Annotated in this window: 105 protein-coding genes, 3 pseudogenes and 1 riboswitch (1 of these 109 running past the window's edge); of the genes and pseudogenes, 54 read left to right on the forward strand and 54 right to left on the reverse strand. The window is 67.2% G+C overall.

The features are described 5' to 3' along the window. Window positions 1-383, reverse strand: a pseudogene (locus tag BW971_RS07935) (formyltetrahydrofolate deformylase); the annotation flags it as partial. Window positions 384-409: 26 nt separating this feature from the next. On the opposite strand from BW971_RS07935, the gene deoC reads away from it, so the two are divergent. Continuing rightward, the gene (deoC, locus tag BW971_RS07940; RefSeq protein ID WP_076478360.1) at window positions 410-1,078 is read left to right on the forward strand and encodes a deoxyribose-phosphate aldolase; all 669 of its coding nucleotides are present in this window, start codon (window positions 410-412) and stop codon (window positions 1,076-1,078) included. Window positions 1,079-1,146: 68 nt separating this feature from the next. On the opposite strand, the gene BW971_RS07945 is transcribed toward deoC, so the two are convergent. From BW971_RS07945 to BW971_RS07965, 5 genes are all read right to left on the reverse strand, one after another. Continuing rightward, entirely contained in the window at window positions 1,147-2,202 is a 1,056-nt protein-coding gene (locus BW971_RS07945) for an NAD-dependent epimerase/dehydratase family protein (RefSeq protein WP_076478362.1), read from the reverse strand. A gap of 95 nt (window positions 2,203-2,297) precedes the next feature. Next, complete coding sequence (locus tag BW971_RS07950) at window positions 2,298-3,197, reverse strand: alpha/beta hydrolase (RefSeq protein ID WP_076478364.1); 900 nt, start codon at window positions 3,195-3,197, stop codon at window positions 2,298-2,300. Then, complete coding sequence (locus BW971_RS07955) at window positions 3,194-4,861, reverse strand: FAD-dependent oxidoreductase (protein WP_083709500.1); 1,668 nt, start codon at window positions 4,859-4,861, stop codon at window positions 3,194-3,196. The genes BW971_RS07950 and BW971_RS07955 overlap by 4 nt, the downstream gene beginning before the upstream one ends. Further along, window positions 4,858-5,733, reverse strand: coding sequence for an SDR family NAD(P)-dependent oxidoreductase (locus BW971_RS07960; RefSeq protein ID WP_076478368.1), 876 nt, complete (start codon window positions 5,731-5,733; stop codon window positions 4,858-4,860). The genes BW971_RS07955 and BW971_RS07960 overlap by 4 nt, the downstream gene beginning before the upstream one ends. Window positions 5,734-5,746: 13 nt before the next feature. Continuing rightward, a complete protein-coding gene (locus BW971_RS07965) occupies window positions 5,747-7,141 on the reverse strand; it encodes a cytochrome P450 (RefSeq protein ID WP_076478370.1) in 1,395 nt (464 codons plus the stop codon). Window positions 7,142-7,277: 136 nt separating this feature from the next. Between BW971_RS07965 and BW971_RS07970 the strand changes: the two genes are divergently transcribed. Further along, complete coding sequence (locus BW971_RS07970; protein ID WP_076478372.1) at window positions 7,278-8,525, forward strand: PucR family transcriptional regulator; 1,248 nt, start codon at window positions 7,278-7,280, stop codon at window positions 8,523-8,525. A gap of 34 nt (window positions 8,526-8,559) precedes the next feature. Here BW971_RS07970 and BW971_RS07975 read toward each other — a convergent pair whose 3' ends face one another. The 7 genes from BW971_RS07975 to BW971_RS08005 form a co-directional block, all read right to left on the reverse strand. Next, a complete protein-coding gene (locus BW971_RS07975; RefSeq protein WP_076478374.1) occupies window positions 8,560-9,183 on the reverse strand; it encodes an FMN-binding negative transcriptional regulator in 624 nt (207 codons plus the stop codon). Window positions 9,184-9,194: 11 nt separating this feature from the next. Beyond that, entirely contained in the window at window positions 9,195-10,271 is a 1,077-nt protein-coding gene (locus BW971_RS07980; RefSeq protein WP_234974302.1) for an alpha/beta fold hydrolase, read from the reverse strand. Then, window positions 10,268-11,173, reverse strand: a complete 906-nt coding sequence (locus BW971_RS07985; protein ID WP_083709502.1) for a MerR family transcriptional regulator — start codon at window positions 11,171-11,173, stop codon at window positions 10,268-10,270. The genes BW971_RS07980 and BW971_RS07985 overlap by 4 nt, the downstream gene beginning before the upstream one ends. A gap of 35 nt (window positions 11,174-11,208) precedes the next feature. Further along, window positions 11,209-11,520 carry a DUF2516 family protein gene (locus BW971_RS07990; protein WP_076478376.1) on the reverse strand — a complete coding sequence of 104 codons (312 nt, stop codon included), beginning with the start codon at window positions 11,518-11,520 and terminating at the stop codon, window positions 11,209-11,211. Window positions 11,521-11,605: 85 nt separating this feature from the next. Next, window positions 11,606-12,349, reverse strand: a complete 744-nt coding sequence (locus tag BW971_RS07995) for a heparin-binding hemagglutinin (protein ID WP_076478378.1) — start codon at window positions 12,347-12,349, stop codon at window positions 11,606-11,608. Window positions 12,350-12,373: 24 nt separating this feature from the next. Further along, window positions 12,374-12,853, reverse strand: coding sequence for a helix-turn-helix domain-containing protein (locus BW971_RS08000; protein WP_076478380.1), 480 nt, complete (start codon window positions 12,851-12,853; stop codon window positions 12,374-12,376). A 127-nt stretch (window positions 12,854-12,980) separates the two neighbouring features. Next, window positions 12,981-14,300: a DUF445 domain-containing protein gene (locus BW971_RS08005; RefSeq protein ID WP_076478382.1), complete on the reverse strand. Its 1,320-nt coding sequence runs from the start codon at window positions 14,298-14,300 to the stop codon at window positions 12,981-12,983. Between the two features lie 183 nt (window positions 14,301-14,483). On the opposite strand from BW971_RS08005, the gene BW971_RS08010 reads away from it, so the two are divergent. From BW971_RS08010 to BW971_RS08025, 4 genes are all read left to right on the forward strand, one after another. Further along, complete coding sequence (locus BW971_RS08010; RefSeq protein WP_076478384.1) at window positions 14,484-15,257, forward strand: TetR/AcrR family transcriptional regulator; 774 nt, start codon at window positions 14,484-14,486, stop codon at window positions 15,255-15,257. An 88-nt stretch (window positions 15,258-15,345) separates the two neighbouring features. Then, window positions 15,346-16,173: a PPK2 family polyphosphate kinase gene (locus BW971_RS08015; RefSeq protein ID WP_076478827.1), complete on the forward strand. Its 828-nt coding sequence runs from the start codon at window positions 15,346-15,348 to the stop codon at window positions 16,171-16,173. A gap of 240 nt (window positions 16,174-16,413) precedes the next feature. After that, a complete protein-coding gene (locus tag BW971_RS08020) occupies window positions 16,414-16,698 on the forward strand; it encodes a GNAT family N-acetyltransferase (RefSeq protein ID WP_076478386.1) in 285 nt (94 codons plus the stop codon). A 364-nt stretch (window positions 16,699-17,062) separates the two neighbouring features. After that, the gene (locus tag BW971_RS08025) at window positions 17,063-18,232 is read left to right on the forward strand and encodes an HNH endonuclease (RefSeq protein ID WP_143690258.1); all 1,170 of its coding nucleotides are present in this window, start codon (window positions 17,063-17,065) and stop codon (window positions 18,230-18,232) included. A 179-nt stretch (window positions 18,233-18,411) separates the two neighbouring features. On the opposite strand, the gene metE is transcribed toward BW971_RS08025, so the two are convergent. The 3 genes from metE to aceA form a co-directional block, all read right to left on the reverse strand. Then, window positions 18,412-20,715, reverse strand: a complete 2,304-nt coding sequence (gene metE / locus BW971_RS08030) for a 5-methyltetrahydropteroyltriglutamate--homocysteine S-methyltransferase (protein ID WP_076478388.1) — start codon at window positions 20,713-20,715, stop codon at window positions 18,412-18,414. A gap of 54 nt (window positions 20,716-20,769) precedes the next feature. Next, entirely contained in the window at window positions 20,770-21,636 is an 867-nt protein-coding gene (locus BW971_RS08035) for a 3-hydroxybutyryl-CoA dehydrogenase (RefSeq protein WP_076478390.1), read from the reverse strand. 219 nt (window positions 21,637-21,855) lie between these two features. Next, the gene (gene aceA / locus BW971_RS08040) at window positions 21,856-23,142 is read right to left on the reverse strand and encodes an isocitrate lyase (RefSeq protein WP_076478392.1); all 1,287 of its coding nucleotides are present in this window, start codon (window positions 23,140-23,142) and stop codon (window positions 21,856-21,858) included. A 361-nt stretch (window positions 23,143-23,503) separates the two neighbouring features. On the opposite strand from aceA, the gene ramB reads away from it, so the two are divergent. The 3 genes and pseudogenes from ramB (at window position 23,504) to BW971_RS08055 (ending at window position 26,313) form a co-directional block, all read left to right on the forward strand. Next, window positions 23,504-24,913 carry an acetate metabolism transcriptional regulator RamB gene (gene ramB, locus BW971_RS08045; protein WP_076478394.1) on the forward strand — a complete coding sequence of 470 codons (1,410 nt, stop codon included), beginning with the start codon at window positions 23,504-23,506 and terminating at the stop codon, window positions 24,911-24,913. 18 nt (window positions 24,914-24,931) lie between these two features. Then, window positions 24,932-25,456, forward strand: a pseudogene (locus BW971_RS08050) (carboxymuconolactone decarboxylase family protein); the annotation flags it as partial. A 215-nt stretch (window positions 25,457-25,671) separates the two neighbouring features. Further along, complete coding sequence (locus BW971_RS08055; RefSeq protein ID WP_076478828.1) at window positions 25,672-26,313, forward strand: class I SAM-dependent methyltransferase; 642 nt, start codon at window positions 25,672-25,674, stop codon at window positions 26,311-26,313. Here BW971_RS08055 and BW971_RS08060 read toward each other — a convergent pair. Both BW971_RS08060 and lpdA read right to left on the reverse strand, forming a co-directional pair. Next, the gene (locus tag BW971_RS08060; protein WP_234974303.1) at window positions 26,298-27,191 is read right to left on the reverse strand and encodes a DNA-3-methyladenine glycosylase family protein; all 894 of its coding nucleotides are present in this window, start codon (window positions 27,189-27,191) and stop codon (window positions 26,298-26,300) included. The two genes, BW971_RS08055 and BW971_RS08060, sit on opposite strands and share 16 nt — an antisense overlap. Continuing rightward, entirely contained in the window at window positions 27,188-28,573 is a 1,386-nt protein-coding gene (gene lpdA, locus BW971_RS08065) for a dihydrolipoyl dehydrogenase (RefSeq protein WP_076478832.1), read from the reverse strand. Before lpdA ends, BW971_RS08060 begins: the two co-directional genes overlap by 4 nt. Before the next feature lie 70 nt (window positions 28,574-28,643). Between lpdA and BW971_RS08070 the strand changes: the two genes are divergently transcribed. Next, window positions 28,644-30,707 (forward strand): prolyl oligopeptidase family serine peptidase, encoded by a 2,064-nt coding sequence (locus BW971_RS08070; RefSeq protein ID WP_076478398.1) that lies wholly within the window; start codon window positions 28,644-28,646, stop codon window positions 30,705-30,707. Here BW971_RS08070 and BW971_RS08075 read toward each other — a convergent pair. Both BW971_RS08075 and BW971_RS08080 read right to left on the reverse strand, forming a co-directional pair. Beyond that, window positions 30,698-34,141: an ATP-binding protein gene (locus BW971_RS08075; RefSeq protein ID WP_076478400.1), complete on the reverse strand. Its 3,444-nt coding sequence runs from the start codon at window positions 34,139-34,141 to the stop codon at window positions 30,698-30,700. The genes BW971_RS08070 and BW971_RS08075 overlap by 10 nt on opposite strands. Beyond that, the gene (locus BW971_RS08080) at window positions 34,141-37,623 is read right to left on the reverse strand and encodes an ATP-binding protein (RefSeq protein ID WP_076478402.1); all 3,483 of its coding nucleotides are present in this window, start codon (window positions 37,621-37,623) and stop codon (window positions 34,141-34,143) included. Before BW971_RS08080 ends, BW971_RS08075 begins: the two co-directional genes overlap by 1 nt. A gap of 195 nt (window positions 37,624-37,818) precedes the next feature. Between BW971_RS08080 and BW971_RS08085 the strand changes: the two genes are divergently transcribed. Next, entirely contained in the window at window positions 37,819-39,078 is a 1,260-nt protein-coding gene (locus BW971_RS08085) for a YncE family protein (RefSeq protein ID WP_143690259.1), read from the forward strand. 36 nt (window positions 39,079-39,114) lie between these two features. Here the strand turns inward: BW971_RS08085 and BW971_RS08090 are convergent, their stop codons facing one another. From BW971_RS08090 to BW971_RS08120, 7 genes are all read right to left on the reverse strand, one after another. Beyond that, window positions 39,115-39,951, reverse strand: a complete 837-nt coding sequence (locus BW971_RS08090) for a hypothetical protein (protein ID WP_076478834.1) — start codon at window positions 39,949-39,951, stop codon at window positions 39,115-39,117. A gap of 50 nt (window positions 39,952-40,001) precedes the next feature. After that, window positions 40,002-40,961 (reverse strand): polyphosphate kinase 2, encoded by a 960-nt coding sequence (gene ppk2, locus BW971_RS08095; protein ID WP_076478406.1) that lies wholly within the window; start codon window positions 40,959-40,961, stop codon window positions 40,002-40,004. A 107-nt stretch (window positions 40,962-41,068) separates the two neighbouring features. Further along, window positions 41,069-41,617, reverse strand: coding sequence for a DUF6764 family protein (locus BW971_RS08100; protein ID WP_234974304.1), 549 nt, complete (start codon window positions 41,615-41,617; stop codon window positions 41,069-41,071). Between the two features lie 233 nt (window positions 41,618-41,850). Beyond that, the gene (locus BW971_RS08105) at window positions 41,851-42,288 is read right to left on the reverse strand and encodes an SRPBCC family protein (RefSeq protein ID WP_076478408.1); all 438 of its coding nucleotides are present in this window, start codon (window positions 42,286-42,288) and stop codon (window positions 41,851-41,853) included. A 51-nt stretch (window positions 42,289-42,339) separates the two neighbouring features. Then, complete coding sequence (locus BW971_RS08110; protein ID WP_076478410.1) at window positions 42,340-43,017, reverse strand: DUF4166 domain-containing protein; 678 nt, start codon at window positions 43,015-43,017, stop codon at window positions 42,340-42,342. Window positions 43,018-43,122: 105 nt separating this feature from the next. Continuing rightward, window positions 43,123-43,923: a 3-oxoacyl-ACP reductase FabG gene (gene fabG / locus BW971_RS08115; protein ID WP_076478412.1), complete on the reverse strand. Its 801-nt coding sequence runs from the start codon at window positions 43,921-43,923 to the stop codon at window positions 43,123-43,125. 2 nt (window positions 43,924-43,925) lie between these two features. Further along, window positions 43,926-44,954: a phosphotransferase enzyme family protein gene (locus BW971_RS08120; RefSeq protein ID WP_076478838.1), complete on the reverse strand. Its 1,029-nt coding sequence runs from the start codon at window positions 44,952-44,954 to the stop codon at window positions 43,926-43,928. 238 nt (window positions 44,955-45,192) lie between these two features. Here BW971_RS08120 and BW971_RS08125 point away from each other — a divergent pair, with 238 nt between their 5' ends. Together BW971_RS08125 and BW971_RS08130 are read left to right on the forward strand one after the other, a co-directional pair. Beyond that, entirely contained in the window at window positions 45,193-46,779 is a 1,587-nt protein-coding gene (locus tag BW971_RS08125; RefSeq protein ID WP_076478414.1) for an APC family permease, read from the forward strand. Between the two features lie 14 nt (window positions 46,780-46,793). Continuing rightward, window positions 46,794-48,113: an aspartate aminotransferase family protein gene (locus BW971_RS08130; protein ID WP_076478416.1), complete on the forward strand. Its 1,320-nt coding sequence runs from the start codon at window positions 46,794-46,796 to the stop codon at window positions 48,111-48,113. Window positions 48,114-48,269: 156 nt separating this feature from the next. Here the strand turns inward: BW971_RS08130 and BW971_RS22215 are convergent. Next, window positions 48,270-48,497: pseudogene (locus tag BW971_RS22215) on the reverse strand (cupin domain-containing protein); the annotation flags it as partial. 150 nt (window positions 48,498-48,647) lie between these two features. Here BW971_RS22215 and BW971_RS08140 point away from each other — a divergent pair. Then, the gene (locus BW971_RS08140) at window positions 48,648-49,577 is read left to right on the forward strand and encodes an LLM class F420-dependent oxidoreductase (protein WP_076478420.1); all 930 of its coding nucleotides are present in this window, start codon (window positions 48,648-48,650) and stop codon (window positions 49,575-49,577) included. A gap of 24 nt (window positions 49,578-49,601) precedes the next feature. On the opposite strand, the gene BW971_RS08145 is transcribed toward BW971_RS08140, so the two are convergent. Beyond that, entirely contained in the window at window positions 49,602-50,423 is an 822-nt protein-coding gene (locus tag BW971_RS08145) for an SAM-dependent methyltransferase (RefSeq protein ID WP_159441840.1), read from the reverse strand. An 87-nt stretch (window positions 50,424-50,510) separates the two neighbouring features. Here BW971_RS08145 and BW971_RS08150 point away from each other — a divergent pair, with 87 nt between their 5' ends. Continuing rightward, window positions 50,511-51,344 (forward strand): DUF1295 domain-containing protein, encoded by an 834-nt coding sequence (locus BW971_RS08150; protein ID WP_159441841.1) that lies wholly within the window; start codon window positions 50,511-50,513, stop codon window positions 51,342-51,344. On the opposite strand, the gene BW971_RS08155 is transcribed toward BW971_RS08150, so the two are convergent. Continuing rightward, window positions 51,296-52,843: an acyltransferase gene (locus tag BW971_RS08155; protein ID WP_234974305.1), complete on the reverse strand. Its 1,548-nt coding sequence runs from the start codon at window positions 52,841-52,843 to the stop codon at window positions 51,296-51,298. The genes BW971_RS08150 and BW971_RS08155 overlap by 49 nt on opposite strands. A 239-nt stretch (window positions 52,844-53,082) precedes the next feature. Here BW971_RS08155 and BW971_RS08160 point away from each other — a divergent pair, with 239 nt between their 5' ends. Further along, the gene (locus BW971_RS08160) at window positions 53,083-53,988 is read left to right on the forward strand and encodes an SGNH/GDSL hydrolase family protein (RefSeq protein ID WP_143690261.1); all 906 of its coding nucleotides are present in this window, start codon (window positions 53,083-53,085) and stop codon (window positions 53,986-53,988) included. Between the two features lie 23 nt (window positions 53,989-54,011). Here the strand turns inward: BW971_RS08160 and BW971_RS08165 are convergent, their stop codons facing one another. Then, window positions 54,012-55,571 carry an MFS transporter gene (locus BW971_RS08165; protein WP_076478844.1) on the reverse strand — a complete coding sequence of 520 codons (1,560 nt, stop codon included), beginning with the start codon at window positions 55,569-55,571 and terminating at the stop codon, window positions 54,012-54,014. Between the two features lie 67 nt (window positions 55,572-55,638). Here BW971_RS08165 and BW971_RS08170 point away from each other — a divergent pair, with 67 nt between their 5' ends. Both BW971_RS08170 and BW971_RS08175 read left to right on the forward strand, forming a co-directional pair. Further along, complete coding sequence (locus tag BW971_RS08170; RefSeq protein WP_076478426.1) at window positions 55,639-56,676, forward strand: AsnC family transcriptional regulator; 1,038 nt, start codon at window positions 55,639-55,641, stop codon at window positions 56,674-56,676. A 66-nt stretch (window positions 56,677-56,742) separates the two neighbouring features. Continuing rightward, window positions 56,743-57,456: a cutinase family protein gene (locus BW971_RS08175; RefSeq protein ID WP_143690262.1), complete on the forward strand. Its 714-nt coding sequence runs from the start codon at window positions 56,743-56,745 to the stop codon at window positions 57,454-57,456. Between the two features lie 75 nt (window positions 57,457-57,531). Here the strand turns inward: BW971_RS08175 and BW971_RS08180 are convergent, their stop codons facing one another. Continuing rightward, window positions 57,532-58,425, reverse strand: a complete 894-nt coding sequence (locus tag BW971_RS08180) for a LysR substrate-binding domain-containing protein (protein ID WP_076478428.1) — start codon at window positions 58,423-58,425, stop codon at window positions 57,532-57,534. A gap of 104 nt (window positions 58,426-58,529) precedes the next feature. On the opposite strand from BW971_RS08180, the gene mqo reads away from it, so the two are divergent. The 5 genes from mqo (at window position 58,530) to BW971_RS08205 (ending at window position 64,212) form a co-directional block, all read left to right on the forward strand. Then, window positions 58,530-60,017, forward strand: a complete 1,488-nt coding sequence (gene mqo / locus BW971_RS08185) for a malate dehydrogenase (quinone) (protein ID WP_076478429.1) — start codon at window positions 58,530-58,532, stop codon at window positions 60,015-60,017. Between the two features lie 62 nt (window positions 60,018-60,079). Continuing rightward, window positions 60,080-60,622 carry a TIGR03086 family metal-binding protein gene (locus BW971_RS08190; protein ID WP_076478431.1) on the forward strand — a complete coding sequence of 181 codons (543 nt, stop codon included), beginning with the start codon at window positions 60,080-60,082 and terminating at the stop codon, window positions 60,620-60,622. A 75-nt stretch (window positions 60,623-60,697) separates the two neighbouring features. After that, complete coding sequence (locus tag BW971_RS08195; protein WP_076478433.1) at window positions 60,698-61,822, forward strand: oxygenase MpaB family protein; 1,125 nt, start codon at window positions 60,698-60,700, stop codon at window positions 61,820-61,822. Next, window positions 61,819-63,525 carry an aldehyde dehydrogenase family protein gene (locus BW971_RS08200; RefSeq protein WP_076478435.1) on the forward strand — a complete coding sequence of 569 codons (1,707 nt, stop codon included), beginning with the start codon at window positions 61,819-61,821 and terminating at the stop codon, window positions 63,523-63,525. The genes BW971_RS08195 and BW971_RS08200 overlap by 4 nt, the downstream gene beginning before the upstream one ends. 93 nt (window positions 63,526-63,618) lie before the next feature. After that, window positions 63,619-64,212: a TetR/AcrR family transcriptional regulator gene (locus tag BW971_RS08205; RefSeq protein ID WP_076478437.1), complete on the forward strand. Its 594-nt coding sequence runs from the start codon at window positions 63,619-63,621 to the stop codon at window positions 64,210-64,212. Window positions 64,213-64,284: 72 nt separating this feature from the next. Here BW971_RS08205 and BW971_RS08210 read toward each other — a convergent pair whose 3' ends face one another. Continuing rightward, complete coding sequence (locus tag BW971_RS08210) at window positions 64,285-65,526, reverse strand: MFS transporter (protein WP_143690263.1); 1,242 nt, start codon at window positions 65,524-65,526, stop codon at window positions 64,285-64,287. A 26-nt stretch (window positions 65,527-65,552) separates the two neighbouring features. On the opposite strand from BW971_RS08210, the gene BW971_RS08215 reads away from it, so the two are divergent. Then, window positions 65,553-66,077 (forward strand): CGNR zinc finger domain-containing protein, encoded by a 525-nt coding sequence (locus BW971_RS08215; protein ID WP_076478441.1) that lies wholly within the window; start codon window positions 65,553-65,555, stop codon window positions 66,075-66,077. A gap of 178 nt (window positions 66,078-66,255) precedes the next feature. Here the strand turns inward: BW971_RS08215 and groL are convergent, their stop codons facing one another. The 5 genes from groL to BW971_RS08240 form a co-directional block, all read right to left on the reverse strand. Further along, window positions 66,256-67,881, reverse strand: a complete 1,626-nt coding sequence (gene groL, locus BW971_RS08220; RefSeq protein WP_076478443.1) for a chaperonin GroEL — start codon at window positions 67,879-67,881, stop codon at window positions 66,256-66,258. A 208-nt stretch (window positions 67,882-68,089) separates the two neighbouring features. Further along, window positions 68,090-68,740 (reverse strand): GntR family transcriptional regulator, encoded by a 651-nt coding sequence (locus BW971_RS08225; RefSeq protein WP_076478445.1) that lies wholly within the window; start codon window positions 68,738-68,740, stop codon window positions 68,090-68,092. Window positions 68,741-68,761: 21 nt separating this feature from the next. Next, the gene (locus tag BW971_RS08230) at window positions 68,762-69,802 is read right to left on the reverse strand and encodes an isopenicillin N synthase family dioxygenase (protein WP_076478447.1); all 1,041 of its coding nucleotides are present in this window, start codon (window positions 69,800-69,802) and stop codon (window positions 68,762-68,764) included. Window positions 69,803-69,845: 43 nt separating this feature from the next. After that, window positions 69,846-70,733 (reverse strand): ABC transporter permease, encoded by an 888-nt coding sequence (locus BW971_RS08235; protein WP_083709518.1) that lies wholly within the window; start codon window positions 70,731-70,733, stop codon window positions 69,846-69,848. Then, window positions 70,730-71,509, reverse strand: coding sequence for an ABC transporter ATP-binding protein (locus BW971_RS08240; protein ID WP_076478851.1), 780 nt, complete (start codon window positions 71,507-71,509; stop codon window positions 70,730-70,732). The genes BW971_RS08235 and BW971_RS08240 overlap by 4 nt, the downstream gene beginning before the upstream one ends. A gap of 286 nt (window positions 71,510-71,795) precedes the next feature. Here BW971_RS08240 and BW971_RS08245 point away from each other — a divergent pair, with 286 nt between their 5' ends. Together BW971_RS08245 and BW971_RS08250 are read left to right on the forward strand one after the other, a co-directional pair. After that, window positions 71,796-72,965: a nitrate ABC transporter substrate-binding protein gene (locus tag BW971_RS08245; protein WP_076478449.1), complete on the forward strand. Its 1,170-nt coding sequence runs from the start codon at window positions 71,796-71,798 to the stop codon at window positions 72,963-72,965. 58 nt (window positions 72,966-73,023) lie between these two features. Continuing rightward, window positions 73,024-73,803, forward strand: coding sequence for an isocitrate lyase/PEP mutase family protein (locus BW971_RS08250; RefSeq protein WP_076478853.1), 780 nt, complete (start codon window positions 73,024-73,026; stop codon window positions 73,801-73,803). Here BW971_RS08250 and BW971_RS08255 read toward each other — a convergent pair. Both BW971_RS08255 and BW971_RS21865 read right to left on the reverse strand, forming a co-directional pair. Further along, window positions 73,733-74,989 (reverse strand): LLM class flavin-dependent oxidoreductase, encoded by a 1,257-nt coding sequence (locus BW971_RS08255; RefSeq protein WP_076478451.1) that lies wholly within the window; start codon window positions 74,987-74,989, stop codon window positions 73,733-73,735. The two genes, BW971_RS08250 and BW971_RS08255, sit on opposite strands and share 71 nt — an antisense overlap. Next, the gene (locus BW971_RS21865) at window positions 74,986-75,165 is read right to left on the reverse strand and encodes a hypothetical protein (protein WP_076478453.1); all 180 of its coding nucleotides are present in this window, start codon (window positions 75,163-75,165) and stop codon (window positions 74,986-74,988) included. Before BW971_RS21865 ends, BW971_RS08255 begins: the two co-directional genes overlap by 4 nt. 106 nt (window positions 75,166-75,271) lie before the next feature. Here BW971_RS21865 and BW971_RS08265 point away from each other — a divergent pair, with 106 nt between their 5' ends. Together BW971_RS08265 and BW971_RS08270 are read left to right on the forward strand one after the other, a co-directional pair. Beyond that, window positions 75,272-76,447 (forward strand): LLM class flavin-dependent oxidoreductase, encoded by a 1,176-nt coding sequence (locus tag BW971_RS08265; RefSeq protein WP_076478855.1) that lies wholly within the window; start codon window positions 75,272-75,274, stop codon window positions 76,445-76,447. Next, the gene (locus BW971_RS08270) at window positions 76,444-77,847 is read left to right on the forward strand and encodes an NtaA/DmoA family FMN-dependent monooxygenase (RefSeq protein ID WP_076478455.1); all 1,404 of its coding nucleotides are present in this window, start codon (window positions 76,444-76,446) and stop codon (window positions 77,845-77,847) included. The genes BW971_RS08265 and BW971_RS08270 overlap by 4 nt, the downstream gene beginning before the upstream one ends. Window positions 77,848-77,875: 28 nt before the next feature. Here the strand turns inward: BW971_RS08270 and BW971_RS08275 are convergent, their stop codons facing one another. Then, the gene (locus BW971_RS08275) at window positions 77,876-78,469 is read right to left on the reverse strand and encodes a TetR/AcrR family transcriptional regulator (RefSeq protein ID WP_076478457.1); all 594 of its coding nucleotides are present in this window, start codon (window positions 78,467-78,469) and stop codon (window positions 77,876-77,878) included. Window positions 78,470-78,588: 119 nt separating this feature from the next. On the opposite strand from BW971_RS08275, the gene BW971_RS08280 reads away from it, so the two are divergent. From BW971_RS08280 to BW971_RS08295, 4 genes are all read left to right on the forward strand, one after another. Continuing rightward, a complete protein-coding gene (locus BW971_RS08280; RefSeq protein WP_076478459.1) occupies window positions 78,589-79,869 on the forward strand; it encodes an MFS transporter in 1,281 nt (426 codons plus the stop codon). 97 nt (window positions 79,870-79,966) lie between these two features. Beyond that, the gene (locus BW971_RS08285) at window positions 79,967-81,139 is read left to right on the forward strand and encodes an acyl-CoA dehydrogenase family protein (protein WP_076478857.1); all 1,173 of its coding nucleotides are present in this window, start codon (window positions 79,967-79,969) and stop codon (window positions 81,137-81,139) included. 55 nt (window positions 81,140-81,194) lie between these two features. Continuing rightward, complete coding sequence (locus BW971_RS08290; protein WP_076478461.1) at window positions 81,195-82,319, forward strand: acyl-CoA dehydrogenase family protein; 1,125 nt, start codon at window positions 81,195-81,197, stop codon at window positions 82,317-82,319. Between the two features lie 6 nt (window positions 82,320-82,325). Next, window positions 82,326-83,258, forward strand: a complete 933-nt coding sequence (locus BW971_RS08295; RefSeq protein ID WP_076478463.1) for an N-acetylglucosamine kinase — start codon at window positions 82,326-82,328, stop codon at window positions 83,256-83,258. Between the two features lie 25 nt (window positions 83,259-83,283). Here the strand turns inward: BW971_RS08295 and BW971_RS08300 are convergent, their stop codons facing one another. After that, window positions 83,284-83,913, reverse strand: coding sequence for a TetR family transcriptional regulator (locus tag BW971_RS08300; protein WP_083709520.1), 630 nt, complete (start codon window positions 83,911-83,913; stop codon window positions 83,284-83,286). Window positions 83,914-83,985: 72 nt separating this feature from the next. On the opposite strand from BW971_RS08300, the gene BW971_RS08305 reads away from it, so the two are divergent. After that, window positions 83,986-85,467, forward strand: coding sequence for an FAD-dependent monooxygenase (locus tag BW971_RS08305; RefSeq protein WP_076478465.1), 1,482 nt, complete (start codon window positions 83,986-83,988; stop codon window positions 85,465-85,467). A gap of 56 nt (window positions 85,468-85,523) precedes the next feature. Continuing rightward, a complete protein-coding gene (locus BW971_RS08310; protein WP_076478861.1) occupies window positions 85,524-85,985 on the forward strand; it encodes an SRPBCC family protein in 462 nt (153 codons plus the stop codon). On the opposite strand, the gene BW971_RS08315 is transcribed toward BW971_RS08310, so the two are convergent. Continuing rightward, the gene (locus BW971_RS08315) at window positions 85,986-86,807 is read right to left on the reverse strand and encodes an HAD-IIA family hydrolase (protein ID WP_076478467.1); all 822 of its coding nucleotides are present in this window, start codon (window positions 86,805-86,807) and stop codon (window positions 85,986-85,988) included. 63 nt (window positions 86,808-86,870) lie between these two features. Here BW971_RS08315 and BW971_RS08320 point away from each other — a divergent pair, with 63 nt between their 5' ends. From BW971_RS08320 to BW971_RS08335, 4 genes are all read left to right on the forward strand, one after another. Then, window positions 86,871-88,250, forward strand: a complete 1,380-nt coding sequence (locus BW971_RS08320) for a dipeptidase (protein ID WP_076478469.1) — start codon at window positions 86,871-86,873, stop codon at window positions 88,248-88,250. Next, window positions 88,250-89,485, forward strand: a complete 1,236-nt coding sequence (gene moeA, locus BW971_RS08325; RefSeq protein ID WP_076478471.1) for a molybdopterin molybdotransferase MoeA — start codon at window positions 88,250-88,252, stop codon at window positions 89,483-89,485. The genes BW971_RS08320 and moeA overlap by 1 nt, the downstream gene beginning before the upstream one ends. 65 nt (window positions 89,486-89,550) lie before the next feature. Continuing rightward, entirely contained in the window at window positions 89,551-90,303 is a 753-nt protein-coding gene (locus BW971_RS08330; protein ID WP_076478473.1) for a phosphatidylserine decarboxylase, read from the forward strand. After that, a complete protein-coding gene (locus tag BW971_RS08335) occupies window positions 90,300-91,250 on the forward strand; it encodes a CDP-alcohol phosphatidyltransferase family protein (RefSeq protein ID WP_200799386.1) in 951 nt (316 codons plus the stop codon). The genes BW971_RS08330 and BW971_RS08335 overlap by 4 nt, the downstream gene beginning before the upstream one ends. A gap of 3 nt (window positions 91,251-91,253) precedes the next feature. Here BW971_RS08335 and BW971_RS08340 read toward each other — a convergent pair whose 3' ends face one another. Both BW971_RS08340 and BW971_RS08345 read right to left on the reverse strand, forming a co-directional pair. Then, window positions 91,254-91,763 (reverse strand): hypothetical protein, encoded by a 510-nt coding sequence (locus BW971_RS08340; RefSeq protein WP_143690264.1) that lies wholly within the window; start codon window positions 91,761-91,763, stop codon window positions 91,254-91,256. A gap of 143 nt (window positions 91,764-91,906) precedes the next feature. Further along, complete coding sequence (locus BW971_RS08345; protein WP_076478477.1) at window positions 91,907-92,347, reverse strand: hypothetical protein; 441 nt, start codon at window positions 92,345-92,347, stop codon at window positions 91,907-91,909. Window positions 92,348-92,508: 161 nt separating this feature from the next. On the opposite strand from BW971_RS08345, the gene BW971_RS08350 reads away from it, so the two are divergent. From BW971_RS08350 to BW971_RS08395, 10 genes are all read left to right on the forward strand, one after another. Further along, window positions 92,509-95,463, forward strand: coding sequence for a Na+/H+ antiporter subunit A (locus tag BW971_RS08350; protein WP_076478863.1), 2,955 nt, complete (start codon window positions 92,509-92,511; stop codon window positions 95,461-95,463). Further along, entirely contained in the window at window positions 95,460-96,059 is a 600-nt protein-coding gene (locus BW971_RS08355; protein WP_076478479.1) for a Na(+)/H(+) antiporter subunit C, read from the forward strand. The genes BW971_RS08350 and BW971_RS08355 overlap by 4 nt, the downstream gene beginning before the upstream one ends. After that, entirely contained in the window at window positions 96,056-97,663 is a 1,608-nt protein-coding gene (locus BW971_RS08360; protein WP_076478481.1) for a Na+/H+ antiporter subunit D, read from the forward strand. The genes BW971_RS08355 and BW971_RS08360 overlap by 4 nt, the downstream gene beginning before the upstream one ends. After that, window positions 97,663-98,427 carry a Na+/H+ antiporter subunit E gene (locus BW971_RS08365; RefSeq protein ID WP_076478483.1) on the forward strand — a complete coding sequence of 255 codons (765 nt, stop codon included), beginning with the start codon at window positions 97,663-97,665 and terminating at the stop codon, window positions 98,425-98,427. Before BW971_RS08360 ends, BW971_RS08365 begins: the two co-directional genes overlap by 1 nt. Further along, the gene (locus BW971_RS08370; protein WP_076478485.1) at window positions 98,424-98,702 is read left to right on the forward strand and encodes a monovalent cation/H+ antiporter complex subunit F; all 279 of its coding nucleotides are present in this window, start codon (window positions 98,424-98,426) and stop codon (window positions 98,700-98,702) included. Before BW971_RS08365 ends, BW971_RS08370 begins: the two co-directional genes overlap by 4 nt. After that, the gene (mnhG, locus tag BW971_RS08375) at window positions 98,692-99,021 is read left to right on the forward strand and encodes a monovalent cation/H(+) antiporter subunit G (RefSeq protein ID WP_076478487.1); all 330 of its coding nucleotides are present in this window, start codon (window positions 98,692-98,694) and stop codon (window positions 99,019-99,021) included. Before BW971_RS08370 ends, mnhG begins: the two co-directional genes overlap by 11 nt. 160 nt (window positions 99,022-99,181) lie before the next feature. Further along, the gene (locus tag BW971_RS08380) at window positions 99,182-99,994 is read left to right on the forward strand and encodes an ABC transporter ATP-binding protein (RefSeq protein WP_076478489.1); all 813 of its coding nucleotides are present in this window, start codon (window positions 99,182-99,184) and stop codon (window positions 99,992-99,994) included. Next, window positions 99,991-100,755 carry an ABC transporter permease gene (locus tag BW971_RS08385; RefSeq protein WP_076478491.1) on the forward strand — a complete coding sequence of 255 codons (765 nt, stop codon included), beginning with the start codon at window positions 99,991-99,993 and terminating at the stop codon, window positions 100,753-100,755. Before BW971_RS08380 ends, BW971_RS08385 begins: the two co-directional genes overlap by 4 nt. Further along, the gene (locus BW971_RS08390) at window positions 100,755-101,561 is read left to right on the forward strand and encodes a MerR family transcriptional regulator (protein ID WP_200799387.1); all 807 of its coding nucleotides are present in this window, start codon (window positions 100,755-100,757) and stop codon (window positions 101,559-101,561) included. The genes BW971_RS08385 and BW971_RS08390 overlap by 1 nt, the downstream gene beginning before the upstream one ends. An 11-nt stretch (window positions 101,562-101,572) precedes the next feature. After that, window positions 101,573-102,181: a hypothetical protein gene (locus BW971_RS08395; protein WP_200799388.1), complete on the forward strand. Its 609-nt coding sequence runs from the start codon at window positions 101,573-101,575 to the stop codon at window positions 102,179-102,181. 43 nt (window positions 102,182-102,224) lie between these two features. On the opposite strand, the gene BW971_RS08400 is transcribed toward BW971_RS08395, so the two are convergent. The 4 genes from BW971_RS08400 to BW971_RS08415 form a co-directional block, all read right to left on the reverse strand. Continuing rightward, window positions 102,225-103,373 (reverse strand): glutamate--cysteine ligase, encoded by a 1,149-nt coding sequence (locus BW971_RS08400; RefSeq protein WP_076478493.1) that lies wholly within the window; start codon window positions 103,371-103,373, stop codon window positions 102,225-102,227. 27 nt (window positions 103,374-103,400) lie between these two features. Next, the gene (sodC, locus tag BW971_RS08405; protein ID WP_076478495.1) at window positions 103,401-104,117 is read right to left on the reverse strand and encodes a superoxide dismutase[Cu-Zn]; all 717 of its coding nucleotides are present in this window, start codon (window positions 104,115-104,117) and stop codon (window positions 103,401-103,403) included. An 84-nt stretch (window positions 104,118-104,201) separates the two neighbouring features. After that, on the reverse strand, window positions 104,202-104,708 hold the full coding sequence (locus tag BW971_RS08410) for a LytR C-terminal domain-containing protein (protein ID WP_076478497.1): 507 nt from the start codon (window positions 104,706-104,708) through the stop codon (window positions 104,202-104,204). A 39-nt stretch (window positions 104,709-104,747) separates the two neighbouring features. Further along, window positions 104,748-105,119 carry a DUF3263 domain-containing protein gene (locus BW971_RS08415; protein WP_076478499.1) on the reverse strand — a complete coding sequence of 124 codons (372 nt, stop codon included), beginning with the start codon at window positions 105,117-105,119 and terminating at the stop codon, window positions 104,748-104,750. A gap of 124 nt (window positions 105,120-105,243) precedes the next feature. Here BW971_RS08415 and BW971_RS08420 point away from each other — a divergent pair, with 124 nt between their 5' ends. From BW971_RS08420 to BW971_RS08430, 3 genes are all read left to right on the forward strand, one after another. Beyond that, entirely contained in the window at window positions 105,244-105,846 is a 603-nt protein-coding gene (locus tag BW971_RS08420) for a peptide deformylase (protein ID WP_076478501.1), read from the forward strand. Next, on the forward strand, window positions 105,846-106,817 hold the full coding sequence (locus BW971_RS08425) for an N-acetylglutamate synthase, CG3035 family (protein WP_076478503.1): 972 nt from the start codon (window positions 105,846-105,848) through the stop codon (window positions 106,815-106,817). The genes BW971_RS08420 and BW971_RS08425 overlap by 1 nt, the downstream gene beginning before the upstream one ends. A gap of 103 nt (window positions 106,818-106,920) precedes the next feature. Continuing rightward, window positions 106,921-107,805, forward strand: a complete 885-nt coding sequence (locus tag BW971_RS08430; protein ID WP_076478505.1) for a hypothetical protein — start codon at window positions 106,921-106,923, stop codon at window positions 107,803-107,805. On the opposite strand, the gene eutC is transcribed toward BW971_RS08430, so the two are convergent. Together eutC and BW971_RS08440 are read right to left on the reverse strand one after the other, a co-directional pair. After that, complete coding sequence (gene eutC / locus BW971_RS08435; protein ID WP_076478507.1) at window positions 107,786-108,520, reverse strand: ethanolamine ammonia-lyase subunit EutC; 735 nt, start codon at window positions 108,518-108,520, stop codon at window positions 107,786-107,788. The genes BW971_RS08430 and eutC overlap by 20 nt on opposite strands. Further along, complete coding sequence (locus tag BW971_RS08440; RefSeq protein ID WP_076478510.1) at window positions 108,517-109,938, reverse strand: ethanolamine ammonia-lyase subunit EutB; 1,422 nt, start codon at window positions 109,936-109,938, stop codon at window positions 108,517-108,519. The genes eutC and BW971_RS08440 overlap by 4 nt, the downstream gene beginning before the upstream one ends. Before the next feature lie 188 nt (window positions 109,939-110,126). On the opposite strand from BW971_RS08440, the gene BW971_RS08445 reads away from it, so the two are divergent. Further along, window positions 110,127-110,822 (forward strand): siderophore-interacting protein, encoded by a 696-nt coding sequence (locus BW971_RS08445; protein WP_076478512.1) that lies wholly within the window; start codon window positions 110,127-110,129, stop codon window positions 110,820-110,822. 12 nt (window positions 110,823-110,834) lie between these two features. Here the strand turns inward: BW971_RS08445 and BW971_RS21870 are convergent, their stop codons facing one another. Next, window positions 110,835-111,176: a GNAT family N-acetyltransferase gene (locus BW971_RS21870; RefSeq protein ID WP_076478514.1), complete on the reverse strand. Its 342-nt coding sequence runs from the start codon at window positions 111,174-111,176 to the stop codon at window positions 110,835-110,837. 192 nt (window positions 111,177-111,368) lie between these two features. Next, window positions 111,369-111,481, forward strand: a riboswitch (TPP riboswitch). On the opposite strand from BW971_RS21870, the gene thiC reads away from it, so the two are divergent. Together thiC and thiD are read left to right on the forward strand one after the other, a co-directional pair. Beyond that, window positions 111,472-113,157, forward strand: a complete 1,686-nt coding sequence (gene thiC / locus BW971_RS08455) for a phosphomethylpyrimidine synthase ThiC (protein ID WP_083709526.1) — start codon at window positions 111,472-111,474, stop codon at window positions 113,155-113,157. Its footprint overlaps the riboswitch before it by 10 nt. Before the next feature lie 43 nt (window positions 113,158-113,200). Next, window positions 113,201-114,046, forward strand: coding sequence for a bifunctional hydroxymethylpyrimidine kinase/phosphomethylpyrimidine kinase (gene thiD, locus BW971_RS08460; RefSeq protein ID WP_076478516.1), 846 nt, complete (start codon window positions 113,201-113,203; stop codon window positions 114,044-114,046). A 1-nt stretch (window position 114,047) separates the two neighbouring features. Here the strand turns inward: thiD and BW971_RS08465 are convergent, their stop codons facing one another. Both BW971_RS08465 and BW971_RS08470 read right to left on the reverse strand, forming a co-directional pair. Then, window positions 114,048-114,827: an ABC transporter permease gene (locus BW971_RS08465; RefSeq protein ID WP_076478518.1), complete on the reverse strand. Its 780-nt coding sequence runs from the start codon at window positions 114,825-114,827 to the stop codon at window positions 114,048-114,050. Then, window positions 114,824-114,851, reverse strand: partial view of an ABC transporter ATP-binding protein gene (locus tag BW971_RS08470; protein ID WP_076478519.1) — the 3' end only. The gene runs 962 nt beyond the window's last position; only the last 28 of its 990 coding nucleotides appear in the window; its start codon lies off the right edge, out of view; it ends in the stop codon at window positions 114,824-114,826. Before BW971_RS08470 ends, BW971_RS08465 begins: the two co-directional genes overlap by 4 nt.

A 114,851-nucleotide genomic window follows, 5' to 3' on the forward strand; every position in this document is an offset into this window, starting at 1 on the left:
GCCACGTCGGCGGGCAGTTCACCGCGGTAGGCCCGACCCAGCAGGTCACCGAGACAGTGACCCTCACGGCTCACCAGGATGACGATCCGCTTACGCGCCGCGGTGTCGGTGAATCGCCATTCGGTGTCGGACCCGAGCCCGGCGACCACCTCACGCTGGAACCTCGCGCGGATCTCCTCGGGTGACAGGGTCACGCTGTCGGCACGCACCGCCTGTCGGGTGAAGAACCACCCGGACGCCGGGTCCGAATGGTAGGCGGCCTCCACGATCCAGCCACCGATCTCTCCGAGGAAACCGGAGATCCGGGCGACGATACCGGTGCTGTCCGGGCAGCCCAGGGTCAGGACATAACGGTGGTCGTCGAGGGACGCACGTGCGCTCACCCGTATGAGTTTGCCAAAGTGGTCGGGTGACCGAACTGACCCGTTCCCAGGTGGCCGCCATCGTCGACCACACCCTGCTCAAGCCCGAGGCGACCCGCGCCGACGCCGAGCGGACGATCGCCGAGGCCGCCGACCTCGGGGTGTTCGCGGTGTGCCTGTCTCCGTCGATGCTGCCGGTCGACACCGGTGACCAGGCCACCTGCGTGGTGGCCGGGTTCCCGTCCGGCAAACATCACTCGCTGGTCAAGGCGGCCGAGGCCCGGCTGGCCGTGGACACCGGGGCCACCGAGGTCGACATGGTCATCGACGTCGGTGCGGCGATCGCCGGTGCGTACGACGAGGTGTTCGCCGACGTCCTCACGGTCCGGGAGGCCATCGGACCGGACGTACTGCTCAAGGTGATAGTCGAGTCGGCCGCGCTGTTGGAGTTCGCCGGACCGGACACCCTGACCGAGGTGTGCGTGCGCGCGGTGACCGCCGGAGCCGACATGGTCAAGACCTCGACCGGCTTTCATCCGTCCGGCGGAGCGAGTGTCGAGGCGGTGCGCATCATGCGCGCCGCGGTCCCCGACACGACCGGCGTCAAGGCGTCCGGCGGAATCCGTACCGCCGAGTCCGCCGCCGAGCTCATCGCCGCGGGGGCCACCCGACTGGGATTGTCGGGCACCCGAGCGGTGCTGGACGGCTTCCGCTGAAACTCGCCGCGGGAGCCGGTGAAGTCCGTGGAGCACAGTAGTTCTCACACGAGTCACCATCAGGACACCTATCGGGGCTTCACCTGACCGTCGTCGATCATCTGCTGAAAGTGGTCGACGACGGTCGTCTCGGGCGCGATGAACTCGACACCGAGTTCCTCACGGGTGCGGCTGTTGTCGAACCGCAGTGGCCAACCGACGTTGCGATCGACGAACTTGCGTGTCATCCCGGTGGCCGGTCCACCGATCTTCACCAATGCCTTCGGCAACTCCCGGTTGGGGAAGCTGCGTCGCTTGCCGAACGCGGAGCGCAGAATCTTGCCCATGTCCAGCAGGCTGACCGTGCCCGAGGTGGCGATGTATCGACCGCGTGCGGTCGGGGTGAACGCCGCGGCGATATGGGTGCGGGCAACGTCGCGCACATCCACGACACCCATTTCCAGTGCCGGCGCCCCTAGCGTCATGGAGCCGTCGGTGAAATGGCCGATGGTGGTCATCGTCCCGGAGGCGCTGCTCGTGGTCAGCGACGGTCCGAAGACCAGCCCGGGATGCACCGTCACCAGGTCCCAGCGATCCTGGGCCCCACACATGGCCCAGGCCTCCTTCTCCGCGACCGTCTTGGAGTAGCTGTATTCCTGGTGTGAGTCGGTGCTGGTGGTGTTCCAGTCGGCATCGGTGAAACAGGTCTTCCCGCGCATGTCGATGTTGTCACCGTAGATGGCGACAATGCTGCTGGTGAGCACCACGCGTCTCACCGATTCGGTCTGGTTCACACTGGTCAGCACGTTGCGTGTGCCTTCGAGCGCAGGACGTACCAGTTGTTCCTGAGGGTCATCGAGTTTGCCCATGAGAAACGGGGATGCGGTGTGGATCACCAGCTGACAACCGTCCATGGCCGCGGCGAAACTCCCTTGGTCCAGCAGATCGGCCGCGTGCAGTGTCAGCCGTCCAGGGTGTTCGTCGGAGAGCTTGTGGAGGTGATCGAGTCCCTTGGGTTTCTTCGGGTCACGAACCGTCGCTCGGACCGTCCGGCCGTCCTCCAGCAGATAGCGGACGATCCAGCTGGCCACGTAGCCGCTGCCTCCCGTGACGAGAACGGGCACGTCGGGGTCGATCTCGGTCATGTTCTCTCCTGTGGATGGATTTCGACGGCGCACCGACGCCAGTCTGCGCCATGGACCGCCCTGGGCGAACGGCTTCCGGAAACAGCGACTCCGGGTCAGACGTGATCCGCCATTGGCACGTGGCGGTTGAGGAAGTCCAGCTGATCGGTCACGTTGCGCTCGAAGTCCTCGCCGACGTAGATGTCGAAGTGCCCGGCGTCGTAGAGCTTGACCTCGGAGTGCGGCGCCTGCGCAGCGTATTTCCGGGTGGGACCGGGAGGCGCCACGGTGTCCTTCTCGCAGATGCCGAAGAAGATCGGGCATCGAACGTCCTTCGCGTACCGGCCTGGTCGATGCCAGGTGATGTGTAACGCGATCCGGGCCGCGACGTCTTTCGGTGCGGTGGAGCCGGTGGGGATGATCGCCTTGAGCCCGGACACGACATCGGGCGCGGTCATCAGGGCCGTGTCACCCGGTGCTCCGTATGTGGACACCATCACGGGCGCGCGGCCCAGGCGTGCGCCGATCTGGTCCCGGAGCGCGAGGGCGGTGAGCTTCGCCGAGGTGACCGGTGGGATTGCGAGCGACGATGCGAGCCCGTTGGTGAACGGACACTGGCTGACCGCCGCGACGATGCGATGGTCACGCGCGGCGGTGATGATCGAGTGGCCACCGCTGAACGACGTGCCCCAGACCACGATCCGCTCCGGATCGGCGCCGTCGAGTGTACGGGCGAAGTCGACGGCGGCACGCCAGTCTGCGAGCTGAGCGTTGATGTCGAGAAGTTGGCGGGGCTGACCACCGCTGGCGCCGAAGTATCGGTAGTCGAAGACCAGGCACATGTATCCGGCGTCGGTGAATCGTTCGGCGAACGCGTCGAGCCGCTCTTCCTTGACGCCTCCGAGTCCATGGGCCATGACGATGACGGGGCGCCGGTCGGCCGCATCCGACGGCCGGTACAACCAGCCCGCACACGTGGTGGAACCGGAGGGAAATGTGATGTCGTTCCGTGTCATTTCTTCACCTCGGTGGTTCGGATTTCGTTGTCGCCATATCTGCTCCCGGTGTGGAAATGTAATCCGGCGGCCGTGATCAGCGTGCGGAGATCGGTCATCTTCACCCGCGGACGCCGCGCCTCTCTGCCTGCGGCGCGTTCGACGGCATCGATCCGTCCCCAGGCAGCACCGTCGAGCACGGTCGCGCCGCGCCGTGTCGCGAGATCCGCGATGTCGGTGTCGGCGGAGCGCGGGGTGAGCGTGCCGGCCGCGGCATCGTCCAGGACCGCCCGCGCGGTCTCCTGTCCGCATCGACGGTTCGTGCCGATCCCACCGCGCGGCCCTCGTTTGATCCACCCGGCAACGTAGTGCGCCGCCAGCGGCCCGTCCGTTGCCGGGTCCAGCACCCGTCCTCCGACATTCGGGACGATGCCGAGCGCATCGTCGAACGGGAGTCCGTCGAGCGGCTCGCCGGTGTATCCGATGGACCGGATCACCAACGACGTTGACAGCGTGGCGGCCGAGTCACCGTCGACCACCTGCACGCCGCGAACTCCACCGTCCTCGTCACCGAGAATCGCGGTCGGGCGGGTATGGAAACGAAAGACCAGGCGTCGCGCACCGCTACCGGCGGGCCGGCCGGCTAAGTCGCGCAGAAGATCTGTCTTGGCGGTCGTCAGGGCGTCCGCGGTCCGCACTCCGCCACCCCTGCCCCCTGTCTCGACGCTCACGTCCACCCCGTCCAGTTCGGCGAGTGCCGCGAGCTCCCCGATCGTGAACGCCGCCTCGGCCGGCCCGCGCCGACCGATCAGCACGACCTCGCGGACAGCGCTGCGGCGTAACACGTGCAGCGCATGGTCGGCGATGTCGGTACGGCCGAGCACCTCCGGATCGGCGAGGAGTATGCGCGCCACGTCCAGGGCCACATTCCCATTGCCCACCAGCACGACGCGCTCATCCGAGAGGTCGTAGGTCCGATCGGCGTAGTCGGGGTGGCCGTTGTACCAGGCGACGAACTCCGTGGAGGAGATGCTGCCTCGCAACTCTTCGCCGTCGATTCCCAGCGACTTCGGCGCGGCGGCTCCGTGCGCATAGACCACCGCGGAGTATGCCTCGACGAGTTCGGCGGCGGTGATGTCGCGGCCGACCTCCACACCCAGCAGGTAACGGAACCGCGGTGACGAGGTGACCTCGTGTAGGGCCTCCCCCGCCAGCTTGGTCGACGCGTGGTCCGGTGCCACTCCGAAGCGGATCAGTCCCAAGGGTGTCGGCAATCGGTCGAGCACGTCCACGTGCACGTTCGGTTCGGTGAGCAGCTCCTCCGCCGTGTAGAGCCCCGCCGGACCGGAGCCCACCACGGCCACCCGAATCGGCTCGCGCACCTGTGTGTCCCGACGGGGCCGGAAGGGCACGAGGCCGTCTCGCACGTCGTGGTCGCGGTAGTAGGCGGCATTGATGTCGAGAAACACCGACTGTTCCGCGGCGAGGTCCGTTTCCGGCACGATGGCCTCCACCGGACACTCCGGCACGCACGCGCCACAGTCGATACATGTCGCGGGGTCGATGTACAGCATCTCGGCGGAGGTGAAATCCCTCTCGTCCGGGGTCGGGTGGATGCAGTTCACCGGGCAGGCCGCGATGCAACTCGCGTCGTTGCAGCAGGGCTGGGTGATCACATGACTCATGACGAGGCGCTCGCCGACCGCTCGTCCGAGACCGCCGGTACACCGAACATCCTGCGCTCGAACCACGCGGTCACCACCGGGATCCGCGCGGGCACGATGCGCGCAACGACGTCCAGCAGGCGCGCATCGTGCCCCACCAGTACCCGCGAACGCCCCGTGGCGATGCCGTCGACGATGATCCCCGCGGCCTTCTCCGACGGCATCCGCAACAGCTTGTCGTTATAGGTCTCCAGCCGCTTGCGTTGTTCGGGAGTGACGTCGGATCCCGCGCGGTCGAACGCCGAATTCGCGATGTCGGTGGACACACCACCGGGATGGACGACGGTCACCCGCACCGGCAGCCCGGACGCGACCATGTCGGCCCGCACCGATTCGGTGAATCCGCGTACCGCGAACTTGCTGGTGCAGTACGCAGCTGTGCCGGGTTGCGCCACGATCCCGTTGATGCTGGAGATGTTGACCAGATGTCCGTCACCCGACGCGATCAGACTGGGGAGGAAGGCCTTGGTGTTGTTGATGACACCCCACAGGTTCACGTCCAGGATCCGCTGGAATCCGTCCAGCTCGGAGTTGACGAATGTACCGCTGTCGCCGGCGATCCCGGCGTTGTTCACCACGATGTCCACCGCACCGTAGTGTGCGAGCACCGCGGTCGCATACTCGGCCACGGCGCCACGACTGGACACGTCGAGAGTCGCGGTGTGGACCGGAGCCCCCTGTCCCGCCACCAGGTCCGCGGTGTGCGCCAGTCCGAGAGGTTCGATGTCTGACAGCGCGAGACGAGCTCCGCGCGCGGCCAGCTCCACGGCGACGGCTCGCCCGATACCCGATCCGGCTCCGGTGACAACGGCGACTTTGCTGTTGAACTTCATGGGTGATTCCTTCTCAGTGGTTGTATGGGCAACCGGCCGCCACCGGTGACGAGGCAGGTGAGTCCGACCCCGAGATGCCCAACACATCCGTCCGCTCGCGCGGTGTGACGGTGATGCGTCCACCACGGGACGGAGCGAACGGTAGCCCGCGGAACACAATGCGTTCGCCGGGGGCATCGGTGGGCTCGATCCTGTAGGTGCTCAGCACCGTCCGAAGGATGACGGCCATCTCCATGTTGGCGAAGGTGGCGCCCACACAGCGACGCACGCCACCGCCGAACGGCGTCCAGGAGTAGGTGTCGGGCATACGACCGAGAAAACGATCCGGGATGAAGTCGTCGGGCCGAGAAAAGTAGCGGGGATCGTTGTGCACCAACGACGTAGCGGTATACAGGTTCATCCCATGCGGGATCACCCAGTCGCCGAACGACATCCGGTCCACAAGGACGCGGCGTGCGGTGCCGTCGATGGTGGCCCGCGTCCGCATCACCTCGTGGATGACGGCCTGCATGTACGCGGCGCCACCCTCGTCGATCTCGGTGACGAGCCGGTCAAGGGTGTGCGGATGGCGGCTCAGGCGCTCGAACGCCCACGCCAGGGAGGTGGCGGTGGTCTCGTGGCCGGCGGCCACCAGCGTGACCAGCTCGTCACCGATCTCCTCGTGTGTCAGTGGCGTACCGTCGTCATGCTGCGCGCGCAGCATGCGGGACAGGATGTCGGTCCGGTTCTCGAAATCGGGATCGGACAGTGCGCGGGTGATCAGACGGCCGATGATGTCGTCGAACTGCCGGCGCATCGCGAGGTGGCGGCGCCACGGACTCAGCGGCCCCCAGTCCCTCTGCAGTGGTCGGACGCTGAACAACATCGCGCCGAACCGGATCCATTTCGGCGTCAGCTCGCGTAGCTCGTCGAATTCCTTGCCGTCCGCACCGAACGTGGCGCGAAGGATGATGTTGAGGGCGATGCTGTTCGTGGACGGCTGCGTCGCGAAGCTCTCACCCACCGGCCAGGTAATGATCTCCTTGCGGGTCTCCTCCTCGACGATCTGCTCGAACGCACGCAGATTGTGCCCGTGGAACGGAGGGGTGAGCACCCGCCGGTGCCGCTTGTGTTCCGCGGTCTGTTTGCCGAAGATCGAGCCCTGGCCGAACATCACGTCCAGGCTGGGCTCGACACCCCCGGCGATGTCGGCAGGTATGTGGAAGAGCTCGTCGAACATCTCCGGTTCGGTCAGGATGACCGTCTTGCCGAAACCGGGGATCCACATGGTGAACGTCGGGCCGTAGCGATCCGCGAGCTGACGCAGCATGCGCGGCCGATCGGTGACGAAACGCATCACGTTGCGCGGTGAGAGCCGCGGTCCGGGTGGCAGGTGGACGGCCTCGGTTGTGAGTTCACCAGTGGTCACGATGGTTGCTCCTGCGTGCGTATCGAATGTGGTGCATTGCCGATCGTCACGGCTTCATGGCCGGGAAGGAAGGTGCACGCATCCCGAAATCGCCGGAAGCGTGTGCAGTGTGCATCAGCGGTCGTAGGATTTTCTGGTGGAGACACCCGACTGCAGCCCCGCGGTGAGGGAACTCATCCGACGGTCCGCCGAAGCGGTCCTGACCGCACCCACCAGCTGGTTCACCGAGATCGAGGACGCAGCCTTCTCGGCATCGGACATGCAACCCGTAGCCGTGGACCCCGAGTGGCGCGCCTTCGCGATCCGAGGAACTCATACGTTACTTCTGCACTGGGCCTCGGTGAACGCCGCAGATCCCGGACACGCCGTTCCGCCCCTGGTCGACGACCTGCGGAACATCGCGCAGGTCATCGTGCATCGCGGTCATACCGAGGCCAGCGTCGAGGCGTATCGACTCGGGCAGAACGTCGCGTGGCGACGCTGGATGAAGATCGCGTTCAGCTTGAGCACAGACGTCGCCGACCTCGAGGACATGTTGGACATCACCTCCGAGTCGATCGGCACGTTCGTCGATGCAACGATCACCGCACTCACCGCCGAGATCACCCGGGAACGGGAGCGAGCACAACGAAGCCGCGAGGCCGATCGGTTGGAATCGGTGTCGCTGCTCATCGATGGCGGTCGGCCCGACATCCCATCCACCGAATTCCTACTCGGCTACCGACTCGACCAGACTCATACCGCCGTCGTCGTCTGGACCACCGAAGCGTCACCGCAATTGACGAAGATGGAGCGCGCGGTCGATGAACTGGCGGAGCAGGTCGGAGCGCGTGGCTCGACGCGGGTGACGGCCAGCCCCGGCACCGTCTGGGGGTGGCTGGGCGGTGTCGACATCGGGCAGCTACACGACACCACCAAGAACACCCCGGACAGCACTCCGTGGCGGATCGCGGTGGGATCCACCGGCCGCGGCCGGGACGGGTTCCGGACCTCTCATCTCGATGCGCTGAGCACGCAACGGATGATGGCGCGGATGAAGACCGAACACACCGTCGCGACCTTCGACGACGTCGAGGGAATCCTTCTCCTCACCTCGTCCCCGGATCACGCCGATCGGTTCGTCACCCACACACTCGGCCCGTTGGCGGGTGCCCATCCGGAGTTGCGCGAGGCTGTCCGCGTTTACCTGCGCGAGCAGTGCAACGCCTCCAAGGCAGCGAATTCCCTTTTTGCACACCGCAACACACTGCTACGCCGAATCAAACACGCCAACAACCTCCTGCCGCGTCCCATCGAGGACAACGCGCTGAACATCGGGATGGCGCTGGAGATCGCCTATTGGCGGGGATCGGTCGCGACGGACCAACACAACGCCCCCGGGTGAACCACGGTGCGCGCTGAAGACGCGGGTGCGCACCTCAGCGATCGGTGTACGTGGCGACTCGCTCGGCCATCAGGTTGTCGGTGAGATCACGGGAGGCCGCGAGCCCGTCGATCAGACTGCGTTGATTGCGTTCGGGCTGATTTTGCGACATCTTCGCCTTCCCCTCCCACCGGGTAATGGACAACTCCACCCCGATGATGCCGCGCAGCTGGGCGTCGATGAAGTCATCCGGGGCGTCGTCGACCGACCACGGTTGTGAGCGCCTCTTCTCGTGGCTGTCGCTCAACGCCGTCACGTGCGACCGCAACCAGTCCGTGTCGTCGTGGACCTGCAACTGGCCGTACACCGCGATGGTCTCGTAGTTCCAGGTCGGGACGACCTTTCCGTCCTCGGCCTTCTTCGCGTACAACGATGGCGAGATGTAGCCGTCCACTCCGCCGAAGATGGCCACCGACTCCCCCGCCACGTCATCGCGCCAGTGCGAGTTGGCCCGCGACACGTGGCCGACCAGGCTGTGCCGTTCCGCGTCGTACATCATCGGCAGCGGCGTGACCACCATGCCTGCCGCACCGGCGCTGACGAGGTACGCCATGTCCGCCGCGCGGAGCGCATCGGCGATCTGATCGTTCGACAGTGCGAACTTCGGTGGTACGTACATGGCTTCGTTCCTCAGACGGTGCGACGGCCTTCGGTGGCGCTCAGCAGTCGGGTCACCAACGCGTTGTATTCCTCCGATGCCTCGATGTTGCTCATGTGGCCCACGTCGGGCAACACCAGGTACTCGAACACGTTCCCGGACTGTTTGAGCAGATCGACGATGGTGTCCGCGTGCAGCTTGGGTGTCAAGCGGTCGTCGGTACCGACCACCACGGCCGTGAGCACGTCCAGTGCACGCACTCCCTCGGTGAGACTGATCGCCGACATGGCCGCACCCCAACGGGCCCGGGCCAGGGCCGGGCAGCTGCGCACCATGCCGTCCACGAACTCCACGTGGGCGAGCCGGGCAGTGGTGTTCAAGGCGATGTACTGCGTCACGCGGGTCGAGTACGGGGTGTGCGGCAACGGTACGGGCGCCGAGGCGATCAGCCGGCTCACCAGCCGCCGGAAGGGCCGGGTGTAACCGGGCAGTCCGTCGGGGATGACGGCCAGTCGTTCCATCAGTTCCGCGGCCGCGGTGGAGTTGAGAATCACCGCGCGGGCGTATCGATCGATCTCGCGCGGATGCTGCATGGCCCACGACAGGATGGTCATCCCGCCCATGCTGTGCCCGGCGATCAGAGCGCGCCTACCCTCCGGGACCACGGCCTGCAGGACCCGGTGGAGGTCTTGGCCCAGTAGTTCGGGAGAGGCTTTGACGTCGCCCATCTCGCTGCGCCCATGTCCACGTTGGTCGTAGACGACCACCCGGTGGGTCGCGGCGAACACGTTCAGCTGCGGGAACCAGTGCGTGGTGTTGCAGGTCCACCCGTGCGCGAACACGATCAGATCACCGTCGGGCGGACCGTAGGCCAGGACGTTCAGCTTGGCACCGTCGTTTCCGCGAACGTCGATGCGCTCGGGGATCGGCGAGGGGGTGGCCAGTAGCTGGTCGGGCCCGTCGTCGACGGGCGGGGGCGCGGTGATGGCTTCCCGTAGCAGCGCACCGAGGATGGTGCCGACGGCGAGCGTGGCCGTCGCACCCACCCCGAGGCCCGTGAGGCCCGCGGTCTTGACCACCTTGCGTGCATTCACCCGCGACGTGCTCACTCCACCGTCCTGTCTTCGCGTTCCCCGTCGTCCCCGTCGGGACTGTATTCCGGTCGACCACTGCCCTGCTGATCCACCGCCGTGTCGTCACCATCGGACCGACGTGGACTCGAGGCGGTGGCGAGGAAGCCACCGGCAACGAGTTCGTCCTTGAGTGCCTCGGCGGAGCGATCCTCTTTCTCGGCATCGTAGATGTCCGCGGCCTCGGCCAACGCCCGGGAGATCTGTTCGTCCAACGCGCTGCGAAAGGTGCTCTGCACGATCTCGTGCGCCATCGGGCGCACCGTCTGGATCACTTCGGCCACCTTCGCGATCTCCGACTCCTCGAGCTCGATGAGTCCACCGTCGGCGCTGAAGTACTTGTCGGTGATGATCGAGACGAAGCTGGCGGCGACGTCACTGAGATCGTCCTGCACCCGGGCCCAACGGCTCAACAACGTGTCCAGGTCGATGCCTGCCCGCACCAGCACCTCCGCACCCTCCAACAATTCCGGGTTCTTGATCGCGTACTGCGCCCCCTCCTGGGCCAGTAGGCCGAGGCGTTGACTGAGCGCGATGCTGCTGTCGGTGGCGTTGAGGGTACGACGTAGCTCGTTGATGGTGATCGTCGCCGCACGTTTCAGAGTTCGCCAGCGCGGTACCTTCGGCGAGCCGATGAGCACGTCGTCGACCCGCATCCCATAGTGGGCGGCCAGCAGCAACTCACTGATCGTGGCGAAGGTGTAACCCCGTTCGAGCATGCGCGAGATGATGTTGAGCCGGACCAGATGCTCGTCGGAGTACCACCCGGTACGCCCCCGGATCTTGGGTGGCGGCAACAACCCGCGATCCTGATAGACGCGGATGTTGCGGACACTGATCCCGGAGATCTCGGAGAGGTCGTTGATCCGGTACTCGGGCACTGGGCGAGTCTATCGGGGGATGGCCGCCGCGGTGCTCACGCCTTGCGAAACCAGCGCTTGCCCTGGATCGCGTCGACGCGCGGACGAACGTCCACGAGGTACACCAGCATGGCGACGACACCGATGATGCCGAGGATGCCGACCGCTCCGAAGAACCAGATGAACAGGGTGGCCGCGGCGAGGATCGAGACCCAGATCACCTTCGACTGACGGTCCACCGCCGGGAACGCGTCCGGGCGCTGTAGTGCTGCGTGTACGAGTGCGACCGCGCTGGCCACACCGGCGATGACGGTCAACAGCAACAGGATCATGCTCTGCCCATAGGCCAGAAAGCCGACGAGGTCCATGTCTCACAGCCTATGCGCAGACCACCCCCCACACCGAGGTGCGGGGGGTGGTCTGCGGCGATCCGGATCTTCTCGAGCGGATCCGTCACTTGGCGGGGCGGGTCGCCTTCTTCGCCGGAGCCTTCTTGGCCGGAGCCTTCTTGGCGGGGGCGGTCTTCTTGGCCGGAGCCTTCTTGGCGGGCGTGGCCGCCTCCTCCAGCTTCTTGGCCGGCGAGTCCGCGCTGGTGCGCGCCTTGCCCTCGACGGTGCCCGCGGCACCCTGGGTCTTGGCGGCGGCGGTGTCCGCGGCATCGGCGATCTTGGCACTCGCGGTCGATGCGGCCTCGTCGGCCTTGCTGCCCGCGATGCTGGCGATCTTGGCGGCGCGCTCACCGACGGCGCGAGTCTGCGACGAGACGGTGCCCAGCGCATCCTCGGTCAGGTCGACGGCGTCGTTGTAGGCCTTCTCGGCCCGCGACAGCTGCTCCTGGACGGCCGGCTGCTGACGCAGACGCTCGACGGTCTCCTCGCCACGCTCGGCCAACGAGTTGTAGATGTCGGTCGCGACCTCGATGTAGGCCTCGGCGACCTTGCGCAGCTCCTCGGGGGTGAAGCGGCTGCGCAGCTCCTCGATGTTCGCGGGGACCTCCTCGGGCAGCGACTCGATGCGGCTGCGGGTCTCGCCGATGCGGCCGCGAGTCTCCTCGATCCGGGCCTGAGCGGACCCGGCGGCGGCCTCGGTGCGTTCCCGCAGCTGGTTGATGACCTCGTTCACCTGCTTGAGGGCCAGGTCACCTGCGCCCACAGCCGCATAGAGCGGGTTGCCCAGGTTACGCTCTGATTTGCTCACGATTCTCTCCTTGGTTGTGGTGTTTCACCGGTTTGAGTGGAGGTGCTGATCGGGAGGGTCAGGATTCTGCTCGCCCGGATGTTCCCGGCGGAACGAGTCGTAGATCTCCAGCAACATCTGTTTCTGCCGCTCGTTGATCGTGTCGTCGGCGAGCAGTGCGTCACGCACCGGGCTCGCCGCCCGCTCCTCGAGAATCCCGGCCCGCACGTAGAGCACCTCCGCCGACACACGCAACCCCTTGGCGATCTGGGCCAGTACGTCGGCAGACGGCTTGCGCAGCCCTCTCTCGATCTGACTGAGGTACGGATTGCTGACCCCGGCGCGATCGGCGAGCTGCCGAATCGACACCTCGGCCGCAATCCGCTGAGACCGAATGAATTCCCCGATGTCCTGCGCGGCAATTGCCACTCCGGCGACAGCCTTGGATGCGGTGTCGTCCGCACCTGTCTCGAGATCGCCCTCGTGAGGCGAGTCGTCCGGACGTTTGCCGAAAGCCGGTTTCATCGGGTTTCCTCCTCCGATTCCGATGACCAGTATTGCACTGGTGCTAGCAAATGCAAGCGTCCTGTTAGCAGAAGTGTCGGAGCTCACTTGTCGCACGGACGTGCAGGTCCACACGGTTGGTGGGCGATCAATGGAAAGCGAGGACCGACAACGAGTAGATGACCAGTCCCGCAATGGATCCCACGACGGTGCCGTTGATCCGGATGAACTGCAGATCGCGTCCCACCTGCAACTCGATCTTGCGGCTGGTCTCGTCGGCATCCCAGCCCCGCACGGTGTCGGTGATGACCGCGAGGATCTCCTGTGAGTAGTTGTCGGCCACGTGCTTGGCCACCCGCACGGTCCAGAAGTTCATCTTGTCCTGCAGTGGCTGATCGTCGCGGATGCGCCTCGCCATCTGGATGATCGCGTCGGCCAACGTGGTGCGCAACGTGCTGTGCGGATCGTTGAGCATCTCCTCGATCACCGCTTTGCCCGCCTTCCAGGCGGTGGATGCGGCACCGTTGACCTCGTCGCGACCGATGAACTCGTTCTTGATCTCCTCGACCTTGGCGATCGTCGCCGGGTCGTTCTGCAGCTCCCAGGCGAACTGCACCAGAAAAGTGTTCATCGCGCGCCGGATGTCGTGGTCGGGGTGGTCGCGGACCTTCCGGGTGTAGTCGACCATCTCGCGGTAGATCCGGTCGCCGACAAGCGTGTTGACGAACTTCGGTGCCCAGCTAGGACCGTCCTTGTCGATCACACGATCGACGAGGTCCTGACTGTTCAGCGCCCAGTCGTGCGCCCGGTCGCAGAGCATCTGGATCACCGGGTCGAGACGGTCCTCCTCGATCAACTGCTCGAGAACCCGTCCGGCGGGTGGGCCCCACTGCGGCTCGGCGGCCCACTTCATCGCAGCCATGATGAACTGCTCGACGTCCTCGTCCTGCAGCATCTCCGAGAACAGTCCGATCAGCCGAGCGGCCTCCTCGTTCACCCGGGGGGAGTTCACCGGGTCGGCCAACCACGTGGAGATCCGTCGGGGCAGCTGCAGTTTGGCGACCTGCCCTTCGATCACCGACGGAGTGAGGAAGTTCTCGTCGATGAAGTCGCCGAGCTGATCGCCGATGTCGTCCTTCTTTTTCCGGATCAGTGCGGTGTGTGGGATCGGCAGACCCAACGGGTGCTTGAACAGCGCGGTCACGGCGAACCAGTCGGCCAGCGCACCCACCATCCCCGCCTCGGAAGCCGCGCCGACGTAGGGCACCCAGCCGGCGACCGCGGCGCCGTCACGGTGTTCGAGCCACCGGGTGATGAAGTAGATGATCGCGGCGAGGATCAGCATCCCCGTCGCCACGATCTTCATCTGACGCAGGGCGGCACGGCGGGCTGCGTCACCCGAGCCGTCCCCGAAGCCGGACGGGGTGGCCGGCACCGAGCGCGTGTCGTCTGCGAGCGAAGTCTGCATTGGTCCAGTCTTACCCGAACCGCAGCTCCACCAAACCCCGGTGACGCCCGCGTCGCGCGGCATCACACACCATGTCAGGTCATCGGTTCCAGACGTTCGCCGTCCACGCACCCTCTAGGCTGTACAGACCCACCGCCGCACTGACGCCCAGCGCTGCGGTCCGAACAGCAGGAGACGCCCTCGATGCCTTCGCGTCCCGGCCCCACCACGGCCGCCCGTGCCGCGGTGGCGGCTGCCGCGAACGCCACCAAATCACTGCCTGCATCGTTGCTGGGAGCGTCCGGCACCCCCGGCAAGACGGACGGTCGCAAACAGCGGTGGGAACAGCACAAGGAACAACGGCGGACCGAATTCATCGACGGAACGCTGTCGGCCGTCCGCGAGCTGGGGCCCGACATCGGGATGGACGAGATCGCCGGTCACATCGGTGTCTCCAAGACCGTTCTCTACCGCTACTTCACCGACCGCAACGACCTGAACACCGCTGCGATGATCCGGTTCATCGAGGTGTCCCTCCTGCCCCAGATCACCGAGATGCTCACCGACGACGTCGACGACTTCTCGCTGACCAAACGTGCCATCGCCGGTTACGTCAACGCGGTCGCCGACGACAGAGCCATCTACTCCTTCGTCACCTCCAACAACGCCGGACCTGCGGCGCTGGCCGACTCGGAAAAGTTGGTCGCCCAGCTGGTGATGTACGCGATGACCGACCGCCTGCTCGAACGAGATATGGACACCGCGGGCGTGGAGACGTGGTCGTATGCGCTGGTCGGGGCGATCCGATTGGCCACCCACTGGTGGATGGTCGAGGAGCAACTCACCGCCGAACAGCTCATCGACCATCTGACGATCATGGTGTGGGGTGCGATCCACGGTGTGATGGCCGTCGGCGGATCGGCCGAGTTGTTCAACGCGATCGACCATCCGTCGCCCACGATCCGAACGGCTCCCTGACCCGACCTCGGGTCGGCGAGGCAGAGAGGTGTACACGATGAAGACTCCGCCCCACCCGTCCACCGATCATCCCTTCGGTGACGAGGGCATGCTCGCTCCGGCACTTCATCCCGAGTCGGTGGGACCGCTGGTCGACCTCGACACCCGCTCGACGCCCGGGTACTCCGGCGACAAATCCGACGGGACCCGGTTTCTCACCGAGCGCGGGGACAAGCTCTCCACGTTGCAGGAGATGTTGTACGCCAACGGCCGCACCGGTGATCCGCGGTCGGTGCTGCTGGTTCTGCAGGGTATGGACACGTCGGGCAAGGGTGGCATCGTCAAGCACGTCCTCGGCATGGTGGATCCACAGGGGGTGTCACACTCCGTCTTCGGCCCACCGACCGACGAGGAACTCGAGCACGACTTCCTCTGGCGGATTCGCAAGAAGCTGCCCGCCGCGGGACAACTCGGCGTGTTCGATCGATCCCACTACGAGGACGTGCTGGTGGTCCGCGTGCACGAGTTGGTGGAGCAGGAGGAGTGGGAGCGGCGTTACGACGCCATCAACGAGTTCGAGGAGGAAGTGGTCGCCGGCGGTACCGCCGTGGTCAAGGTGGTGCTGGCGATCTCCCACGACGAACAACGGTCCCGGTTGGCGAAACGACTCAACCGGCCGGACAAATATTGGAAGTACAGTCCCGACGACATCACCGAGCGCCGCTTCTGGCACAGCTACCAGGAGGCCTACCAGGCGGTCCTGGACCGGACCAGCACCCCGCACGCGCCTTGGCACGTGGTGCCCGCCGACCGCAAGTGGTTCGCCCGATTGGCCGTCACCGAGCTGCTCATCGAGACTCTCGACCGCCTCGAACTCACCTGGCCCGCACCTGACTTCGACGTCGAGGAACAGAAACTGAGGCTTGCCGAGAGCTGAGGTGGGCGGGAGCGGTGGTGGGGCCGACAGGCCATGGTCTCGGAAGGTCGTGAAGCACCTGACGTCTGGCAGGATCGGACCGCATGGAAACCGTTCTGTTCCCGTCTGCGCCGACGGGGGTGAAATGTTGACACTGCAACGTGCGGCATACGTCACGAGGCACAGGCGCACAACGATCTACGGATGCCACCGTTGGCGCAGTCGCCGGCTCAGCTGACGGTCGAGTTGTGAGGTCCGTCGGTGCCGGCGTTGGGACTGCGTAGCGCCGGGTGGCGACTCATCGCCGCGGTCCGTGTGCGGGTCGACTCCGCGACGTGGGTCGCCGAGGTGGGGCGGCTCGTCGTCGCGCCTGATCTCCAGGGACGCGGTCTGGGTGGCCGATTGCTGAACCTCGTCGAGCAGCGAATCGCACACGAGGCCGCGTACGGTTACCTCGTCTTTGCCCTGCACGCATACGTATCTGATATTCGGAGTAGTCCACGGGCCGCGAGCTGGCGGTCGGATTGTGTCGGAGCACTGATCTAGACTTCTTACCGCGCCCCTGTAGGTGCGACCATGTCGATTGTTGCGCAATCCCTTTCGCTATATTCTGGGTTGCCCAAAGGCCGAACACCTGCACTATGGACGCATGAGATCAGAGCGGCTACGCGGGCCAGTTGACTTTCCGTCGACGGTCGCCCGCCCAGCGCTCGTGCCGAGCGACGCTCGACGCATGCGACGAGAACTCTTCGGCCAGAATCCAGCATTCACCGGAACCCGGTGCGGTTCTGATGCGTCTCATTGACATGCAGGACAACCGGCGTAGTCCATACCATCGCAGGATCTCGTCGAAACGCATTGCGGTAGCTGAAACTATTTCCGACCATTCGACACCGGTGAGGTGACCAACATGCACGCAGGAATGTTCACCGAGATGGGTGATCTGCTTGTCGACGAACTCGATACGAGCGCCGGTGTGGTCAATGATGTGGACGCCGACATCATCGCCGCGATAGGTGGTGCGGTGCGTTTGCGGGCGGTCACCGATCATCTGCTGGCGGTGCTCGCGGCGCAGGCCGAGCGAGTCGGTGTCGCGAAGCGATCCGGGATGAAGACGCGGGAACTGTTGGTGGCCAACGGAATGGCTCCGGTCGCGGCGGATCGGTGTCTGCGGGTGGGACGGGCTGTGGATGCGTTGGCTTCTCCGCAGCGGTACAGCAGCAACGGGTTCCTCTCCGGTGAACACGTCGACGCGGTCGTACGCGGGGTCGCACATGTGAGCACGCGTACCAAGCAGCCGGTGGGCTCGGAGGCGATCACCACGGTGGAGAGCACGTTGGTCGGTCAGGCGATCTCCGGTGCCAGCCCCGCGGAACTGATGGCTCTGGCGCGTGCGGTTGCTGTCGAGGCCGCACCCGCAGGCGACACCATCCCGGCCGCCGAGGACGCCACGCTCAACGAGATGGGCTGGCATCAGGTTGACGACGGACGCCTGCAGGGCACCTTCGATCTGGATGTTCTCACCGGGGAACGGTTGATCTGCGCGGTCGACACCGCATCACGACCACGACCCCTACCCGACGGCACACCCGACCCACGATCCGCGGGCAGGCGTCGCGCCGACGCCTTCGGGCAACTACTGCAATGCGGAGTCCGTGCCGCAGCCGACGACGCGATGGTCAGTGCGCCGAGAACGGAGGTGATGGTGACCGTGCCCCTCGAAGATCGGAACACCGCACGCCTGGGGTGGTTGGGGTCCATCTCCGACCGGGCGGCCAAGTTGGTCGGGTGCGATGCCGGGATCACCCGGGTCGACCTCGACCAGCACGGTGTACCCACCGCGGTGTCGGCGACGAAACGCTTGTTCACCGGGGCGGTGCGTAAGGCGGTCATCGTGCGTGATCAGTGCTGTGTGAAATGCGGTGCACCCGCCTCCTGGACGGACTGCCACCACATCGTCCACCACGCCGACGGCGGACCGACCATCCTCGACAACGGGTGCCTGCTCTGCCGGTCCTGCCACACCGCCGTGCACCACCAGGGATGGGAAGTGGTCATCGGCCACGACCGCCACCCCTGACTCATCCCACCCGCAACGGTGGACCCACGACGCCGACCCCTGCCCGCCCACAACCGGCGAACCATGCGACTCGACTGTTCACCGATGCCCGCCGCCTGAGACTGCACTACCCAGCGCCCGTGCCACGCGGACGCGCATGTATCTCGACAACTCCATAGTTGTGAGCTGCCGGATCGCCGTCACCCCTCGTGTGCGGCGGCGATCCGTCGGCGTTCACGCCGGGCAGCCGCGACCATGTTGCGCAGCGACGGCTCGAGCTGCCAGTAATGGCGCGTCTTCAGACCACCGTCCGGGTTGACCCACAGCCGCTCCGGATCGATGGCCTTTGTGGCCCGTTGGATTCGCTCATCGATCTCATCGATGTCCGGGATCGCAGCGCTGCGGCTCTCGTAGACACCTGGACCGAGTCCTCGCTGGATCGACGTCCCGCGCCTGACCAACTGGTCGAGCACCCAGTCGATCGAACGAGTCGCCACGATCGACGTGACGTCGGCATCGAGTCCGTCGAACGCCTCGACCACCCGCTCGATGCTCGAATACCCCAGATGGGTATGAATCTGGGTGTGCGCATTCGCTGATCCGACCGCCAGTTTGAACGCTGACACTGCCCAGTCGAGGTACCCCTCACGACCCCGCTCGCGTAGTGGCAAGAGTTCTCGGATCGACGGCTCGTCGACTTGGATGATGCGGATACCCGCACGCTCCAGATCGGTCACCTCGTCACGGATCGCCAGCGCCAGCTGCTCGGCGGTCTCGTAGAGCGGCTGATCCTGACGGACGAACGAACGCGCGAGCATGGTCACCGGGCCGGTGAGTATGGCCTTGACCGGTTTGTCGGTCAGTGACTGCGCATAGGAGATCCACTCGACGGTCATCGGACCCCTGCGCTTCAGGTCACCGTAGAGGATGGGCGGCCGCACATTACGTGAGCCGTAGGTCTGCACCCAGCCGAAATGTGTTGCCACATAACCATCGATCAATTCGGCAAAGTACTGGACCATGTCGTTGCGTTCGGGTTCGCCGTGGACCAGGACATCGAGACCGATATCCTCCTGCAGCTCGATGACGCGCTTGATCTCGTCGCGCAATCGCTGAGCGTAGGACTCCCAGTCGAGATTCCCGCGACCGTAGTCGTAACGCGCCTTGCGGATCTCGGCGGTCTGCGGGAACGATCCCAAGGTAGTCGTCGGCACCGGTGGTAGCCCCAACGCCTCATCCTGGGCGGCCTTGCGCTCGGCGTAGGGCGCGCGCTCGCGTTGGTCCGGGCGGATCGCCGCAACCCGCTGGCGCACATCGTGTTTGAGTTTAAAATGCACCTTCTGCGGCCGGTTGTACCAGCGCTCCGGTGCCCCGTGGGTGACCGCCTTGGCCAGTGAGACCACCTCGCCGACCTTCTGCTTGGCGAAGGCCAACCGGTCGGCCACATCACCAGGGATGTCGTACTCGATGAGCAGATCGATCGGCACATGCATGAGGCTGCACGAGGTGGAGACCACCAGGTCGGGCACCACGGCCTTGAGCGACATCAGGTACTCCAACGTCTGGACCTTGTCGGCTTTCCAGACGTTGCGACCGTTGATCACCCCGGCGTAGAGGCGCTTGCGCCGTAGACCCGGGATCTTCGCCAGCGCTGACGCGCTGACTCGCTCGCTCACCAGGTCCAGTGCGATGGCCTCCACGTTGGTCTCGGCCAGGATGGGCAGCGCCGGACCGAAGTCGCCGTACTGTCCGGTCACCAGCAACCGTGGTCGCTGCGACGCCGCCGAGAGAGTGTCGTAGGTGCTCCTGAGCGACTCCAGTTCGGCGTCGGTGCGGTCCATCGTGAACGCGGGCTCATCGAGTTGGACGCATTTGCAGCCCTGGCGGGCCAGCGCCTTGAACAGCGCCAGATACGCGGGGATGAGATCGTCGAGCCGGTCCAGTGGGGCGAAGTCATCGGGTGACTCGAAATCCGGTTTGGACAACCAGAGCAGCGAGATCGGCCCCAGCACCACCGGGCGGAGCTCGATGCCCTCGGCCTTGGCCCGTGCGTGCTCGGCCAACAGCGATTCCGCACGCAGCGTGAACTCGGTGTCGGGGCCGATCTCCGGCTGGCGGTAGTGGTAGTTGGTACCGAAGTACTTCACCAGCTCCAGCGGCGGGAAGTCAGGCTTGCCGCGTGCCATCGCGAAATAGAAGTCCAACGGGTGCAAGACATCACGCAGCGGCTCGAAACGCTTGGGCACTGCGCCGAAGAGCAACGCGTTGTCCAGCACGTGGTCGTAGAACGAGAACGTGTTGCCCGGCACCTGTTCGAGCCCCGTGGCCGCCAACTCGTGCCAGATGTCGTCCTGGAGCTCCTGGCCCTGTTTGAGTAGTTCCTCCACCGTGCCGCCGCGATGCCAGTAGTCCTCCAACGCCCGCTTGAGCTCACGGCGCGCGCCGATGCGCGGGTAACCCAGGATGGAGGAGCCGTACTCGATCTCTTCTGCCGGGCTGGTCATCTGTGCCTGTTCTCGCTCGGGGATGTGGGCCTACTGCAGTGGTACCGACTCAGATCAGGGGTACTGGTAGAAGCCGTGACCGACCTTCTTGCCCAGTCGCCCCGCCTCGACCATTCGCAACAAGAGAGGAGGCGGTGAATACAGGGGCTCCTTGAACTCCTCGTACATCTTGTCCGCGATCGCCTTGACCGTGTCCAGACCGACCAGGTCACTGAGCTTCAGCGGGCCCATGGGGTGCGCGGTGCCCAGCACCATCGCCTTGTCGATGTCTTCCTTGGTGGCGAAGCCGCTCTCCACCATGCGGATCGCCGAGAGCAGATACGGCACCAGCAGGGCATTCACCACGAACCCCGAGCGGTCGGCCGAACGCACCACCTGCTTGCCGAGAACCTCACCGGCGAAGTGCTCCGCGCGCTCGGTCACCTCTGGCGAGGTCATCAGGGTGGTGACCAGCTCAACCAGCGGCAGCACCGGCACGGGGTTGAAGAAGTGCATGCCGACCACACGCTCGGCGTGCTGGGTCGCCATACCCAGCTTCATGATCGGGATCGACGACGTGTTGGACGCCAATACCGCGTTGGGGTCGGTGACCACCTTGTCCAGCGACTTGAAGATCTCGGTCTTGATCGCCTCGTCCTCCACCGCGGCCTCGCAGACCAGCTGACGGTCGGCGAAGTCGCCGAGGTCGGAGGTGAAGCGCAGCCGCCAGGAGGCCTGCTCACGTTCACGTTCGGTGAGTTTGCCGCTGCTCACACCGCGATCGAGTGAGCGCAGGATGCGCGACCGGCCGGCGGCGGCCAGTTCGCGAGTCGTCTCGTAGACCAGCACGTCGGTGTGTGCGCGGGCGCAGACCTCGGCGATGCCGGCCCCCATCTGTCCGGCGCCGACAACGCCGACCCGCGAGATCTTTTCGCTAGCCATGTCAGGAGGCTCCCTCGAATGTGATGTAACTGGGAATCGGTGGTACGTGGTGGATCGAAGTTTTGGAAGAAGCACATGTGATGTGTGCCGCCGGACTCTTCTATTGTGACGCATTCACGGCGCCGAGAACCGAGGCCGACGAAGACGACGGTGGAGAAACGAGACCGGGGTGGCCCGGAGGAGATCTCCGGACCACCCCGACTCTGGTGACCCGTGGGCCTAGTGGAACTGGCCCTCTTCGGTGGAACCCTTCAGCGCGGCGGTCGACGTGTTGGGGTCGACGGTGGTGGCGATGCGGTCGAAGTAACCGGCACCGACCTCACGCTGGTGCTTGGTGGCGGTGTAGCCGCGCTCCTCGGCGGCGAACTCGCGCTCCTGCAGGTCGACATACGCCGACATCTGCTCGCGGGCGTACCCGTAGGCGAGATCGAACATCGAGTAGTTGAGCGCGTGGAAGCCCGCCAGCGTGATGAACTGGAACTTGAAGCCCATCGCGCCGAGCTCGTTCTGGAACTTGGCGATGGTCGCGTCGTCCAGGTGCTGCTTCCAGTTGAACGACGGGCTGCAGTTGTAGGCCAGCAGCTGGTCGGGGAACTCGCTCTTCACAGCCTCGGCGAACTTGCGCGCCAGCTCCAGATCGGGCTTGCCGGTCTCCATCCAGATCAGGTCGGAGTACGGGGCGTAGGCCTTGGCACGTGCGATGCAGGGCTCGATGCCCTTCTGCACGTTGTAGAAGCCCTCGACAGTGCGATCGCCGGTGATGAACGGCTTGTCGCGCTCGTCGACGTCCGAGGTGATCAGGGTGGCGGCCTCGGCGTCGGTGCGGGCGATGACGACCGTCGGGGTGTCGGCGACGTCCGCGGCCAGACGGGCCGAGGTGAGGGTGCGGATGTGCTGCTGGGTCGGGATCAGCACCTTGCCACCGAGGTGGCCGCACTTCTTCTCCGAGGCCAGCTGATCCTCCCAGTGGGTGCCCGCGGCACCCGCGGCGATCATCGCCTTCTGCAGCTCGTAGACGTTGAGAGCACCACCGAAGCCGGCCTCACCGTCGGCGACGATCGGCACGACCCAATTGTCGACGGCCTTGTCGTCCTCGACGCGGGCGATCTCGTCGGCGCGCAGCATCGCGTTGTTGATGCGGCGGACCACCTGCGGCACCGAGTTGGCCGGGTAGAGCGACTGGTCCGGGTAGGTGTGGCCGGAAAGGTTCGCATCGCCGGCGACCTGCCAACCCGACAGGTAGATGGCCTTGAGGCCCGCGCGGACCTGCTGGACGGCCTGGTTACCGGTCAGCGCACCGAGTGCGTTGATGTAGTTCTCGCCGTTGACGCCGTCCCAGAGCAGCTCCGCGCCGCGCTTGGCCAAGGTGTGGGCCTCGAGAACCGAACCCTGGAGTTCCGCGACCTGCTCTGCGGTGTACTCGCGGGTGACTCCCTTCCAGCGGGGATTGGTGTCCCAGTCCTTCTGGATCTCGTCGGCAGTTCTCGGCTTCCCGACAGTGCTCATTCTCGCCACTTCGCTTTCGTTGACTTCACTGCGCTTTGCAATTCAGCGCATAACTTGTAGCTCGCGCCTGTTACGAGGTTGCCACACAACAAACCTGCAGGTCCATACGTCGCAAGTGCGAATATGAGCCATGATTTCACATCTATTTGCCAACTTTGCGAAGATGGCGATGTGAACCACTGCCGTTCGCATGGCGCCGCGCTGATCAAAAAGTACGCTCGTACTGCAAGTTCTCCGTCAGCGGCCGGTTCGGCACCGGCCGGGCCGTCCGCGACCTCATCCGTGGTCGGTGGTCACCCGTGAGTGACCACAATCACGGTCGTCGACCGACCCGAACCCCACTCCCCCGTAACCTGGGTCGGTGAGCAAGACGTACGTGGGGTCGCGATTGCGGCAGCTGCGCTCCGAGCGAGGGCTGTCACAGGTGGCCCTGGCCCAGACCCTCGAGATCTCACCGTCCTACCTCAACCAGATCGAGCACGACGCACGACCACTGACCGTGCCCGTACTCCTGCGCATCAGCGAGGTGTTCGGCGTCGACACCAGCTTCTTCAACTCGCAGGACAACGTCCGGCTGATCGCCGAGGTCCGCGAGGTGGTGATGGACGAGGACGTCGACGCGGCCGCCGACGCGGCGGAGATCAACGACCTCGTCGGGTCCCATCCCGACCTCGCCCGGGCGATGGTGAACCTGCATCGCCGCTACCGGATGGTGAGTGACCAACTGGCCGCGGCCACCGACGAGCGCGGCGACGGTTCCCGACGAGGCTCCATCACCGCACCACACGAGGAGGTCCGCGACTTCTTCTACCAGCGGCAGAACTATCTTCCCGAGCTGGACACCGCGGCCGAGGAGCTGACCACCCGGATGCGAATGCACTCCGGTGACGTGCGCGGAGAGATCACCAAACGCCTGTCGACCGTGCACGGCGTCACCATCGTGCGGCGGGTCGACATGGGCGACAACGTCCTGCACCACTACGACCCGACGACCCGGAGACTGGAGATCTCGCGACATCTCTCGGCCGGTCAGCGCACGTTCAAACTCGCCAGCGAACTGGCATTCCTCGAATGCGGTGGGCTGATGGAGACGCTGGCCGACGAGGGCAATTTCACCAGTGACGAGGCGCGCAAGTTGGCGCTGCTGGGGATGGCGAACTACTACGCGGCCGCGGCGGTGCTGCCCTACAGCCAATTCCACGGCGCCGCCGAGGACTTTCGCTACGACATCGAACGGCTGTCCGCCTTCTACTCGGTGTCCTACGAGACGATCTGTCACCGGTTGTCGACGCTGCAGCGACCCAACCTGCGCGGTGTGCCGTTCTCCTTCGTCCGGGTGGACCGCGCGGGCAACATGTCCAAGCGCCAGTCCGCGACCGGGTTCCACTTCTCGGCCAGCGGCGGTACCTGCCCGCTGTGGAACGTGTACGAGACGTTCGCCTCGCCGGGCAAGATCTCCACCCAGATCGCCCAGATGCCCGACGGTCGCACCTACCTGTGGGTCGCTCGGACGGTGGAACGGCGCGCCGCCCGCTACGGCCAGCCCGGCAAGACCTTCGCCATCGGCCTGGGCTGCGAGCTGCGGCACGCCGCACGGCTGGTCTATTCCGACGGACTCGAGATCGGCCCACAGGCGCGTATCACCCCGATCGGCGCAGGATGTCGGGTGTGCGAGCGGGTCAACTGCCCGCAGCGCGCGTTCCCCGCCCTGGGCGCCGATCTGGAGATCGACGAACACCGCAGCACCATCTCGCCCTACCTGACCAACTGAGGCGACTACGGTGAGCCGGTGACCCACTCGCGTGTGAGCCCCGGCGACTTCCGGCGACTCGGCCCCGTCAACTGGCTCATCACCCGGGTCGTCGCCCGTGCCATCCGCGTCCCCGATGCACACCTGTTCTCCACCCTGGCCCGCACCGGAGGACTGTTCCGGGCCTGGCTGTACTACTCGGCCCGGATGATGCCGTTCGGAGTGCTCACCCGATGGCAGACCGAGGTGGTCATCCTGCGGGTGGCCACCCTGCGCGATTGTGGGTACGAACTCGACCACCACATCCGGTTGGGACGACGCGCAGGCATCGACGCGGCGACCCTGGCGAAGATCACCACCGGACCCACCGCCGACTGGGCTCCCCGCGAACGGGCCCTGCTCACCGCCGTCGACGAGCTGGTCACCACCCGCGACATCGGCGACGACGGCTGGACCGAACTCGCGGCGCATCTCAGCGAGCGGGAGCTGATCGCGGTGGTGATGTTGGTCGGTCAGTACGACTCGCTGGCCACCACCATCGGGACCCTGCGGATCCCACGCGACGACTTCGGGTCGCCCTCACCCGCTTCGAGCTCCCCCTCGCTTCGCTCGCCCTCCTCGACCTCCCCCTCGCTTCGCTCGCCCGGGTCGCGCCGGTGACCAACCCGGCACAACGGCAGGTCCGCGACCTGCTCACCACGGAGATCCTCGACGACAGTCAGGGATTCGTCGATGTCCTCGGCGACGCCGTCACCGGACGGTCGCTGTCGCTGTCGTTGATGCAGAACCCGATGTTCGCCGGCTTCTACGAGCGGGCGTGGCGACCGGCATTCACCCGGTTGTTCAGTCTGGGCGGTGAGGCCACCGCGGACGTCGACAGGGAGCTCGTCGAGCATCTCGGTCGTCCCGGCGAGCGTCGGATCCTCGACGTCGCCTGCGGCCCGGGTAACTACACGGCGCGTCTCGGCGAACGCCTCACCGGCGACGGTTGCTGCATAGGGCTGGACTTCTCCGCGCCGATGTTGCGGCAGGCGGTGGCCGACAATTCCGGCGAACGTGTCGCCTATGTCCGCGGTGACGCGCACCGGCTTCCTTTTCCGGACGACTCCTTCGACGCCGTGGTGTGTCTGGCCGCGCTGTATCTCATACCCGACCCCAAGGTGGTGATCGCCGAACTGATGCGGGTGTTGCAACCCGGCGGGGAGATCGCCGTGTTCACCACCGTACGGACCCGGTTGTCGGGCCTGCCCGGAGTGCAGTCCGTGGTCGGGTTGACCGGGTTGCACATCTTCGGACGACACGAGATCACCCGCCAATTGCAGCGAGCGGGCATAGCCGACGTGGAGCAGACCATCACCGGTCAGGCGCAGTACGTGCGGGCATACAAACCTCGGCGAGGGCGTGATCAGAAACCGCGGTAATCGCGCATGGCGAGTCGTGGACCCCGGCGTTCGGGACGTCGGGAATGTCGTTCGATCATTCTGATCACCCGGAATCGGTGACCGGCAAAGGGTTCGAGCAGGTCCAGCATCCCGTCGTCGTCCACCGGAGTGCCGGTGAGGGCGAACCCGACCAGTCCGGGGATGTGGTAATCCCCCACCGGTACACAATCGGCATCTCCCACCGCGCGGCATCGGGTTTCCGACTCCGTCCACGGTCCCACCCCGGAGAGCAACGTCAGCCGATCGGGATGGCGCTCCACATTCATCGCCGTCGCGCGCCAGATGGTCCGCATCCGGACCGGCTCGGCTCCGCTGCGATGCCAGTCCCAGCTCGGAATCTCCCGCCAGACCTGCTGCGGGGGCGGAACTCTCATATCCGGCCGTCCGGGTGCCGGCTCACCGTGCCGATACAACAGGTATCGCCAGGCCCGCCACGCCTCGATCCCCAACACCTTCTGTTCCAGCACCGCGGGCGCCAGCGCCTCCCACACCCGATCGGTGCGGCCGATGCGCAGCCCCTCGGACATCGCGATCATCCGCGACACCACCGGATGGTCGGTGACCAACTCCTCGGGATGGTCGTCGGCGCCCAACAGGGCGGGCATCCCTTCGAGCAACCAGTCGCCGCCCGCGCCCCAGGCACGCCCGGTGACCACCCCGGCGCGAGCCGAGATCCGCAGCGTTCCCGGCCCCTCCGGGGTGTGGCTGGTTCGCCACACCGACCCGTCACCGTCGTAGCGGAAGGCCGGATCGCCCGAACCCCGACGATGCAGACCGACGGTCGCGCGGATGTCCAGCGGCCACGGTGGACGCCATTCGCGGAGCTTCTCCCCGCGCACCGCGAATGGCGGCGTCACAGGTTGATCATGTGCCCGATCGCACCGTGAAAGACCTCCTGCAGGGCCTCGGTCATCGTCGGGTGGGTGTGGACGTTGCGGGCCAGCTCGTCGGCCGTCAGGTCCCACTTCTGCGCCAAGGTCAGCTCCGGCAACATCTCGGAGACGTTGTCGCCGACCAGGTGGCCACCGATCAACTCGTTGTGGGTCGTGTCGGTGACCAGCTTCACGAAGCCTGCCGTCTCGCCGAGGCCCATCGCCTTCCCGTTCGCGGTGAACGGGAACGTGGAGACCTTCACGTCGTACCCTTCGTCGCGGGCCTGCGCCTCGGTGAGACCGAAGGACGCCACCTGCGGCTGACAGAAGGTGGCCCGCGGCATCATCCGGTAGTCACCCAGGGTCAAGGTCTCGGCGCCGGCGATGGTCTCGGCAGCGACCACACCCTGGGCCTCCGCCACGTGCGCGAGCTGCAGTTTGGCGGTGACGTCGCCGATGGCGTAGATGCCGTCGACGTTGGTGCGCATGTGATCGTCGATGGCGATGGCGCCGCGCTCGGTCAGCTCCACACCGGCCTTGTCGAGGCCGTATCCGTCGACCCGCGGCGCGAACCCGACCGACATCAGCACCTTGTCGACGGTCAGCTCACCGTCCTTGTCGTTGCGGTCCTTGTACTTCACCACCACCTGCGAGCCCTTGTCGTCGACCGTCTGCACCTTGGTGGAGGTCAGGACGGTGATGCCGAGCTTCTTGAACTGCTTGGTCAGCTCCTTGGACACGTCGGCGTCCTCGTTGGGCAGCACCCGGTCGAGGAACTCGACGATGGTGACGTCCACGCCGTAGTTGGCCAGCACGTAGCCGAACTCCATCCCGATCGCCCCTGCGCCGACGATGACGATGGACTCGGGCAGGTCGCGGGTCAGGATCTGGGTCTCGTAGGTGACCACATTGTCCGACAGCTCCACGCCGGGAAGCAGTTTGACGGTCGATCCGGTGTCGATGATGCAGTTGTCGAAGGTGATCTCGCGATCGTCGACGGTTATCGTGTGCTCGTCGACGAAGACGCCGTACCCGTCGATCTCGGTGATCTTGTTCTTCTTCATCAGGAAGTGGACACCCTTGACGATGCCCTCGGAGACCTTACGGCTGCGGTCGTAGGCGGCGCCGAAATCAACGGAGATGTCACCGCTGATACCGAACGTCTTGGCCTGCTTGGTCACCACGTGGGCGAGTTCGGCATTGCGCAGCAGAGCTTTCGACGGGATGCACCCGACGTTGAGGCAGACCCCGCCCCAGTACTTCTCCTCGATGACGGCGACCTGCTGCCCGAGTTGCGCGGCACGGATGGCGGCGACGTACCCTCCGGGACCTGCGCCGAGGACAACGGTGTCAAAGTGTTCAGCCACGACGACCACCCTACGTCTCGGGTCGAGTGGTCGCAGGAGGATCCCCGGCCGTCGGGCACACTGGACACCCGTGACGACGACTGACCCCGACGACCCGGCAGACGCCACCCTCGAGGACCCTTATCTGTGGCTCGAAGACGTTGCCGGTGATGATGCGCTGCGGTGGGTGCGTGAGCACAACGCGCCCACCGTCGACGCGCTGACCGGCACCGACCGCTTCGCCGAGCTGCAGGCGGGTGCCTTGGAGGTGCTCGACACCGATGACCGGATCGCCTACGTGCGCCGTCGGGGCGAACACTTCTACAACTTCTGGCGCGACGCCGACAACCCGCGCGGGTTGTGGCGTCGCGCTACACCGGACTCGTACCGCACCGACTCGCCGGAATGGGACGTTCTCGTCGACCTCGACATGGTGGCCGAGCTCGAGGACGAGAACTGGGTGTGGAAGGGCGCGCTGGTGCTGCGACCGGACCACGAGCGCGCGCTGATCCTGCTGTCCCGCGGCGGTGCCGACGCCGCGGTGGTGCGTGAGTTCGACATGATGGAGCGCCGCTGGGTCGACGACGGCTTCACGCTGCCGGAGAACAAATCCGATGTCGGTTGGATCGACCGGGACACCGTCTACGTGGGTACCGACTTCGGCACCCTGCCCGACGGTGCGGGATCGCTGACCGAGTCCGGTTACCCACGCGTGGTCAAGCGATGGCGACGCGGTACCGACCTCGCGGACGCCGAAACCGTCTTCACCGGCGCGGTCAGCGACGTGGCGGTCGGCGCGGGGTATGACGACACCCCCGGGTACGAGCGCCACCTGATCACCCGGGCCTACGACTTCTTCGACTCCCTCACCTACGAGATCCGGGACGGCGAACCGGTGCTGGTCGAGGTGCCCACCGACGCCCACGTCGTCATCCGCCAACGGTGGTTGCTGGTGATGACCCGATCGGACTGGGCGGTCTCGGGGAACACCCACGGACCGGGCACGCTGCTGGCCTTCGACTACGAGGACTACCTGGCAGGCGACCGCGACGCGACCGTGCTGTTCACCCCGGATCCACACACCAGCCTGCAGAACATCAGCCTCACCGCCTCCCACCTGGTGTTGACCACGCTCACCGACGTGCAGACCGGTGTTCGCCTGTTGCGGCTGGGCAGCTGGGTGCCCGCCGAACTGCCGGGGTTGCCTGACCTCGCCACCATCGGTGTGCTCGACACCGATCCCGATGTCTCCGACGAGATCTTCCTGACCGCGAGCACGTTCACCACTCCGCCGACGTTGTTGTACGGCACCACCACCGAGGGTGTGTCCGTACTCAAGCAGAGCCCGGCGTTCTTCGACGCTGATCGCGTGCGGGTCAATCAGCAGTTCGCGACGTCCGATGACGGAACCACGGTGCCGTACTTCGTGGTCCGGCTCGACGACGTGGGGTCGGGTCCCACCCTGCTCTACGGGTACGGCGGATTCGAGAACTCGCTGACCCCGTCGTACGCGGCGATCGCCGGACGCAGCTGGATCGACCGCGGTGGCATCTACGTGATCGCCAACATCCGCGGCGGCGGCGAGTACGGCCCGCGATGGCACACCCAAGCTCAGAAGACCGGCCGTCACCTGGTGTACGAGGACTTCGCCGCGGTGGCCCGCGATCTGGTGGATCGGGGGCTGACCACCCCCGGACACCTGGCCGCACAGGGTGGGTCCAACGGCGGCCTGCTGATGGGCGTCATGCTCACCTCCTACCCGGAGCTGTTCGGCGCGTTGGTCTGTCAGGTGCCGTTGCTGGACATGCGTCGTTACCACCGGTTGCTGGCCGGCGCGTCATGGATGGCCGAGTACGGCGACCCCGACGACCCGGAACAGTGGGAGTCCATCCGGGCCTGGTCGCCCTACCAACGGTTGACCACCGATGCCACCTACCCTGCCCTGTTGATGACCACCTCCACCCGCGACGACCGGGTCCACCCGGGTCACGCGCGCAAGTTCGTTGCCCGCATGGAGGAGTACGGCCACCCGGTGCGGTACTACGAGAACATCGAGGGCGGGCACGGTGGTGCCGCCGACAACCGACAGGCGGCGTTCAAGTCCGCGCTGGCCTACGAGTTCTTGTGGCAGACCGTGGGCAGGGATCAGAGCTGACGAACGGTCGGCCGTGCGGCGAGGGTGTCGAGCCGGCGTCGCGTCGCTGTGGCCCCCACCGCGTCGGCCGCCCGTCGCACCTGCAGCACGCGATCCCGATCCAGACCACCGTCGACGATGAGCCGACGACGCAGTTCCAGTAGCGCGGTCTCGACCTCCCAGGCGGCATAACCGCGACGACGATGCTCACGCTGGGCATCGACGAGATGGGTTGCCGCACGGTCCAGCTGTCCCAGTGCGAGAGCGAGGTCGGCGAGATGATGGTGCACGACCCCGTATGCGCTCGACCAGATCATCACCGTGTGGTCGGCGTAGGGCAACAGTTCCTCGTACACCGCGCGTCGCACGCCGTCCCCACCGAGTTCGGCCGCGGCGCGGGCGAGCACCGCCATGGTCAGCATCCACAGGGGCGTCACCGCGACGGTCGCGACCGCATCGGGTCGGTCGTCGTACCAGGTCATCAGGTCGCGCGCGGCCGCGACGTCGCCCACGTCGGCCATGGCCAGGGCGATGATCGGTCGATACACCGGCACTCGTGCCAACACATCGGGTGACACGTCGAGCAGCTCCAGGACTTCGCCCAGACCACCTCGGAGAGTACGCAGCGCGGCCACCGGGGCCAGCAACCGCTCGTGCGGGGTCACCTCCGGACGCAGCGGTGGGATGTCCCGGAGCCGCGCGAGGTCGGCCTCGGCCGCGATCAGACGACCGGCTGTGACGGTCATCCCGAACCGGATGTGGTCGCACAGCCAGGCGACTTCGGCATCGCGGGAGATCTGGGTGGGCGTGATCGTCTCCACGGCGCGGGAGGCAGCGTCGAGGTCACCGAATTCGATGTGGCTACGGGCGATCGCGATGGCCGTGAACGGATCCCGAACGCGACCCCGTCCTGCCGCGGTGAGCGCGGTCATCTCCTCCAGCGCTCGCCCACGCAGAGCGCGGGTCTCGGGAACTCGCAGCGCGATGAGTACGGCCAGCATCACCTCGGCCAACGCGGTGCGGTCGCCGCAGGCCCGCGCGACCACCTCGGCCCGGCGCAGCAACCCCACCCGACCCTGAACGTCGTGGGTCCAGGCCAGTTCCGTCGCCATCCGCGCCGACAACCGGGCCACCTCGGCGCTCGCACCGCGACCGGACATCTGCAACATGTGCAGAGCGGCGCGCATGGTGCCGAGACGTTCTCGGTCGGGCAGGTACTGCTGGGCGAGGACCATCACCGTGGAGACGTCGGCGACGATCGCCGCCACCAGCAGATCGACATCGGTCACCCGTCGGGCCATCGTCGCGGCGGCGGCCAAGGTCTCCCGGTAGTGCTCGTCGAACGTGGCCTGTTCGGCGCGGCCGAGCTCGATGAGCATGCGACACCGGGTGGCCGAATCCCCTGGCGGCAGCGCCTCGAGCGCCTGCCGGTACCAGCGGACCGCGTCGTCGAAGGTGCCCGCCGCATCGGCACCTGCTCCGGCCCGGAACGCGTACCGCGCGAACGCTGCCCCGTCGCCGGGCGCTGATCTGGCCGCGTGGTGGGCGAGGCGGGCGAGTTCGGTCGGGGTGACCGTGGCCCCTACACGTTCCAACGCCGCGACGATTCGCCGATGCAGATCCTCGCGAGCCGTGGGTTCGATGGAGCCGTAGACGACGTCGTGCACCAACGGATGCCGTGTGTGCAAAGTGTCCTCATCGCGCGCTGTCAGCAGTTCCGAACGCAGCAGTTCGTCGAGCGCCTCCGCGAACGCCAGGTCGTCGTCGATCCGCGACGCGGTGCGCAGCACGAGCCGCGACATCGACATCCCGATGGCACCGACGAGGTCCAGCACGTCATCGGCGTCGGCGGAGATCGTCGCACGCGCGCGAGCGACGGCGTCGGCCACCGAGGTCGGCACGTTGTCGTGCCCCGCCGAACCGGCTCGGGCCGCGACCGCCGCGACCGCCGCGACCGCCAGCAAGGGCGAACCACCCGTCCAGGCGAGCAGAGTCACCGGGTCGACATCGACACCGGCGTCGGCGATCAGCCGTTCGACCTCGGTGAAACCGAACGGTCGTAGATCGACACGGTGTATGTCGCGGTGCGGCTGATACGGGCGGATGATCGCCGCGATCGACGGCACGTCGAGGAATGCGGTGCGGACGACCAGCACGAGACACAACCGCCTCCGGTCAGATGCGTCGACGAGGCGGCGTGTCAACGCCAAGGTGGCCGGTGAGGCCCACTGTAGATCGTCGAGGACCACCATCGCGGCGCCCGACCCAGGATCGCCCGATGGTGTTCGCACACCCCGTCGTTCGGTCGGTTCGGGGATCGTCGTCGAGATCTGCAGATCGTCCCGCGGCGACAGATCACGTACTCCTTGCGTCCCTCGGTGGTCGAGTTCACCGACGATGGCCTCCACGTACTGCTGATGGTCGACTCCCGGCCCGGCGTACCGACCGTTGAGCACCACCACATCCGACTCGCGGACTCGCTTCGTCGCCTCGGTGACCAGGGTGGTCTTGCCGATCCCCGCGTCCCCGGTGACCACCACCACCTGCCCGACGCCGGTCGCCGCCTTCCGCGCAGCGTCATCGATGACGGCGAGTTCCGCCTGACGTCCCACGAACGCGCGGACCGCGGACTCCTCACTCTCCTCGGCGGATTGCACCACGTCGGCATCGGAGGCATCGGCGGCATCACCGATGTCGTCGGTGCCATCGCCGCGCAACACGCGGCCGAACAATTCCGCTGTCTCCGCCGACAGCCCCACCCCGAGCTCGGTTGCGAGACGCGCGCGGCACCGGGCCACGGTCGTCAGTGCCTGCCCGCGGTCGCCGAGCCGCAGATAGGCGCGGATCAGGAGACGATAACCGTTTTCCGACAGTGGATCCAGGATCAGCAGGTGTTCGGCCGCCGCGATGGTGTGTTCGAGTTCGCCGATCTGCAAGGAGGCGGTGGCGTCGAGTTCGAGAGCCCGGACCAACAGCATGTCGCACCGGGTGCGGACGTCGTCGACCCACAGACCCTGTAGCGGGGAGAGCACCGGGGCGGACAACAGACGCACCGCCTGGCGAGCCCGTGGCGCGACCTCGTGGGCGGGATCGTCGGACGGCTCGCACAACGCCTGCGCCACCTCGATGTCGATCACCACCGAGTCGGGTAGATCCAACCGGACCAGCCCCTGTGCGGAGCGCAGACAGCGGCCGGAAATCCCCGCGTCCTCGAGTGACCCGCGCACCTTGGAGATCAGCGTGCGCTGCACCGCCTTCCACGAGCGCGGCCGCTCGACCGGCCAGAAGATGCGGGCGATCTCCTCATGTGTGACGTCGCGATGCCTGTGCACGGTGAGGAAAGCCAACAGCGCCATGCTGCGGTGCCCGTTCACCACGTGAGGGTCTCCCTCGTGGCCGGGCCGCACGATGCGGACGCCACCCAGCAGCCGCACCACCGTCTGCTCGGCATCCATCACGTGCCACCGGCGTCGACGACGGCGAGGTCCGTGGCGAGAGCGTCGACCCGGCGGCACACCGCGGTCAGGTCGAGGGCGTCGGCATCGGCTCGCACTCGCACTCGCCTGGCATCGTCGATCCGCCCGGTACGGGCTGCCTCGATGCACAGACCCAGATACTCCGACTCGACCACCCAGCCGCGGTAGCCCCGCGCGGTGTGTTCGCGCACCGCGTCGTCGAGATGCGCCTGCGCGGTGTCCAGATCACCGAGGGCCAAGGCGAGATGGGCCAGATGATGGTGCAGGACCCCGAAGACACCGGCCCACACCATGGCGGTCTGGTCCCCATACGGGAGCAGCCGGGTGTAGACCTCCCGACACACCATGGTGTTGCCCACCTGGGCACTCGCCCGCGCGAGTACCGCCATCGTGTGCACCCAGAAGTGGTCGTCGGGTATCTCGGCGACGCGCTCGGGGCCGTACCAGTCGATCAGCTGCGCGGCGCCCTCGTGGTCGCCGACGTCGACGAGCGCGGATGCCAACATCGGACGAAACGGTGGCGTCTCGTGAAAACGCTCCGCGATCTCGGCACGCGCCGCGACCTGCTCCCCCAGATCCCCTCGTAGGGTGCGGATCACCATCAATGTCAAATGCAGCCGAGCGAACCGACCGGTGTCCGTGGCGGGCGCCGGCAGAGCACGCATCACCGCCACACCCTCTTCGGCCCGTGCCAGTTGCCCCGCAGCGATGGCGATGCCAATCCGTCCGTAGCGATCCAAGGCCCAGAACTGTGAATTCTGTGCGAGTTGCGCCGGAGTGATCACGTCGAGAGTCGCGGTGGCTCCGGGCAAATCACCCTCCTCGACCTGTGCTCGGGACAGCCAGATCAGGGTGGGTACCTCCTGAACCTGCTGACTGTCGAGATCGAGCAGACCCGGCAGCTCTCGCACCGCCTGCGATCGCAGGTCTGCGCACTGGGGCACCCGCAGTCCGATCAGGGCGGCCAGCAACATCGAGACCGTCGCGGTCCGGTCGCCCACGCTTCGCGCTATCTGCATTCCTCGCAACACATATCGGCGGCGTGTCTGCCAGTCCGCACCCCACCCCAATTCCATCGCCAACCGCGCGAGCATCTCCGCTGCACGCGCGGTGTGGCCGAGACCCCGCGCCTCCAGGAGGTCGAGGGCGTCGTTCAGGTTGTTCACCCGCTCGTGGTCCACACCCGACATCCGGACGAAGGTGATCGTCTCCAGCACATTGTTCTGGACGGCCTCGATCTGCAGATCCGTCTCGTCGAGGCGGTGGGCCATGTCGGCAGCTTCGGTCAGGGTCGCTCGCGCCTTCGGATCGCCGATCCTGCGCTGTGCACGACCGATCTCGATGAGGACCCGGCAACGCTCGGCCGAGTCACCGCGCGGGATCATCCTCTTCAGCGCCTCACTGAAGTAGCCGATGGATTCCTCGAAGGCGGCCACCGCGAATGCGCTCTCACCCGCTCGGCTCGCGTAGTGCGCAGCCGCGGCCCGATCAGAGTCCAGGGCCTTGCCCAATTGATAGGCGATCCTGGCGAGTTCGTCCGCCGTCGACGTCGCACCGACGGTCTGCAGTGCAGCCCCCACGGCCGAGTGCAGCCGAGCACGCTGCGCACCGGGGAGGCTGCGATAGACGACATCCAGGATCACAGGATGCCGTATCCGCAGATGACCGCCGGTGTCGATGTCGGAGCGACCGCGGTCGTCGAGATCGCTCGTGGTCACGAGCCGCTGGGTGAGCAGTTCGGAGACCGCAGCGGCGAACTCGACGGAGTCGGTGACCCCCGAGGCAATCTGCACCACCACTCGTGGCACCCACATCCCGCCGACTGCGCACACCGCGAGAACGTCGCGCGCAGAATGACCGAGCCGTGACTGCGACCGCCGCACCGCGTCGGCCACCGAGTCGGGCAGCGTCTCATCCGGTCGCTCATCATGGGCACCGAGCATCGAGGTCAACAACAGCGGCGACCCCGCTGTCCGACGGTACAGATCCGCGGCGTCGAGATCGACCTGCTCCGAGCGGAGCAACTCGTCGATATCGGGTACCGAGAGCCCGTCGACCCGCACCCTCCGTGTCCGGTCCGGCGATACCGCAGCGGTCAGCGCGGCGATCGTCGGCGCGTCAACGTGGTGCGTGCGAACAGTCATCAGAATGCACAACCGATGCCGATCGGACGCTCTCAGCAGGTAGTCGATGATCGACAACGTCGCCTCCGACGCCCATTGCACGTCATCGACGACGAGCAGGATCGGTGCATCTCTGGCCGGACCGACCAGCCAATTCAGGATCGCCGTCATGATCACCGCCCGGTCATCGACGCTCACCTCGGGCGGCAACAGGTCGCCGAACCTCTCGGCGGCATGGGGGACCAGCCGTAGGATATCGGCACCGTTGCGCGACAACCGGTTCCGGGTTTCGACCGCATCACCGGAGTTCAGCTCGCGGGTGAGCGCCTCGACGAAGGGCTCGTAGGGGACCGCGGCCCCTTCACTGCACCGGCCCGACAGCACATCGACGCCCGAGGCCCGGGCGCGTTCCATGGCCTCCGTGGCCACGGCTGTCTTACCGACACCGGGCTCACCCTCGATCAGAACCAGCCGGCCGCGACCCCCGCGTGCGTCGTCGACCGCCAGCGCGATGTCCCGCAGCTGGGCCTCGCGACCAACCAGAACGCGACGTCGCGCGGCCGGGGTCGCCGCGGGTTCGGGAGAGGCAACCTCCCCTTCCTCGATCCTGCGGGCCAGTGCTTCGGTCACCGCCGACGGGTCGACGCCCAGTCGGTCGGCCAACGCCGCCCGGCATCGGTGCGCTGCGTCGCGCGCCCCGGCGTTGTCGCCGAGGTCCAGATGGCCGCGCATCGCCACCCGATATGCGCTCTCCCGCACCGGATCGAGAATCAGCAGTGACTCCGCCGCGGCGATCGCACCCTCGGCGTCACCGAGCTGCAGTGACGCGATGGCGTCGACCTCCAGGGCTCGCTCCCGCGCCAGCTCACAGTCGCGGCGCACCTCGTCGGCCCACCGTCCGAGAATCCCGTCGAGTGCGGGTCGGGTGAGCAACGCCAACGCTCGGCGAGCGTTGGCCACGGCGACCGCCGGCTCACTGTTGCCGTGTGACCACGTCCGGACCTGTTCGATGTCGACCGCGGTGCCGGGCGGCAACACCAGCCGGACCATCCCACGCCGGGATCGAAGACACTCCGCCTCGAACCCTGCCTCGATCAGCGCGTTCCGGGCTCGCGACAGCACGCCCCGCAGTGAGGGGTACCACCTGGTCGGTCGGTCGGCGGTCCACAACAAGGCGGCGAGTTCGTCGTGGTGGACGTCGCGGTCGCGGTGCACCGCGAGGTAGGCGAGCACCTCAGTACTCCGGGTGCCGGCGACGGCGCGGGGCTCCACGACCAGACCCGCATGCTCGACGGTGATGTCCCCGAGCAGCCGGACGACGATCTCGGGGGCTGGCATCCACCGATGATAATGCCGGGGATCATACCGAACGCGACGAGTGGCCCATGCCGGTGGAAACCCCGACCACCGGACCGGACGACCGTGATACATACCGTGAATCCGTCTCACCAGCGGCGATTACATTTCTGTTGCACCCGTTCGGCACATTCTCCTCGGACGCCCACCCGATCGCGCGCAGAGGAGATGGCCACGATGACGAACGAGACCCGGTTCCGCCGTCGCCCGCGACGCACGCTGTCCGCAGCGGTATCCCGCAGCCGGGTCGACGATCGTCCCGACTACGTGATCGGTGAGACCGTGGGCTCGACGTCGAGTCTGGCCCTGCGCAGCCCGGTCTCGGACTGGTCGCGGAGCCCTGACGGCAGATACCTGTACCTTCTGCACGTCGCCGACGGTTCGGTCAGCGTGGTGGATATGGTCCTGAACCGCGTGGTTCGCCACGGCGTCGGGGTGAACGCCGCTCCGCAGGGAATCGCCGTGAGCGCTGACGGCTCCATCGTCTACGTGGTGGACCGCGACGACCAGTCCATCCGTGGTCTCGACGTCACCGACTTCAGCGCGGCGCGGACTCTGCCCTGCCCCGACGATCACGCCCCGTCGGCTCCCGAGTCACTGGTCGTCAGCACCGACGGCACCCGTCTGTCGGTGGTGTACCGCGATGTCGTGCGAACGATCGACCTGCAGACCGGGTTGTCGGCCGACGGTCCGGTCACCGTGCACTACGTTCGGCAGCATCCGCGGGTCATCGCGGTCGAGGGTGACGCGTTCCTCATCTACGAGGCCTCTGGTGCCGACCTCGAGGTCCACACCCCGCGGACCGCCGATCCACACTGCTTCACCGTCATCTTCGCCCCCGCCGACATCGCCTTCGTCCCGAACCCTGCGCGGGTGTACGCCACGGTGCCCAAGCTGGGGGTGTTGTCGGTGGACCTCGACGATTGCGACTACGAATTCATCGACGTCCGGCCCGAGGGGCGGGACAACGACGCTCCGCCGGCAGCGGTTGCGGTCAGCGCCGACGGAACCCTGGCTGCGGTCCGCTACCAGGGATCACCGCGGGTGACCATCGTCGACACCGCGGTCGACACCGTGATCATGACGGTGACCTTGCCTGCCGTCCCCGCTCGCGTGGCGCTCAGCTCCGACGGCAGCCGCCTGTTCGCCGTCAGCGACGACCCTCGTGCCTGCGAGCTGATGGTGCTGAGCCTGTTCGCGGTCGCCGGGACGGTGTTGTACGGCGGTGTCGCGGACGCGGACGTGCGGTACGAGTTGCTCACGCATCCGGGGGCGGGCAACGTGACGATGGACGGTGAGACCGGGGACTTCACCTACACCCTCGACAGCCGCGGGGCCGCGACGGACTTCTTCGTCGCGATCGTGCGCAGCAGCGACGGCGATGGTGCCATTCCGGTACCGGTGACCTTGCCGGTAGGTGTGATCACACCGGCCTGAGGCGACCTCGCGGCAAAGGCGTTGCCTCGCAGTCACTCAGCGCCCTGTTCGGCGTCGATCCACGGTGAGCGACACGAGCAGGCCGATCGCGACCATCGCCACACCCACCCCACCGGTGATCAGTCCCGTGTGATGCAGGTCGTCCACCCCGCGGTCGATCAGGCGGTCGGCGATCCGACGGGCGGAGTCGGCCGCCCCCGACACCTCGGCGTAGGCGCGGTTGCGCAGCAGAGCACCGAGCAACCAGGCGATGCCGCCGGCCACCACCACACCGAACCCCAGCGCACACAGGACCAGACCGCGACGCCGGGCGATGACCAACGCGAGGAACGCCGCGATCACCGCGACTCCCGCGGCCACCACCGCGATCTGATCGATGCGCTGCCCGATCTGGTGGTATCGACCCGCTTCGAGTCCGCTGCGCCGGGACTCGCTCAATGCCACCGTGATCGGGCCACGAACGGTGACACCGATGCCCTGGCTGGCGATCGCCCGGTTCACCATCGCAGTCAGGTCCAGCTGCATGGTTCCCTGCTGTTGCTCCCGCGCGGTGGGCGCGTCGAACAGCCAGTCGTGTTGCTGACCCAGGACGTCGGAGAGGTCGGACGGAAAGTCACTCCCGCGCGTGTAGGCGGTCACCAACGGCTTCACCACCAGCGCCGACGCGGCACCCCCGGCGTTGTCGGCGGTGATCTGGGCTACCAACTCGTCGGCCACGGCATCCTGCACCGCACGGTCGTGACCGAGTGGCTGGGACATCGACCGGAAACCCGCGGAATCGATCAGTCGTTGGTGGGTCCAGAACGACGGGATCGCGCAGATCACCGCGACGATCGCGATCAGGGTGGACAGACCACTACCGAGGGTTCGCACCACTACAGGCTAGGTGGTCACCACGGTGGAGCGATGCGACACGTCGAGTCTCACTCCCCCAGCAGATCCCGCGCCCGTCCGACGATCCGCGGATCGGGTTCGCCGACCACCTCGAAGTCCTTGCCCGCGTAGTCGTACAGGCTGAGGAAATAGCGCATCGCGTTGACCCGCGCGCGCTTCTTGTCGTTGCTCTTCACCACGGTCCACGGCGCGTGGTCGGTGTCGGTCGCCGCGAACATCTCCTCCTTGGCGGCGGTGTAGGACGGCCACTTGTCCAGCGAGGCGAGATCCATCGGCGAGAGTTTCCACTGCCGCACCGGGTCGACCTGCCGGATCGCGAACCGGGTGCGCTGCTCCAGCGGGGTCACCGAGAACCAGAACTTCACCAGGTTGATGCCCGAGTCGACGAGCATCTTCTCGAACACCGGTGCCTGTTCCATGAACTGCGCGTGCTGCTCATCGCTGCAGAAGCCCATCACCCGTTCGACACCGGCACGGTTGTACCAGGACCTGTCGAAGAACACGATCTCGCCGGCCGCGGGCAGATGCCGGATGTAGCGCTGGAAGTACCATTCGGTGGACTCCCGCTCGGTGGGCTTCTCCAGCGCGATCACCCGCGCCCCACGGGGGTTGGTGTGTTCCATGAACCGCTTGATGGTGCCGCCCTTGCCCGCGGCGTCGCGACCCTCGAACAGCAGCACGTGACGCTGCCCGCTCTCCTTCGACCATTGCTGCAGCTTCAAGATCTCGATCTGCAGGAGTCGCTTCTCGAGTTCGTAGTCCGAGCGCGACATCCGCTCGTCGTACGGGTAGCCCTCGCGCCAGGTGTCCACGACGTTGCGTTCCGGCAGCGTGATCAGCACCGGGTCGTCGTCCTCGGTGTCTTGGACGGTGAAGTTGCTGGTGTCGCGCAGGTCCACGATGCGCTGCAGCGCCTCACGTCCGGCCACCCGACTCAGATCCGGGTACTCGATGGGGGTGTCCACAGCGTGGTCTCGCAGTTCACTCATGGCAGTCAACCTAAACCAGCCCGGTCGAGGGCCGGTGACGCTCAGATGAACGGCAGGCGACACCGCATGTGCGGTGTCGCCTGCCGTCTGGTGTCGTGACCGCGACGTCAGCGGTGCGGGGTACCCACCCAGACCGATCCGGACCCGGCGCAGAACTGACTGGTCGGACTGTCGTAGGCCAGCGCGAATCCGCCGTCACAACGCACCCCGCCGTCACCGGCGTATGCCTGCCCCGCCAGACCCGCGACGGACAGCGACAGCCCGCCCACCCGCGCCTTGGAGACGGCCTGCGCGCTAGGGCCGGTGGAGAACGAGTACCCGGTGCCACCGGTGTCCGCACCCGACAGTGCGGTGGAGTTGGGCTGATAGTTGTACGCGTTGGCGTTGCCACCCTTGGTCGCGACGGCGACCGCGGTCCCGGTACCGCTCTGGTCGACGGCAGTGGCGCGGCTGCTCGGGCCGGCCTTCGCGCCACAACCCCCGAGACCGACTATGTGTTCGACCTGATGATCTTTCGTCGCCGCGCAGTTCAGCGGGGCCGCACCCGCCGTACCCGCGGTCCCGAACAGGGCGGACACCGAGGCCGCCGCGCCGATCATCCCGAGAACCAACAACCTTGCGCGCGTACGTTTCTGCAGCGCAGTGACAATGCCCAACTCAGATTTCCCATCACATCAGAAGAGACCACGTGCGTGACCGCGAGGCCACGCTTGCAGGGTACCCGCGCGACCTGGGCGACATGCCGAGGGCGTGGCATCGGTGCGGTAACGAAAACAGTTGAGCGCACGCGCCATTGAGGCTCGTGGACCTCTCCGCGAGCCGGTCTCCGACATATCCGGCAAAGGTGGTGGTCGACGCCCTGGGTCGATCTCTCCAGGAGGTGCCTACATCAGCCGACGCGGCGGAGGACTTCGGCGGTGAGCCCTTGCCTCGCGGTCTCCACGGCCTTCTTCTGCTGCCCCTTGACGATGAAGCCGGGCACCTTGATCTTCAGGTCGATCGCCAGTTCGAAGGCCACGTGCGCACCGCCGTCGGTCGCGGTGACCGTGTACTTGCCTTTCTGCATGCTGAGCTTGTCCGCTTCCACGAGCTCCCAGCTGCAGGTGGTGTCGGTCCAGGTGTAGTCAATGATCATCTCGTCGGAGATGCCTGTGGCACTCACCTTGGCACGGATTCGTTTGGGCGCACCGTCGTCGTAGCGCTCGAGTACCTCGACATTCTGGTGCGGATCGGACCAGTCGGGCAGGGCCTCGACGTCGCGTAGCACTTCCATCACGGCGTCCGGGGTGGCGTCGATGTCGAACTCGGTTTCAGCGGAGACAGGCATGACGGAGAAACTACCCCGTCGTCCCGGGAGGGATGAACCGGTTCACCCGACTCATCCCTCGCGGCGTTCCAGCCGCAGCGGCCAGGCTTCGTCCGGGATATCGCGCAGTGTGCACGGCTGATCCACGGCAGTGAACCAGCCGCGGTAATGGACGAGCTCACCGACGACCGGATTGCGCACCGTGGCGTCGCACCGGAACCGTCCGTGCTGTTCGTCCCACCCCTCCACGTACTGCATCCGCGCGCCGAACATTCCCCGCATGCCGACCGTGGGTCCCGTACTCAGCCACCGCATCGGCCCGCTCTGCAGGACCAGCGAGCCCTCGCGGCCCACACTCGCCCGCACCGGGTAGAGCAGCTCAGGACCATCGCCGAAATAGTCGACGAGCCCCGCGGTGCCGTCCACCAACAACGAGTTGACCGCCAGGTCGCCACCGGCGTGATGGAAGGTGCGGAGCACCGCCAGACACTCCCGACCCGCCTCGTCGACGTAGCAGAAGTCGTTCTGGGTGAAGGGCACCTGCCGACTGGTCCGGGTGGGCATCGAGCGTCGCTTGCGCTGGTGCCGGACGAACGGTGGCGGCAACACGGGGTTGCAATAGACGGAGTCGAGGATGCCGCCGGCCATCTGGGCGACCCCCGATGTGGAGTCGATGCCGTACCGCCACTGCAAGTGCGGATGCAGGTTGTCGAAGTCGGCGCCCAGCGCGGCGCGGTAGACAGGGGTCATCGCCGACCCCGGATCGCCGCACGCCCGGTAGCAACCATCCGCGGATGATAAGCGATGGCCGGTGGCGACCATCCGCAGCGGCTGGGCACCTTCGACGCGGGTGGGTCAGACCGCCGAGGTTGCCGGCGCCATCGGGGACACCGCATCGGGTGACTCGGGAAGCACCTGCCCGCCGTCGACCGCGATGGCCTGGCCGGTGATGTATCCGGCCTCCCGAGTGGCGAGGAATGCCGCCAGATGGCCGACGTCCTCGGGTCTGCCGAGTGCACCCGCGGGGATGATCCTGGCCATCCCGTCGAGATAGTCCTGTCCCATGGCGGCCAGTCCCTCGGTCAGGATGTTGCCGGGCAGGATCGCGTTGACGGTGATCCGCTGCGGTGCGAGTTCGATGGCCGCACTGCGCATGAAACCGAGCTGGGCCGCCTTGGAGGCCCCGTAGTGTGTCCACCCGGGAAAGCCGGTCAGGGGACCGGTGATCGACGAGGTCACCACGACCCGCCCAGCTCCCGACCGCGCCAACGCCGGGATACCGGCCTGGACGGTGTACACCGTGCCCTTGACGTTGACGTCGAACATCTCGTCGAGCTGCGTTGCGGTCATGTCCGCCAACGCCGCCTCGGGAAAGATGCCCGCGTTGGCGCACACCACCCGCAGCCCGCCGAACGTGTCCACGACCTCGGCGACCATCGCTCGACAGGATTCCGGGTCCACCACGTCAGCCTGCACGCCGATCACCCGCCCGGAACTCGTCGCCGACAACTCGGCCACCGTCGCGGAGAGTGCGCCGGCGGATCGGGCCGCGAGCGCGACATCGGCACCGGCGTCCGCGAACACCTTCGCGATCCCCTTGCCTATCCCTTTGCTGCCTCCGGTCACCAGGACCGGTGTACCCGCCAACGAGAACATCGTCACCTCATCACCGCCGGGCCCGGTGGCGACACGGTCGCCGCGAGCGAATGATCCAGAAATCGTTCCGCCACCTGCGCTGTGCCGCCGACGAACCCGTCACCGACCTCCAGTGCTGCGCCGGATTCCGGATGGGTGCCGATCCAGGCGGTGAGCATCAGCCGACGCAACATGATGAAGGTCGGCACCATCGCGAGGTCATCGGCGGACATCGGTGCGATCTCCTGGTACCCGGTGAGCCACTCCGCCACGATCCGCTCCGCGTCCGGACCGGTCTCGATCCAGGAGATCACCGTGGCGAGATCTGCGAGATACCAGGACCACCCGCAGTCGTCGAAGTCGATCACGGTCAGGGACCGCTGTGGTCCGACCATCAGATTCGCCAATCGCAGGTCGGCATGCACGAGTCCGAAGCGGTCCGGTGCGTCACCGAAGTCCCGCAGCCTCGCGCTCACCTCCGTGTCGGCCCGTTCGATGATCGAGCGTAGTCCGGTGGTCATCCCTGGGGCGTCGCGCCAGTCACCCCATCGCTTGTCCGCACCCAACGTGGTGGTCAGGTCCCACCGGAACCGGGTGAACCAGCGTGGTGGCTCCCACGATCTGGCGTGCTGGTGCATCCGCGCAGTGACCCGGCCGAGTTCGCCGAACTCCATCTCACCCGGCAGTTCTTCGGCGGTGCGGCCGTCGACCAGTGCGAAGGCGTCGACGTGGCGGGTCTGCCCTCCGAGGTCGATCGAGACCAGCGGGGCCCCAGCGGTGGTCGCGATCACCTCGGGGGTGGCGATCCCGGTGTCGTCGGCCAGTGCGCGCATCCAGCACAACTCGGACCGGATGGCGACAGCCGAGTGGTATCCGGGTCGATGCACGCGCAGCACCAGAGCGGTGTCACCGGATCGGTCATCGCGGGGGCGGTGACAGAAGGTGGCGTTCTCGGAGAAACTCAACAGTCGGAGGTCCCCATCGCTGTCGCAACCGTAGGCAGGCAACGCAGCGCGCGCGAACAGCTCCTCCCCGACCGGTCCGTGGTACATCGGGCAATTGTGGTCGACCTCCACCGGGTCGGGCAGACCCACCGGCGACGATTTAACACCGTCGTTGCCTGGGCCAGGGTTCGGAAACATCCTCGAAACAGCCTGCCAGCAGGCAGTATTCACCGGTTGACCGCTCATCGGGTGCGGGGTAGAACTACCCGAAACGCGCACTACGGGGTGTGCGCCGAGCAGGCAGACCTCGTGATCGGCGAGATCACTCGAATCTCCGGAAGGCCCCATGAGCGACATCATCGACCCACCGGTCTCGACATCGGGCACCTCACAGACCGCCGCCACCGGTCGCGACGGTGTGCAGCGGCTGAAGCCGAATGCCGTCGGTCTGATCGGGGTGTTGTTCATGGCCGTCGCGACCGCGGCACCGATCACCGCGATGGTGGGCAACGTGCCCATCTCGGTCGGATTCGGCAACGGTGCCTACGCGCCTGCCGGTTACTTCGTGGCCACCATCGTGTTGACCCTCTTCGCCATCGGTTATGCGGCGATGTCCAAGCACATCACCTCCACCGGGGCCTTCTACGGCTACATATCGCACGGCCTCGGACGGATCGTCGGGTTGGGTTCGGGATTCCTCACCACGCTGGCCTACATGGTGTTCGAGGCCTCGTTGATCGGCATCTTCTCCTTCTTCGGCAACGACGTGTTCTCGTCGTTCTTCGGTGTCGACGTGCCGTGGCTGGTGTTCGCCGTCGTCATGCTCGCCATCAACGCCGTCCTCACCTATTTCGACATCAACCTCGCCGCCAAGGTGCTGGGCATCTTCCTGATCACCGAGATCGTCATGCTGGCGCTGATGGCGTTGTCGGTGGTGTTCACCGGCGGCGGCCCGCAAGGCTGGTCGTGGGGTTCGCTCAACCCGCTCAACGGTTTCCACAGCCTCAAGGGTGTCGTCGCGGGGCCGGACGGGTCGGCGATGGCGGTGGCCGGTTCTGCCGGGGTGGGGTTGTTCTTCGCGTTCTGGTCCTGGGTCGGTTTCGAGTCCAGCGCCATGTACGGCGAAGAGTCCAAGAACCCCAAGAAGATCATCCCGATCGCGGTGGTCAGCTCGGTGATCGGCATCGGCGTCTTCTACGTGCTGGTGTCCTGGTTGGCCATCGTGGGTACCGGGCCGCAGAACGCGGTGGCGATCGCCCAGGATTCGGCCACGGCAGGCAACATCTTCTTCGATCCGGTTCACCACAACCTCGGACAGTGGGCAGTGGACATGTTCAAGGTGCTGCTGATGACCGGATCATTTGCCTGCGGCATGGCGTTTCACAACTGCGCGGCACGGTATCTGTACGCGATCGGCCGGGAGAACGTGATCCCCGGGATGGGTAGGACCATCGGTTCGACCCATCGCGTCCACGGTTCACCACACATCGCCGGTTTCGTGCAGACGGCCATCGCGACTGTCATCGTGTTGTTCTTCGCCTGCACCGGACGTGACTCGTACACGGGCCTCTACGGCCTGATGGCGTTGTTGGGGACCACCGCGATCATGATCGTGCAGGCACTGGCCGCGTTCTCGGTCATCTTCTACTTCCACGTACACAAACAACATCCGGAGACCGCGAACTGGTTCCGTACCTTCCTCGCTCCGCTGCTGGGCGGCGTCGGGATGATCTACGTCATCTACCTGTTGGCCAAGAACGCGTCGTTCGCGGCGGGCAGCGCGTCCGGCGACTGGGTGTTCACCATGATCCCGTGGGTGGTGGCCGTGGTGGGTATCGGTGGCCTCGCCCTCGCCGCCGGGCTGAAGTTCTTCGCACCGCATCGTTACGCGCTCCTGGGACGCACGGTCTTGGACGACGCCAAGGAACGCTGAGGTCGGTTCCACGCGTGGGATTCTCCAACATCATGGACTCCAACCGGTTCTCCGGGGAGTCCACCCTGGACCCGGCAACCGATGCGCTGATCGAAGCGCGCGCCCGGGTACTGGGGCCGGGGTACCGGTTGTTCTACGACACCCCGGTACATCTGGTGCGTGGCCGGGGATCGCATCTGTTCGACGTCGACGGGGTGCGCTATCTGGACGCCTACAACAACGTACCCGGCGTGGGCCATGCGCACCCCGCGGTCACCGAAGCGGTCACCCGCGCACTGTCCACCCTCAACACCCACACCCGGTACCTGCACGAGGAGATCGTGCGGTATTCACGCCGACTGCTGGCCACCATGCCTGAACACCTCGATCGGGTGACCTACGCCTGCACCGGTTCCGAGGCGAACGACCTGGCGCTGCGGATCGCCCATCGATACACCGGTCGACGCGGGGTGGTGGTGACCGCCGACGCCTACCACGGCAACACTGCAGCAGTGACGGCGATCTCACCGTCCAACGGGGATGCGGATACCCCGACCGACCACGTCCGCCGCGTACCCGCACCCGACACCTACCGCGAGAACGGCACAGCGGGTGCACGGTTTGCGGCCGACGTCCGCGCCGCCATCGCAGATCTCGACGCCGCGGGAGTCGGGGTGGGTGCCTTCATCGTCGACACCGTCTTCTCCTCCGACGGCATCTACACCGACGCCGACCTCGTCGGCGAGGCGGTGGGTGCCGTTCACGCCGCAGGCGGTCTGTTCATCGCCGACGAGGTACAGCCCGGGTTCGCTCGCACCGGCGAATCGATGTGGGGTTTCGGACGTCACGGTGTGCAACCGGATCTGGTGACGCTGGGCAAACCGATGGGTAACGGTGTGCCGATCTCGGCGGTGGTCGCCCGATCGGTGGTTTCGGATTCGTTCTCCTCGGACATCCCGTACTTCAACACCTGCGGCGGTACCCCGATGTCGATCGCGGCCGCATCGGCCGTCCTCGACGTGATCGAGGACGAGAAGTTGATGACCAATGCGGCCGACGTGGGTGACGCGCTGCGTGCCGGGATCGCCGAGGTCGCCGGCAGCTCACCGATGATCGGGGACGTCCGCGGCGTCGGCCTCTACACCGGGGTCGAGGTGGTCGCACCGGGTACCACTGACGGCGACCGGGCAGCCGCCCGAACGCTGGTGAACAGACTACGAGACCGCCAGGTGCTCATCTCGATCTGCGGCCGCGACGGCAACGTCCTGAAGATCCGTCCGCCGCTGGTGTTCTCGCTGTCCGATGTGGACTGGTTCTGCACCGAATTCGCCGACGCGTGCGCGCACATCGGTTGACCGGCTCGCCCTGACCCGCCGAACGGCCCCTGCCGCACGGGCACGCGCGCGGAGGAGTCGGCCGATCCCTGCGGGCATGCCGTTGCGTAACACCACCTGTTTGCGCAGATGGTCCTCGATGTGCCAGACCGCCGCGCTGCCCGCGGGAAAGAAGGCGGTGTCGCCCGCACGCAGCGTGAACGAGCGGTCGTCGTCGGTCACCTCGACCGCACCGGAGAGCACGTGCACCACCTCATCGCAGCCGAACTCCCAACGAAACGTGCCCGCCGAGCACTCCCAGACCACCAAGGACAACTGGCTGTCGGCCGAGTTCGACCAGGCCGCGCACCTGGCGACAGGGTCACCCGCGATGATCCATTCCGGCTGGATCGGCGAATCCGCCATCACCAGCTCCGACGGTCGATGCACGATACGTGAGTTTCCCAGCACTCTCCCAGCCCCCTGTCAGTCGGTGTTGACCTGAGTGTCGCCCAAACCCGACAAAACGTTTCTCCGTGTCGATCATCCGGGTGATCGTGGGGCAAGCTGTCGACCATGGACCTTCGAATTTTCGTCGAACCGCAGCAGGGCGCCACCTACGACGACCAGTTGGCGGTGGCCAGAACAACCGAGCGTGCCGGCTTCAGCGGATTCTTCCGCTCAGACCACTTCTTGGCGATGGGCCGTGACGGTGCGCCGGGTCCCACCGACTCGTGGGTCACGTTGGCCGGTATCGCCAGGGAGACCGAACGGGTGCGACTGGGCACCCTGGTCACCTCCGCGACCTTCCGGTTACCGGGGCCACTGGCCATCGCGGTGGCTGAAGTCGACCAGATGTCCGGCGGCCGCGTCGAGTTCGGCTACGGGGCCGGCTGGTTCGCCGACGAGCACACGGCCTACGGGATCCCGTTCGCCGACACCACCGAGCGGTTCGGCAGGTTCGAGGAGTCGTTGGAGATCATCGCGGGACTCTGGGAGACCCCGCTCGGTGAGACGTACTCGTTCCGCGGACGGCACTTCACCGTCACCGATTCCCCCGCTTTGCCCAAGCCGGCACAGTCCCCGCGCCCACCGATCATCCTCGGCGGCGCCGGCAAGCGTCGAGGGGCCGCGTTGGCGGCGCGTTTCGCCGACGAGTTCAACGTGGCGTTCTCCTCCGTCGACGAGACCCGGGCGGTGTTCGCACGGGTGGACGCCGCGATCGGTCAGGCAGGACGGGATCCGGGGTCGCTGGTCCGCTCGGCGGCGCAGGTGGTGTGCGCCGGACCCGACGAGGCATCCGTCGCACGTCGGGCCGATGCGATCGGACGCAGGGTCGACGAACTGCGCGACAACGGCTTGACCGGATCGGCTGCCGAGATCGTCGACAAGATCGGACGCTACGCCGAGACCGGCGCAACCCGCCTGTACCTGCAGGTCCTGGACATGATCGACCTCGACCACATCGAATTCATCGCCTCGGAAGTGATCCCACAACTCGGGTGACCCCACAACTGGGGTGACGGCCACTCACCGTCGGCCCGCCAGCAGGGTCGGCGGAGACGGTGCCGTGGTCGACGGCACCCGCCCGGCTTCGATCAACACGTCGACCGCCGAGGTCAGGTCGGTGGACCATCCGAGCTCCTGCAGCCGCCCGACCACATCACCGGTGTCCTGCCAGAGCGCGCGCACCTCGGCGAAGGGGCCACTCGGGTCCGCGCTCATCCCTCCACCGCCGCGCACCGTCGCGCCGATACGCGACCCGGGTGCCGACAATGCGGTCACGGCGGTGAGAACCTCGGCGACCACCTGCGCGCCCAGGTAGACCAGCAGCCCCTCGGCCAGCCATACCGTCGGCGCGTGAGGGTCGAAACCGCTGTCGCGCAACACGGTCGGCCAATCCTCGGTCAGATCGGCGACGACGGTCGTCCGGTGACCCCGGGGTTCGACCTCCGATGTTGCGATGGTCCGCTGTCGGTACTCGATCACCTGAGGGCGGTCGAGTTCGAACCACCGGAGTGTGGTGTCCCCGAGCCGGAACGGCCGCGCGTCGAGACCGACGCCGAGGAGGACGAACTGGCTGATCCCCTCGTCGGCGGCGTGCTCGCACAGTCGGTCGAGAAAGACGGTGCGCGCCACGATCCACAGGTACATCCGCAGCATCGCGCGCGCGTCGTCGTCGTTCCGCACCCGCGGGCCGTCGGGACCGGCGTCGCGCGGCGCATCCCAATCGGGCACGAACAGCGGCGCCAGCGGGTCGGATATCAGACCGTCGGGAACCGCCGACTCGATGGCGCGCACGCGCGCGACACCGACGGCGGTCATCCCCACGGCGTCGAGCGCATCGGTCATGTCGGACTCCGGTGATCGGCGGTGGACGAGCGGCTTCACCATTCTGCCTCGCGGCCGTCGCCGCCAGCGATCCGTACGCTCGATGGTGTGCCCCTGCTGCCGCGCAAGAGAACGACCGACACGTCCGCCCTCGACATCCCGAATCTGCGCCGGGTGGTCGCGGCGTCGGCTGCGGTGACCGCCGTCGCACAGGCCGTCACCGCCGCCTTCGCGGTCCGCGACACCCGTCGCGACTACGCCGACGCGGTCTGGGGGCCCGGCCTGGCCGGCATCGCCGTGGCCTCGGCGGTGGTCGGTGACGGTGACCGCACACGGCGGTGGACCCTGGCCACCATCACCTCGGTGTGGGCTGGTCGACTGGCCAATCTAATGATCCCGCGTATCGCGGGCAGTGAGAAGGAGGACCCTCGCTACACCGAGTACCTCGAGGGGGCCTCCACCCCGACCGTGCTGGCGAAGGTGTTCGGCACCCAGGCGTTGGCCCAGTTGGTGGTCTCGGCACCGATTCAGATCGCGGCGGCCAGCGCGTTGCCCGCGGGTCGTCGGCGCTGGCTGTTCCCGCTCGGTGCAGCGGTGATGGTGGCGGGCACCGTCATCGAGGCAACCGCGGACCGGCAGAAAGACGCGTACAAGAAGCGCGACGACCCCGACAAACCCGCCGTACTCGACACCGGGTTGTGGGGCTGGTCGCGTCACCCGAACTACTTCGGCGACTCGCTGATGTGGGACGGCGTCTGGGTGGCCGCCGCCACCTCGACACCCGGACTCGCGACATTCCCGGCGCCGGCCGCGATGAGTTACTTCCTCATCTATGCCACCGGTGCCACGCGCACCGAGAAACGCATGCAGGAGCGTCCTGCCTACCGCGACTATCAGCGGCGGGTGGCGTTCTTCTTCCCCAGGCCACCGTCCGACGGCTGAGCGTCCACCTCCGCCACCGATGACCCGGTGCGGTGACGGGCGGCGTCCCACTGTCGCGCAGCCACCAATGCGGCCGAGGCGATCATCAGCAGCCCGCTGATGGCGGTCACGTCGCCTGCGAGGATGCCGAAACCGGCGCGCAACACGAGCCCGACGACGACCGCGGCGACACCATAGGCGGCCCACCGCACCGCCTGTTGGTCCTTCCACGAGACCATGGCCCGACCGGTGGTCATCAGGCTGAGCGGGCTGTGACGCAGCGCCTCGACGATGAGGACGGTCAGCACTACGGTGCCGACGAAGCTCCACAGCGACACCCACCACGTCGGGTCGCCGTCGCTCGCGGCATCCACCACCAGCGGCCGCAGTTCACCCAGGGCCAGCGCATGCGCGAGGTAGATGCCGAACGATCGGTCCGCCGCGGTCTTGAGCAGCTTGTCGGCCAGTGAACCGGGGCGACGACGCTCCCGCCACACCGAACCGATCCCGTACAGCCCCGCGATGATCGCGATGTAGCCGAAGGCGTTGTGCGGCATGAAGACGTTGGTGGCGCGGAACAGGTCCTCGCCCTCATGCACCTTGTAGGCGTAGTAGACCAAGGTGGCCGCGATGACCGCCACGCCCCCGCCGAAGATGGCCGCACGCCACCGCACGCTCGCAGCATGGAAGGCGTCGAAGTGCAGCGCCGCGATACAACCGGCCAACACGTAGAACTGGTACGGGAACAACGTGATCACCACATGCGACCAGACGACGCCGGGGAATCCGTCGGCGAGGAAACCGGTCTGCGGACGCACCATCAGGTACAGCACCATCATGTGCAGGGCGAAACTTACCGCGAGCAGGTAGCGGTGGTAACCCCAGGTCCGTTTGAGCACCCAGAGCACCAACGGGAACACCAGATAGATCTGCATGCTGACGAAGAGGAAGTACAGGTGGTACATCGCGTTGCCGGTGACCAGGTCGTAGGCCATGCTCTTCAACGACAACAGCACGTGGTCGACGTTGTCGAAGGCCCCCTTCACCGCGTCGGAACCGCCTGCGCGATACCGGTTGTAGACCCAGTAGAACAGCGACCAGGTGACGTAGGGGATGCCGATGAGCTTGAAGCGCCGTCGCCAGAAGACGACCGGCTTCAACTCACGGCTGCGGTACTGGTACCCCAGGACGAACCCGGTGAGGAAGAAGAAGCCGAAACGCGAGTATCGCGTCAGCGTCTCGAACGCCCCGGAGATGGCGTCGTTGGGTGCGGCGATGCCCATGATGACGTGGTCGAGGATGACCGACCCGAAGGTGATCAACCGGAAGAGGTCGAGTTGGTACAGGTGCTTGTCGCGTTTGCGCGGCACCGCGACGGGGCCGCCCGTGACCTCGGGAGCGACCACCTTCGCCGATGCCGCCATCTCGGGTGCGCCGTCGGGCTGCGCCCCCTCGACCGGCCTGTCCGCCGTATCGGACGGGGTCGGGCTGGGGTCCTCCTGTCGGGCCGGGATTCGCAACCTCGTCAACTCCGTTCGCGCCATACCTGCGCGTCGACGGGTCCGTGTGGCCAGTCGACGCGGTTCATCGTCCGGCCTCCGGCGGCCGCGTGTCGTCCCCTGGGACTGTATCCCCACATGTCACGACGTCGGTGTAGCCGTGCCACTATGTACAGCACATTGTCAGATTGCCCCTGCGTCGGGGCCGACGGAGTCGAAGGGTCCCAGCTCTGAGTCACGGCCTCACGCGGCGACCATTCGTGGCCTCCGCCATCGCAGTGGCGCTCGTCGTCGCACTGGTCGTGGTCCTGGCCTACCCGCACTCGGTCGCACCCGTGGACACGGCCGACGTCGCCCACGACGAGAGCGTGCTCGACGTGGTGAAACCCCTGCACTACGTGGCCCTGGGGAGCTCCTACGCGGCCGGCGCCGACACCGCCGACGTGGTCGACCTGCGCTGCCTACGAACCGGTGACAATTACCCGCATCTCCTCGCGCGGGCGTTGGGGTTGTCGTTGACCGACGTCACCTGCTCCGGTTCGACGATCGCCGACATCCTCAATCGGTCCCACCACCGGCACGCGCTGCCGCCGCAGATCGACGCCGTCACGGCGACCACCGATGTGGTGACCATCACCACCGGCGGCAACGACGTCGGCTACATCGGACGCCTCACCGGGATCAGCTGCGCCAACCGGGTCACCTCGTCCGACACGGTGGACGGTCTACAGTGCGCCGTCGGGCACCCCCGGAGACCGCCGGCGGCCGAGGAGTACGAGCTGTTGCGTGAACGCCTGGTGGACGTGGTGGACGCGGTGCGTGCCCGGGCGCCGCGAGCTCTGGTCGTCTTCGTCGACTACCCGCCGGTGCTGGACGCCAACGGTGACCTCTGTCCCGCCGTTCCGCTGACCCCGGATGAAGCGTTCTCGACGGTCCGCACCTACGACGGCCTGACCTTCGCCACCCGATCCGCGGCCGCCACCAGCGGCTCGCTGCTGGTCGACGTGGCCGGCCCCGGCACCGAGCACACCGCCTGTTCGCCGTCACCGTGGGTCAACGGGTACCGGCTGCCCGTTCCGTACCACCCGAATCTCGAGGGCCGGGACGCGATGGCCGCGTTGACCCGTGACGCGATCGGTGCCGCCGGCCTGTTGCAGCGCCGGTGACACCGATCGCGGACGGACCGAGGTCAGGCGTTCACCCCGTCGCTCGACCTGTCCGGTGCGTCGGGCGCGGTCTGCGGCGATGCTCCGGCGAAGTCCTTGGCCCGGATGAGCAGCAGGGCGCAGGCGCCGCCGACCACCGCCACCACCCCGCTCGCGACGAGCAACTCGTTCATCGCATCGGCGAATGCGCTGTGCACGGCCGCTCCGACCGTGCCGCGTTGCGCGGCGGGTAGCCCGGAGATCGCCGCGTCGAGGCGACCGTTGTGGGCGGCCACGGCGAGTTCCTCGGCGCGCGGACCGGTACCGGGGACGCCCGACAGCCGGTCGCGCAGCGAGTCGGTCAGCTTCGCGGTGAACAACGAGCCGTACAGTGCGATCCCGACTGCTATGCCCACCTGTCGGAAGGTGTTGTTGATGCCCGAGGCCATACCCGCACGGTGGACCTCGACCACGCCCACCGCGGTGGACGCCAGCGGTGGGTTGACCAGTCCGCTACCGATTCCGGCGACGAGGAGGCCGGGGACGAGGTGGGTCCACGACGAACCACCGTCGAGGCCCGTCATGACGAGCAGACCGACACCGACGATCAGCAGCCCGGGGCCGATGAGCCACCGGACGGGGACATGTGCGGAGACGCGGCCCGACACCGTGGCCACCACCATCGTGCATCCGGACATCAGCAACAACCGCAGACCCGTCTCCAGCGCGGAATACCCGAGGTCGTCCTGCAGGTAGATCACCAGGTACAGCAACATCGCGAACAACGACCCGTTCATGGTGAACGCCGCGATCGACCCACCCAAGAAGGTGGGGATGCGCAGGAGCTGGAGGTCGAACATGGGCTGGGCACTGCGCAATTCGATGAGCACGAAAGCGGCCAGCAGCACGACCGCGACGACGAATGAGACGACGACGGTGTCGTCGGTCCAGGTGGACTCACTGGCCTCGATGAGCCCGTATACCAGCGCGAGCAGCCCACCGGTGAAGGTGACGATGCCCGGTAGATCCACTCGGCGCGGATGCGGCGACCGGGTCTCGTCGACCCGGAACCACGCGATGACGATGGCGATCACACCCACCGGCAGATTCACCAGGAAGATTCCCCGCCAACTGATCCCGGTGGTGATCAGACCACCCAGGATGGGTCCGAGCGCCGTCGAGATGCCGGTGATCGCGCCCCAGGCACCGAAGGCGACCCCCCGCTCACGGCCGTGAAAGGTGCTGGCCAACAACGCCAACGACGTGGCGAACAGCATCGCACCCCCGACACCCTGTACCGCCCGGGAGGCGATCAACATGGGCGCGTTCTGCGCGACACCGCACAGCAACGAGCCCACCGTGAAAACCACCAGCCCGGCGAGGAACACCGCACGCCTGCCGAACCGGTCGGAGATCGACCCGGAGGTGAGTAGCAAGGATGCGAGGGCGAGTGCGTAGGCGTCGGTGACCCACTGCAGGTCACCGAAACTCGCCCCCAACGAGTGCTGGATGTCGGGAAGGGCGACGACCACGATCGTCACGTCGAGCAACAGCATGAAGGTGGCCGCACAAACGACCACCAGGGTCCACCATTTTCGTTTCATGGGTTCGAGGGTCGTCCAGGGGCCACGGCGATGGCGCATCAATCCGCACCAGACGTAGAATTCCGCCATGATGAGCGGCCTGTCGTTCGACACCTCCATTTTCGATCTGGTGGACGCTCAGATCATGCGCTGCATCCAGTTGTATCCCCGGGTGCCGTTCAGCCAGGTGGGCGAGATGCTCGGTGTCGCCGAACAGACGGTGGCCCGCCGGTACCGGCGGTTGCGTCGCGACGGGCTCATCCGGGTGACGTTGGCGGTGGATCCGAGCGCGATGGGTGAGACGGTCTGGTTGGCCCGCATCCGCTGTCGCCCGGAGGCGTCGCAGGGTATCGCGACGGCGCTAGCCAAACGCGACGACGTGTCGTGGGTGACGATCAACTCGGCCGGTTGGGAGGTGGACTTCAGCCTGCGGTCGACCAGCGCCGCGTACGCCGACGAGTTGCTGACCCGCATGCTGCCCAAGACCGCGCAGGTACTCGACGTCACCGTGGTCGCCTTCATCCACGTGTTCATCGGCGGTGCGGCCACCGACTGGCCGGGCCTCGTCGATGTGATCCCAGCCGACGCCGCGGGGGCGTTGGCGGACTCCGCGCGGCGCGATGTGGGCCGCGGTCCGGACGGCGTGCCTGCCATATCGCGGGACGACCGACTGCTCATCGAGCAGTTGCAGATGGACGGTCGCACGTCGATATCGATGCTGTCGCGAATCACCGGCTCCCCACCCGGGAAGATCGGCCGCCGACTGTCGGCGCTGCTGGCGTCGGGGGTCGTCTACTTCGACGTCGATTTCGCGCCGGCCGCGACCGGGCAGTGGTCGTCGGCACTGTGGTTGACCGTCGAAGCGCAGCAGTTGGCGGCCGTCGGCTCCGCGTTGGCGGCCGAACCGGGCATCCCCTTCGCCGCCGCCATCACCGGCGCAGCCAACGTGACCGCCACCATCATCACTCCGGACCTGTCGTCGCTGTACACCTTCGTCACCGAGCGACTGGCCGACCTCGACGGGATCACCGGCTACGAGATCTCACCGCGGACGCGACTGGTGAAGCAGTCCGGTGCACTGGTCGACGGTGACCGCCTGGCACCACCGGTGCTGCGGCCGTCGTGACGATCGCCGAGGCGGATGACGAACGTTCGACGCGAATCAAAGATGCTCAGCCCGTACGATGAGCGCATGTTGAAGCGATCACTGGTCACCATCATGTGCGGCGTCGTCGCCGCCCTCGGCCTCTCCGTGACGACGATGACAGCGCAGGCCTCCGCGGCCACCTGCGCCGACATCGAAGTCGTGTTCGCGCGCGGGACCGTCGAGCCGGGGGCGCCGATCGGTCTCACCGGGAGTTCGTTCGTCGAAGCACTGCGTGCGCAGGCGCGTGGCAAGTCGGTGAACGCTTACGGGGTCAACTACCCCGCCAGCGGTGGTTTCTCCGACCGCGTGCGCTTCGTCAGGAGCGTGGTCGACGGAGTGAAGGACACCCAGAAGCGTCTGCAGTACCTGACCACGCGGTGTGCGGGGTCCAAGATCGTGGTCGGTGGTTACTCGCAGGGCGCCGCGGTCACCCAATACGCGTTGGCACCGGGAATCGTGCTCCAGCCGGAGTACGCGCGGTACCGCAGCGAGATCCCAGCTCCGCTACCGAGTGACGTGGTGCGCAAGCTGTCGTCGGTGGTGCTGTTCGCGCCGCCGTCGAACAACTTCGTCCGCGGCGTCGGTGCTCCCGCGGTGGAGCCCAACCCGCTGGTCGCAGGCAAGACGCTGCGCTACTGCATCCCGGGTGACATCGTCTGCAACGGTGCGCCGCCTGCCACCCCGAACGGCCTGCACGTGCTGTACGCGGTGAACGGCAACACCGTGGACGCGGCGGCGAAGGTGCTCGCCCGCCGTTAGGTCCGTTCCCCGATCCGACACCCTGAGCCCCGGCCACCGATTGGTGGCCGGGGCTCGGTGTATCTCAGAGGCTCGTCACGTCGGGGGCGTCAGATGAGCACGCAGATATTCACGCAGGCGGAGCGCGGGCGGAGCCGGCGTGACCACGCCAGAAGCCAGGGCGATGGAACGCGTGTAGTCACCACCGACGAGTGTGACCTCGATGGTGTCATCTGGTGCCCGTTCGTCATGCGGGAGCAGCGCCACGCCCAGACCGCGCCCGACCAGTTCGCGGATGGTCGCGAACTCCGTCACCTCGATACCGATGTCGGGTGTGTAGCCAGCCTCTCGGCACCATGACTCCGTCACCCGCCGCAGGTGGTAGCTGGACGGATTCGCGATGAACATCTCCCCGGCGAGATCAGACAGGGAGATCACGCCGGCTCCGGACAACCGGTGATCAATCGGCAGGACCGCGAAGATCTTCTGATCACCGATCCTCGAGTGTCGGATGCGATCTGGCGCCGGTATGACGACCGCCAGATCGAGGTCGCCCGCGAGCAGATCGGCGCACAGTTCACTGCCGTTCGCTTGTTTCAGGAGTACGCGGATCCCGGGATGTCGCCACCGGAAATCGGCCAGCAGATCGGGTACCACCCCGGAACCCATCGTGAGCGGGAACCCGAACCGCACGGTGCCGTGATCGGGATCGGCATCACCGGTCACCTCGGCAACAACATGATCGATCTCGTCGAGCGACACCCGGATCCGGGTAGCCAGACGGTGCGCCTCGCGGGTGAGTCGCACCGTCCTGCCGTCGTGGACCAGCAACGGGATCCGTAATGCGGCCTGCAGGGCCGTGATGCGTCGACTCATCGACGACTGTGGGATCCGCAATTCCGCAGCCGCTCGTGTCATATGTCCGTCGTTCGCGTCCAACGCGACCAGTGCCCGCAGCTGCGGCGCCAACCGCACCGTCCATTGATCCATATTCGGATGATAGGCGCCCAATCATTCATTGGACGGAACGGTTCGGCACATACATCGTGGAGAAGTCAGTGCTCACCCGGACGGTCCGAAAGCTGGTGACTTGTATGGCCACGTCTCCCACACCGCCGTCGCCCACCGACACGCACGCCGACGTCGTGCTCATCGGTGGCGGCATCATGTCCGCCACGCTGGGGTCGATGCTCGCGGTGCTGGAACCACGGTGGCGGGTCGTGGTCCTCGAACGTGCGGGTGCACTCGCCTCCGAGAGCAGCGACGCGTGGAACAACGCCGGCACCGGACACAGCGGATTCTGCGAGCTCAATTACATGCCGGACCCGACAAACGGGAGCAAGGCGTCGATCATCGCCGCACAGTTTCTGGCGAGCCGCCAATGGTGGTCGTACCTGGCGGCGCAGGGCCTGCTGGATCCGACAACATTCATCAGTACGACAGCACATATGGATGTGGTGTTCGGTGAACATGACATCGCCTACCTACGAGAGCGTTTCGACACGCTGATCACGGATCCGCTGTTCGGCGGTATGGAGTTCAGCGACGATCCGTCCGTCATCGCCCGATGGGCTCCGCTGGTGATGGAGGGCCGACCCGCCGCACAGAGAGTTGCCGCGACACGCCATCCCGGCGGCACCGACGTCGATTTCGGGGCCCTCACCCGCGGCCTCACCACCGTCATCACCTCGTGTGGGGGCGAGGTCCGACTCGGACACGACGTCCGTTCGCTGCGCCGTGACGCGAGCGGATCCTGGGTCGTGCGATGCCGAAACCGCGACGGCGAATTCTCGGTGCGGTCACCACAGGTATTCGTCGGCGCGGGGGGACACGCGCTGCGCCTGCTGCAACGCGCCCACCTCCCGGAGGTGCGGGGTTACGCCGTCCTTCCCGTCGGCGCCGCGTTCCTGCGTTGCTCGGATCCGACGGTGGTGAGCCGACACCGGTCGAAGGTCTACGGCCAGGCCGCGGTCGGAGCACCGCCGATGTCGGTGCCCCATCTCGACAGACGGGTGGTCGACGGCACACCACATCTGATGTTCGGTCCGTACGCCACATTCAGTACCAAGCTGCTCACCCGCGGGCGGTGGACCGACTTCTTCACGACGGTGCGCTCACACAACATGGTGGTGATCCTGGCGGCGATGGTGCAGAACGTGTCCTTGATCCGGTATCTGATCGGCCAGCTGGCAGCCCGACCCCGGCACAGGTTCCGTCAGCTCCAGCGGTACTACCCCCGTGCCCGTCGCGACCAATGGACACTCGTCGCAGCTGGTCAGCGAGCGCAACTGATCACTCCCGACCGGCGACGGATCGGAGTGATCCAGCAGGGAACCGAATTGATAGTCAGCGCCGACGGGTCGATGTCCGGTCTGCTGGGCGCGTCACCCGGCGCCTCGACCGCGGTTCCGATCATGGTCGACCTGCTGCGACGGTGTTTCCCTGACCGGTGGCGAGATCGGTGGGCTGAGGCCATGTCGGTCGCCATACCCGCCCTCACCACCGCTCGATGGAGTCCAGAACTCGTCCGGGACGTCCACGCGACAACCGGACGATCGCTGGGACTCGTCACCCACCGATGACTTTCTTCGTCGAGGTCGGTCCATACAGGAGACGACTACCCGCCCAACATGAGGAGATTCCGATGTTCGATCTCGGATCGGCGACGGCCTCGATGAGCCGACTGGTGACCGGCGTCCGCGACGACCAACTCGGTGCGCCCACCCCCTGTAACGACTGGACGGTGACCCAGCTCCTCGCGCACATCCATCAGTTCACCGCGGTGTTCACCACCAACGCGCGTAAACAGACCGCGCGACCGCCGACCACGCTCGTCGACGACTGGCGCACCTCGATGCCCCATGACCTCGGCGAACTCGCCGAGGCATGGCGCCAACCGTCGGCGTGGGAGGGTCGGACGTCGGCCGGTGGCGTGGACATGGATGCCGCCACCAACGCCCTGGTCGCGGTGGAGGAGCTGACCGTGCATGGTTGGGATCTCGCCCGGGCCACGGGTCAGATCTTCTCACCGGCGGACGACGAACTGAGCCGGGTCGACGAGTTCGTGACCATGTTCGGCGGTGCCGAGAACGGCCCCTACGGCCCCGCGGTGCCCGTTCCCCCCGACGCCGACCGCGTGCAGACGGTGATCGCGCGCACCGGTCGTGACCCGGGTTGGACGCGCTGAACCGATCCGAGGGTGTCCGGTGCACCGTGAACCGGTTACTCTGGTGTCATCGCTCACCGATGACGAGGAGGACTCATGTCTCCGAACCACCAGCCGTATGCCGGGGAACCGATGGAGGAGCGGCAGGTAGAACCGCTGCGTGACCACGGGTTCTTCGCACCCGACTCGGTGGCCCGCCGGGTGTGGTCCTACCCGACGTCGATACTCATCGGCTTCTCGCGAGCCGTCACCATCGAGCACCTCGACCCCGATCTGGCCGCTGCGGTCATCGCCTCCGGGCAGGTCAAACAACGCACACCGCTGCGTTTCGACCGCACGATGCAGTACTTCGCGACAGTGCTGTTCGGTGATGCCCGATCCGTGCTGACGTCGTCGGACATCCTGATGAAGATCCACCAGCGCGCGACCGGTATTGATCCGGTCACCGGCCGGGAGTACGCGGCCAACGATCCGGACTCGCAGTTGTGGATCCACCTGACGGCGTGGCATTCCATCCTCATCAGCTACGAGATGTTCGGTCCGGGAAAGCTCAGCGCCGCGGAGGAGGCGCGGTACTGGCAGGAATGCGTGCTGGCCGCAACCTTTCAGACGATCGATACCGACACCATGCCGCGCACCCGCGACGAGGTTCGCGAGTACTTCGACGGCTTCCGTCCGAACATGATCGCCTCCGACGGCATGCTGGACATGTTCCATTTCCTGGTGAACATGCAGCTCTCCTCGTTGCCGCCGGAGATACCGGCACCCATGCGCAAGACCCTGAATGCCCTGACATCGCGAGCTGTGGTGGCCACGATGCCGCAGTGGATGCGCGACATGGGAGGAGTTCCGCAGAGCCCTGCCGTAGACGCAGCGACGATCGCGGCGCTCAAGCCGGTGCTGCTGGCCATCTCCAAGTCGGACCATCTCATGCTGCCGTTGCTGAAGACGTTGTCACCGCGGACCTATCCCATACTCGCGCCGTTCTTCCTCGACATGCCTCCGCACAACCCCCACGTCTACGACGAGGCGGAGGCTCGCCAGGAATTCGACTTCCCGGCGAAACCTCGTGAGATATACGAACAGCAGTTGGCGAAGAAGCGGAACGGTGCGGCACCGAAGCCGTACGAGGCCGACCATCACGACGCGCTGCTCGCGTTCACCACAGCAGGTGACCAGGGAGGGCTTCTCGAACGTGCCGACTCCGGAGTCGTTCGATGAGCGTCGACACGGTTGTCGTCCCGGACACGGCTCAGCTCGACGAAGCCATCGAGCAGGTCACAGCCGGTGCAGCCCGATGGGCGGCAATGGATCTGCACGCCCGGGCCGAACTGTTACGGCAGACCCAACGTGCAGTCGCCGCAGAGGCTCCGGTGTGGGCGGGCGCGGCCACCGCCGCCAAACAGGTGCCGTCCGGTCGATACGAGGGCGAGGAATGGATCTCCGGACCGGGCGCGGTCGCTCCCATGTTGGGTGAGTACGCCGCCACGTTGGAGAAGCTGGCGAACGGAGGGTCGGCGCTCGACGGAGTGCCCGTCACCGAATCGGAGGACGGCCGGGTGGGCGTCCAGATCATGCCCGGTGACCTGAAGGACCGGGTGCTGTTCAGTGGATACACCGGTCATGTCTGGCTGAAGCGCGGTGTGACCATCGACCAGGCCCGTGCCGATGCCGGCCTTGCCGCGCGCACAGCCGGGGCCTCCGGTGGTGTGGGTCTCGTTCTGGGCGCGGGCAACATCACCGCCATCGCACCACTGGACGTGGCCTACGAACTCGTCGCACACAACAGGGCGAGCATCCTCAAGCTGAACCCGACTCTCGCCAAGCTGCTGCCCTCGTACCAACGAGCGCTGGCGCCTCTGGCCCGGGCGGGCCTGGTGCGCATCGTCAACGGAGGCGCCGAGGTGGGAACGTATCTCGCCGAACATCCGGGTATCGGTCACGTGCACATCACCGGATCGGCCCGCACCCACGACGCGATCGTCTGGGGTACCGGATCCGCCGCCGACGCCAATCGCGCCGCTGGCACGCCCAAGCTGCACAAGGACATCACCTCGGAGCTCGGCGGGGTGTCGCCGATCATCGTGGTACCGGGCAGATGGTCGAAGCGAGACTTGCGATACCAGGCCGAAAACGTTGTCACCCAACGATTGCACAACGCCGGTCACAATTGCATCGGTGGCCAGTCACTGCTCGTGAGCGCCGACTGGGCGCAGAAGGACGCGTTCCTCAACGAGGTCCGCACGGTCCTGAGTGAGATCCCCGGCCGCCTGCCGTGGTACCCCAACGGGCAGGCCAGCATCGATCGTGCGAAGGCGACCTATCCCGATGCCGAACAGGTGGGCAGTTGCCTACTGGTGCGGGTCCGCGAGGGATCGCCGACGGAACTCTTCGACGGCGAGTACTTCGCGACGGTATTGGGCATCACCGAGTTGCCGGGCAAAGGCTCCACCTTCCTCGCCAATGCCGTCGACTTCGCCAACGATCAGTTGGACGGCACCCTGGGGGCATCGGTCATCGTCGATCCTCGTGAGGCCAAACGCATGGGCAGACAGTTCGACGAGTTGATCGCGAAGCTTCGGTACGGTGCCGTGGGCGTCAACGTCTGGAGTGGCATCGCGTTCCTGCTGGGCGCTGCCAGTTGGGGCGCCTTCCCGGGACACACCTTGGAGAAGGTCGGCTCCGGTATCGGCGTCGTCCACAACACGCATCTGCTCGCGGACACCGAACAGACGATCATTCGCGGGCCGTTCCGACCGTTCCCCCACTCGATACTCGGCGGCGAACCGTCACTCGCTCCGAGACCACCGTGGTTCGTCACCGCCCGGACCGCGCGTCAGACGGGACAGGCGCTGGCGCGGCTGGGCGGAAAAAGGTCATGGCTCAACACGATCCGCGTGGTGCCGCCGGCGATGCGGGGCTGAGACATCTCTGCCACCGACGACATCCGCGACGGTCGGAACGCGCGGTGGGACGGTCACCGCGAGAAGCGCCGCAAGCAGATCATCGAGGCCGCGGTGGACGTGGTCGAGGACGCTCCGCCGGGTGCCGAATTGACCGTGCAGGATGTGGCCAGCCGATCGGGTCTGGTGCGCACGGTCATTCAGCGTCATTTCGGCGGTCGGGACGGCTTGGTCCGCGCGACCCAGGCACATGCGCTGACGGTGGCGTTCGGACACATCACCGCGGATATCGAATCCGCGGTGACTCTCGGTGACGTGGTCTCCCGGTTGGCGGAGAGGACGATCGCCTGGGTCCACGACCACCCGTCTCTGCACGTTCTGATCGAACGTGAGATCGGGGACGGCAACCCCGGCGAGCTGTCACTGGCCACCCGCGGATACGCCGAATGGCTGAGCCAGTTCTACGGGGTGATCGTCGCGGACCGGGGTGCCGACCTCCAGGCGCATCAGATCGCCCGGGTCCGACTGCTCTTCATCGGCGTGGTCGGACAGGTGCGGACCGTTGTCGCCGAGTGGACCCACACGGCGGTGCCCGAACGCCTCTCCCCCGGAGAACTGTGTGACGTGCTGTCCGACCTCATCGTCGCGCAGATCGTCAGCGAGGCGTCGACGGAGGGCGTCGACCTCGATTCGACAACTGTGCTCTGAGCCTGCGGGCGTCGCTCTCATCGCCGAAAACTGCGGGAAGTCGGAATTCCCGCAGTTGTCGCGGCGACCTGATCACCCGGTTCGATCGTTCGCAATCAGTCGCCGACCCGCGCCAAACGCAGTGTTGACGCTGCGACAGCCACGAGGACGGCGATGGCGAACCCCAGCAATGTGCCGCGGACAGAAGAGTATTGCAGCGCGACTCCGATACCGATCACCGGAGCGGACAACCCCCAGGTACCCGGCAAGGTAGAAGGCCGCCATCGTCGCGGCCATGTGCTCCGGTGGGGCTAGCGCCGATGCCACCGTCAGGCTCGACCGGAACAAGGCGGCCCCACCCGCCCCGATCAGGGCCGCCGCCGCGACGAACACCGTCAGACTCGGGGTGGGAAGCCATGTGGCGATCACCAGCAGCACGCACCCGAGCACAGTGAGCCCGAAGGCGATCAGCACGAGTGGCCGTAGGCTCAGTCGTGCTGCTACAGCGCTGCTCACAACCCCCACTCCGAAGACGACGAAGAGAACCAGTCCGGGCAACGCGGGCGAGCTCTGGTGCAGCGTGTGCTTCAGGACAGTCGCGGCGAGGCCGACGAACAGCCCGAACAGCGCGAAGACGGACGCGACGCCAGCCACCGCTGCCGCGAACGGCGAACGCTCGCCAGGCGGAAAGCTGGGCCACTGAGGGCGATACCGCGGTCGTGGCCATACAGGGACACAGGTCTCGGGAGACACGATTAGTCCGGCGACGCACGCGCCGAAGGCACCGAGACTGACCACATAGGGAATCGTGAGTGGATACGGAACGAGCGCGGCGATCAGCCCGCCAACGAGTCCACCCACCCCGAGACCGCCGAGCGACACGGCCGCGGTCAACAGCCCGACCCGATGCATCTGGTCGACGTCACGGTGCGCGGCAAACAGTTCGACCAGGTACGCGGTGGCGGTGGATGCGGTGACCCCCACGGCCAGACCACACAGCACCCGCGCGACGAACAACCCGGTCAGCGTCGGCGCCATGATGAAGACGACGGCGCTGATCGCGTTGACGGTCAGTGCGGCGACAAACACGGGACGACGGCCCACGGAGTCGGACACGTGTCCCGCCAACACCAGGCTCACCGCGACCCCGATGGCGTAGGCGGCGTACACGAGGGTGATCGACAACGGTGAGAGGTGGTCGCGCACGGCGTAGAGGCCGTAGAGAGGGCTCGGCACGGTGCTGAACGCCTGCATCGCGAGGTACGTCAAAGCCGCGGTGTGGTAACCAAATCGGTAACGCGCACGGGTGGGTGGCAGTGTCGTCGTCGGGATCATGCCGAGCACTATGGTGTAATTGTCTTATGCGGGTAAACCCTTACATCGAGCCGCTGTTGCACAACGCCACCGACCTGCTGAACCGACCGCCGACGAGCGTCGAGGAGCTGGAGCGCCGCTGGCTCGACTGGGGACTGATCCAGTTTCCCCACCCGGTCACCGCCGATGATCTGGACGTGGTCTTGGCATACCTGGAGCAATGGGGACACCTGGTGGATGCGCCCGGTGAACGCGAGCGAGTGCTGATACTCAACGCGATGCTGGCGCGGTTCACGGCACCGCCGTCGGTCACCGACCACGACGGCAGCGAGTGGCACCTGCACTATCGCGACCCCGCGGCAACCTTCGGCATGACCTTGGCTGGTTCGACGAGTGCCAGCGCGGCGCAGTTTCTGTGTGATCGTGGAATGCAGCGGCTGGGGCGGTGCGGAATTCCCGAATGCCGTCGAGCCTTCGTCGATGTGAGTCGACCAGGGCGCCAGCGGTACTGCACCCAGGCCTGCGGCAACCGGGCGGCAGTCCGACGGCATCGGGCGTCGGCCCGCGGGTGAGGTGGCCGGCGTCGCTCTGGTCGGGGTGTCGAGAACTGCGGGAAAGACGATTTCCCGCAGTTTTCGCGAACGACCCCACTAACGCCCCACGAAATCCGGACCTGCGCAGCACCGAGCCCCGGCCACCTGAACGGTGACCGGGGCTCGGTTGGTGTTGCGGGAAGAGCCAGGGCTCAGGTCAGAAGCCCATGCCGCCCATCTCGTCGCCACCCGGCATGGCCGGGGCCGGGTTCTTCTCCGGCTTGTCGGCGACGACCGCCTCGGTGGTGAGGAACAGGGCCGCGATCGACGCGGCGTTCTGCAGCGCCGAGCGGGTGACCTTCACCGGGTCGTTGATGCCTGCGGCGAGCAGGTCCTCGTACTTGCCGGTCGCGGCGTTCAGGCCGGTTCCGGTCGGCGAGTTGAGCACCTTGTCGGCCACGACGCCCGGCTCGAGCCCGGCGTTGACGGCGATCTGCTTGGCCGGGGCCGCGAGCGACACGCGCACGATGTTGGCACCGGTGGCCTCGTCACCCTCGAGGGTCAGACCCTCGATGACCGGCTCGGACTGCAGCAGGGCCACGCCACCACCGGCGACGATGCCCTCCTCGACGGCGGCCTTGGCGTTGCGCACGGCATCCTCGATGCGGTGCTTGCGCTCCTTGAGCTCCACCTCGGTGGCGGCGCCGGCCTTGATGACCGCGACACCGCCCGCGAGCTTGGCCAGCCGCTCCTGCAGCTTCTCGCGGTCGTAGTCGGAGTCGCTGTTCTCGATCTCGCCGCGGATCTGCGCCACGCGTCCGGCGATGGCCTCGGGGTCACCCGCGCCCTCGACGATGGTGGTCTCGTCCTTGGTGACGACGACCTTGCGTGCGGTACCGAGCAGCTCGATACCCGCACCCTCGAGCGAGAGGCCGACCTCTTCGCTGATGACCTCGCCACCGGTAAGGATGGCGATGTCGGCCAGCATGGCCTTGCGACGGTCACCGAAACCGGGGGCCTTGACCGCGACCGACTTGAAGGTGCCGCGGATCTTGTTGACGACCAGGGTCGACAGGGCCTCGCCCTCGACGTCCTCGGCGATGATCAGCAGCGGCTTGCCAGCCTGGATGACCTTCTCCAGCAGCGGCAGCAGGTCCTTGACCGTCGAGACCTTGCCCGACACCAGCAGGATGTACGGATCCTCGAGGACCGCTTCCTGACGATCGGCGTCGGTGACGAAGTACCCCGAGATGTAGCCCTTGTCGAAGCGCATGCCCTCGGTGAGCTCGAGCTGCAGGCCGAAGGTGTTCGACTCCTCGACGGTGATGACACCCTCTTTGCCGACCTTGTCCATGGCCTCGGCGATGAGCTCGCCGATGGCCGGGTCGCCCGCGGAGATGCCCGCGGTCTGCGCGATCTGCTCCTTGGTCTCGACCTCCTTGGCCGACTTCAGCAGCGACTCGGTGACGGCCTCGACGGCCTTCTCGATGCCGCGCTTGAGACCCAGCGGGTTGGCGCCGGCCGCGACGTTGCGCAGACCTTCGCGGACCAGAGCCTGGGCGAGGACGGTGGCGGTGGTGGTGCCGTCACCGGCGACGTCGTCGGTCTTCTTCGCGACCTCTTTGACCAGCTCGGCGCCGATCTTCTCGTACGGGTCCTCCAGCTCGATCTCCTTGGCGATGGACACACCATCGTTGGTGATCGTGGGGGCGCCCCACTTCTTCTCCAGGACGACGTTGCGACCCTTGGGGCCCAACGTCACCTTGACTGCGTCGGCGAGGCTGTTCAGGCCCCGCTCGAGGCCGCGGCGGGCCTCTTCGTCGAACGCGATTTGCTTGGCCATAGGTAAGTGATCCTCCGATTGGGGGTGACACCAGAAGTTTCGTTGGTCGGACTCGGTGCCCGCGACGGACGAGCGGTCGTGTCATCGGACCGATCTCACCGTCCCGACCTGGCACTCGCGGTCCGCGAGTGCCAATACATTTCTTAGCACTCGGGCACGGTGAGTGCAAGGTCTGAACACCGGGATCGATGCCCGGCCGGCACCGATGTCAGGACCTCAGCAGACGTACGAGCACTCCGGCGGCATGGGCCTCGGCGGCGCGTTGGGCTCCGTCGGCGTCACCCGCCTCGAGAGCCGCCACGATGCGACGGTGTTCGGTGACCGCGAGGCGACGGTTCAACTCGTGCGCCCACATGTCCGACCGGTACAGATGAGCCTGGGTGTCGAGCTTGAGCAACGCGTCGCAGAGCGGTCCGTTTCCGGACAGCGACCGCACGGCGGTATGGAAGTCGAGGTCGAGGTCGGCGTCACGCCGATGGTCGGGTGGTGCGGTGAGCAGCCCCTCCTGTCGGCGCACCTGCGTCCACAGGCCGTCGACGTCGGCGTGAGTCACCCGTGCGGTCGCCTGACGAGCGGCCAACCCGTCGAGGACCTCGCGCACCTCGAACACCTGGCGCAGCATCGACGCGTCGAGGACCGCGACCTTCGCGCCGATCCGCGGAGTGTAATCGGCCAGTCCCTCGACCACGAGCTGCTGGACAGCCTCTCGGACCGGGCTCCGCGACACCTCGAGACGGGCGGCAAGCCCCGGAACACTCAGGGGTGTACCCGGGGCCATGCGCCCGTCGAAGATCTCATCGCGCAGCTGTCGTAGAACGGCCTGGGTCAGCAGGGCGCCATCGCTGTTGGGGACGCTCATGAGACAGCAGAATAATTCGCGTCAGGTCGCCTGTGCGACACCCAGTCGCTGCGCCTCCCGCTCGGCCCCTACGGGCGCGATGCCGGACTTCATCCCGGCGAGTTTCGCGTTGATGTTGTCGGCGATGGTGATCGGCGGATATCCCGGACGGTCGGTACGCGAACACCCGGGCAACGTCTCGATCACCGCGTCGTGATTGCCGTCGAAGAAGAAGGCGGCCGAGCGGCGCCGGATGATCCGACCGTCCACCACGGGCGGATCGACGCGGTGGATCGTCGAACGCCAACGGTCATTCGTCCATCGCGCCATAGCGTCACCGAGGTTGACGATCAACGCTCCCTCCGCGGGCTGAACGTCACGCCACACCCCGCCACCATCCAGGACCTGCAGACCGGGAACGCGGTCGGCCCACAACACGGTCAGAATACCGAAATCGGTGTGCGCACCCATCCCCGTCAACGCACCGGCCACCTCGATCTCTCCCTCCGGCAAGGTGTAGTTGTTCATCTTCAGCGCGTCGATGGAGTGATCGATCAGTCCGTCGAAGTACCCGTCAGCCAACCCCAACGCGTCGGTGAAGGCGGTGAGCAGAACGCGCGACACCCGTCGGGCCTCGTTGAACCACGCCTCGACACCGGTTCGGAACCGCGGTGCCGCATCGGTGGGCCAGGTGTTGTCCGGGTAGCTGCGCACGGGGAGATCGACGCCGGCAAACCACCCGCGTTCCGAACCCACGGTAAACGCCTCATAGAAATCGTTCATCTGATTCGCCGCGGCAACGCCGAGACTCATGCTCAACGACTCGCTCTTGGGCGGGCTGTAACCTCGGTTCTCACCCGGCCTGGCGTAATGCTTTTTGGTCTCGAGTGGCAGTTCGTAGAAGGCATCAAGTGCATCGGTGAGCCCATCGATGGTGTTCTGCGACACGCCGTGTCCAACGACCTGGATGAATCCAACCTCGCTGCACGCGATGTCGAGAAGCCGTGCCACCTCGGCACGTTCGGCAGGACCACCGTACGGATCGACGTACGGTGCGATGTCGATGACGGGGACTGTGAACATGGTTGCCCTCCTGGACAGTGGGGACTGCGTGGTGTCGACGACGTCAGCGTCGACGCGTGACAATGGCATTGAGAACGCTGAACACCGCGAACACCGCGATGCCGAACGCCGAGGCGAGAACGATCGCCGCGATCAGATCGTCGGACTGCAGTCGCGCCCGGTAGATGTCGAGGAGGGTCCCGATGCCGGGCTCCCCCTTCGCGAAGAACATGTCGCCGATGATCGCTCCGACGACGACCAGTCCCGAGGCGGTGCGGAAGCCGGTCATCATGGACGGCAGCGCCGACGGGATCTCGAGTTTCACCAGACGCTGCATCACCGATGCCCGGGACAGGGTGAAGAGCTCGTGCGCCCCCCTGTCGACCGACACCATCCCGAAATGCGTGTTGGCGATGATCGGGAAGATCGCGATGATGACGCAGACGATGGTGCGGGCCGTCATTCCGTAGCCGAACCAGAGCCCGATGAGGGGAACGATCGCCAGCACCGGGATGACCTGCAGGACAACGGCCCACGGATAGATCGCACGTTCTAGGAAGGACCCTCGACTCATCAGGACGCCGATCCCGACTCCGATCAGTGCTGCGAACACGAAGCCGACCACACTGACCTTCGCGGTCACGGTCAACGCCTCGAGCATCGGATTCACGTGCGCTCTGTCCAGTAGTGATCGGGTCAGGACCTGATGCGGTGGTGGCAGCAGAAATCGTCGTGTCGGGCTCAACAGCACGTAGCTGGTCAGGTACCAGAGCCCGATTGCTGCGCTGAGCGACAGCAGTGGCGGTGTCAGCGTGCGCGCCGCCGATGTGAGCCTGGATGTGATCGCGGTCGATGCCCGGACCGCGCCCTTCTGGCTGCCACCCCCCGAGACGGTCGTCGGCGCGGCGTCCCCACTCGGTGGCTCCTTCGTGATCGGGATGGTGGTGGTCATTCGGTGCCTCGCAAAGTCTCGGAGATCGCGGCCACGTGGGCGGTGAACCGGGGGTCGTATCGCAACTCCGGCTCACGTGGATAGGCGAAGTCGATCCGGATGTCCGCCGCGATACGCCCGGGCCGCGGGGACATCACGACGACGCGATTGGCCAGGAACACCGCCTCCGACATCGAATGCGTGATGAACAACGCGGTGAATCTCCGTGCGGTGTACAACCTGAGCAGTTCGTTCTGCATCTCCAGCCGGGTCATCTCGTCGAGGGCACCGAACGGCTCGTCCAGAAGCATCACGGCGGGCTCCTTGGCCAGCATCCGCGCCAGGGACACCCGCATCTTCATTCCACCGGAGAGCATGCGTGGCAGTTGCTTCTCGAAACCGCCGAGACCAACGGCGTCGATCGCGACGGCGGCACGTGATCGGCGCTGTGATTTGGGCAGTCGCGCCAGTTCGGCACAGAGCTCGACGTTGGCCTGAACCGAGCGCCACCCGAGCAGGGTCGGTTCCTGGAAGATCACCCCCACCGAATCCGTGGACAACGCGATACTGCCCGCGGTGGGCGCCTCGAGGCCGGCCGCCATCCGCAGCAGGGTCGACTTTCCACATCCGGACGGCCCGACTATGGCGACGAAGTCCCCGTCGGCGATGTCGAGATCGACGTCGAGGACGGCCGTGGTGCCCGAGTCGAATTCCTTACTGACCCCCGACGCCGAGATCACGGTCCCCTTGGTGAGGTGCCGGGCGTCGACGTCGTTGACCGTGTCTATCAGGTTCATCAGCTCATCCATCGGGCGGGCGCACATGTGTACATGTAGCGATCGGAATAGTTGCGGCTCTGAGTGTTGATTACATGTATTACGGAATGGTGTCGCGGTGTGAACACTGGGTGACGATAGCGGCCAACGAACCCCTGTCACTTGCCGAGCCGATCACTTAATCCCATGTCAGGGCACGTTGTGACTCACATAATTGCGAGCAATGCGTACATGCAGTCGAGTGGCGTGCGTCGGGACGTGTCCCTAGCTTTACATGTAATCACTCATAGTTGGTCAGGAGAACCGAATGACAATCCCACCGATTCGCCGACGCGCACTCATCGCGGCGACGACCGCCCTTGCCGGCGCGACCGTCCTCGCCGGTTGTACCGACTCGAGCGCGACCGGCGGCTCGGCGCAAAGCCTCTCGTCGGCTCCGGCTCAGTACGAGCTCGCCTCGGTGTGTCCGAAGAACGTGGTCGTGCAGTTGCAGTGGCAGCCACAATCCGACATGGCCGGCGTCATCGGTCTGATGGGCCCCGGTTACCGCGTCGACGAGAAACAGAAGTCGGCGACCGGGCCGTTGGTCTACGAGGGTGGCGACACCGGTGTCGACATCACGCTGCGAGCGGGTGGACCGGCCATCGGGTTCCAATCGGTCCCATCGGCGATGTACGCCGACGACGGCATCGACCTCGGGTTGGTGCACGGCGATCAGATGGTCTCGGCCGCCGCCGGTCAGCGCGTGGTGGGGGTGACACCGCTATTGCAGTACAACCCGTCGATCCTGATGTGGGATCCGCGGGTCCACCCGGACTGGAAGACCATCGGTGACATCGGCAAATCGAATGCCACCGTCGTGGTGTCCAAGGATCAGGTCTTCCCGCAGTGGTTGGTCGCAAAGGGTTTGCTCAAGCAGAGCCAACTCGACACCGGTTACGACGGCGCACCCGCCCGCTTTGTCGGCGATTCGTCGATCGCCCAACAGGGGTTCGCCAATTCCGAGCCGTACACCTTCGAACACGAGACGCCGTCGTGGAACAAACCCGTGGCGTACGCAATGGTGAAAGACGCCGGTTACGACGTCTACGCGTCCAACGTCACCGTCCGACCGGACAAGATGCAATCGCTGAGCGGGTGCCTGCGGAAGCTGGTGCCGATGATCCAGCGGACCGGCAAGAACTACGTGGCGTCTCCCGGCGCGATCAACGCCACGATCACCGACTGGGTCGGCAAGGACGTCTCCTTCAACCCCTACAGTCCGGGCGAGGCCCAGTACTCCGCCGGATTGCTCAAGGACAAGGGCGTCATCGGACCGGACCCGGCCGGGGTCTGGGGCGGTTACGACCTGACCAAGGCGCAGTCGTCGATCGACGAGCTGATCCCGGTGCTGAACAAGTCCGGCTCCGACCTGCCCGCCACGATGCCCGCCTCGCAGCTGTACACGACGCAATTCATCGATACCGCCGTCCGCTGACGTCACCGTGCGTGCCATCGCCGCGAATAATCCGCTCGCCGAGGCCGTTGTGTGGGGCATGACATCGACAGCCGACACCGCATCCGTCCGGTCCCTGCACGACAAAGCCGTCACCCTGCTCCGCCTGCACGTCCCCGGCGACCCGGTGATTCTGCCGACCGTCTGGGACGCCTGGTCGGCGCAGCTGGCCGCCGACGCGGGGTTCGCGGGGTTGACCGTCGGTTCGCACCCGGTGGCCGATTCGATCGGCAAACCGGACAACGAGGGGATGACCTTTGCCGACCTGCTGGCCCGCGTCCCCCAGATCACCGGTGCGGTGGACATCCCCGTCTCGGTGGACATCGAATCCGGCTACGGCCAGGAACCGCGGCGACTGATCGAGGGGCTTCTCTCGGTCGGGGCGGTCGGTCTCAACGTGGAGGACACCGTGCACAGCGAGGGCGGACGGTTGCGCGAGCCGCAGGAACACGCCGACTTCGTCGGGGCACTCCGGGCCGCGGCCGACGAGGCCGGGGTTCACGTGGTGGTCAACGCGCGCACCGACCTGCTGCTGAAGAAGATCGGCGACGAGACCGACCGCGTCGAACGAGCCGTCTCCCGACTGTCGCTGGCCGCCGCGGCAGGCGCAGACGTGCTGTACCCGGTGGGATTCCACGACGCGTCGACCACACGCCGACTGACCGCAGAACTCCCGTTGCCGGTGAACGCGATCGCCACGCCGGCCGAGGGTGATCGCGCCGAGCTGGCCGACCTCGGCGTGGCCAGGGTCAGCTTCGGCCCGACGCTGCAGGCGAATCTGGCGCAGCGGGCGACGGAGTTGTTCGGCCGCTGGCGCTGACCAGACCCCACTCCCGCGCCAACAGTTCGTGGGAACGTCGCCGGTCGTCGGCGTCGTGGGTGACGCTGGTGATCACCAGCTCGTCGGCGCCGGTCACGCGCGCCAGCGTCTGCAACCGCTCGGCGACCCGGCCGGCGTCCCCCACGAACTGGGTGCGCGTCCGGTCGGCGACCACTGCCCGCTGGTCGTCGTCGAGCGGGCCGGTGGTGCGGGGGTCGGGATAGGGCGCGGCGCCACCGCCCGCCCGGATGCTGTGCACCCAGTGCCCGTAGGTCGCTGCGAGATGCTCCGCGGTCGGGGTGTCCTCGGCGACCACCACGTCGGCCGACACCACCACATAGGGCTGCGACAGCCGATCCGACGGTCGGAACGCTGCGCGGTAGGCCTCGACGGCCTCCAGCGTGGTCGCCGGGCTGACGTGGTAGTTCGCCACGAACGGCAGACCTCGCGCGCCCGCGACCTGCGCACTCTGCCCCTTGCTGCTGCCGAAGATCCACACCTCCACGTCGGCGTGTTCGCCGGGTACGGCCGAGAGGGGGTGACCGTCGACGGTGAACGTGCCGTCGAGCAGCGCGAGGATGTCGGCCACCGCGGCGTCGAAGTCGGGGGTCGCGGCGCCCGGTTGTTGGAGTGCGGCCGCAGAGGCCGCGATCCGCGGTGACCCCAGGAGTTTCTCCAGTGGGAACGACTGCGGGATCAGCAATCCGTCCACCACGTGTTCGGGGGTCGACGGTGGCGTGGACCCCGATCCGTTCGGCCCAGACCCGTTCGATCCAGACCCGTTGGACCCCGCCACCTGGCTCTGACGGGCCGCCGCAAGCGCCTCCCCGCGCTTCTGTCCCGACCGCCCGAGCCCCAGGTCGAGACGGCCCGGGTGCAGGGCGTCGATGGTGCCGAATGCCTCGACCACCGACGCCGGGGTGTGGTGGCCGAGTTGAACGGCCGCGGAACCGATCCGGATACGTTCGGTGGCCGCGGCGACCAGGGCGAGCAGGGTGGTGGTCGACGAACTGGCCACGGCGACGAAGTGGTGTTCGGCCAACCAGAACCGGTGGTAACCCAGCGCCTCGGCGTGCTGGGCCAGCGCGACGGTGTGCCGTAGTGCCTCGGCGGGTGTGGAACCCGCGACGACGGGCGACAGGTCGAGGACGGAGAGCGGGACCGGAGGAGCGGACGAGCCGGTCACCGGTACGTGACCGCGTCGCCACGCGGCCCCTCGTCGGCCACGGCGTTCTGGACCATCCACGTCGGCGGCGCCTCGGGATGCAGCGACGCGGCCACCGACATCTGGACCGCCGAGATGCGGTCGACACCGAGTCCACCCGTCGCCGGAGGGATCTGGAACCACTGGGACCAGGACATCGGCCCATGGCAACCCATGACCGCCCATCCCGCCAGGGTTGAATTCACACTGATTCTTCGCCCCTTCCCGGGGATCGATCGGGTCACCCCGCACGTTGACCCGGACATGTCGGAACAACTCCATGTGGCCATCGCGCTCGATGGCGCGGGGTGGCACCCCGCGGCCTGGCGCGCGGACTCAGCCCGCCCCGGTGAACTCCTCTCCGCGCGCTACTGGGTCGATCAGGTTCGTGTCGCCGAGCGCGGTCTGGTCGACCTGGTGACCATCGAGGACGCGTTCAGCCTGTGGCGCAGGGATGCGCAACCGCGCACCGATCGCGCCGTCGGACACCTCGACGCCGAGCTGATCGCGGCCAGAGTGGCGCCCGCGGTCCCCAACATCGGACTCGTCCCCACCGTGGTGGCCACCCACACCGAACCGTTCCACGTGTCCAAGGCGATCGCGACCCTCGATCACGTGTCACATGGCCGGGCCGGGGTACGGATCCGGATATCGCATCGCGCCGACGAGGCGCCGCTGCTCGGCCGTCGCACCGGTGACGACCCCGTCGCCGACCTACTGGACGAGGCGGCCGATCACATCGAGGTGATCCGCGGCCTCTGGGACAGCTGGGAGGACGACGCCGAGATCCGCGACGCGGCCACGGGCCGGTTCGTCGACCGCGACAAGCTGCACTACATCGATTTCGAGGGCCGGTTCTTCTCCGTCCGCGGTCCGTCCATCACCCCGCGACCGCCCCAGGGGCAACCTGTGGTCGCTGCCCTCGCACATCACGACGACGTGTACCGGTTGGTGGGCCGCAGCGCCGACCTGGGCTTCGTCACTCCGGGCGATCCGGACCAGGCGCGCCACGCCTTCGACACCGTGCAGGCGGCGCGGCAGGAGTTCGGTCGCGACGACGAGCCGGTGCACGTGTTCGCCGACCTCACCGTGTTCCTCGGCCCGACCCGCGACGCGGCGGTCGCCCGTAAGGCGCGCCTCGACGACCTGGCCGGAGAGGAATTCGTCGACGACGCGCCCTCGGTGGTCGGGACCGCTGCCGACGTCGCCGACCGGATCGTCGAACTGGCCAATCCGACCACCGGACTCACCGGCGTGCGGCTGCGACCCGGGTCCATCCCCGACGACCTCCGGTCGATCGCCGACGACCTTGTTCCCGAGCTGCAACGCCGGGGTGTCTTCCGCACGGAGTACCGCGAGGAGTCGCTGCGGTCCCGGCTGGGTCTGGACCGGCCGACCAACCGTTACGCCGACCGACGATCGAAAGCAGGCGTCCGATGACCAAGCAGGTGCACCTCGCCGCACATTTCCCCGGCGTCAACAACACCACCGTCTGGAGCGATCCCGCCGCGGGCAGCCACATCGACTTCGAGTCCTTCGTACACCTCGCGAAGACCGCCGAACGGGCCAGATTCGACTTCCTGTTCCTGGCCGAGGGGCTGCGTCTACGGGAGCAGAACGGACTGATCTACGACCTCGACGTGGTCGGTCGACCGGACACCTTCACCGTGTTGGCCGCGCTGGCCGCGGTTACCGATCGACTCGGGCTGACCGGCACCATCAACTCCACCTTCAATGAACCGTTCGAGGTGGCCCGGCAGTTCGCCAGCCTGGAACACCTGAGCGAGGGCCGTGGCGCCTGGAACGTGGTGACCTCGTGGGACGAGTTCACCGGGGAGAACTTCCGCCGCGGCGGGTATCTGGCCAAGGAGGACCGGTACCAGCGGGCCAAACAATTCCTGCAGGTCGCGACCGAGCTGTGGGACTCCTGGCGCGACGACGACATCGTTGCCGACAAGGCCACCGGCGAGTTCCTGCGGCGCGCCGACGCCGGCTCGTTCACCCACACCGACAGCCAGTTCGACATCAGCGGTCAGTTCCCCGTGCCGCATGGTGTGGTGTCCGGCCGGCCGGTGATCTTCCAGGCCGGGGACTCCGAGGAGGGCCGCGAGTTCGCCGCCGCCGAGGCGGATGCCATCTTCTCCCGGCATTCCACGCTGGACGACGGTCAGGCGTTCTACACCGACGTCAAGGATCGGTTGGCGAAGTACGGACGGGAACGCGACGAGCTGCTGATCCTGCCCGCGGCGACCTTTGTCCTCGGTGACACGGATGCCGAGGCGGCCGAGGCGGCCCACGAGGTCCGGTTGCAGCAGGTCAGCCCGCAGACCGCGATCAAGTTCCTGGAGCAGCTCTGGAACCGCGACCTGTCCGACCACGACCCCGACGGTCCGCTGCCGACGGTGGATCCGATCCCCGGGGAGAACACCGTGGCCAAGGGGCGCGCGAGTGTGCGCATCCATCGCGATCCCCGCGACGTGGCCGCCGAGTGGCGGCAACGGGCCGAGGCGGAGAACCTGACCACCCGCGAGCTGATCATCGAGGTCACCGGCAGGCAGTCGTTCATCGGTTCACCGAAGACCGTGGCCGAGACCATCAACCGGTTCGTGCAGGAGGACGCGTCCGACGGGTTCATCCTCGTCCCACACATCACACCGGGCGGGCTCGACCGATTCGCCGACGAGGTGGTGCCGATCCTGCAGGAGGCCGGGGTACACCGCACCGAGTACAGCGGCACCACTCTGCGTGGTCACCTCGGGTTGCGTGATCGTTCCGGGCTGCGTCATCGTTCTGACCCAGGGGCGGTATCGGGCGCAACGGTGACCGGCGCGCAGGCGTAGGCGTCCGAACCCCCGGGGGGCACTGCGCTCAGTTCGGGGCAGCCGCCATCCGAAGCACGTCGGTCACGAGGACACGGGCGTAGTCGGCGTCGATCGGCAAACCGAACACGGCGTGGTGATAGAGCGGCGCGACCATGTGGTCGAGTACCTGCCGCGGTTCGGGGACCCGCTCGCCCCGATCCCGGGCGCGGTCGATCATCTGCCCGGCCTGCGCCCGTCGCGTCTCCCAGCACGGGCAGGTCTCGACGCCGCCGTCGTCGCGAGCCGACACCAGGGCGCGCAGGTAGGCGACGCGGTGCGGTCGGGCGATGTCCTCGGCGATGATGACCGCCCACGCGTCGAGGTCGGCGGGCAGGTTCCCGGTGTCGGGCAGCGGCTCGTCGCGGGTCAGCGCGGCGACCGCGACCTCCTCGAGCAGGACGTCGACGGACCCCCACCGCCGATAGATGCTGGTCGGGTTGACACCAGCCGCCTCGGCGACCTGCGGAATGGTCATCGTCTCCCGAAAACCAGTGCTGACCAGCGTTCCCACCGCTCGGTAGACGGCGTCCTGCACACGGGCACTACGTCCGCCCGGACGGCGTCCACGGGCGTCGGTGGATGTGGTCGATGCGACGGTCATACGACCATTATTGCAAATGGCTTGGCTTTAACGGTGCGGACTGGTACTCGTAGTACTAAAGCAAAGTTAGCTGCTTTAGCAATGAGAGCCCCACGACACACCGCCCCAGAGGAGTACATGTGTCCTCCATCCGTATCGGCCGGGCCACCGCCTTCTGGGTGGTCGCCGGCCTGACCACCTTCGTGTTGTTCGCCTCGGCGGCGCCGTCGCCGATCTACCCGATCTACCAACAGCTGTGGGGGTTCTCGTCCTTCACGCTGACCGTGGTGTTCGCGGTCTACGTGGTCGCACTGCTGGGCAGCCTGCTCACCGTGGGCTCGCTGTCGGATCACATCGGGCGACGACCGGTGATGGCGCTGGCGCTCGTCGGTCTCATCGTCGCGATGATCGTGTTCATCACCGCCGACGGCGTGGGTCTGCTCGTCGCCGCGCGGGTACTGCAGGGTCTGGCCACCGGCGCGATCCTCGGCACGCTCAGTGCGGCGACCTTCGACCTGCAACCCGACGACCACACCGGCGCGATGGCCAACGGTGCCGCTCCCGGTCTCGGGTTGTCGCTGGGCGTGTTGATCGCCGGAGTGCTGGTGCAATACGCCCCGGCGCCGCGCTTCCTGATCTACGGGATCTGCATCGCCGTGTTCGCGGTGTTGCTGATCGCGGTGGTGCTGATCCCCGAGACGTCCGCGCGGGTCGGGTTCGAGTCGCGGCGCCATCTGCTCACCACCATCTCACCGCGGGCGTCGGTTCCGGGGTCGGTGCGCGGGGTGTTCCTGGCCGGGGTGCCCGCGATGATCGCGACCTGGTCGTTGGGCGGTCTGCAGTTGTCGCTCGGATCGTCGATCGTCGGGCGCATCCTCGGCGTGCAGAACCACGCCGCCGCAGGCGCCATGCTGTTCACCTTCTTCGCCTCGGCCGCGGTGTCGGCTGTGGTCTTCGGACGCACCCCCGCGACCACCAAGCTGGTCATCGGGTTCACCGGCCTGCTGGTCGGCGTCAGCCTCTCGTTGGTCGGGGTGATCACCGCATCCATCCCCGTCTACCTGGTGGGGGCCGCAGTGGCGGGCATCGGTTTCGGCACGGCATTCGTCGGCGTGATGGCCACCATCGGTGCGGCCACCGAACCGACCCAGCGCGGCCAGGTGTTCGCGTCGGTGTTCCTGGTCAGTTACACCGGGTTCTCGGTCCCTGCGGTGGTCGCCGGACTCGCCACCGAACAGTTCGGTCTGCGCACCACGGCCATCGGGTACGCGTCCTTCGTCATCGCGCTGGTGGTCATCGCCTCCGCTGCCGCGGTGTGGGTCAACCGCCGGGCCCGACGCATCGCCGCGGTGCCCGCGCCCGTCGTCGAGCCGGTCGGCGCAATGGCCGTCGACGGTGAGCTCGCCCGCTGCCGCGGTTGAGGTCGACGGCCCGCTCGGCACGGATGAGAGCCCGGTCGACGCGAACAACGGCCCACTCGACGTCGGGGGAGCGACTGCGCGGGGTAGAACTGTGGGCATGCACCTCGAACTCACCGAAGACGAGCAGCAGTTCCGCGACGAGTTGCGGACGTTCTTCACCACGAAGATTCCCAAGGAGGTGCGGGAACGCACCGCCGCCGGTGCGCCGAACATGCCCGACGACGCCATCACCGCCCTGCGCATCCTCGACGAGGAGGGGCTGGCCGTACCCAACTGGCCGGTCGAGTGGGGCGGCAAGGACTGGACGCCGGTGCAGCGGCACATCTACCACGACCAGCTGATCCTGGCCTCCGTACCCGACCCGTTGGCGTTCAACGTCAGCATGGTCGGCCCGGTGATCGCCGCCTTCGGCTCGGAGGAACTCAAGCAGCGGTTCCTGCCCAAGACCGCCAACCTCGACATCTGGTGGTGCCAGGGATTCTCCGAACCCGAGGCCGGCTCGGATCTGGCGTCCCTGAAGACCAAGGCCGTGCGCGACGGTGACCACTACGTGGTCAACGGGCAGAAGACCTGGACCACGCTGGCCCAGCACGCCGATTGGATCTTCTGCCTGGTGCGCACCGATCCCGCCGCCCCGAAGAAGCAGGCGGGCATCAGCTTCCTGCTCATCGACATGAACAGCGAGGGCGTCGAACGTCGTCCGATCCAGTTGATCGACGGAAGCTACGAGGTCAACGAGGTCTGGTTCAACGACGTCCGGGTTCCGGTGGAGAACCTCGTCGGTGAGGAGAACGCGGGCTGGAGTTACGCGAAATTCCTGCTCGGTAACGAGCGCACCGGTGTGGCCCGGGTGGGCCTGATCAAGAACCGCGTCGCGCAGGCCAAGGAACGCGCCGCGTCCATCCCCACGCCGGACGGAACCCTGCTCGACGACCCGCTTTTCGCCGCGCGTATCGCCGAGCTGGAGAACGAGGTGCTTGCCCTGGAACTGACCACCCTGCGGGTGGTGAGCGCCTCGGACAACGGCAAGCCCAACCCGGTGTCGTCGCTGATCAAACTGCGGGGCACCGAACTGCAGCAGTCCGCGACGGAACTGCTCGCGGACGTGGCCGGGGTGGATTCGCTACCGAACGACGCATCCGACATCGGGTCTCCGGACTGGGCCCAGCGCGCCACCCCCATCTACCTCAACACCCGCAAGACGACGATCTACGGCGGTTCGTCGGAGGTGCAGCGCACCATCATCTCCTCCACCATCCTCGGCCTGTAGCCGCCGGCCGCCCCCTCTTGCCGCCACCCCTCACACCGGGAGACGAACACCTCATATGGACTTCGAACTGAACGACGAACAGACGATGCTGCGCGACACCGTGCGCGACGTACTGGGCAACACCTACGACGTGGAGACGCTGCGCGCGCAGACCGCCACCGACCTGGGGTGGAGCACCGACCTGTGGAAGCAGCTGGCCGAGATCGGCATCCTCGGCCTGCCGTTCGCCGAGGCCGACGGTGGCATGGACGCCGGCCCGGTGGAGGTCGCCGCGGTGCTGGGTGAGATCGGGCGCAGCCTGGCGCCCGAGCCGGTGCTCGACTGCGCCTTTCTGCCCGGGGTGCTGATCGCCAGGACCGCCGACGACGATCAGCGACGCGACCTGCTCACCGACGTGGCCGCCGGCGACCTGTTGCTGGCCTGGGCGCACGTCGAACCGGGCGACCGGTGGCCGGTGGCGCAGGTGTCGACCACGGCGACCGAACGCGACGGCGGCTGGGTGCTCAGCGGTACCAAGAATCCGGTGCTGCACGGCGATTGCGCGAACAAGATCGTGGTCAGCGCCCGCGCCGGCGACGAGATCGGGTTGTTCCTGGCCGACGCCGACGCCGACGGGGTGACCCGCACCGCGTACCGCACCCACGACCTGCGCCGCGGTGCGCAGCTGACGTTCGACGACGCACCCGCCCACCGGCTGGGTTCCGGAGACGCCGCCGAGGCCATCGCCTACGCCGAGGCGTTCGCGCAGATGGCGTTGTGTGCCGAGGCGGTGGGTGCGATGGAGAAGGCGCTCTATCTGACCACCGACTACCTCAAGCAGCGCAAGCAGTTCGGGGTGCCGCTGGCCAAGTTCCAGACGCTGACCCAGCGAGCCGCGGACATGTACGTCAAGCTCGAGCTCGCCCGCAGTCTCAGCCTGTACGCCACCGCCACCCTCGCGGAGGGCCGGGTCGACCCGACCGTCTCGTCGCGGGCCAAACTGCAGATCGGTCGCTCGGCCACCAGCATCGGCCAGGAGGCCATCCAGATGCACGGTGGTATCGGGATGACCGTCGAGTACCCGGTGGGCCACTACACCAGCCGTTTGACGGCCATCGGTCACACGTTGGGCGGCGCCGAGGAACACCTGCGGCAACTGTCGCGGTCGATCGCCGACTGGGACATGCTCACCGTGATCTGACCTGCGGTGAGTCAACTCAGCGTCGACGGTGGACAGACCGGGTCGCGACTGCGGCTACGTCGCGACGACGGGTCGCACAGCGACCACGACGCCCGCCCGATACTCACCGATCGGCCGGTGCTGCCGCAGGTGGTGGCTCTCGCCGAGGAGCTGCTGACGTCGACCGGGGACACCGTCGAGTGCATCGCGGTGGGGTTGTCGGGGCTCACCGCCGACGCCCAGCGGCCCGATGCGCTGCTCGACGCCGCGACCCACCTGGGGGTGCGGCGGGTGGCGCTCGCCCACGACTCGGTGACCGCTTTTCTGGCCGCCAACCGCGATCATCACGGGGTGGTGGTGGCGGCAGGCACCGGCGTGGTGACGCTGGCCGTCGCGACCGGTGTGGCCCGCGTGGACGGCTGGGGGTACCTCTTCGGTGACGCGGGCAGCGCGTTCTGGATCGGCCGCGCCGGGGTGGATGCGGCGTTGCGCGCCCACGACGGGCGGGGTGAGTCGACGGTGCTGAGGGACGCCGCGGCCGAGCGGTTCGGCGAGATGTCGGAGCTGTACATGCGGGTGCAGGCCGACCCTGGTCGGGTGTCGGCGGTGGCCGGTTTCGCCCGCACCGTGGCGGAGGTCGCCGACGGCGGAGACGCGGTGGCCGAGCGCATCATCGACGATGCCGCCGCCGCGCTGACCGAGTCCGTGGTCGCAGGTTCTCGACGCGCCGGATGGTCAACAGGCCACGAACTGCGCGTCAGCTGGGTCGGGAAGGTTCTCGGCTCCAACCGCCGACTCCGCTCCCGATTCGTCGAGCTGGTGATCGCGGCACTGCCGGAGGCCGCTGTCGAACCGCCGATCGGGAAGACCCTCGATGGTGTGGAGTTGCTCAGCGAGGTGGACCCGCGGAGTCCGCTGCGCCGGCTCATCGCGCAAGCCGGGGCCGACAGTGCCGGCTGAGCGAGTTCACGCCATCTGAGCGGGTTCACCCGACCACGAACACCGCGCGGATTCCCTCGATCCAGATGCGAACCAACAGGTCGAAGTCCTCGTCGCCGCCGACGGCGTATCCCTGAGCCGCGCGCATCGACAGACCCTCGGCGAGCAATGGAAAGCGTCCACGAAGCGCGGTCACGGTGGCCTCGTCGAGGGTGGGGACCGCGGACTCCTCGGCGATGCGGCCGAGCACGAACGCATTGAACCCCCCGGCCAACCGGGTGGCAGCACCGAGATCGATCGACAGTTGGTCGTGCAGCACCGCGACGGTGCGTTCGATGAAGACACCGAGGTTCACGGCCCGGTCGAGCCCGGCACCGACGGCGATCGCCGGGCCGCCGCGGTGTGCACGTAACGCCGCGCGCATCGCACGTGCGGCTCCCATCAGCCACGCATCCCACCCGTACACGGGCGCGCTGTTCCAGATGGGGACCGCGGGCCGCACGATGACGTCGACCATCTCGTCGAGTAGTGCGCGCTTGCCGGGTATGTGCCAGTACAGGGCGGGAGCGCGAACCCCCAGCCGGTCGGCCAGGCGCCGCAACGACAACCCGTCGATCCCTTCGGCCTCGGCCATCTCCAGTGCGGTGCCGACGATCGTCGTCATGGTGAGTGCCACCTGTGCAGCCTATCCTGCGTCACTTAACGCGTTAATCTAGAATGTGATTGAACGCGTTAAGGAGGAGGTTCGATGAACAGTGCCGTGATCGTTGTCGGTGCCGGACCGGTCGGTCTGATGCTCGCCTGCGAACTGCGACTGCAGGGAGTGACCGTCGAGGTGATCGAGCGGCTCGACGCTCCGGTGACACATTCGAAGGCCTTCGGACTGAACGCCCGCACGATGGAGTGCCTGGCGTTACGCGGACTGCTCGAACCCATGCGAGAACGCGCGCGCCACGCCCGAGTCGAACAGTTCGGCGGTGCTCCGGCGCCCAGCAGTCAGCTCACCCTGGCGCACTTCGCAGGTGTGCGCACGGTACGGATCGACGACGTCGACGCAGCGTTCGGCGGCATGCTCGGGATCCAGCAGTCCGATGTAGAGGCGGTGCTGACGGAGCGGGCGGTCGAATCGGGGGTGCGGATCACCCGGGGAGTCGACCTCGTGGACATCGAGCAGGACGCCGCGGAAGTGCGCATCCGAACCCGTACCGACGGCGACCGCCACCTGACCATGACCGCCGACGTCGTCGTCGGCTGCGACGGCGGTCGCAGTGCCGTGCGCACCCTCACCGGCTTCCCGACGACCAGCACCCCGCCCACCATGACCGGGCGCTTGGCCGTCGCGCGGGTTCCGGATCTGCTGATGGATCCCGGGGCCGGATGGCACCGCACCGGCACGGGGGTCATCCAGGTGTTGCCGGGTCGGGTGATCGTCGCCGAATTCACCGGAGCGCCGGAGAATCGGCATGCCGTCGTCACAGCCGACGAGGTGCGCGAGGCCGCGGAACGCGTCGTCGGCCGGCGCGTCGCGTGGCCGACCGAGACCGGGTGGTGCACCGGCTTCACCGACCACACCCTGATCGCCGACGACTATCGACACGGTCGCGTCCTTCTGGCCGGCGACGCCGCGCACGTGCATTCTCCGTTCGGCGGGCAGGGATTGAATCTCGGCGTCCAGGACGCGGTCAATCTCGGTTGGAAGTTGGCGGCGTGGCTGCACGACCCGACTGCGGAGACGCTGCTGGACGGCTACACCACCGAGCGCCGAGCGGTGGCTGCGCGCGTCCTGCACAACACTCGCGCCCAGGTCGCGCTGATGAACCCGGACAACCGCGTCACCCCGTTACGCGAACTGTTCACCGAGATGATGGACATCCGGGACGTCAATCAGCGGCTGGCCGCAGTACTGAGCTCCACCGATGTACGCATACCCGGATCCGACCCCGCATCGTGGGTCGGCGGGTTCATGCCCAACATCCCGATCACGACCGCCGACGGGACCGGCGGGTGTGCTCTGGACTTCTTCGACGACGGCCGATGGGTGCTGTTCGACCTCGGCGACGACGGTGAGCCGCACCCCACCGCACGGCACGTCGTATCGGGTACACCCCGCCCGGGGTACACCGGTCCCGCACGCATCCTCGTCCGGCCCGACGGGTACGTCGCCTGGACCTCCTCCGCCGACGAGAGGGGACCCGACGAACCGGCCAATGACCGTTGTCACATACAGTGACATGACTCACTCATGACATGACCCACCTGTCCCACTATTTCTTCGGAGGATCACTGATGGCCACGCCGCTCATCGAGGACTCGATCGACATCGCCGCCGACCCCGAGGCGGTGTGGTCGGTGGTGTCCGACCTCAAGCGCATGAGCGAGTGGAGCCCGCAGTGCGTCCGGCAGATCGTCCTCGGTGGAGACGTGCGGCTGGGCACCAGGACCATCAACGTCAACCGGCGCGGACCGATGTTCTGGCCGACCACCGCCAAGGTCGTCGCCTTCGAACCGGCTCGTCAGATCGCGTTCCGGGTCACCGAGAACCACACGGTGTGGAGTTTCGCCATCACCCCCACCGATACCGGGGTGACGCTCACCGAGAAGCGCGAGGCCAAGGACGGCAAGACCACCGCGGTATCGCGCATCGGTATCGACAAGCTGCTCGGTGGCGAGGAGACCTTCGAGAGCGAACTGCGCGAGGGCATCCGCGAGACGCTGGGCAAGATCAAGCGGGCGTCCGAGCAGGCCTGATCACGGCTCGACCGACAACTTCTGGACCAGCGCGGGCAGGTCGGCGATGGAGCCGATCACGTGATCGGGCACCGGACCGAACTCGTCACGCTGCAACCGCACCAGGGCCTCCTGCCGGAACTTGCCGGTGCGGACCAGCGCGCCGACCAGCGCCGACGCCTGCGCGCCCAGGATGTCGTTGTGCATGTCGTCGCCGACCATGAGCACCGACGTCGGTTCCAGCTTCATCATCTCCACCGCGGCGCGGAAGCCCAGCGGCGACGGCTTGCCGATGGCCCGGATCTTCTTCCCCGACGCCTTCTCCAGCCCCTCGAGGTAGACGCCGGTATCGATCATCAGACCGTGGTCGGTGGACCAGATCGTCGACCGGTGCATGGCGATCACCGGCACCCCCGATAGCAAGAAGTCGAGGACCCGCGACAGCAGTTGGTGGGTGAAGACGTCGCCCGCGCCGCCGAGCACCACCACCTCCGGGTCGCGATCGGTCGGCGGACCGTCGGCACCGCCGACCAGGTTCACCCCGTCCATGTCGGAGGTGATGTCACCCTGATTGAGCACCCAGACCCGTTTGCCGGGGTAGTTGGCCTGCAGGTACTCGGCGGTGAGCTTGGCGGCGGTGAGGATCTCCGCGGCCCGCACGCCGAATCCGTTGCGGTTGAGCAGTTCGGCGATCTGTGCCCGTGACTTGGACGTGGTGTTGGTCAGGAACATCCGCGGCATCCCACGGTCGGCCAATGTGGTGATGGCCTCGACGGCCCCGGGCAGCGGCTCCCACGAGGTCACCATCACCCCGTCGATGTCGAGCAACAACCCTTCGATCATGGGCAAAATCTATCGCTCACCGACGTGCGTTGCAGTTTCTGCTGCTCTGGCATGCTTGTCCCCATGCCCGACTCCACCCCCGACACCGGTGTGACCGACACGCAGACGCTGCGGGACCGGGTGCGGACGCTGATGACGCAGGCACAGGACGACCTCGGCACGATGGTCGCCTTCCGTACCGTGTTCGGCGTTCCCGAGCTGGCCGACGACTGCCGTCGCAGCGCCGACTGGGTCGCCACGGCGTTCACCGACGCCGGGGTGCCCAGCGAGGTGCTGGACACCGCCGACGGGAGTTTCGCGGTGTTCGGTCGTCGGGAGGCGCCCGCAGGCGACAGCCCGGTGCCGACGGTGTTGCTGTACAGCCACCACGACGTGCAGCCGGCCGGACCGGACGCCGACTGGCACTCTCCCGCCTTCGAACTGACCGAGCGCGACGGACGCTGGTACGGCCGCGGTGCCGCCGACTGCAAGGGCAACGTGGTCGCACACCTGACCGCACTCCGCGCCCTCGGAGACGACATCCCCTGCACCGTGAAGGTCGTCGTCGAGGGATCCGAGGAGGCCGGGGGCGAGGGTCTCGAACACTTGGTGCGGGATCGGCCGGAACTCTTCGCCGCGGACGTCATCGTCATCGCCGACGCCGGAAACGTGGAGGTGGGCACACCCACGCTGACCACCAACCTACGAGGAGTGGCCAATCTCGATGTCACGGTGGAGACGCTCGGTACCGAGGTGCATTCCGGCCAGTTCGGCGGGGCCGCGCCCGACGCCCTCGCCGCGCTCGTCGCCGGGTTGGCCAGCCTGCGTGATGAGCAGGGCAACACCACCATCGACGGTCTGCGCACCGACCAGGTGTGGACCGGCGCCCCCTACTCCTCCGACCGGTTCCGCGGTGACGCCGGCGTTCTCGACGGAGTGGACCTGCTGGGGTCGGGTACTCCCGCCGACATGACGTGGGCGCGCCCGTCGGTGACCGTGATCGGCCTCGACGCGCCACCCACCGACGACTGTGCGGCGGCCATCCGACCGCGGGCGTCGGCGGTGTTGAACCTGCGGGTGCCCGCGGGGGTGGATGCCGAGGAGGCCCGCGACCTGCTCGCCGACCATCTGCGTGCGCACATCCCGTGGCGGGCCCGGGTGACCTTCGGGACCGAGATGACCGGCCAACCGTTCGCCGCCCGCCTCGACGGGCCCTTCTACCAGGTGCTGAGCAGTGCGCTCGCCCGTGCCTACGACGCCGCGGTGGTGCACAGCGGCCAGGGTGGGTCGATCCCGCTGGCCGGGGTGTTGATGGACATCGCCCCCGCAGCCGAGATCGCCCTGCTGGGTGTGGAGGAGCCGAGCTGCCGGATCCACGCCCCCGACGAGAGCGTCGACCCGGGTGAGATCGAGCGCACCGCGCTCGCGGAGGCGATCTTCATCGACTCGCTGCGCGCCCGATGATGCGCACCGTCTCAGAACACCAGCACGTGGTCGCCGGCCTGTTCCCCCCGCCGCGGGCCGAGGTGGTCCCGCTCGCCGCCGCGCTGGGGCGGATCACGGCAGCCGATGTGCGGGCGACCGTTGACCTGCCCGGTTTCGACAACTCGGCCATGGACGGGTACGCGGTGCGCGCCGTCGACATCGCCGCTGCCGCAGAAGACAGCCCGGTCACGCTGCCGGTCTCCGCGGACATCCCGGCGGGTCGCACCGACCCGCTGTACCTCGACCCCGGCACCGCGCACCGGATCATGACCGGGTCACCGCTGCCGTCGGGCGCCGACGCCGTGGTGCCGGTGGAGCAGACCGACGCGGGACTGCAGTCGGTCGCCGTCCACGCGTCGGTGGCCCAGGGCGCCTCGGTGCGCACCGCCGGTTCCGACATCGTCGTCGGCGACCTCGCGATCCCGGCGGGTACGGTGCTGCACGCGCCGGCCATCGGGTTGCTGGCCGCCCTCGGGTTGCCCGGTGTGGAGGTGCTCGCGCCGGTGCGGGTGGTGGTGGTGTCCACCGGGTCGGAGCTGGTGGCGGCCGGACAACCTCTGCGGCACGGACAGATCTACGAGTCCAACGGGGTGATGCTGACCTCGGCGCTCAGTGAGGCCGGAGCCATCGCCCGTCAGGAGCACTTCGTCCCCGACGACGTCGCGCAGTTCCGCGAACGGCTCGACGCGATCATCACCGACGAACGCGGGTGCGACCTCATCGTCACCTCCGGTGGGGTGAGCGCCGGAGCCTACGAGGTGGTCAAGGACGCTCTCGCGGGCGACGGGGTGGAGTTCGTCAAGGTCGCGATGCAACCGGGGATGCCGCAGGGGTGTGGTCGGATCCGCGGCCCCGACGGACAGTCGGTGCCGATCGTCACCCTCCCCGGCAACCCGGTCAGCGCACAGGTCTCGTTCGAGGTGTTCCTGCGCGCACCGCTGCGCCGGGCGATGGGTCTGGCCGACGATCGCGAGCGGACCACCGCCGAGTTGACCGCACCGTTGCACTCCCCCGCGGGCAAGAGACAGTTCCGACGCGGCATCATCCGCATCGAGGATGGGAGGGTGGTGGTCGACCCGATCGGTCCGCCGTCGTCGCATCACCTGCGGTACCTCGCCGCGGCGAACGCCCTCATCGACGTCGGCACGGACACCGAGAACCTCGCCCGCGGCGACCTCGCCGAGGTCATCCTGATCGATGACGGCTCCGCCTGATCGCTGTCCGAACCCGACCCCTGATCCGACCTGACCGCTGCCGACCGGACCGCCGAGAGGACATCGTGGCCAGACGCCCACCCATCGACGACCCCCGCGCGGTCACCGCGCACACCAGCGGGATCGCGCACGTCGTCGAGCTGATCCGCCACACCGTGCCGCCGATGCATCCGGCCGGGCTACCGTTCGTCGCCGCCGCGGGCGGCGTCGCGGTGGCCGGCCGCAGACACCGCTGGATCCGTACGCCCGCCGCCGCCACCGCGCTAGCCTGCGCGGCGTTCTTCCGGCACCCCGATCGGGTGCCGCCGTCGACGCCCGGCGCGGTGGTCGCACCCGCCGACGGCGAGATCACGCTCGTGGACACCGCGACACCCCCGGCGGAGTTGGGCTGGCCCGACCTGCCGTTGCCGAGGGTCTCGACGTTCCTGTCGCTGCTCGACGTGCACGTGCAACGCTCCCCGAGCACCGGCACGGTCACGCGCTCGGTGCACACCCCCGGATCCTTCCTGTCGGCCGACCTGCCCGCGGCCAGTGAACAGAACGAGCGGCAGAGCATGGCCATCCGCACCGAAGGCGGCCAGGAGATCGCGGTGGTGCAGATCGCCGGTTTGTTGGCGCGACGCATCGTCTGCGACCCAGAGTCGGGCGACCGACTGAGCGTTGGTGAGACCTACGGCCTGATCCGGTTCGGCTCTCGCGTCGACGTGTACCTGCCCGCGCGTACCGAACTTCTGGTCCGACCCGGTCAACGCGCGGTCGGCGGCGAGACCGTGTTCGCCACCCTCCCTTCGACCGACGGAACGGGCTCGGACCGATGAGCGTCCGCGCACCCAAACCCGACCGCCCACCCGGTTCCCACCCGCGCCGCCGCCCGACCAGGCGACAGTCGTCGTTCCCCCCGTCGGGTCGGATGTCGGTGCCGTCGGCGTTGAGTGGCGGCGGTCGGCTGCTGGTGCCGTCAGCGCTGACCGTGCTCGCGATCTGTGCCGGTCTGTCTTCGGTGAAGTTCGCCCTCGACAACCGGGTGGACCTGTCGATCGCGATGATCGCGGCAGCAGCGCTGCTCGACGGTCTCGACGGTCGGGTCGCGCGATTGTTGGGGGCGACCACCAAGATCGGCGCCGAACTCGACTCGCTGGCCGATGCGATCAACTTCGGGGTCGCGCCCGCGCTGACCATCTATCTGGTGCTGATGCGCGACAACAACGTCGGGTGGGTGCTCGCGCTGGTGTACTGCTGCGCGATCGTGCTGCGGTTGGCGCGGTTCAACATCCTCGCCGACGACGAGGATCAGCCCGAGTGGAGCAAGGGCTTCTTCGTGGGCGTACCCGCTCCGGCCACCGCGATCATCGCGCTGGCACCGGTGGCGGGCCGGCAGCAGTGGGGCGACGGTTGGTGGGAGAGCACCACCGCGGTGGCGGTCTGGACGGTGCTCAGTGCACTGCTGGCGGTCAGCCGCATCCCCACCGCGTCGCTGAAGTCGTGGGCGGTCCCGCAGCGGGCGCTGGCGGCGATCCTGTTCGTGGTCGCCGTGGCGGCCGCACTGCTGGTCACCTACCCGTATCTGCTGATGTTGCTGGCGATCGCGGCCTACCTGCTGCACATCCCGTTCGCCTGGCGGACGCAGAGCTGGGTACGCGCCCGACCCGACACCTGGGACTACGCCCCCTCCGAGCGTCGGGCGGAGCGCAAGGCGATGCGTCGGGCCCGCAGACCGCGACCGCGGGTGTCGGAGGCCCGACTGGGCCTCCGACGACCACGCTGATCGCTAGCTGCTCAACGAGCCCTGGGTGCCGGTCTGACCGTCGGGCACCTGCAGATCCGAGCTGCTGCCGGTACCGCTGCCGGGTACGGTGCCCTGCTGCTGGGTTCCCGTGCCCGACTGCCCGGTGCCAGACTGGGTGCCGTCGGACTGGCCACCCATCTGGCCCTGCCCCATCTGGCCGCCACCCATCTGACCGCCCATCTGGCCGCCACCCATCTGGCCGCCGAACGGGCTGTTCATCTGACTGCCGCCGGGTCCCTGCTGCGTGCTGCTCGATCCGGAATGACCCGCCCAGTACCCCACTCCGAAACCGATGCCGGTGAACAGCAGCCCGATCGCCACCGCGCCGGCGACCACCACGTTGCGCACGCTGAAGGTCTGCACGCCGGGGGTGTTCGCGGCCGGGTCGTTCGGGTTGTGGGCATCGGCCACCCCTGCCCGTGGCGCGGTCGGGGCTTCCGCGACCTGGGAACGCTGGTCGTAGGGATGCGCTGCGGCTGCTGGCTGGGACATGGAGTTCTCACCCTCGTCGATCGGCGGGCACGGCACCCGCGGTCCGGCGATCTGCCGGTCTGATCACTTGGTACGGAGCAGAACTTGCGACCGTCTGTGACGATCCTGGCAATCAGGTGTGCGCCGGGTCGACGCATCGCGCGTCAGCTGCCGGTGCTGATCTCGTAGTAGACCGAGTTCGCGCCACCGGTCGCCGTGGGTGCGGCCCCGACCTGGACGAAGTAGTGGGTGCCCTTCTTGGTCCCGTCGAGCAGCACCACCCGGGCTCCCGACGTCCCGCTCCGGCTCGACTCGGTGTACCCGGCCGCGGTCAATGTGCCGACCGCGGCATCGAGCGCATCCTTCGATCCGGACCGCGCCTGGATGGTGAGGTTCCATCCGTTGGCCTTGGAACCACCCGCCGCCAGCACCGTGCCGTCGATGAGCGGGATGTCACCGGTGGGCAGGTCGGCCGGAATGGTGACACCCGAGCCCGACGACGGCCCCGGCTTGTCGCTCCCCGCACCGCACCCGGCGACCAGCACCACGGCCAGCATCGCCACCAGCACCCCGACTACGGGCGTCCGTGCCCCACCAGACCTCATCCGTGAACCCTCCCACACCCGCTCGCGACCACCGCTCGAGCAGCCACGGTAGCCGGAGACGCCGCGACCAGCACCGGTAGACTGGGTACGCGGGTGACCGGGAAGCCATGTCGGTACGCCGCCCGCGACACCCCGCCCATCACACAGACGGAGTGCCACCCTTGGTCGCAGTTCTCCTCGCACTGACCCTCACGGCAATTGCCGCACCTGCGATCATCACCTGGCTCGGCCCCCGCGGCTTCTACCTGCTGGCCCTCGCACCCGCGCTGTCGGTGGGGTGGGTGCTGACGCAGTGGCCCAGCGCCGGGTCGGAGACCGCGGTGCAGACCATCCGGTGGGTTCCCACCCTGCAGATGGACATCGTGCTGCGCTTCGACGACCTGGCTGCGGTGTTGTCGGTGTTGGTGCTGGGCGTCGGTGCGCTGGTGCTCTGCTACTGCGCGCAGTACTTCGACAGTTACGACGCCGAGAGCGGCCCCCGTTCACGTCGCAGTGTCGCCCGGTTCGCCGGTGAGCTGGTGGCTTTCGCCGGGTCCATGTTCGGCCTGGTGTGCAGCGACAACATGCTGGTCATGTACGTGTTCTGGGAGCTGACCACTGTCCTGTCATTCCTGCTGGTCGGCTTCTACGCCTACCGCGCGACGTCACGTCGAGCCGCGACCCAGGCACTGCTGGTCACCACCTTCGGTGGTCTGGCCATGCTCGTCGGCATCGTGATGCTCGGCATCCGTGCGGGCAGCTTCCTGTTCTCCGACGTTCTCGCCGACCCTCCGACCGGCACCTACGTGGTGGTGGCGGTGGCGCTGATCCTGATCGGTGCGCTGAGCAAGTCGGCCATCGTGCCGTTCCACTTCTGGTTGCCCGGGGCAATGGCCGCGCCCACGCCGGTCAGCGCGTACCTGCACGCCGCGGCCATGGTGAAGGCCGGGGTGTTCCTGGTGGCGCGCTTGGCGCCGGGCTTCTCGTCGGGGGCTGTCTGGCATGTGATGGTGGTGGGGCTGGGTCTGCTCACGATGGTGCTGGGCGGTTGGCGGTCGTTGCGCGAGTTCGATCTCAAGTTGATCCTCGCCTTCGGTACCGTCTCCCAACTCGGGTTCATCATGGTGTTGGTCGGTATCGGCGACGACGACGTGGCGCTGGCCGGTGTCGCGATGATCGTCGCGCACGCCTTCTTCAAGGCCGCCCTGTTCATGGTGGTCGGCATCATCGACCACTCGACCGGAACCCGCGACATCCGTCGCCTCGCCCGCCTCGGCGCCGAGGCACCGGGACTCCTGGTGATCGCGGCCCTGGCCGCGGCGTCGATGGCCGGGGTGCCGGTCACCCTGGGCTTCGTGGGCAAGGAATCCGCCTTCAGCACCGTCTGGCACACCCACGCGCTCAGCCACTGGCAGGCCATCGGCGCCACCCTGATCCTGGTCGCCGGTTCGGTGCTGACCTTCGCCTACAGCACCCGTTTCCTGTGGGGCGCGTTCGGTCGCAAGGTGCGGCGCAAGCCCAGCAGCGCGGTGGCCGGGATGCACCGTCCCGGCGTCGCGTTCCAGGCCCCCGCGGCCGTGCTCGCCGTACTCGGTCTGCTCGGCGGCATCCTCGCGTCGCTGATCAGCCCCCTGTTCGAGCCGTACGCCGAGACCCTCCCCGACTTCGACGGCGAGATCGAGCACCTCGCCCTCTGGCACGGGTTCACCCTCGCGCTGGCGTTCTCCGCCGTGGTGATCGGGGCCGGTGCGGTGTTGTTCCTGCTGATCCGGTCGCGTCGGCTCACCTTCCGCCGCCCGCCGCTGGGCAACGCCGACCGCATCTACGACGCGTCCCTGCGGTTCGCCGACACCCTCTCGTTCACGTTGACCCGGTTCACCCAGCGCGGCTCGCTGCCCGTGACGCAGGGCGTCATCATCACCACCCTGGTGCTGCTCCCCACGGTCATGTTGTTCCTGGGGGCTCGCAACCGTCTCGCACCGGACGGCTTCGAGTCGGTCTACCAGCTGGTCATCGGGATCATCATGGTCGCCGCGGCGATCGCGGCGACGGTGCTGCGCAACCGTCTGGCCGCGACTCTGGTGGTCGGGATCACCGGTTACGGCGCCGGCATGATCTTCGCGCTGTACGGGGCCCCCGATCTCGCGCTGACCCAGTTCCTGGTGGAGACGTTGACCCTGGTCATCTTCGTGCTGGTGCTGCGCAAGCTGCCCGCCGAGGCCGAGGCACGCCACGAGACGGGGTTCAAACCGTTGCGCGCGCTGATCGGGTTGGCGTTCGGCACCCTGCTGGTGGTCGGTGGGCTCTTCGCCGCGGCCGCCCGCAGCACGACGCCGATCAGCGTGCACATTCCGCGGGCCGCCTACGACTTCGGTCACGGGTCCAACGCGGTGAACGTACTGCTGGTCGACATCCGCGCCTGGGACACCCTGGGCGAGGTGTCGGTGCTGTTGGTCGCCGCCACCGGTGTGGCGTCGATGGTCTTCCGCAGCCGCCGGTTCGGTTCGGCGCCCCGGGTGGCCGACGCCGCAAGGATGCACGCCGCGCGCACCGACGCCGAGGTCGACGCCGACTCCTCGGTCGATGCCACCAGCCGCACCACCTGGTTGCGCGGCAGCACCTTCCGCAACCCGCGCCATCGCTCGATGGTGTTGGAGGCCACCACCCGGCTGATCTTCCCGACCATGGTGGTCCTCTCCGTGTACTTCTTCTTCTCCGGACACAACGCGCCCGGAGGTGGATTCGCCGGGGGCCTGACCATGGGTATGGCACTGGTGTTGCGCTACCTGGCCGGCGGTCGCTACGAGCTCGGTGAGGCGCTGCCCATCGACGCCGGTCGTCTGCTGGGTCTCGGGCTGGCCATCGCGAGTACCACCGCGGTGGTGTCGTTGCTCCTGGGGGCGCCCGCCCTGAGTTCGGCGGTGCTGACCGTTCACCTGCCGCTGATCGGGACCGTCAAGATGGTGACCGCACTGTTCTTCGACCTCGGCGTCTACCTGATCGTCGTCGGCCTGATCCTCGACGTCCTGCGCAGCCTGGGTGCGCGGCTGGAACTGGAACCCAGTCGCGCCGGTGTGGCACCCGACCCCACTGTCGAACCCGCCGAACCATCCGCACCGCAGGAGGTGACCCGATGAGCGTGAACCTCGGACTGCTGGTGGTGGCGGGTCTGGTCGCGGCCTGTGGCGTCTACCTCGTCCTGGAACGCAGCCTGATCCGAATGCTGCTCGGCCTGCTGATGATCGGCAACGCGCTCAACGTGCTGATCATCACCGTCTCTGGCGCGATGGGGAACCCGCCGATCATCGGTCGCGACTCCGACGGTCGCGGTGCCGACGCCGACCCACTGGCGCAGGGCATGGTGCTCACCGCGATCGTGATCAGCATGGGGGTCGCCGCCTTCGTGTTGTCGATGGCCTACCGGTCGTTCGTGATCAACACTGACGACGAGGTGGACGACGATCCCGAGGACGTCAAACTCGCCCGGCAGCAGTCGCTGTCGACGGCACCGGACCGGGACCGCTCCGACAACCCGCAGACGTTGGCCGACACCCCCGGTGGTGACATGTTCGACGAGGAGGGCAACCGGTTGAGCGCCGAACAGGTCAAGGCCCGCAGGCGCGATCTGCTCGAGACGGATGTGCTGCCGGCACCCGAGGACACCCCCGACGACGACGATCCCGACGACACCGACCCGGACGACGGAGCCGACCCGGAGGTGACCACCGCATGACCACCTCCTGGTTCCCCGTCCTCATCGTGCTGCCGACACTGATCCCGCTCGGCGCCGCCGCCATCACCCTGTTCATGGGTCGTAGCCCGAGGATCCAGCGCAGCATCACCGTCGCCGCCATCGTGGCGGTGTTCGTCGACTCCTGCCTGCTGCTCGTCCTCACCGATCGGGAAGGCACCTACGCCCTCGACGTCGGCGGATGGGACAGCAGGGGTACCGGCAGCGGGCCGCTGGGGGTGACGCTCGTCGTCGACCAACTCGCCGCCCTGATGCTGGTGGTGTCCAGCGCGGTGCTGCTCTGCGTGGTGCTGTACGCGGTCGGGCAGGGTATCCGCGACGGCGGCGAGAACCAGCCCGTCTCGATCTTCCTGCCCACCTATCTGGTGCTGTGCGCGGGTGTGTGCAACGCCTTCCTGGCCGGTGACCTGTTCAACCTGTACGTCTCGTTCGAGGTGCTGCTCGCCGCCAGCTTCGTGCTGCTCACCCTCGGCGCCAGCGCCGACCGCGTGCGGGCGGGCGTCTCCTACGTGATGGTCTCGATGGTCTCGTCGATGATTTTCCTGGCCGGCATCGGTTTGATCTACGCGGCCGTCGGCACGCTCAACATGGCCGAGATCGCGGTGCGGTTGCGCGACGTCCCCGAGGGCACCAGGGGTGCGCTGTTCGCGGTGCTGCTCGTCGCCTTCGGCATCAAGGCCGCGATCTTCCCGCTGTCGAGCTGGCTGCCGGACTCCTACCCCACCGCACCGGCTCCGGTCACCGCCGTGTTCGCCGGCTTGCTCACCAAGGTCGGTGTCTACGCCATCATCCGGACTCATTCGCTGCTGTTCCCCGGCGGTTCGATGGACAACGTGCTGCTGGTGGCCGGCCTGCTGACCATGCTGGTCGGGATCCTGGGTGCCATCTCGCAGGCCGACATCAAGCGACTGCTCTCGTTCACGTTGGTCAGCCACATCGGCTACATGATCTTCGGCATCGCATTGTCCGATCAGGTCGGACTGGCCGCGGCGATCTTCTACGTGGCCCACCACATCCTCGTGCAGACCACACTGTTCCTCGTCGTCGGACTCATCGAGCGACAGGCCGGCTCGGCGTCGCTGCGTCGCCTCGGCGGGTTGATCGCCAGTCCCCTGTTGGCCGTGCTGTTCCTCATCCCGGCGTTGAATCTGGGGGGCATCCCGCCGTTCTCCGGTTTCATCGGCAAGGTCGCGCTGATGGAGGCAGGCACCCGGGACGGCAGTGTGCTGGCCATTGCGCTCATCGTCGGGTCCGTGGTGACCAGTCTGTTGACGCTGTACGTGATGGCACGGATCTGGACCAAGGCATTCTGGCGACCGCGCGCCGACGCCCCCGAAGGTGATCTCGCCGACGCCGGACCGTCGTCGTTGATGACCGAAGGCGACATGGCCGACATCGCCTACGACCAGCGCGCCGACGTCGGTCGGATGCCGATCGGCATGGTGATCCCCACGATGCTGATGATCGCCGCGGGGCTGGCGCTGACGTTCTGGGCCGGTCCGATCTTCGACTTCACCGACACCGCCGCGGTGAACCTCTGCGATCCCTCCAACTATCTCGACGCCGTCCTCGGAGGTGGTCACTGATGCCCGGTTCACGACGCGACCCGTATCAGCGCGGTCGACTGCGTTCCCGCCTGCACTACGCGTGGCGGGTGAACTTCATGCGGTTGGCCTGGGGGTTGACCCGGGCGGTGGTGTGGGGCAAGACGCACATACACCTGGGTCGGTTCCTGGGGTCCGACAACCGTGAGATAGCGGTCCGACTCGGTACGCTGGTCTGGCTGGCCGCGGTGTGGGTACTTCTGTGGGGCACTCTGACCTGGGGAAATGTGTTGGCCGGGCTGGGCGTCGGGCTGCTGATCACCCTGTTGCTCCCGCTGCCCCGAGTGCCGGTGGAGGGCCGTGTACACCCGTTGGTCGTGCTCGACCTGCTGGGCAGGCTGATCGTCGACTTCTTCATCTCCAGCGCACAGGTGGCGTGGCTGACCGTTCGGCCGCGACCGCCGATGGGCGCCGTGCTCCGGACCCGGCTGGCCATCCGTTCCGACATGGTGCTGACCCTCGCGGTCGACTACATCAACCTCGTGCCCGGCACCATGGTGTTGGAGATCGACCACCGACGCCGGTTGTTGTACGTGCACGTCATCGACGTCAGCTCCGACCGCAGCGTCGCCAAGTTCTACAAGCAGATGGCCACCGTCGAGCGGCTGTTCACCCGCGCCTTCGAACGTGAGTCGGAGTGGCGGCCGAGTCCGTACCACGGCGTCGACGACGACTTCCACGCTGTGATACCGGCCGAGCGGATGGCGGCGAGCGAGCGGCCGGCCGAGATCCGGGAGGGCTCATGAACGTGGTCTGGTGGGTCGCAGGCGCGATGCTGCTCGCCGCGGCGCTGATCACCACGGTGCGGGTGCTGATCGGTCCCAACACGTTGGATCGACTGGTCGCGCTGGACACGCTGATCGCGGTGGCCATGTGTGGACTGGGTCTGTGGGTGGCGGTCAGCCTGGACTCGACGGTCGCGGCATCGATCGTGGCGTTGACCCTGTTGAGTTTCGTCGGCTCGGTGTCCATCGCTCGGTTCCGTGTCCGCGACGACGAGGTGCGCCGCGATGATCTCTGACATCGTCGCCGGCGTGCTGGTGGTGACCGGCGCGCTGCTCGCGCTCACCGCCGCGATCGGCGTGCTGCGCTTCCCCGACACGCTCAGCCGGATGCATGCGGCCACCAAGCCTCAGACTTTCGGGCTGCTGCTGATCCTGGTCGGCGCGATGATCCGGCTCGGCCGCAGCATCGACACCGGGATGCTGGTCCTGTCCGGATTGTTCGCGCTCATCACCGCGCCGGTGGTCGCCCATCGGATCGGACGCCTGGTCTATCGCGAGCAACGCGCCCTCGACCGTGAGATCGCCGAGAAACTGGACTCGCGCCGCGCTGACTGACCGTGCGAGGTGGGCGCACGAGAACTGCGGGAAATCCGTTCCCCGCAATTTTCGTGGTCTCCCGCAGGAACATCAGCAGGAAACAAGCACTACTGCGGGAAACATGGCGACAAGCGTGCTCTTGACCTTGACGCAGCGTCAATGTCGCACTCTCTGGGGTATGACGGAACAGGTGGCGGAGCGTGATGCGGCGATCCGGGTACGCGGGGTCTCCAAGTCCTATCGAGATGTGACGGTGCTGCGTGAGGTCGATCTGCGTGTCGATCGCGGTCGCATCGTGGCGCTCTTGGGGGCCAACGGTGCGGGCAAGACGACGCTGGTGCGGATCCTGGCGACCCTGACCCGTGCCGACGGTGGCGAGGCGATGGTGGCGGGCTTCGACGTGGCGGACGATGCCGCGCGCGTTCGTGAGGCGATCAGTCTGACCGGACAGTTCGCGGCCGTGGACGAGGTGCTGACCGGTCGGGAAAACCTGGTGCTGATCGCGCGACTGCGCCATGTCCCGCACCCCACCGACGCCGCCCGTACCCTGCTGGAACGGTTCTCGCTGCTCGACGCGGCGGACCGCAAGGCGGGCACCTATTCGGGTGGGATGCGCAGGCGCCTGGACATCGCGATGAGTCTGATCGGAGATCCCGAGGTGGTGTTCTTCGACGAACCGACCACCGGGCTCGACCCGCAGGCGCGGATCGAGGTGTGGGATGCCATCTCGAGGCTGGCAGGCAGCGGGGTCAGCGTGTTGCTCACCACCCAGTATCTCGACGAGGCGGAACATCTCGCCGACAGGATCGCGATCCTGCATCACGGTCGGATCATCGCAGACGACACCTTCGACAATCTCAAGCAGGTGTTGCCCGCGACCACGGTCGAGTACGTGGAGAAGCAGCCGACTCTGGAGGACGTCTTCTTCGCATTGACCAGAGAGGCCGGCGCCGATGACAGCGCGTCGCATACGAAGGGTCACATCCGATGAGGTCGCACGCCATCGCCGACACCGCGACTCTGCTGGGCCGGTCGCTGCGTCACATCGCGCGCAGCCCCGACACCATCATCACCACCGCAGTCGTCCCGATCATGTTGTTGCTGTTGTTCGTCTACGTCCTCGGTGGCGCCATCACCACCGGCGGCGGTGACCATTACGTCACGTATCTGCTGCCCGGGATCGTGGTGATCACCGTCGCGTCGGGGATCTCCTACACCGCCTACCGGTTGTTCCTGGATCTGCGGGGTGGGATCTTCGAGCGGTTCCAATCCATGCCCATAGCCCGTTCGGCCGTTCTGTGGGCGCACGTGTTGACGTCGGTGATCGCCAATCTCATCTCGGTGACCGTGGTGATCCTCGTCGCGGTGGCCATGGGATTCCGCACCCACGCCGATGTGACCGCATGGCTGGCCGTGGTGGGTATCGTCGCGCTGTTCACCCTGGCCCTGACGTGGTTGGCCGTGATCCCCGGACTGACCGCCAAGACGGTCGACGGAGCCAGTGCCTTCTCCTACCCGCTGATCTTCTTGCCGTTCATCAGTTCCGCCTTCGTGCCCACCGCGTCGATGCCCGGCCCGGTGCGCGCGTTCGCCGAACACCAACCGGTGACCGCGATCGTGAACGCCATCCGCAACTTGTTCACCCAGCATCCCGTCGGCGACGACGTGTGGATCGCGCTCGTGTGGTGCGTCGGCCTGCTGGCGGTGGCCTATCTCGTCGCGACTCACGTCTACCGCACGAGAATCCGGTGATGGGCGACAGCTCTGAGCATCGTGCGGTGCCGGTGGTGCTGACCATCGGCCAACTCGCCGCCTACGCCGGTGTCAGCACTCGCACCATTCGCCACTATCACCACCAGGGGGTGCTTCCCGATCCGGACCGTAACGCCTCCGGCTACCGGGTGTACGACGCCACCGCCGTCGTGCGTCTCATCCGGGTCCGGACACTGGCCGGGGCCGGGGTCCCGTTGTCGCGTATCCGTGAGCTGCTGGACGCCGATCCCGATACCTTCGCGGCGGCCCTCGCCGATGTGGACGACGGCCTTCGTCGCGACATCAGCGCCCTGCAGCGCCATCGTCGTCAGATCGCGGAGCTGGCCGCGGATGCCGATCGCGTGGCGCTACCCGACGTCGTCGCCGACTACCTGGATCGGTTACGCGCACGGGGTCTGACCGAGCGAGTGATCGCCCCCGAACGCGATATGTGGATCATGTTCGCCGCGCGCTGGCCGGATGCGGTGGACAGAGTGATGGCCGACAAGACCCGTCAGCTCGACGATCCGACCATCGCTCGACTGTACGAACTGGTGAAGTGTCTGCCCGGGCGCGAAGACGACGACGAACTCCTCGCCGACATCGCCGACCTGATCGTCGCCAGCCACGAGGACGCCTCGGCCCGAGGGGAACTCGACCGGTATCGGGAGCTGACCGCCGATCGCGACCTGGTCACGTTGATGGATTCCCTGGCCTTTCCGGCGAACCCGGTGCTCCTGCGCATCCAGAAGCTGGTCGCCGAACGCGGGTGGACCGGGTGGAGCTGGATGGAGAGGCGGGACTGAGGATCACGACGGTGCCCGGCGTCGGACCGGGGTACGGTCACGAGGTGGTACGGACCGGTGTCGGGTGGAGCGTCGCAGCCACTGCTGCCGAACGAGCCGAACCGCGGCCGGGAGACCAGGTGGTCGACTCACCGACTGTCGTCATGGACCGCGCGTTCTCGGTCCCGGTGGCTCCCGACCTCGTCTGGCCCTGGTTGATGCAGCTCGGCAAACGACGAGCCGGCTGGTACTTGCCGCGCGGTGTGGAACGATTCCTTCCCGCGGGCCGCCGTGCCGTCCGGCACCTCGACGACCGATGGCAGGATCTTCGGGTCGGCAGCGTGATCCCCGATTACGGTGGTCGCGACGAGACGTTCACCGTCCTCGACGTCGATGCCCCCCGTCACCTCGTCTACGGATCCCAACGGGGGCGCACGCATCTCACGTGGTCGATCACGCTGCGCCCCATCCCGGCCACGGCGGGTACACGCATCCTGATGCGGTTACGACTCGCACCCGTCACCCACGTCTGGCTGGCCCGCACCGCCGGCGAGGCCGTCGACGTCCTCACCATCGCAGGTCTGCGTCGCGGACTGCTGGAGCGGCTCGGCACACCGGACACGCCCGAGACCGCACGATGAGGCCGGCGACCGCTGTCCGATCGGCCGACGCACCTGCGCCGTCCTAACGTTCCAACTCCGCCACCACGCCCGCGACCACATCACGCATCGACCCAGCGCGGTCGTGGACCGCTCGCTGGCGACGGTACGAACCACCGCTGGCCATCAGGTCGCGCACGGAGGCGAGTTCGTCTGCGCAACCCAGCGATTCGGCCACCGGCGCCAACCGGATCAGCAGGTCGGAGACGTCGTCGGTGACCAGCCGCTCGTGACACGCCGAATCCTGGATGATGATCGCGTCCAGTCCGTATCGCGCCGCGCGCCACTTGTTCTCCTGCACCAGCCACGGCGCCATGTTCGGCAGCCGCTCCCCAGCCTCCAACCGCCGGTCCAGGTCCACCGCCAGACAGTGGGTCAGCGCCACCAGCGCGGCCAACTCGGTCAGATTCGACACCCCGTCGCAGATGCGCACCTCGATGGTGCCCAGATGGGGAGCGGGACGGATGTCCCAACGGATCTCGTTGAGGTGATCGATGATCCCGGTGGTCTTCTGGTCCGCAACGAACGCCTCGAACTCCGACCACTCGTGGAACTGGAAAGGCAGCCCCGCGGTCGGCAACTGCTGGAACATCATCGCGCGGTTGCTGGCGTATCCGGTGTCCTGACCCGACCACATCGGCGACGACGCGGACAGTGCCAGCAGATGAGGGTAGTAACTGAGCATTGCCGACAGAATCGGCAACACCTTGTCGCGACGGTCGATGCCCACGTGTACGTGCACTCCCCAGATGAGCATCTGCCGTCCCCACCACTGGGTGCGGTTGATCAGCTCGGCGTACCGGTGCCCGGGGGTCAGCAACTGTGTCGACCACTCACCGAACGGATGGGTCCCCGCACCGTACAGATCCACACCGAGGTCGCCGGTCAATCCGCGCACGGTGCCCAGCGTCTGGCGCAGATCCTCGACGGCTTCGCCGACGGTGTGACACACCCCGGTCACCAGTTCGACGGTGTTGCGCAGCAATTCCTTGTGTATTCGCTCGCGCGACCCCGGATCGCCACCCGCGCTGACCCGCTCGAACAGAGCGGCGGCCGTGTTGGAGAGATCTCCGGTGGTGTGATCGACCAGGGCCAGCTCCCATTCGACCCCCAGCGTCGGTTCGGGCGAAGCCCGGAACTCGATGGGCTCGACCTGGATCGGCCCCGACCCCATACGGCCGGCCCCGGCGTCGGCGGGCACTTACTCGGCGGTCAACACACCGCAGGCGGCGCGGGACCCGGCGTCGCCGGTGGACAGCGTCTCCTTGTCCGGGGTCGGCGCGTACCGGGTGGGGATGTTGCCGAAGTTGTCGGCACCGGAGTGGATCATGATCGACTTCCCGGTGATCTCGGGAACGGTGACCATGTCGGTGGTGGTGGTCAGCTCGCCGCTGCCGTCGGAGGTGATGAAGATCGAGGTCAGGTCACCGCTGGAGGGATGCTCGGTGCGACCGTTGACCTGCAGGTGCCCGCCCGCGGACAGGAAGGCCCCCGGGGCACCGCCGGTGGGCGCGGTCGAGTTGTTCTCACACACCCCGTTGGTGTGGAGGTGCACGCCATGGAAACCGGCCGACAACCCGCTGTCCTTGCGGACGCTGACCGTGACCTGGACCCCGTCGCCTGCGGTGGCGAACTCGGCGGTGCCGATCTGGTTACCCGTCGGGTTGATGAGCGACGCGGTCAGTTTCGCCGCACCGGTGCCGGTGCTCTCCTGTGCGCCGTTCTCTCCGGGCTGCCCGATCGGCGCCTGCACCCCCGACGTCACCGCCGGGGTGGTGCCCTCCGCGCTCGACGCCTCCTCACCGTTGCCGCAACCGGCGAGGGCCAACCCCGCGGCCGACACCGTCGCCAGCAGCAGTGCCGCGCGACCCACCGGACGGGCGAGCGAGCGGTGACGAGGAAGCGGGCGGTGCGTCATCTGCGGGTTCTCCTGCTCGTGAGGGGCTGCTCATCTGTGCCGGACGATGCTGGGCGAATCATATCGGGGTGGGCGCTTCGCCGGTCAGCGGGTCACGACCACCACAGGGATCCCGGTGGCGCACTGGGTGAACGCGGTGGGTCGCTCGTCCAGCGTCGCCGACCCACCCAGGGTGTCGACGATCTGCTGCGCGGCATCCCGCTGCGATTCCCGGTAGAACACGGTGTTCTCGGTGATGCTCGAGGTGACCAGGCTGCGGGTCGAGGCGACGGTGTAACCCTTGTTCTTGAGCGTCTCGCTCACCTCGGCCGCCAGGCCGGTGATGGTGCCCGCGTTGAACACGCAGACCGGTGGGGCGTCGACAGCCGACGAGGACGTCGATGCGGCGCTGCTCGCGCCCGGCGAGGCGGCGGCACTCTGCGACGTGGTGGTCGAGGCCTTGCTCTGCGCCGCCTGCAGCGCGGCCTCGGGATCGCTCTTCTTGGTCACGGCCGAATGCCATCCGAGCACGATGCAGACGACAGCGATCGCGACGAGCAACATGGCTCCGGCCCGATACGGCAGTCGGCTGGGCTCGCGGTCAGGATTCATCTCGGCAACCTTAACGAAAGAGGCGCACCGGCTCTCCGGTCAGGTGATCTCGAAGCCGAGGCGCCGCGCGGCACGGGCTCGCTGCCTACCCGCGCGCAGTCGGCGGAGGCGCTTGACCAGCATCGGGTCGGCCGCCAGCGCCTCAGGGCGGTCCACCAGCGCGTTCAGGATCTGGTAATACCGGGTCGCCGACAAGCTGAAGAGTTCCTTGATCGCCTCTTCTTTCGCGCCCGCGTACTTCCACCACTGACGCTCGAACGCCAGGATGTCGTGTTCGCGGCGGGTGAGCCCGTCGGCCCCCACCTCATCCGGTGCCTGCTGCGGGCCTTCCGAGTTCTGCCGCGGGCCTTCCGGGGACGACGTCGTCGCGTGCCCGGACTGCTTCGCGCTTCGCGCCGATGCGCTGTCCATCTCGCTCCCTCAGAGTTCGCACGTCTCGTACCGACAAGCTGAATTACAGCGGTGTGGTTCGCTGAACATCTAACCACGCTGTCGCCGCGAAGACGGGTGCGGCGTGCCGCGTAATCTGTCCCGCATGCCAATTCTGCCCATTTGCATCGTGGGTGATCCGGTGCTGCACACACCCACCGACCTGGTGCCCCTCGACGCCGATGGCCGACCGCCCGTCGAGGTGGTCACCCTGCTCGACGACATGTACGAGACCATGGACGCCGCGCACGGTGTCGGACTGGCCGCGAACCAGGTCGGGGTGGGCAGCCGCTTCTTCGTCTTCGACTGCCCGGACGGCGAGACGCGGCAATCGGTGCGCACACGCGGTGAGGTCATCAACCCCGTACTCGAGACGTCGACGGTCCCCGAGACCATGCCCGATCCCGACGATGACGACGAAGGCTGTCTGTCGGTGCCGGGTGAGCAGTTCCCGACCGGTCGCGCCGACTGGGCGCGGGTCACCGGGGTGGACCGCCACGGGCAGCGGGTGGAGTTCGAGGGCATCGGATTCTTCGCCCGCATGCTGCAACACGAGACGGGCCATCTCGACGGCTTCTTGTACACCGATGTGTTGGTCGGTCGGAACGCCCGCGCGGCGAAGAAGGCCATCAAGCGCAACGGCTGGGGTGTGCCAGGCCTGAGTTGGCTGCCGGGCGAGGGTCCCGACCCGTTCGGTCACGACGACTGATGTTCGGCGACCGCCCGCAGATCGGTGATCGGGTGGTGGTGCGCCACCGGATCACGGCGCCGTCGGATGGTACGCCGGTGGGATACACCCGCACCGACGTGACCGGACCGCTGTTGTCGACGGACCCGCTGCGGGTCCAGGGACCCGACGGCCCCGTGCAGGTCGCCGCCGACGCCGTCGACTCGGTGCGCCTGTTGTCGCGGGAGACGGTCCGTAACTCCGAGATCCGCCAGGTCGAGTCGGCGGCCGCGAACAACTGGCCGGGTGTGGAGCGCGCCCACGTACAGGGCTGGTTGCTGCGCGCGGGCGGCGGGTTCACCCGACGCGCCAACAGTGCGGCCCCCCTCGACGTCACCGCGCGTCTCGACGACGCCACCGTGGCGGCCATCCGGGATTGGTACGCCGACCGTGGGTTGCCGCCACTGCTCGCGGTGGTGGAACGACTGATCCCCATCGGCCACATCCCCGCGGGCACGCTGGAGGCGCCGGTCCACGTCCTGGTCCGCGACATCGAGCACCCTCCGTCCGCCCAGTCCGTGACCGCACCGTCCGATACACCGGTGACCATCCGTGACGCGGCCTCCGACGAGTGGGTGCGGAGCTACGTCGACGGCCGCGGTGACCGCGTCGACCTCCCGACCGCTCGGCAGGTGGTCGACGCGGTCGTCGACGGACGACTCGGGTTCGCCGAGGTCCGCCGCGACGGACGGCTGGTCGGGGTGGGGCGGGGATCGGTCACCACCGCACCGGACGGCACCGCGTGGTTCGGGTTGACCGCGGTGTGGTGCTCTCCCGACGTGAGGCGTCTGGGGGTGGCTCGAGCGGTGGTCGACGCTTTGACCGCATGGGGCGTCGACCACGGTGCGACCCGCGCACAACTGCAGGTGGAGGCGGACAACGACGTGGCCGGGGCCTGGTACCGGCGACTCGGATACGGGCTCCACCACCGCTACGGCTACGTGCGTCTCTAGGTCACAGGCGGCTGGCCGACCGTTCCCAGCTGCCTCCCAGACTCCGATCCGATCATGGGTGACACCAAACACAACCACCCGAGATGGATCACGAGGTACGACGATGATCGCCACCGCCACCCTGTCCGGTCTCGACACCGACATCACGGTGTCGGTGACCGAGCCGCAGTCCCTGAACGCCGCAATTCATCTGATCGATGGCATGGCCCACGCCCTGGACCGCAGCGTCAACCGCGGCCGTCCCGACGCCGAGATCCGCCTGCTCGACGTCGCCGACGGCCGGCCGGTTCTGGTCGGCGCCCTGCTGCACCAGGTCATCGTGGCGGCTCTCTACCAGGCCGACCTGACCGACGGCGCCAACCGCGCGGTCCGTCGTAGCGCCGTCCCCGACTACCGCCATCTGCCGGCCATGGAGTTCACCACCGGTGGCGTCCGCCCGGTGACCGTCCGGACCGTCGCCCAGATGCCGATCTGGTTGCGTCCGCAGGCCGGTCCGACCGGACGCGTCACCGTGCCGATCGACGTCCGACTGGAACTGCTCCCGACCGCCCGCGCCTTCCTGGTCGACAACGGCGCCCGACTGGTCGCCGGTCGCCTGGGCTGCGGGGTGCGGGTGGCGATCGGTCCGGCCGGTGACACCGTGGTCGCCACCGCCGGCAACCCCCCGCTGGGCGGCTGGCACTCCCCTATCGCACACCGCGACATCGAGCTACCCGTGGGTGCCGGTCTGGCGACCGTCCGCGAGTCCGACCTGCGGGCGGCACCGGTCGGCCCCTTCGACCCCCGACCGCATGCGGCGTTCCGCGAGGTCACCGTCCTGGCCGACGATCCAGGAACCGCGTGGGCGCTGGGCCTGGCGGCACAGCAGTCCGCCGATCCCGTCGCACTGCTCACCGACGAGGTACGCGCGGCGCGGTTCGTCTCCGCCGACGGTGCCGAACAGCTGATCGGCTCCTGGCCGGTCAGCCCTACTCTGGCGGCGGCGTGATGGCTCGACTGTTGTCCTTGAGGTCCACCCCGCTACGCCCCAGTTGTCGGGCTCCCGCCACCAGCGCGGCGGTGACCCTCGCGGCGGTGGCGTAGTCGAGACCGCCGGGCGGGTGGATGTTGGAGACACAGTTACGGTCCGCATCCGCCCGTCCCGGTCGCGGACCGTGCGTGAGGTAGACACCCAGGCTGTCGGCGACCGAGAGACCCGGTCGTTCGCCGATGACCACGATGATGGTGTCCACCCCGAGCGCGGCGCCGACGTGGTCCCCCAGCGCGACCCGCGCCTGCGTCGCAATCACCGGCGGGGCGATCGAATACCGCTCCCCCAGAACGTCCGTCAACGCCATCAGCAGTCCGTACGCATGCTCGGCGACGGCGACCGGCGACAACCCGTCCGCGAACATGATGCCCACATCGCCACCGGCGTGGGGGATCCGGCTCAGATCACCGGGAGCGCGACCGAGATCGGGCCTGCGTAGGTACTCGCCACGGTCCGCCGCCCGCGAGGTGACCACCAGGGGCTCACCCAGCCCGACCGATTCCAGTTCCTTCGCCAGCCCACCCGCGTCGAGCGGTTGATGCACCGCGTCACGGGCGGCAGCGTGCGCGGCGGCGAACTCCAGCACCCGCTCCGTCGGCAGCGAATCACCTGCTCGACCCAGTCCGATCCGTGCCGACGTGCGCCCGCGCAACGCGTCCCACAGATCGCTCATCGGAGGCGACCGGTCAACGCACGCAACGGGGTCGACTCCGGTGCGAGGTCCAGGATGCGGCCGTGGTCGTCGAGCATACCGAGGTCGCCGAGCCACGCCTCGAACTCCGGTGCCGGTCGAAGTCCCAGTGCGCGACGGGCGAACAGCGCGTCGTGGAACGACAGGCTCTGATACCCGAGCATCACGTCGTCGGCACCGGGGACCGTGATGACGAAGGCCACCCCGGCCGCGCACAACAGGGTGAGCAGGGTGTCCATGTCGTCCTGGTCGGCTTCGGCGTGGTTGGTGTAGCAGACGTCGACACCCATCGGTAGGCCCAGAAGTTTTCCACAGCAATGATCTTCGAGGCCGGCTCGGATGATCTGCTTCCCGTCGTAGAGGTATTCGGGGCCGATGAACCCCACCACGGTGTTCACCAGCAGCGGGTCGAAGCGTCGGGCCACCGCGTAGGCGCGGGTCTCCAGGGTCTGCTGGTCGACCGGTCGACCGCCGGTGCCGAGGTGTGCACCCGCCGACAATGCCGACCCTTGGCCGGTCTCGAAGTACATGCAGTTGTCGCCGACGGTACCTCGTCGCAGCGACCGTCCGGCGTCGTAACCCTCGGCCAGCGTTGCGATGTCGACACCGAAACCCCTGTTGGCACCCTCGGTACCCGCGATGGACTGGAACACCAGGTCCACCGGTGCACCACGGTCGATGAGCTCGATGGTGGTGGTGATGTGGGAGAGCACGCAGGACTGGACGGGAATCTGGAATCGGGTGCGGATGTCGTCAAGCAGCGTCAACAGGTCCGCGGTGGACTCGGGTGAGTCGGTGGCCGGATTGATGCCGATGACCGCGTCACCGCAGCCGAGCAGCAGACCGTCGAGGGTGGCCGCGGCGATCCCGGTCGGGTCGTCGGTGGGGTGGTTCGGTTGTAGCCGCGTCGCGACCGTCCCCGGTGCACCGATGGTGGTGCGGAATCCGGTGGTCACCGTCGCCGCACCGGCGACCGCGATGAGATCCTGGTTGCGCATGAGTTTGCTGGTGGCCGCCACCATTTCCGGCGTCAGTCCCGGTGCCAGCTCGGCCAACGCCCGCGCAGCGGTGTCGGCGGGGCGCCCCGCGAGCTCCAGGAGGTGATCGCGCAGTCCGCCGACGGTGAGGTCGGCAACCGGGGCGAAGGCCGCCGCGTCGTGGGTGTCGATGATCAGCCGGGTGATCTCGTCGGACTCGTACGGCACCACCATCTCCTCGAGGAAGGTGGTGAGCGGTACATCGGCGAGCGCCCACTGCGCGGCGACCCGTTCGGAATCACTGTGCGCCGCACATTCGGCCAGCTCGTCACCGCTGCGACGCGGCGTCGCCTTGGCCATCAGATCGACGAGGCCGTCGAACTCATGGGTGGTCCCGCGCAGGACGTGGCGATACGTGCTCACCCGACGATCATCGCGTAGGCGCGCCGGGTTCGCCCGGTTACCGATCTCCCGCAGTTCCGACGATTTCCCGCTGGTGTAACTGCAGCAAGTCACCGAAACTGCGGGAAGTCCGATTTCCCGCAGTTTTCGTATGGCGAGCCGGCGACCACGGGATGGTCAGCGTCACTCCATTAGGTTACCCTAACCACATGAGCAGAGGGTTTCAGGGGCTGGTGCTCAAGGCACTCGGGGCCAACGACTACCGCCTCACCGTCACCGACGTGACGGACATCGGGCCACATTATCGGCGGATCGGCTTCGACGCCGGCGGCTTGTTGGACCACCATCCCTACCACGCCACCCAGTGGATCAGGATGTGGATCCCCAACGGCGACAAGCTGCAACAGCGCGGATACACCCTGGTGGATCCGCGCCCGGACGAGAACCGATTCGACGTCGAGTTCGCCCTGCACGACACCCCGGCATCGGAGTGGGCGCGGGCCGCCGCCACCGGCGACGTCATCGACGCCACCGTCATGGGCTCCAAGTTCGCGATGCCATCCCCGGCACCGTCGGAGTACGTCGTCTTCGGTGACACCGCCTCCCTACCCGCGATCAACTCATTGCTCGACGAGGCCGACTCCGTCCCGGCACGGATCTGGCTGGAATGGCAGTATCCCGACGACCGCGCACTGCCGGTGCACGCGAACGACGCGTCCACGGTGACCTGGGTGCAGCGCATCGACGACGGCCGGCTCATGCGGGAAGCCGCCGACGCCATCACCCCCGACGACGACGCCTACGGCTGGGTCGCGTGCGACATGCGCACCACCCGACACATCGCCAAGCGGTTGCGGTCGACGCTGGCCAAGAATGCGGTCAAGTCGCAGGCCTACTGGACGTGACGGCAGGCGCCGTCAGACCGTGATGAACGCCAGGTTCGGGTTCTTCGTCAGGTAGTGGCGGGTGAACGAGCAGACCGGGCGCACCTTGGACCGGGTGTCGATGACGTACTGCAGGGCGCCCCTGGTCAGCCGTCGCGCCAGTCCCTGACCGGTGTACTCGTCGTAGAGCACCGTGTGCAGGAACGTCACCACACGTTGACCCTCGACCACCTCGGTGGAATACCCGAGCACGCCCGCCAGATCTCCGGCGACCCACAACTCGAAGCGCTCGCGCGATGGATTGTGAACCACCGAAGCGAGTTGCTGGACGACGGGCACCTCCGGCCGTCGACCGCCATCCCGGACCTTGTCCACCCTCGTGTGCCCTTCTCTGCGCGGTGTCGCCGACCGACCGCTCACGTCACCTGTGACTCCGCTCACACTACAGCAGCCTGTCGTGTACGCACGGGGACCAACCGTGAACCGCCACGGGCCTCTCACAGCCGCCACCTCGACCGCGTAGGGTTGCCGTCGTGGGTCACCGGATTCGCCGCGGCCCGCCACAGCACCCATATCCACGGGGGCTCTCACGGACCGAGGGCTGAGATGGCGACAGGCGGTCGCCGACCGGACGAACCTGACCGGGTAATGCCGGCGTAGGGAGAACATCATGGCCAGAACTGCGCGTGTCGTCGACGATTCCGTCGTCCCGAACTTCATCGGCGAGAACTCGATCGGGGTGACCACGGGCCCGATCTCGGGCAGCGGCAAGCACTATCAGCAGGTCGGCGGTCTGCGGGTCCCGGTGCGGCGGGTTTCCCTGACCAACGGAGACCATCTCGACCTGTACGACCCGTCGGGACCGTACACCGACTCCGAATTCGTTCCCGATCTGCAGGCAGGCCTGCCGAAGGTCCGCGACAGCTGGTCCCGCCCCGCCCCGGTAGACGGTGCGTCGACCCAATTGGCCTGGGCGCGTGCGGGAATCATCACCGACGAGATGCGGTTCATCGCCGCCCGCGAAGGCGTGGAACCCGACTTGGTGCGATCGGAGGTCGCCCGCGGTCGAGCGGTGATCCCGGCCAATCACCGCCACCCGGAGTCCGAGCCAATGATCATCGGCAAGGCGTTCGCGGTGAAGGTGAACGCCAACATAGGAAACTCCGCCGTCACCTCGTCGGTCGCCGAAGAGGTGGAGAAGATGGTGTGGGCCACGCGGTGGGGCGCCGACACCATCATGGATCTGTCCACCGGTGACGACATCCACCTGACCCGCGAATGGATCATGCGCAATTCGCCCGTCCCGGTGGGTACCGTGCCCATCTATCAGGCACTGGAGAAGGTGAAGGGCGATCCCACCGAGCTCACCTGGGAGATCTACCGCGACACCGTGATCGAACAGGCCGAACAAGGTGTGGACTACATGACCGTGCACGCCGGCGTGTTGCTGCGCTACGTGCCGCTCGCCGCCCATCGGGTCACCGGCATCGTCTCGCGCGGTGGATCCATCATGGCCGCATGGTGTCTGGCACATCATCGGGAGTCGTTCCTGTACACCCACTTCGACGAACTCTGCGAGATCTTCCGACGCTACGACATCACCTTCTCCCTGGGAGACGGGCTGCGTCCGGGTTCGATCGCCGACGCCAACGACGAGGCCCAGTTCGCCGAGCTCCGCACCCTCGGCGAGCTCACCACCATCGCCAAGCGCCATGACGTGCAGGTGATGATCGAGGGACCCGGCCACATCCCCATGCACAAGATCGTCGAGAACGTCCGCCTGGAGGAGGAGCTGTGCGAGGAGGCGCCGTTCTACACACTCGGCCCGCTGGCCACCGACATCGCACCGGCCTACGACCACATCACCTCGGCGATCGGCGCGGCCATGATCGCCCAGGCCGGCACGGCGATGCTCTGCTACGTCACGCCCAAGGAACACCTCGGGCTGCCCGACCGCGACGACGTGAAGGTGGGGGTGGTGACGTACAAGATCGCCGCCCACTCGGCCGACCTGGCCAAGGGCCATCCGCGGGCGCAGGAACGGGACGACGCATTGAGCAGGGCGCGCTTCGAGTTCCGGTGGACCGACCAGTTCAACCTGGCGCTGGACCCGGACACCGCCCGTGAGTACCACGACGAGACCCTGCCCGCGGAACCCGCCAAGACCGCGCACTTCTGCTCGATGTGCGGCCCCAAGTTCTGCTCGATGCGGATCTCCGCGGACGTGCGCAAGTACGCCGAGGAGAACGGCCTGGTGACCCAGGAGGACATCGACCGCAAACTGGCCGACGACATGGCGGACAAGTCCCAGGAGTTCATCGACAACGGCGGACGGGTATATCTTCCTCTGGCGTGACCTCCAGACCCGTCCGGCCGACGAGCAGAGGAATGTGATTTCCGTGCACCAACTTCCGTTGACCCCGGACGGACAGACCCCCGTCCGGGCCATCACCATCGCCGGTTCCGACTCCGGCGGCGGCGCGGGTATCGAGGCCGATCTGCGCACGATGGCGTTGTGTGGGGTCCACGCGACCGTCGCACTCACCGCGGTGACCGTGCAGAACTCGCTGGGCGTGAGCAGCTTTCATCCCGTCCCGCCGCAGACCGTCGGTGATCAGATCCGCGCGGTGGCCGGTGACATCGGCATCGGTGCGGCCAAGACCGGGATGCTGGCCACCGCCGACATCATCGCCGCCGTGGTGACCGCCTGCGAGGAGATGGGTATCGGCCGTGACGCCCGGATCCCGTTGGTCGTGGATCCGGTGTCTGCGTCGATGCACGGCGACAAGTTGCTCGCCGACGAGGCGATGGACACGTTGGTCAACCGGCTGTTCCCGATCGCCACCGTGGTCACCCCCAACCTCGACGAGGTGCTGCTGCTGACCGACATCAGCGTGACCGACGAGCAGACCCAACGGGACGCGGCCGTCGCACTGCATGCCATGGGACCGCGGTTCGCGCTGGTCAAGGGCGGACATCTGCGGACGAGCCGCCAGTCACCGGACGTGCTCTACGACGGTGTCGACTTTCTGGAGATCTCCGAACCCCGGTTCGACACCGTGCACGACCACGGGGCGGGCGACACCCTGGCGTCGGCGATGACCTGCGCCCTGGCTCACGGCTTCACCGTTCCCGACGCGGTGACCTTCGGCAAACGGTGGGTGACCCGATGCCTGCGGGCGTCGTACCCGTTGGGCGCGGGACACGGCCCGGTCAGCCCGCTCTGGCGGCTGGGCGCGTCCTGAATCAGGCGTCGCGACGGTTGGTGACCACCACCCCGGCGACGAACACGATCACCGACACCACCGCGAAGTAGACTCCCGAACCGGCTGCATTCCAGTGGAAGTCGACACTGCCGACCGAGCCGGACTCGAAGATCCGCTGACCGTTGAGGAACGGCAGGAACGGTCCGACCGCCGGACCGACCTTGGGGATGTTGGCCAGTACGGTCTCCAGCGCCAGCATCCAGATGAGCACCACCACGATCGCGCCCGCGGACTGACGGATGAGCGCGCCGACACCGATGCTGACCAGCACGCAGAAGAAGACGTAGACGGGGACACCCCAGTACGCGCGGATGGCGTCGGACCCGGCGAGATCGAATCGATCGCCGGACTCACCCGAGAGAACGGTGCCCAGGACGATGCCCACCAGGTTCACCACGAACGCGACCACCAGGCTGAGGCCGCCGTAGACCACGGCCTTGGACAGCAACACCGAGGTCCGTCGCGGTACCGCGAGAAAACTGGTGCGCAGAGTGCCGAAACGGATCTCGCTGGTCACCGACAGCACGCCCATGATCATCAGGACCACCACCCCGAGCTGGGTGACACCGATGGAGAACGCGGAGACCGAGAGGTCGTCGCTGCCCCCGCCCTCGCCTGCGTGCGTCGCCAGACCGAACAACACCGCGACCCCGATACCGAGCACCGCGACGATGCCCACGCACCAGTACGGCGAGCGGGTGGTGGTGAGTTTGATGCGCTCGGCGTCGATCGCCCTGGTGGACAACACGGCATTGCTCATTTCTGTGCTCCCTGCTGCGGAAAG

The organism is Williamsia sterculiae, from assembly GCF_900156495.1.
Taxonomy (GTDB): Bacteria; Actinomycetota; Actinomycetes; order Mycobacteriales; family Mycobacteriaceae; genus Williamsia_B; species Williamsia_B sterculiae.

Bases quoted from the DNA above. Each gene is read 5' to 3' on its own strand.
- BW971_RS07945 (WP_076478362.1), bottom strand. From the start codon at position 2,202: ATGACCGAGATCGACCCCGACGTGCCCGTTCTCGTCACGGGAGGCAGC.
- BW971_RS07950 (WP_076478364.1), bottom strand. From the start codon at position 3,197: ATGACACGGAACGACATCACATTTCCCTCCGGTTCCACCACGTGTGCG.
- BW971_RS07955 (WP_083709500.1), bottom strand. From the start codon at position 4,861: ATGAGTCATGTGATCACCCAGCCCTGCTGCAACGACGCGAGTTGCATC.
- BW971_RS07960 (WP_076478368.1), bottom strand. From the start codon at position 5,733: ATGAAGTTCAACAGCAAAGTCGCCGTTGTCACCGGAGCCGGATCGGGT.
- BW971_RS07975 (WP_076478374.1), bottom strand. From the start codon at position 9,183: ATGTACGTACCACCGAAGTTCGCACTGTCGAACGATCAGATCGCCGAT.
- BW971_RS07990 (WP_076478376.1), bottom strand. From the start codon at position 11,520: ATGGACCTCGTCGGCTTTCTGGCCTATGGGCAGAGCATGATCCTGTTG.
- BW971_RS08000 (WP_076478380.1), bottom strand. From the start codon at position 12,853: ATGAAACCGGCTTTCGGCAAACGTCCGGACGACTCGCCTCACGAGGGC.
- BW971_RS08005 (WP_076478382.1), bottom strand. From the start codon at position 14,300: ATGCAGACTTCGCTCGCAGACGACACGCGCTCGGTGCCGGCCACCCCG.
- BW971_RS08010 (WP_076478384.1), top strand. From the start codon at position 14,484: ATGCCTTCGCGTCCCGGCCCCACCACGGCCGCCCGTGCCGCGGTGGCG.
- BW971_RS08015 (WP_076478827.1), top strand. From the start codon at position 15,346: ATGCTCGCTCCGGCACTTCATCCCGAGTCGGTGGGACCGCTGGTCGAC.
- BW971_RS08025 (WP_143690258.1), top strand. From the start codon at position 17,063: ATGCACGCAGGAATGTTCACCGAGATGGGTGATCTGCTTGTCGACGAA.
- metE (WP_076478388.1), bottom strand. From the start codon at position 20,715: ATGACCAGCCCGGCAGAAGAGATCGAGTACGGCTCCTCCATCCTGGGT.
- BW971_RS08035 (WP_076478390.1), bottom strand. From the start codon at position 21,636: ATGGCTAGCGAAAAGATCTCGCGGGTCGGCGTTGTCGGCGCCGGACAG.
- aceA (WP_076478392.1), bottom strand. From the start codon at position 23,142: ATGAGCACTGTCGGGAAGCCGAGAACTGCCGACGAGATCCAGAAGGAC.
- BW971_RS08055 (WP_076478828.1), top strand. From the start codon at position 25,672: ATGCAGAACCCGATGTTCGCCGGCTTCTACGAGCGGGCGTGGCGACCG.
- BW971_RS08075 (WP_076478400.1), bottom strand. From the start codon at position 34,141: ATGGATGCCGAGCAGACGGTGGTGCGGCTGCTGGGTGGCGTCCGCATC.
- BW971_RS08080 (WP_076478402.1), bottom strand. From the start codon at position 37,623: ATGCCAGCCCCCGAGATCGTCGTCCGGCTGCTCGGGGACATCACCGTC.
- BW971_RS08085 (WP_143690259.1), top strand. From the start codon at position 37,819: ATGACGAACGAGACCCGGTTCCGCCGTCGCCCGCGACGCACGCTGTCC.
- ppk2 (WP_076478406.1), bottom strand. From the start codon at position 40,961: ATGAGTGAACTGCGAGACCACGCTGTGGACACCCCCATCGAGTACCCG.
- BW971_RS08105 (WP_076478408.1), bottom strand. From the start codon at position 42,288: ATGCCTGTCTCCGCTGAAACCGAGTTCGACATCGACGCCACCCCGGAC.
- BW971_RS08110 (WP_076478410.1), bottom strand. From the start codon at position 43,017: ATGACCCCTGTCTACCGCGCCGCGCTGGGCGCCGACTTCGACAACCTG.
- fabG (WP_076478412.1), bottom strand. From the start codon at position 43,923: ATGTTCTCGTTGGCGGGTACACCGGTCCTGGTGACCGGAGGCAGCAAA.
- BW971_RS08120 (WP_076478838.1), bottom strand. From the start codon at position 44,954: ATGTACCACGGACCGGTCGGGGAGGAGCTGTTCGCGCGCGCTGCGTTG.
- BW971_RS08125 (WP_076478414.1), top strand. From the start codon at position 45,193: ATGAGCGACATCATCGACCCACCGGTCTCGACATCGGGCACCTCACAG.
- BW971_RS08140 (WP_076478420.1), top strand. From the start codon at position 48,648: ATGGACCTTCGAATTTTCGTCGAACCGCAGCAGGGCGCCACCTACGAC.
- BW971_RS08145 (WP_159441840.1), bottom strand. From the start codon at position 50,423: ATGACCGATGCGCTCGACGCCGTGGGGATGACCGCCGTCGGTGTCGCG.
- BW971_RS08165 (WP_076478844.1), bottom strand. From the start codon at position 55,571: ATGAAACGAAAATGGTGGACCCTGGTGGTCGTTTGTGCGGCCACCTTC.
- BW971_RS08170 (WP_076478426.1), top strand. From the start codon at position 55,639: ATGATGAGCGGCCTGTCGTTCGACACCTCCATTTTCGATCTGGTGGAC.
- BW971_RS08175 (WP_143690262.1), top strand. From the start codon at position 56,743: ATGTTGAAGCGATCACTGGTCACCATCATGTGCGGCGTCGTCGCCGCC.
- BW971_RS08180 (WP_076478428.1), bottom strand. From the start codon at position 58,425: ATGGATCAATGGACGGTGCGGTTGGCGCCGCAGCTGCGGGCACTGGTC.
- mqo (WP_076478429.1), top strand. From the start codon at position 58,530: ATGGCCACGTCTCCCACACCGCCGTCGCCCACCGACACGCACGCCGAC.
- BW971_RS08190 (WP_076478431.1), top strand. From the start codon at position 60,080: ATGTTCGATCTCGGATCGGCGACGGCCTCGATGAGCCGACTGGTGACC.
- BW971_RS08195 (WP_076478433.1), top strand. From the start codon at position 60,698: ATGTCTCCGAACCACCAGCCGTATGCCGGGGAACCGATGGAGGAGCGG.
- BW971_RS08200 (WP_076478435.1), top strand. From the start codon at position 61,819: ATGAGCGTCGACACGGTTGTCGTCCCGGACACGGCTCAGCTCGACGAA.
- BW971_RS08210 (WP_143690263.1), bottom strand. From the start codon at position 65,526: ATGATCCCGACGACGACACTGCCACCCACCCGTGCGCGTTACCGATTT.
- BW971_RS08215 (WP_076478441.1), top strand. From the start codon at position 65,553: ATGCGGGTAAACCCTTACATCGAGCCGCTGTTGCACAACGCCACCGAC.
- groL (WP_076478443.1), bottom strand. From the start codon at position 67,881: ATGGCCAAGCAAATCGCGTTCGACGAAGAGGCCCGCCGCGGCCTCGAG.
- BW971_RS08225 (WP_076478445.1), bottom strand. From the start codon at position 68,740: ATGAGCGTCCCCAACAGCGATGGCGCCCTGCTGACCCAGGCCGTTCTA.
- BW971_RS08230 (WP_076478447.1), bottom strand. From the start codon at position 69,802: ATGTTCACAGTCCCCGTCATCGACATCGCACCGTACGTCGATCCGTAC.
- BW971_RS08235 (WP_083709518.1), bottom strand. From the start codon at position 70,733: ATGACCACCACCATCCCGATCACGAAGGAGCCACCGAGTGGGGACGCC.
- BW971_RS08240 (WP_076478851.1), bottom strand. From the start codon at position 71,509: ATGAACCTGATAGACACGGTCAACGACGTCGACGCCCGGCACCTCACC.
- BW971_RS08245 (WP_076478449.1), top strand. From the start codon at position 71,796: ATGACAATCCCACCGATTCGCCGACGCGCACTCATCGCGGCGACGACC.
- BW971_RS08250 (WP_076478853.1), top strand. From the start codon at position 73,024: ATGACATCGACAGCCGACACCGCATCCGTCCGGTCCCTGCACGACAAA.
- BW971_RS21865 (WP_076478453.1), bottom strand. From the start codon at position 75,165: ATGTCCTGGTCCCAGTGGTTCCAGATCCCTCCGGCGACGGGTGGACTC.
- BW971_RS08265 (WP_076478855.1), top strand. From the start codon at position 75,272: ATGTCGGAACAACTCCATGTGGCCATCGCGCTCGATGGCGCGGGGTGG.
- BW971_RS08270 (WP_076478455.1), top strand. From the start codon at position 76,444: ATGACCAAGCAGGTGCACCTCGCCGCACATTTCCCCGGCGTCAACAAC.
- BW971_RS08275 (WP_076478457.1), bottom strand. From the start codon at position 78,469: ATGACCGTCGCATCGACCACATCCACCGACGCCCGTGGACGCCGTCCG.
- BW971_RS08285 (WP_076478857.1), top strand. From the start codon at position 79,967: ATGCACCTCGAACTCACCGAAGACGAGCAGCAGTTCCGCGACGAGTTG.
- BW971_RS08290 (WP_076478461.1), top strand. From the start codon at position 81,195: ATGGACTTCGAACTGAACGACGAACAGACGATGCTGCGCGACACCGTG.
- BW971_RS08305 (WP_076478465.1), top strand. From the start codon at position 83,986: ATGAACAGTGCCGTGATCGTTGTCGGTGCCGGACCGGTCGGTCTGATG.
- BW971_RS08310 (WP_076478861.1), top strand. From the start codon at position 85,524: ATGGCCACGCCGCTCATCGAGGACTCGATCGACATCGCCGCCGACCCC.
- BW971_RS08315 (WP_076478467.1), bottom strand. From the start codon at position 86,807: ATGATCGAAGGGTTGTTGCTCGACATCGACGGGGTGATGGTGACCTCG.
- BW971_RS08320 (WP_076478469.1), top strand. From the start codon at position 86,871: ATGCCCGACTCCACCCCCGACACCGGTGTGACCGACACGCAGACGCTG.
- moeA (WP_076478471.1), top strand. From the start codon at position 88,250: ATGCGCACCGTCTCAGAACACCAGCACGTGGTCGCCGGCCTGTTCCCC.
- BW971_RS08335 (WP_200799386.1), top strand. From the start codon at position 90,300: ATGAGCGTCCGCGCACCCAAACCCGACCGCCCACCCGGTTCCCACCCG.
- BW971_RS08340 (WP_143690264.1), bottom strand. From the start codon at position 91,763: ATGTCCCAGCCAGCAGCCGCAGCGCATCCCTACGACCAGCGTTCCCAG.
- BW971_RS08345 (WP_076478477.1), bottom strand. From the start codon at position 92,347: ATGAGGTCTGGTGGGGCACGGACGCCCGTAGTCGGGGTGCTGGTGGCG.
- BW971_RS08355 (WP_076478479.1), top strand. From the start codon at position 95,460: ATGAGCGTGAACCTCGGACTGCTGGTGGTGGCGGGTCTGGTCGCGGCC.
- BW971_RS08360 (WP_076478481.1), top strand. From the start codon at position 96,056: ATGACCACCTCCTGGTTCCCCGTCCTCATCGTGCTGCCGACACTGATC.
- BW971_RS08365 (WP_076478483.1), top strand. From the start codon at position 97,663: ATGCCCGGTTCACGACGCGACCCGTATCAGCGCGGTCGACTGCGTTCC.
- BW971_RS08370 (WP_076478485.1), top strand. From the start codon at position 98,424: ATGAACGTGGTCTGGTGGGTCGCAGGCGCGATGCTGCTCGCCGCGGCG.
- mnhG (WP_076478487.1), top strand. From the start codon at position 98,692: ATGATCTCTGACATCGTCGCCGGCGTGCTGGTGGTGACCGGCGCGCTG.
- BW971_RS08380 (WP_076478489.1), top strand. From the start codon at position 99,182: ATGACGGAACAGGTGGCGGAGCGTGATGCGGCGATCCGGGTACGCGGG.
- BW971_RS08385 (WP_076478491.1), top strand. From the start codon at position 99,991: ATGAGGTCGCACGCCATCGCCGACACCGCGACTCTGCTGGGCCGGTCG.
- BW971_RS08390 (WP_200799387.1), top strand. From the start codon at position 100,755: ATGGGCGACAGCTCTGAGCATCGTGCGGTGCCGGTGGTGCTGACCATC.
- BW971_RS08400 (WP_076478493.1), bottom strand. From the start codon at position 103,373: ATGGGGTCGGGGCCGATCCAGGTCGAGCCCATCGAGTTCCGGGCTTCG.
- sodC (WP_076478495.1), bottom strand. From the start codon at position 104,117: ATGACGCACCGCCCGCTTCCTCGTCACCGCTCGCTCGCCCGTCCGGTG.
- BW971_RS08410 (WP_076478497.1), bottom strand. From the start codon at position 104,708: ATGAATCCTGACCGCGAGCCCAGCCGACTGCCGTATCGGGCCGGAGCC.
- BW971_RS08415 (WP_076478499.1), bottom strand. From the start codon at position 105,119: ATGGACAGCGCATCGGCGCGAAGCGCGAAGCAGTCCGGGCACGCGACG.
- BW971_RS08420 (WP_076478501.1), top strand. From the start codon at position 105,244: ATGCCAATTCTGCCCATTTGCATCGTGGGTGATCCGGTGCTGCACACA.
- BW971_RS08425 (WP_076478503.1), top strand. From the start codon at position 105,846: ATGTTCGGCGACCGCCCGCAGATCGGTGATCGGGTGGTGGTGCGCCAC.
- BW971_RS08430 (WP_076478505.1), top strand. From the start codon at position 106,921: ATGATCGCCACCGCCACCCTGTCCGGTCTCGACACCGACATCACGGTG.
- eutC (WP_076478507.1), bottom strand. From the start codon at position 108,520: ATGAGCGATCTGTGGGACGCGTTGCGCGGGCGCACGTCGGCACGGATC.
- BW971_RS08445 (WP_076478512.1), top strand. From the start codon at position 110,127: ATGAGCAGAGGGTTTCAGGGGCTGGTGCTCAAGGCACTCGGGGCCAAC.
- thiC (WP_083709526.1), top strand. From the start codon at position 111,472: ATGGCCAGAACTGCGCGTGTCGTCGACGATTCCGTCGTCCCGAACTTC.
- BW971_RS08465 (WP_076478518.1), bottom strand. From the start codon at position 114,827: ATGAGCAATGCCGTGTTGTCCACCAGGGCGATCGACGCCGAGCGCATC.